This window comes from Enterobacter sp. HK-058-C-ECC (assembly GCF_047531125.1).
In the GTDB taxonomy this organism is placed as follows: domain Bacteria; phylum Pseudomonadota; class Gammaproteobacteria; order Enterobacterales; family Enterobacteriaceae; genus Enterobacter; species Enterobacter quasiroggenkampii.
Genome location: NZ_JBLKCH010000004.1, coordinates 57,672 through 173,014, shown reverse-complemented (window position 1 = coordinate 173,014; position 115,343 = coordinate 57,672). Strand labels below are relative to the sequence as shown.

The 115,343-nt window shown below is 55.2% G+C and carries 105 protein-coding genes, 7 tRNA genes and 1 pseudogene (2 of these 113 cut by a window edge); 29 read left to right on the top strand and 84 right to left on the bottom strand.

Annotated features, from left to right (window positions below):
• The 12 genes from nuoL to lrhA form a co-directional block, all read right to left on the bottom strand.
• A protein-coding gene (nuoL, locus tag ACMWJS_RS10760; protein ID WP_023325763.1) for an NADH-quinone oxidoreductase subunit L crosses the window boundary here: on the bottom strand, positions 1-659 show its 5' portion. Its footprint begins 1,183 nt before the window's first position; only the first 659 of its 1,842 coding nucleotides appear in the window; its start codon is at positions 657-659; its stop codon lies beyond the left edge, outside the window.
• Positions 656-958 (bottom strand): NADH-quinone oxidoreductase subunit NuoK, encoded by a 303-nt coding sequence (gene nuoK / locus ACMWJS_RS10755; RefSeq protein WP_003861496.1) that lies wholly within the window; start codon positions 956-958, stop codon positions 656-658. The genes nuoL and nuoK overlap by 4 nt, the downstream gene beginning before the upstream one ends.
• Positions 955-1,509: an NADH-quinone oxidoreductase subunit J gene (gene nuoJ, locus ACMWJS_RS10750; RefSeq protein WP_008500212.1), complete on the bottom strand. Its 555-nt coding sequence runs from the start codon at positions 1,507-1,509 to the stop codon at positions 955-957. Before nuoJ ends, nuoK begins: the two co-directional genes overlap by 4 nt.
• Before the next feature lie 10 nt (positions 1,510-1,519).
• On the bottom strand, positions 1,520-2,062 hold the full coding sequence (nuoI, locus tag ACMWJS_RS10745; protein WP_003861491.1) for an NADH-quinone oxidoreductase subunit NuoI: 543 nt from the start codon (positions 2,060-2,062) through the stop codon (positions 1,520-1,522).
• A 13-nt stretch (positions 2,063-2,075) separates the two neighbouring features.
• Positions 2,076-3,053 (bottom strand): NADH-quinone oxidoreductase subunit NuoH, encoded by a 978-nt coding sequence (gene nuoH / locus ACMWJS_RS10740; protein WP_008500211.1) that lies wholly within the window; start codon positions 3,051-3,053, stop codon positions 2,076-2,078.
• Positions 3,050-5,773: an NADH-quinone oxidoreductase subunit NuoG gene (gene nuoG / locus ACMWJS_RS10735; RefSeq protein ID WP_262796532.1), complete on the bottom strand. Its 2,724-nt coding sequence runs from the start codon at positions 5,771-5,773 to the stop codon at positions 3,050-3,052. Before nuoG ends, nuoH begins: the two co-directional genes overlap by 4 nt.
• A 55-nt stretch (positions 5,774-5,828) precedes the next feature.
• Complete coding sequence (nuoF, locus tag ACMWJS_RS10730; RefSeq protein ID WP_008500209.1) at positions 5,829-7,166, bottom strand: NADH-quinone oxidoreductase subunit NuoF; 1,338 nt, start codon at positions 7,164-7,166, stop codon at positions 5,829-5,831.
• A complete protein-coding gene (nuoE, locus tag ACMWJS_RS10725) occupies positions 7,163-7,663 on the bottom strand; it encodes an NADH-quinone oxidoreductase subunit NuoE (RefSeq protein ID WP_008500208.1) in 501 nt (166 codons plus the stop codon). The genes nuoF and nuoE overlap by 4 nt, the downstream gene beginning before the upstream one ends.
• 2 nt (positions 7,664-7,665) lie before the next feature.
• Entirely contained in the window at positions 7,666-9,468 is a 1,803-nt protein-coding gene (gene nuoC / locus ACMWJS_RS10720; RefSeq protein WP_023312537.1) for an NADH-quinone oxidoreductase subunit C/D, read from the bottom strand.
• A gap of 89 nt (positions 9,469-9,557) precedes the next feature.
• A complete protein-coding gene (gene nuoB, locus ACMWJS_RS10715) occupies positions 9,558-10,232 on the bottom strand; it encodes an NADH-quinone oxidoreductase subunit NuoB (RefSeq protein ID WP_003861482.1) in 675 nt (224 codons plus the stop codon).
• A gap of 15 nt (positions 10,233-10,247) precedes the next feature.
• Positions 10,248-10,688 (bottom strand): NADH-quinone oxidoreductase subunit NuoA, encoded by a 441-nt coding sequence (nuoA, locus tag ACMWJS_RS10710; RefSeq protein ID WP_006176516.1) that lies wholly within the window; start codon positions 10,686-10,688, stop codon positions 10,248-10,250.
• A gap of 630 nt (positions 10,689-11,318) precedes the next feature.
• The gene (gene lrhA / locus ACMWJS_RS10705; protein WP_021241557.1) at positions 11,319-12,257 is read right to left on the bottom strand and encodes a transcriptional regulator LrhA; all 939 of its coding nucleotides are present in this window, start codon (positions 12,255-12,257) and stop codon (positions 11,319-11,321) included.
• A gap of 938 nt (positions 12,258-13,195) precedes the next feature.
• On the opposite strand from lrhA, the gene alaA reads away from it, so the two are divergent.
• Together alaA and yfbR are read left to right on the top strand one after the other, a co-directional pair.
• Positions 13,196-14,410 (top strand): alanine transaminase AlaA, encoded by a 1,215-nt coding sequence (gene alaA, locus ACMWJS_RS10700; protein WP_008500204.1) that lies wholly within the window; start codon positions 13,196-13,198, stop codon positions 14,408-14,410.
• Between the two features lie 118 nt (positions 14,411-14,528).
• Positions 14,529-15,128 carry a 5'-deoxynucleotidase gene (yfbR, locus tag ACMWJS_RS10695; RefSeq protein WP_008503531.1) on the top strand — a complete coding sequence of 200 codons (600 nt, stop codon included), beginning with the start codon at positions 14,529-14,531 and terminating at the stop codon, positions 15,126-15,128.
• Between the two features lie 80 nt (positions 15,129-15,208).
• Here yfbR and ACMWJS_RS10690 read toward each other — a convergent pair whose 3' ends face one another.
• The 4 genes from ACMWJS_RS10690 to yfbV all read right to left on the bottom strand — a co-directional run bounded on the left by ACMWJS_RS10690 (position 15,209) and on the right by yfbV (position 18,829).
• On the bottom strand, positions 15,209-17,041 hold the full coding sequence (locus ACMWJS_RS10690) for an SLC13 family permease (protein ID WP_023344589.1): 1,833 nt from the start codon (positions 17,039-17,041) through the stop codon (positions 15,209-15,211).
• A gap of 75 nt (positions 17,042-17,116) precedes the next feature.
• Positions 17,117-17,776 carry a sugar phosphatase gene (locus tag ACMWJS_RS10685; RefSeq protein WP_045908726.1) on the bottom strand — a complete coding sequence of 220 codons (660 nt, stop codon included), beginning with the start codon at positions 17,774-17,776 and terminating at the stop codon, positions 17,117-17,119.
• A gap of 11 nt (positions 17,777-17,787) precedes the next feature.
• Positions 17,788-18,282 carry a YfbU family protein gene (locus ACMWJS_RS10680; protein WP_008502874.1) on the bottom strand — a complete coding sequence of 165 codons (495 nt, stop codon included), beginning with the start codon at positions 18,280-18,282 and terminating at the stop codon, positions 17,788-17,790.
• A gap of 91 nt (positions 18,283-18,373) precedes the next feature.
• Positions 18,374-18,829: a terminus macrodomain insulation protein YfbV gene (gene yfbV / locus ACMWJS_RS10675; protein WP_008502875.1), complete on the bottom strand. Its 456-nt coding sequence runs from the start codon at positions 18,827-18,829 to the stop codon at positions 18,374-18,376.
• Between the two features lie 337 nt (positions 18,830-19,166).
• Here yfbV and ackA point away from each other — a divergent pair, with 337 nt between their 5' ends.
• A complete protein-coding gene (ackA, locus tag ACMWJS_RS10670; protein WP_045334289.1) occupies positions 19,167-20,369 on the top strand; it encodes an acetate kinase in 1,203 nt (400 codons plus the stop codon).
• 76 nt (positions 20,370-20,445) lie between these two features.
• Positions 20,446-22,587 (top strand): phosphate acetyltransferase, encoded by a 2,142-nt coding sequence (gene pta, locus ACMWJS_RS10665; protein WP_414747042.1) that lies wholly within the window; start codon positions 20,446-20,448, stop codon positions 22,585-22,587.
• Between the two features lie 117 nt (positions 22,588-22,704).
• Here pta and ACMWJS_RS10660 read toward each other — a convergent pair whose 3' ends face one another.
• From ACMWJS_RS10660 to ACMWJS_RS10640, 5 genes are all read right to left on the bottom strand, one after another.
• Positions 22,705-23,658 carry a transketolase family protein gene (locus ACMWJS_RS10660; protein ID WP_414747041.1) on the bottom strand — a complete coding sequence of 318 codons (954 nt, stop codon included), beginning with the start codon at positions 23,656-23,658 and terminating at the stop codon, positions 22,705-22,707.
• On the bottom strand, positions 23,651-24,481 hold the full coding sequence (locus ACMWJS_RS10655; RefSeq protein WP_414747040.1) for a transketolase: 831 nt from the start codon (positions 24,479-24,481) through the stop codon (positions 23,651-23,653). Before ACMWJS_RS10655 ends, ACMWJS_RS10660 begins: the two co-directional genes overlap by 8 nt.
• Positions 24,478-25,869, bottom strand: coding sequence for a PTS ascorbate transporter subunit IIC (locus ACMWJS_RS10650; RefSeq protein WP_023617386.1), 1,392 nt, complete (start codon positions 25,867-25,869; stop codon positions 24,478-24,480). Before ACMWJS_RS10650 ends, ACMWJS_RS10655 begins: the two co-directional genes overlap by 4 nt.
• A gap of 21 nt (positions 25,870-25,890) precedes the next feature.
• Positions 25,891-26,163 (bottom strand): PTS sugar transporter subunit IIB, encoded by a 273-nt coding sequence (locus tag ACMWJS_RS10645; RefSeq protein WP_024908960.1) that lies wholly within the window; start codon positions 26,161-26,163, stop codon positions 25,891-25,893.
• A gap of 80 nt (positions 26,164-26,243) precedes the next feature.
• Positions 26,244-26,687 carry a PTS sugar transporter subunit IIA gene (locus ACMWJS_RS10640; RefSeq protein WP_063622171.1) on the bottom strand — a complete coding sequence of 148 codons (444 nt, stop codon included), beginning with the start codon at positions 26,685-26,687 and terminating at the stop codon, positions 26,244-26,246.
• Positions 26,688-26,921: 234 nt separating this feature from the next.
• On the opposite strand from ACMWJS_RS10640, the gene ACMWJS_RS10635 reads away from it, so the two are divergent.
• Positions 26,922-27,941, top strand: coding sequence for a LacI family DNA-binding transcriptional regulator (locus ACMWJS_RS10635; RefSeq protein ID WP_024908958.1), 1,020 nt, complete (start codon positions 26,922-26,924; stop codon positions 27,939-27,941).
• A 3-nt stretch (positions 27,942-27,944) separates the two neighbouring features.
• Here the strand turns inward: ACMWJS_RS10635 and yfcD are convergent, their stop codons facing one another.
• The 3 genes from yfcD to yfcF are packed head-to-tail and all read right to left on the bottom strand — an operon-like array spanning position 27,945 to position 29,807.
• Positions 27,945-28,499, bottom strand: coding sequence for an NUDIX hydrolase YfcD (gene yfcD, locus ACMWJS_RS10630; protein WP_025757169.1), 555 nt, complete (start codon positions 28,497-28,499; stop codon positions 27,945-27,947).
• A 55-nt stretch (positions 28,500-28,554) separates the two neighbouring features.
• Complete coding sequence (yfcE, locus tag ACMWJS_RS10625) at positions 28,555-29,106, bottom strand: phosphodiesterase (RefSeq protein WP_063622172.1); 552 nt, start codon at positions 29,104-29,106, stop codon at positions 28,555-28,557.
• Positions 29,107-29,162: 56 nt separating this feature from the next.
• Positions 29,163-29,807: a glutathione transferase gene (yfcF, locus tag ACMWJS_RS10620; protein WP_414747039.1), complete on the bottom strand. Its 645-nt coding sequence runs from the start codon at positions 29,805-29,807 to the stop codon at positions 29,163-29,165.
• A gap of 140 nt (positions 29,808-29,947) precedes the next feature.
• On the opposite strand from yfcF, the gene yfcG reads away from it, so the two are divergent.
• The 4 genes from yfcG (at position 29,948) to ACMWJS_RS10600 (ending at position 32,524) form a co-directional block, all read left to right on the top strand.
• On the top strand, positions 29,948-30,577 hold the full coding sequence (yfcG, locus tag ACMWJS_RS10615; RefSeq protein WP_032646621.1) for a GSH-dependent disulfide bond oxidoreductase: 630 nt from the start codon (positions 29,948-29,950) through the stop codon (positions 30,575-30,577).
• 75 nt (positions 30,578-30,652) lie between these two features.
• Positions 30,653-31,021: a dihydroneopterin triphosphate 2'-epimerase gene (gene folX / locus ACMWJS_RS10610; protein WP_023616057.1), complete on the top strand. Its 369-nt coding sequence runs from the start codon at positions 30,653-30,655 to the stop codon at positions 31,019-31,021.
• Between the two features lie 13 nt (positions 31,022-31,034).
• On the top strand, positions 31,035-31,928 hold the full coding sequence (locus ACMWJS_RS10605) for a TIGR01777 family oxidoreductase (protein WP_045908733.1): 894 nt from the start codon (positions 31,035-31,037) through the stop codon (positions 31,926-31,928).
• Between the two features lie 44 nt (positions 31,929-31,972).
• Complete coding sequence (locus ACMWJS_RS10600; protein WP_414747038.1) at positions 31,973-32,524, top strand: GNAT family N-acetyltransferase; 552 nt, start codon at positions 31,973-31,975, stop codon at positions 32,522-32,524.
• A 56-nt stretch (positions 32,525-32,580) separates the two neighbouring features.
• Here the strand turns inward: ACMWJS_RS10600 and hisP are convergent, their stop codons facing one another.
• From hisP to pdxB, 15 genes are all read right to left on the bottom strand, one after another.
• Positions 32,581-33,354 (bottom strand): histidine ABC transporter ATP-binding protein HisP, encoded by a 774-nt coding sequence (gene hisP, locus ACMWJS_RS10595; protein ID WP_045908735.1) that lies wholly within the window; start codon positions 33,352-33,354, stop codon positions 32,581-32,583.
• 8 nt (positions 33,355-33,362) lie between these two features.
• Positions 33,363-34,079: an ABC transporter permease gene (locus tag ACMWJS_RS10590; RefSeq protein ID WP_008502590.1), complete on the bottom strand. Its 717-nt coding sequence runs from the start codon at positions 34,077-34,079 to the stop codon at positions 33,363-33,365.
• Positions 34,076-34,762: a histidine ABC transporter permease HisQ gene (locus ACMWJS_RS10585; RefSeq protein ID WP_014832782.1), complete on the bottom strand. Its 687-nt coding sequence runs from the start codon at positions 34,760-34,762 to the stop codon at positions 34,076-34,078. Before ACMWJS_RS10585 ends, ACMWJS_RS10590 begins: the two co-directional genes overlap by 4 nt.
• 88 nt (positions 34,763-34,850) lie before the next feature.
• The gene (gene hisJ, locus ACMWJS_RS10580) at positions 34,851-35,633 is read right to left on the bottom strand and encodes a histidine ABC transporter substrate-binding protein HisJ (RefSeq protein ID WP_008502592.1); all 783 of its coding nucleotides are present in this window, start codon (positions 35,631-35,633) and stop codon (positions 34,851-34,853) included.
• 226 nt (positions 35,634-35,859) lie between these two features.
• Complete coding sequence (gene argT, locus ACMWJS_RS10575) at positions 35,860-36,642, bottom strand: lysine/arginine/ornithine ABC transporter substrate-binding protein ArgT (RefSeq protein ID WP_023616063.1); 783 nt, start codon at positions 36,640-36,642, stop codon at positions 35,860-35,862.
• A gap of 291 nt (positions 36,643-36,933) precedes the next feature.
• A complete protein-coding gene (locus ACMWJS_RS10570) occupies positions 36,934-37,503 on the bottom strand; it encodes a UbiX family flavin prenyltransferase (protein ID WP_045908736.1) in 570 nt (189 codons plus the stop codon).
• An 89-nt stretch (positions 37,504-37,592) separates the two neighbouring features.
• On the bottom strand, positions 37,593-39,110 hold the full coding sequence (purF, locus tag ACMWJS_RS10565; RefSeq protein WP_021241570.1) for an amidophosphoribosyltransferase: 1,518 nt from the start codon (positions 39,108-39,110) through the stop codon (positions 37,593-37,595).
• 33 nt (positions 39,111-39,143) lie between these two features.
• The gene (cvpA, locus tag ACMWJS_RS10560; protein WP_000262116.1) at positions 39,144-39,632 is read right to left on the bottom strand and encodes a colicin V production protein; all 489 of its coding nucleotides are present in this window, start codon (positions 39,630-39,632) and stop codon (positions 39,144-39,146) included.
• A 165-nt stretch (positions 39,633-39,797) separates the two neighbouring features.
• Positions 39,798-40,496, bottom strand: a complete 699-nt coding sequence (gene dedD, locus ACMWJS_RS10555) for a cell division protein DedD (protein ID WP_045908737.1) — start codon at positions 40,494-40,496, stop codon at positions 39,798-39,800.
• Positions 40,486-41,754, bottom strand: a complete 1,269-nt coding sequence (gene folC, locus ACMWJS_RS10550) for a bifunctional tetrahydrofolate synthase/dihydrofolate synthase (RefSeq protein ID WP_414747037.1) — start codon at positions 41,752-41,754, stop codon at positions 40,486-40,488. Before folC ends, dedD begins: the two co-directional genes overlap by 11 nt.
• 70 nt (positions 41,755-41,824) lie before the next feature.
• Positions 41,825-42,730, bottom strand: a complete 906-nt coding sequence (gene accD / locus ACMWJS_RS10545) for an acetyl-CoA carboxylase, carboxyltransferase subunit beta (RefSeq protein WP_023312564.1) — start codon at positions 42,728-42,730, stop codon at positions 41,825-41,827.
• Positions 42,731-42,884: 154 nt separating this feature from the next.
• Entirely contained in the window at positions 42,885-43,544 is a 660-nt protein-coding gene (locus ACMWJS_RS10540) for a DedA family protein (protein ID WP_069720438.1), read from the bottom strand.
• Positions 43,545-43,572: 28 nt separating this feature from the next.
• Positions 43,573-44,385, bottom strand: coding sequence for a tRNA pseudouridine(38-40) synthase TruA (gene truA, locus ACMWJS_RS10535; RefSeq protein WP_008502600.1), 813 nt, complete (start codon positions 44,383-44,385; stop codon positions 43,573-43,575).
• On the bottom strand, positions 44,385-45,398 hold the full coding sequence (locus ACMWJS_RS10530; RefSeq protein ID WP_032646629.1) for an aspartate-semialdehyde dehydrogenase: 1,014 nt from the start codon (positions 45,396-45,398) through the stop codon (positions 44,385-44,387). Before ACMWJS_RS10530 ends, truA begins: the two co-directional genes overlap by 1 nt.
• Before the next feature lie 67 nt (positions 45,399-45,465).
• On the bottom strand, positions 45,466-46,602 hold the full coding sequence (gene pdxB, locus ACMWJS_RS10525; RefSeq protein ID WP_414747036.1) for a 4-phosphoerythronate dehydrogenase PdxB: 1,137 nt from the start codon (positions 46,600-46,602) through the stop codon (positions 45,466-45,468).
• Positions 46,603-46,715: 113 nt separating this feature from the next.
• Here pdxB and flk point away from each other — a divergent pair, with 113 nt between their 5' ends.
• Positions 46,716-47,720, top strand: coding sequence for a flagella biosynthesis regulator Flk (gene flk, locus ACMWJS_RS10520; RefSeq protein WP_063622179.1), 1,005 nt, complete (start codon positions 46,716-46,718; stop codon positions 47,718-47,720).
• Between the two features lie 90 nt (positions 47,721-47,810).
• Here the strand turns inward: flk and ACMWJS_RS10515 are convergent, their stop codons facing one another.
• Positions 47,811-48,989 carry an MFS transporter gene (locus tag ACMWJS_RS10515; RefSeq protein WP_039023974.1) on the bottom strand — a complete coding sequence of 393 codons (1,179 nt, stop codon included), beginning with the start codon at positions 48,987-48,989 and terminating at the stop codon, positions 47,811-47,813.
• A 208-nt stretch (positions 48,990-49,197) separates the two neighbouring features.
• Positions 49,198-50,415 (bottom strand): beta-ketoacyl-ACP synthase I, encoded by a 1,218-nt coding sequence (gene fabB, locus ACMWJS_RS10510; protein WP_014832795.1) that lies wholly within the window; start codon positions 50,413-50,415, stop codon positions 49,198-49,200.
• Between the two features lie 158 nt (positions 50,416-50,573).
• On the opposite strand from fabB, the gene mnmC reads away from it, so the two are divergent.
• Complete coding sequence (gene mnmC / locus ACMWJS_RS10505; protein ID WP_414747035.1) at positions 50,574-52,571, top strand: bifunctional tRNA (5-methylaminomethyl-2-thiouridine)(34)-methyltransferase MnmD/FAD-dependent 5-carboxymethylaminomethyl-2-thiouridine(34) oxidoreductase MnmC; 1,998 nt, start codon at positions 50,574-50,576, stop codon at positions 52,569-52,571.
• A gap of 63 nt (positions 52,572-52,634) precedes the next feature.
• Here the strand turns inward: mnmC and ACMWJS_RS10500 are convergent, their stop codons facing one another.
• Genes ACMWJS_RS10500 through prmB form a run of 6 tightly spaced genes read right to left on the bottom strand, consistent with a single transcriptional unit; the run spans position 52,635 to position 57,183 of the window.
• Positions 52,635-52,910, bottom strand: coding sequence for a YfcL family protein (locus ACMWJS_RS10500; RefSeq protein ID WP_008502607.1), 276 nt, complete (start codon positions 52,908-52,910; stop codon positions 52,635-52,637).
• Between the two features lie 13 nt (positions 52,911-52,923).
• Positions 52,924-53,469, bottom strand: a complete 546-nt coding sequence (locus ACMWJS_RS10495; RefSeq protein WP_414747034.1) for an elongation factor P hydroxylase — start codon at positions 53,467-53,469, stop codon at positions 52,924-52,926.
• Positions 53,469-54,278 (bottom strand): sulfite exporter TauE/SafE family protein, encoded by an 810-nt coding sequence (locus ACMWJS_RS10490; RefSeq protein ID WP_045908744.1) that lies wholly within the window; start codon positions 54,276-54,278, stop codon positions 53,469-53,471. Before ACMWJS_RS10490 ends, ACMWJS_RS10495 begins: the two co-directional genes overlap by 1 nt.
• On the bottom strand, positions 54,278-55,102 hold the full coding sequence (mepA, locus tag ACMWJS_RS10485) for a penicillin-insensitive murein endopeptidase (RefSeq protein WP_334755194.1): 825 nt from the start codon (positions 55,100-55,102) through the stop codon (positions 54,278-54,280). Before mepA ends, ACMWJS_RS10490 begins: the two co-directional genes overlap by 1 nt.
• Positions 55,103-55,104: 2 nt before the next feature.
• Positions 55,105-56,190, bottom strand: a complete 1,086-nt coding sequence (aroC, locus tag ACMWJS_RS10480; protein WP_045908745.1) for a chorismate synthase — start codon at positions 56,188-56,190, stop codon at positions 55,105-55,107.
• A 60-nt stretch (positions 56,191-56,250) separates the two neighbouring features.
• On the bottom strand, positions 56,251-57,183 hold the full coding sequence (gene prmB / locus ACMWJS_RS10475; RefSeq protein WP_008502612.1) for a 50S ribosomal protein L3 N(5)-glutamine methyltransferase: 933 nt from the start codon (positions 57,181-57,183) through the stop codon (positions 56,251-56,253).
• Between the two features lie 145 nt (positions 57,184-57,328).
• Here prmB and smrB point away from each other — a divergent pair, with 145 nt between their 5' ends.
• Positions 57,329-57,880 (top strand): endonuclease SmrB, encoded by a 552-nt coding sequence (gene smrB, locus ACMWJS_RS10470; RefSeq protein WP_008502613.1) that lies wholly within the window; start codon positions 57,329-57,331, stop codon positions 57,878-57,880.
• A 49-nt stretch (positions 57,881-57,929) separates the two neighbouring features.
• On the opposite strand, the gene sixA is transcribed toward smrB, so the two are convergent.
• From sixA to ACMWJS_RS10450, 4 genes are all read right to left on the bottom strand, one after another.
• Positions 57,930-58,415, bottom strand: a complete 486-nt coding sequence (gene sixA / locus ACMWJS_RS10465) for a phosphohistidine phosphatase SixA (protein WP_032623034.1) — start codon at positions 58,413-58,415, stop codon at positions 57,930-57,932.
• A 209-nt stretch (positions 58,416-58,624) separates the two neighbouring features.
• Positions 58,625-60,772, bottom strand: a complete 2,148-nt coding sequence (fadJ, locus tag ACMWJS_RS10460) for a fatty acid oxidation complex subunit alpha FadJ (protein ID WP_414747033.1) — start codon at positions 60,770-60,772, stop codon at positions 58,625-58,627.
• The gene (gene fadI / locus ACMWJS_RS10455; protein WP_021241580.1) at positions 60,772-62,082 is read right to left on the bottom strand and encodes an acetyl-CoA C-acyltransferase FadI; all 1,311 of its coding nucleotides are present in this window, start codon (positions 62,080-62,082) and stop codon (positions 60,772-60,774) included. The genes fadJ and fadI overlap by 1 nt, the downstream gene beginning before the upstream one ends.
• Positions 62,083-62,360: 278 nt before the next feature.
• Complete coding sequence (locus ACMWJS_RS10450) at positions 62,361-62,645, bottom strand: YfcZ/YiiS family protein (RefSeq protein ID WP_023336445.1); 285 nt, start codon at positions 62,643-62,645, stop codon at positions 62,361-62,363.
• A 372-nt stretch (positions 62,646-63,017) separates the two neighbouring features.
• Here ACMWJS_RS10450 and fadL point away from each other — a divergent pair, with 372 nt between their 5' ends.
• Entirely contained in the window at positions 63,018-64,301 is a 1,284-nt protein-coding gene (fadL, locus tag ACMWJS_RS10445) for a long-chain fatty acid transporter FadL (RefSeq protein WP_045908748.1), read from the top strand.
• A 44-nt stretch (positions 64,302-64,345) separates the two neighbouring features.
• Here fadL and mlaA read toward each other — a convergent pair whose 3' ends face one another.
• Complete coding sequence (mlaA, locus tag ACMWJS_RS10440) at positions 64,346-65,098, bottom strand: phospholipid-binding lipoprotein MlaA (RefSeq protein WP_023336447.1); 753 nt, start codon at positions 65,096-65,098, stop codon at positions 64,346-64,348.
• Between the two features lie 315 nt (positions 65,099-65,413).
• On the opposite strand from mlaA, the gene ACMWJS_RS10435 reads away from it, so the two are divergent.
• On the top strand, positions 65,414-66,343 hold the full coding sequence (locus ACMWJS_RS10435) for a formate/nitrite transporter family protein (protein ID WP_196346765.1): 930 nt from the start codon (positions 65,414-65,416) through the stop codon (positions 66,341-66,343).
• Positions 66,344-66,418: 75 nt separating this feature from the next.
• Positions 66,419-66,490, top strand: a tRNA-Arg gene (locus ACMWJS_RS10430).
• Positions 66,491-66,539: 49 nt separating this feature from the next.
• Here the strand turns inward: ACMWJS_RS10430 and ACMWJS_RS10425 are convergent.
• The 22 genes and pseudogenes from ACMWJS_RS10425 to ACMWJS_RS10320 form a co-directional block, all read right to left on the bottom strand.
• Complete coding sequence (locus ACMWJS_RS10425) at positions 66,540-67,871, bottom strand: VasL domain-containing protein (RefSeq protein WP_414747032.1); 1,332 nt, start codon at positions 67,869-67,871, stop codon at positions 66,540-66,542.
• Between the two features lie 91 nt (positions 67,872-67,962).
• Complete coding sequence (locus tag ACMWJS_RS10420; protein ID WP_414747031.1) at positions 67,963-68,433, bottom strand: hypothetical protein; 471 nt, start codon at positions 68,431-68,433, stop codon at positions 67,963-67,965.
• A gap of 14 nt (positions 68,434-68,447) precedes the next feature.
• Complete coding sequence (gene tssE, locus ACMWJS_RS10415) at positions 68,448-68,903, bottom strand: type VI secretion system baseplate subunit TssE (protein ID WP_059355594.1); 456 nt, start codon at positions 68,901-68,903, stop codon at positions 68,448-68,450.
• Positions 68,903-69,448: a type VI secretion system lipoprotein TssJ gene (gene tssJ, locus ACMWJS_RS10410; protein WP_045908753.1), complete on the bottom strand. Its 546-nt coding sequence runs from the start codon at positions 69,446-69,448 to the stop codon at positions 68,903-68,905. Before tssJ ends, tssE begins: the two co-directional genes overlap by 1 nt.
• Positions 69,426-70,511, bottom strand: a complete 1,086-nt coding sequence (tssG, locus tag ACMWJS_RS10405; protein WP_235403588.1) for a type VI secretion system baseplate subunit TssG — start codon at positions 70,509-70,511, stop codon at positions 69,426-69,428. Before tssG ends, tssJ begins: the two co-directional genes overlap by 23 nt.
• On the bottom strand, positions 70,475-72,229 hold the full coding sequence (gene tssF, locus ACMWJS_RS10400; RefSeq protein ID WP_414747030.1) for a type VI secretion system baseplate subunit TssF: 1,755 nt from the start codon (positions 72,227-72,229) through the stop codon (positions 70,475-70,477). The genes tssG and tssF overlap by 37 nt, the downstream gene beginning before the upstream one ends.
• 108 nt (positions 72,230-72,337) lie before the next feature.
• Positions 72,338-72,607 (bottom strand): annotated as a pseudogene (locus tag ACMWJS_RS10395) (PAAR domain-containing protein); the annotation flags it as partial.
• A 27-nt stretch (positions 72,608-72,634) separates the two neighbouring features.
• Entirely contained in the window at positions 72,635-74,236 is a 1,602-nt protein-coding gene (tssA, locus tag ACMWJS_RS10390) for a type VI secretion system protein TssA (RefSeq protein ID WP_414747029.1), read from the bottom strand.
• Positions 74,236-77,685 (bottom strand): ImcF-related family protein, encoded by a 3,450-nt coding sequence (locus tag ACMWJS_RS10385; protein WP_414747028.1) that lies wholly within the window; start codon positions 77,683-77,685, stop codon positions 74,236-74,238. The genes tssA and ACMWJS_RS10385 overlap by 1 nt, the downstream gene beginning before the upstream one ends.
• A complete protein-coding gene (locus ACMWJS_RS10380; RefSeq protein WP_414747027.1) occupies positions 77,682-78,818 on the bottom strand; it encodes a hypothetical protein in 1,137 nt (378 codons plus the stop codon). Before ACMWJS_RS10380 ends, ACMWJS_RS10385 begins: the two co-directional genes overlap by 4 nt.
• Positions 78,808-79,068, bottom strand: a complete 261-nt coding sequence (locus tag ACMWJS_RS10375) for a PAAR domain-containing protein (protein ID WP_072050499.1) — start codon at positions 79,066-79,068, stop codon at positions 78,808-78,810. Before ACMWJS_RS10375 ends, ACMWJS_RS10380 begins: the two co-directional genes overlap by 11 nt.
• A gap of 115 nt (positions 79,069-79,183) precedes the next feature.
• Positions 79,184-80,308 carry a T6SS immunity protein Tli4 family protein gene (locus tag ACMWJS_RS10370; RefSeq protein WP_414747026.1) on the bottom strand — a complete coding sequence of 375 codons (1,125 nt, stop codon included), beginning with the start codon at positions 80,306-80,308 and terminating at the stop codon, positions 79,184-79,186.
• Positions 80,301-81,920: a lipase family alpha/beta hydrolase gene (locus ACMWJS_RS10365; protein ID WP_414747025.1), complete on the bottom strand. Its 1,620-nt coding sequence runs from the start codon at positions 81,918-81,920 to the stop codon at positions 80,301-80,303. The genes ACMWJS_RS10370 and ACMWJS_RS10365 overlap by 8 nt, the downstream gene beginning before the upstream one ends.
• A 3-nt stretch (positions 81,921-81,923) precedes the next feature.
• Positions 81,924-84,425, bottom strand: coding sequence for a type VI secretion system Vgr family protein (locus tag ACMWJS_RS10360; protein ID WP_414747024.1), 2,502 nt, complete (start codon positions 84,423-84,425; stop codon positions 81,924-81,926).
• The gene (gene tssH, locus ACMWJS_RS10355) at positions 84,422-87,076 is read right to left on the bottom strand and encodes a type VI secretion system ATPase TssH (protein ID WP_414747023.1); all 2,655 of its coding nucleotides are present in this window, start codon (positions 87,074-87,076) and stop codon (positions 84,422-84,424) included. The genes ACMWJS_RS10360 and tssH overlap by 4 nt, the downstream gene beginning before the upstream one ends.
• Before the next feature lie 157 nt (positions 87,077-87,233).
• Positions 87,234-87,725 (bottom strand): type VI secretion system effector Hcp, encoded by a 492-nt coding sequence (gene hcp, locus ACMWJS_RS10350; RefSeq protein WP_023325816.1) that lies wholly within the window; start codon positions 87,723-87,725, stop codon positions 87,234-87,236.
• A gap of 4 nt (positions 87,726-87,729) precedes the next feature.
• On the bottom strand, positions 87,730-89,436 hold the full coding sequence (locus ACMWJS_RS10345) for an OmpA family protein (protein ID WP_414747022.1): 1,707 nt from the start codon (positions 89,434-89,436) through the stop codon (positions 87,730-87,732).
• Entirely contained in the window at positions 89,433-90,122 is a 690-nt protein-coding gene (tssL, locus tag ACMWJS_RS10340) for a type VI secretion system protein TssL, short form (RefSeq protein WP_045909383.1), read from the bottom strand. Before tssL ends, ACMWJS_RS10345 begins: the two co-directional genes overlap by 4 nt.
• Positions 90,119-91,459 (bottom strand): type VI secretion system baseplate subunit TssK, encoded by a 1,341-nt coding sequence (gene tssK, locus ACMWJS_RS10335; protein WP_262779279.1) that lies wholly within the window; start codon positions 91,457-91,459, stop codon positions 90,119-90,121. The genes tssL and tssK overlap by 4 nt, the downstream gene beginning before the upstream one ends.
• Positions 91,460-91,476: 17 nt before the next feature.
• A complete protein-coding gene (gene tssC, locus ACMWJS_RS10330; protein ID WP_252073014.1) occupies positions 91,477-93,021 on the bottom strand; it encodes a type VI secretion system contractile sheath large subunit in 1,545 nt (514 codons plus the stop codon).
• Positions 93,022-93,053: 32 nt separating this feature from the next.
• Entirely contained in the window at positions 93,054-93,551 is a 498-nt protein-coding gene (gene tssB / locus ACMWJS_RS10325) for a type VI secretion system contractile sheath small subunit (protein WP_045909386.1), read from the bottom strand.
• A 640-nt stretch (positions 93,552-94,191) separates the two neighbouring features.
• On the bottom strand, positions 94,192-94,329 hold the full coding sequence (locus ACMWJS_RS10320) for a hypothetical protein (RefSeq protein ID WP_159427010.1): 138 nt from the start codon (positions 94,327-94,329) through the stop codon (positions 94,192-94,194).
• Positions 94,330-94,341: 12 nt separating this feature from the next.
• On the opposite strand from ACMWJS_RS10320, the gene lpxP reads away from it, so the two are divergent.
• Both lpxP and ypdK read left to right on the top strand, forming a co-directional pair.
• Positions 94,342-95,262, top strand: a complete 921-nt coding sequence (gene lpxP, locus ACMWJS_RS10315) for a kdo(2)-lipid IV(A) palmitoleoyltransferase (RefSeq protein ID WP_111967611.1) — start codon at positions 94,342-94,344, stop codon at positions 95,260-95,262.
• A gap of 358 nt (positions 95,263-95,620) precedes the next feature.
• Positions 95,621-95,692: a membrane protein YpdK gene (gene ypdK, locus ACMWJS_RS10310; protein ID WP_099458937.1), complete on the top strand. Its 72-nt coding sequence runs from the start codon at positions 95,621-95,623 to the stop codon at positions 95,690-95,692.
• Positions 95,693-95,744: 52 nt separating this feature from the next.
• On the opposite strand, the gene alaC is transcribed toward ypdK, so the two are convergent.
• Entirely contained in the window at positions 95,745-96,983 is a 1,239-nt protein-coding gene (alaC, locus tag ACMWJS_RS10305) for an alanine transaminase (RefSeq protein WP_048029637.1), read from the bottom strand.
• 386 nt (positions 96,984-97,369) lie between these two features.
• Between alaC and ACMWJS_RS10300 the strand changes: the two genes are divergently transcribed.
• Positions 97,370-99,076: a sensor histidine kinase gene (locus ACMWJS_RS10300; RefSeq protein ID WP_045909389.1), complete on the top strand. Its 1,707-nt coding sequence runs from the start codon at positions 97,370-97,372 to the stop codon at positions 99,074-99,076.
• A 3-nt stretch (positions 99,077-99,079) separates the two neighbouring features.
• A complete protein-coding gene (locus ACMWJS_RS10295) occupies positions 99,080-99,811 on the top strand; it encodes a LytR/AlgR family response regulator transcription factor (protein ID WP_023294232.1) in 732 nt (243 codons plus the stop codon).
• 35 nt (positions 99,812-99,846) lie between these two features.
• On the opposite strand, the gene glk is transcribed toward ACMWJS_RS10295, so the two are convergent.
• A complete protein-coding gene (glk, locus tag ACMWJS_RS10290) occupies positions 99,847-100,812 on the bottom strand; it encodes a glucokinase (RefSeq protein ID WP_414747021.1) in 966 nt (321 codons plus the stop codon).
• Between the two features lie 205 nt (positions 100,813-101,017).
• On the opposite strand from glk, the gene ACMWJS_RS10285 reads away from it, so the two are divergent.
• Positions 101,018-102,253, top strand: coding sequence for an ion channel protein (locus ACMWJS_RS10285; protein ID WP_045909392.1), 1,236 nt, complete (start codon positions 101,018-101,020; stop codon positions 102,251-102,253).
• On the opposite strand, the gene ipdC is transcribed toward ACMWJS_RS10285, so the two are convergent.
• The gene (gene ipdC / locus ACMWJS_RS10280; RefSeq protein ID WP_167211807.1) at positions 102,254-103,912 is read right to left on the bottom strand and encodes an indolepyruvate decarboxylase; all 1,659 of its coding nucleotides are present in this window, start codon (positions 103,910-103,912) and stop codon (positions 102,254-102,256) included.
• A gap of 187 nt (positions 103,913-104,099) precedes the next feature.
• On the opposite strand from ipdC, the gene mgrA reads away from it, so the two are divergent.
• Positions 104,100-105,098, top strand: a complete 999-nt coding sequence (gene mgrA / locus ACMWJS_RS10275) for an L-glyceraldehyde 3-phosphate reductase (RefSeq protein WP_048224358.1) — start codon at positions 104,100-104,102, stop codon at positions 105,096-105,098.
• A 127-nt stretch (positions 105,099-105,225) separates the two neighbouring features.
• Entirely contained in the window at positions 105,226-105,573 is a 348-nt protein-coding gene (locus tag ACMWJS_RS10270) for a DUF2502 domain-containing protein (RefSeq protein ID WP_045909395.1), read from the top strand.
• A gap of 33 nt (positions 105,574-105,606) precedes the next feature.
• Here the strand turns inward: ACMWJS_RS10270 and ACMWJS_RS10265 are convergent, their stop codons facing one another.
• Positions 105,607-106,845 carry an Nramp family divalent metal transporter gene (locus ACMWJS_RS10265; protein WP_048029632.1) on the bottom strand — a complete coding sequence of 413 codons (1,239 nt, stop codon included), beginning with the start codon at positions 106,843-106,845 and terminating at the stop codon, positions 105,607-105,609.
• A 348-nt stretch (positions 106,846-107,193) separates the two neighbouring features.
• Between ACMWJS_RS10265 and ACMWJS_RS10260 the strand changes: the two genes are divergently transcribed.
• Positions 107,194-108,381: a NupC/NupG family nucleoside CNT transporter gene (locus ACMWJS_RS10260; RefSeq protein ID WP_045909397.1), complete on the top strand. Its 1,188-nt coding sequence runs from the start codon at positions 107,194-107,196 to the stop codon at positions 108,379-108,381.
• A 44-nt stretch (positions 108,382-108,425) separates the two neighbouring features.
• Here ACMWJS_RS10260 and ACMWJS_RS10255 read toward each other — a convergent pair whose 3' ends face one another.
• The 3 genes from ACMWJS_RS10255 to ACMWJS_RS10245 form a co-directional block, all read right to left on the bottom strand.
• Positions 108,426-110,615 (bottom strand): EAL domain-containing protein, encoded by a 2,190-nt coding sequence (locus ACMWJS_RS10255; protein WP_262779283.1) that lies wholly within the window; start codon positions 110,613-110,615, stop codon positions 108,426-108,428.
• A gap of 215 nt (positions 110,616-110,830) precedes the next feature.
• A tRNA-Ala gene (locus ACMWJS_RS10250) sits at positions 110,831-110,906 on the bottom strand.
• Between the two features lie 41 nt (positions 110,907-110,947).
• Positions 110,948-111,023 (bottom strand) — tRNA-Ala (locus ACMWJS_RS10245).
• A gap of 217 nt (positions 111,024-111,240) precedes the next feature.
• On the opposite strand from ACMWJS_RS10245, the gene ACMWJS_RS10240 reads away from it, so the two are divergent.
• A complete protein-coding gene (locus tag ACMWJS_RS10240) occupies positions 111,241-111,603 on the top strand; it encodes a YfeC-like transcriptional regulator (RefSeq protein WP_045909399.1) in 363 nt (120 codons plus the stop codon).
• A gap of 1 nt (position 111,604) precedes the next feature.
• Positions 111,605-111,997, top strand: a complete 393-nt coding sequence (locus tag ACMWJS_RS10235; RefSeq protein WP_045909400.1) for a YfeC-like transcriptional regulator — start codon at positions 111,605-111,607, stop codon at positions 111,995-111,997.
• A gap of 45 nt (positions 111,998-112,042) precedes the next feature.
• Here ACMWJS_RS10235 and gltX read toward each other — a convergent pair whose 3' ends face one another.
• Complete coding sequence (gene gltX, locus ACMWJS_RS10230) at positions 112,043-113,458, bottom strand: glutamate--tRNA ligase (RefSeq protein WP_048029630.1); 1,416 nt, start codon at positions 113,456-113,458, stop codon at positions 112,043-112,045.
• A 258-nt stretch (positions 113,459-113,716) separates the two neighbouring features.
• Here gltX and ACMWJS_RS10225 point away from each other — a divergent pair.
• The 4 genes from ACMWJS_RS10225 to ACMWJS_RS10210 all read left to right on the top strand — a co-directional run bounded on the left by ACMWJS_RS10225 (position 113,717) and on the right by ACMWJS_RS10210 (position 114,094).
• A tRNA-Val gene (locus tag ACMWJS_RS10225) sits at positions 113,717-113,792 on the top strand.
• A 41-nt stretch (positions 113,793-113,833) separates the two neighbouring features.
• A tRNA-Val gene (locus ACMWJS_RS10220) sits at positions 113,834-113,909 on the top strand.
• 29 nt (positions 113,910-113,938) lie between these two features.
• A tRNA-Val gene (locus tag ACMWJS_RS10215) sits at positions 113,939-114,014 on the top strand.
• A 4-nt stretch (positions 114,015-114,018) separates the two neighbouring features.
• Positions 114,019-114,094, top strand: a tRNA-Lys gene (locus tag ACMWJS_RS10210).
• Between the two features lie 99 nt (positions 114,095-114,193).
• Here the strand turns inward: ACMWJS_RS10210 and ACMWJS_RS10205 are convergent.
• Positions 114,194-115,081 (bottom strand): LysR family transcriptional regulator, encoded by an 888-nt coding sequence (locus tag ACMWJS_RS10205; protein WP_414747020.1) that lies wholly within the window; start codon positions 115,079-115,081, stop codon positions 114,194-114,196.
• A 67-nt stretch (positions 115,082-115,148) separates the two neighbouring features.
• Positions 115,149-115,343, bottom strand: the 3' end of a protein-coding gene (locus ACMWJS_RS10200; RefSeq protein WP_223539336.1) for a nucleoside permease. Its footprint extends 1,062 nt past the window's final position; only the last 195 of its 1,257 coding nucleotides appear in the window; its start codon lies off the right edge, out of view — the gene reads right to left on this strand; its stop codon occupies positions 115,149-115,151.

The following is a 115,343-nucleotide window of genomic DNA, read 5'->3' as shown; positions in this document are numbered from 1 at the left end:
AGCGTTGCCCACCACAGCATATTGTTTCCTGCGGCGAAGTGCGCTGGCGCCAGTTCCACCATTTCGCGGAAGTTCAGCGTGCCCAGTTCGTTGTAAAGAATGAACAGCGCGAAAGCGAGGAAGACGTCACCCACGCGGGTCACGACGAACGCTTTCATGGCCGCTGCGCCATTCTTCGGATCGGTATAGTAGAAACCGATCAGCAGGTAAGAACACAGACCCACGCCTTCCCAGCCCAGATACATCAGCAGCAGGTTATCGGCCAGGACCAGAACCACCATGCTGGCGATAAACAGGTTGGTGTAGGCGAAGAAGCGGGAGTAACCCTCTTCACCGCGCATATACCAGGAGGCGAACATGTGGATCAGGAAGCCGACGCCGGTGACCACGGAGAGCATGGTCAGGGAGAGACCATCCAGCACCAGGTTGAAACCGATGTTGAAATCACCGACTGACATCCAGGTCCACAGCGGCACGCTGAAAGGCTGACGCCCGTTGTTAAAGAAGTCGATACCCGCATACGCTGTCACCAGCGCGGCCAGGCCAACAGAGCCCATGCCGACGGTTGCAGACAGATTCTCAGACCAGCGGCCGCGAGAAAACGCCAGCAGCACGAAGCCAATCAGCGGAAAAATAATGGTTAAGGCAAGCATGTTCATCCACGCAACTCACTTACTGAATCTATGTTCAGATTCTGGCGGCGACGATGGAGCTGCAGCAACAGCGCCAGGCCAATACTCGCTTCGGCAGCCGCGAGGCTGATGGCGAGAATGTACATCACCTGACCATCGGTCTGGCCCCAGTAGCTTCCGGCGACCACGAAGGCCAGCGCGGAGGCGTTAATCATGATTTCCAGCCCGATCAGCATAAACAGCAGATTGCGGCGGATAACCAGACCGGTCAGACCCAGAACGAATAAAATCGCAGCGAGGATCAGTCCATGTGTTAAGGGGATCATGCGCGCTCCTCCGTTTTTCTTTTCGCGCGGTCGTCAGTGCGGTTGCTCAGCACCTCGCCAGCACGCTCTTCGCGGCCAACGTGGAAAGCCACAACCAGACCTGCCAGCAGCAGCATTGAGGCCAGTTCCACTGCCAGAACGTATGGGCCAAAGAGCGTGATACCCACCTCTTTCGCGCCAATCGGCGTGCCGTCGATGCCCTGATCGTTAACACCCAGAATGGCGTAAACGATCACCACCAGCATGATGGCCGACAAAATTGCCGGGCCGATCCACACCTGCGGTTTTAACCACTGACGTTCCTGCTCAATTTCAGAGCCGCCCAGGTTCAGCATCATCACCACGAACACGAACAGCACCATGATGGCCCCGGCGTAGACGATGATTTCCAGCGCACCGGCGAAGTGCGCGCCCAGTGCGAAGAACACCCCGGAAATGGCCAGCAGCGAGATGATTAAGTACAGCAGCGCATGCACCGGATTGGTGTGCGTGATCACTCGCAGCGTAGCCAGGATGGCGATAAGGCCACAGATATAAAAAGCGAATTCCATTGCCCTCTCCTTACGGTAACAGGCTCTTGACGTCGATAGGCTTAGCTTCGTTCTCTGCTTCGCCCTTATCTTTGCCGTCGATTGCCATACCCGCCATCCGGTAGAAGTTATATTCCGGGTATTTGCCCGGACCGGAAATCAGCAGATCCTCTTTCTCGTACACCAGGTCCTGACGCTTGTACTCACCCAGCTCGAAGTCTGGAGTGAGCTGAATCGCCGTGGTTGGGCACGCTTCTTCACACAGACCGCAGAAGATGCAGCGTGAGAAGTTGATGCGGAAGAACTCAGGGTACCAGCGGCCGTCTACCGTCTCGGCTTTCTGCAGAGAGATACAGCCGACCGGGCACGCTACCGCACACAGGTTACAGGCAACGCAGCGCTCGGAACCGTCCGGGTCGCGCGTCAGCACGATACGGCCACGGTAGCGCGGCGGCAGATATACCGGCTCTTCCGGGTACATCCGGGTTTCGCGTTTGGCAAACGCATGCAGGCCGATCATCCAGATACTGCGTACCTGGGTACCGAAGCCTACCAGTAATTCTTTTAAGGTCATGGTCTATTGCCCCTTATGGCTGCTGCCAGAGAATGACAGCGGCCGTTACCAACAAGTTGACGAGCGTCAGCGGCAGGCACACTTTCCAGCCGAAGGACATTACCTGGTCATAACGCGGACGCGGTAACGCTGCGCGAATCAAAATGAACATCATCATGAAGAACGCGGTTTTCAGCGCGAACCAGATGAACGGCGGTAAGAACGGGCCATGCCAGCCACCAAAGAACAGCGTTACCATCAACGCGGAAATGGTGACAATACCGATGTACTCGCCCACGAAGAACAGACCGAATTTCATACCGGAATATTCGATGTGGTAACCGTCGGCCAGTTCCTGTTCGGCTTCTGGCTGGTCAAACGGGTGACGGTGACACACGGCCACGCCCGCGATGGCAAAGGTAATAAACCCAAAGAACTGCGGAATAACGTTCCAGATGTCGGCCTGGTTGTTGACGATGTCGGTCATGTTGAATGAACCGGCCTGCGCCACTACGCCCATCAGGGAGAGACCCAGGAACACTTCGTAGCTCAGGGTCTGCGCGGAAGCACGCATCGCACCCAGCAGCGAGTATTTGTTGTTACTGGACCAGCCTGCGAACAGGACCGCGTAAACCGCGAGGCCTGCCATCATCAGGAAGAACAGTATGCCGATGTTCAGGTCAGCGACCACCCAGGTCGGGCTGACCGGCACGATAGCAAACGCCAGCAGCAGCGAGGTGAAGGCGATCATCGGTGCCAGAGTAAAGATCACGCGATCCGAGAAGCGCGGGATCCAGTCCTCTTTAAAGAACATCTTGATCATATCCGCGACCAGCTGGAGTGAACCACCCCAGCCCACGCGGTTCGGTCCGTAACGGTTCTGGAACAGACCGAGCAGACGACGTTCACCAAAGCTCATGAACGCGCCGCAGGTGACCACCACCAGCAGGATAACAATCGCTTTCAGAATGCTCAGCAGGATGTCGATAAGATCCGGCGTTAACCAACTCATGCTTTTGCCTCCTGCAGATTATCAAGACGCGCACCCGCCAGAACCGGCGCGATGCCAGGCATACCCATCGGCAGACCGACCTGCCCTGCTGTCAGACTTTCAGAAATAATCAGCGGCAGGCTGATAGTCTGGCCGTCATAGCTAAAGGCGATGTTCGCACCCGCGTTAACGCCAAGCTTCGCGGCATCCGCCGGGTTAAGCTTGATGTACGGCTGCGGCATACGGGTCTGGAAGACCGGTGAACGCTGGGACAGCTCGTCGCTACCGAACAGGTGGTAGTACGGCGCAATACGCCAGCTACCATCCTGCGGCTGGAAGCTCGCCGGTACGGTGCTGAAGAAGTCCAGACCGGTTTCGGAAGCTTCAATCAGACGCACGCCCGGATCGCCGTGGCGCAGGGAGCCGCCCACTTCAGCCTGGAACTTGTTCCATGCCTGCGGGGAGTTCCAGCCCGGTGCCCATGCGAACGGGATTTGCGAACGCGGCGCAGACGGCTGGTTGTTCCCTTCCATGGAGAAGGCGAACATGGTGTCTTTATCCTGCGGCTGGCGCGGTTCGTGCACGCTGATATTGGCGCGCATTGCGGTACGGCCGCTGTAACGGTGCGGTTCACGCGCCAGTTTCTGGCCGCGAATGCGGAAGCTCGCTTCAGGCGCAGCATCTTTAATGCCTGCCAGCTGAGGCAGTTTTTCCACCACCGCGTCGATAACGTGGTCGAGCTGCGTCCAGTCCACTTCACGGCTCTGCACGGTGCTGTGCAGGGAGTGCAGCCAGCGCCAGCTTTCCAGCATCACGGTGTTGCTGTCGTAGTAAGACGGGTCATAAACCTGGAAGAAACGCTGCGCGCGGCCTTCGTTGTTGATAACGGTACCGTCGCTTTCTGCGAAGCTTGCCGCAGAGAGCACGAGGTGCGCTTTGTCCATAATCGCGGTGCGCTGATGGTCAATCACCATCACCAGCGGCGCTTTGGAGAGCGCGGCGTCAACGCGAGCGGCAGAAGCATGACGATGCAGGTCGTTTTCCAGCACCACCACGGCGTCAGCGGCACCGGATTCCAGTTCGCTTAACGCAGCTTCCAGCGAGCCGCCACCAATCATGCCCAGACCAATGCTGTTCACCGCACGGGCAATCATGGTCACACCGACGTCAGCACCGCGGCCTTTCAGGGCTTTGGCCACGTTGGCTGCGGCCTGAATGATCTCTGCGCTACCGGCGTTGGTACCGGAAATAATCAGCGGTTTCTTCGCACCGGCCAGGGCCTGAACAATCACGTCAACCTTGTTTTGCAGGTCGCGATCCAGCTCAACGGCCGGTGAGTTGTTGTCCAGCGCGTGGGCAATGGCAAAACCAAGACGCGCCTGATCTTCAACCGGTGCGCAGTAGGTCCACGCCGCGATATCGTCCAGACGGGTATTGTCGACGTTGGTCACAAACAGAGGATGCTTCGCGCGCTGACCGATGTTCAGGATCGCCGCAATCTGCCAGTCAGCCACTTTTTGCGCCGCTGCCATTTCACGTGCTTTACCCTTCACCGCCTGACGAACCGCCAGAGCCGCGCGGGCGCCGGTCTGGGTCAGGTCTTCACCCAGCACCAGGACCGCATCATAGGATTCGATTTCGCGCAGCGCAGGGGTATGGATACCGCCTTCACGCAGCACTTTCAGTACCAGCTGCAGACGTTCCTGCTCGCCCTGGGCGATGCCGGTATAGAAGTTTTCCGCCCCGACCAGCTCGCGCAGCGCGAAGTTGCTTTCGATGCTGGCGCGCGGGGAGCCGATACCGATCACTTTCTTCGACTGGCGCAGAATATCTGCCGCGCCCTGCATCGCCTGTTCTGCGTTCAGGGTAATGAAGTCGTCACCACGGCGCTGAACCGGCTGACGCGGACGGTCTTTCAGGTTCACATAGCCATAGCCGAAACGACCGCGGTCGCACAGGAAGTAGTGGTTAACGGTACCGTTGTAGCGGTTTTCAATACGACGCAGTTCGCCGTAGCGCTCACCCGGGCTGGTGTTACAGCCGAGGGAACACTGCTGGCAGATGCTTGGTGCAAACTGCATGTCCCATTTACGGTTGTAACGCTCGGAGTGAGTTTTATCCGTGAAGACGCCGGTCGGGCAGATTTCTACCAGGTTACCGGAGAATTCGCTCTCCAGCACGCCGTCTTCCGGACGACCGAAGTAGACGTTGTCATGCGCGCCATACACGCCCAGATCCTGACCGTCTGCATAGTCTTTGTAGTAACGCACGCAGCGATAGCAGGCGATGCAGCGGTTCATTTCGTGAGAGATGAACGGCCCCAGATCCTGGTTACGGTGGGTACGCTTGGTAAAGCGATAGCGACGGAAGCTGTGACCGGTCATCACGGTCATATCCTGAAGGTGGCAGTTACCGCCCTCTTCACAAACCGGACAGTCGTGCGGGTGGTTGGTCATCAACCACTCCACCACGCTTTCGCGGAACTGTTTGGCTTCTTCGTCATCAATCGAAATAAAGGTGCCTTCGGTGGCTGGCGTCATACAGGACATCACCAGGCGACCACGCGTGTCTTCCGCGTTTTGATATTGCTTCACCGCACACTGGCGGCAAGCACCGACGCTGCCCAGCGCCGGATGCCAGCAAAAGTACGGAATATCGAGGCCAAGAGACAGACAAGCTTCCAGCAGGTTGTCCGCCCCGTTGACTTCGTATTCTTTGCCGTCTACATGAATCGTAGCCATTAGCATGCTTCCAGTTGGCTCGGTCGAAACCGAGCGTTAATCAAAATTCTTGTCGTTACCAGCGCGCTTTAAGCAGGTTCGGCTGAATCCCATTGATCGCATGGGTATTGCTGAACGGCTGCTTGATGCCTGCTTCGAACTCGTCGCGGAAATATTTGATCGCGCTCTGCAGAGGTTCGACGGCACCCGGTGCGTGGGCACAGAAGGTTTTACCCGGGCCTAAGAATCGACACAGTTGCTCAAGTGTTTCGATATCGCCAGGCTGGCCTTCGCCACGTTCGATTGCACGCAGGATCTTCACGCTCCACGGCAGACCATCACGGCACGGTGTACACCAGCCGCAGGACTCACGGGCGAAGAACTCTTCCAGGTTACGCACCAGCGACACCATGCCGATCTCGTGGTCGACGGCCATCGCCAGCGCCGTACCCAGACGGCTGCCTGCTTTACCAATGCTTTCGAATTCCATCGGCAGGTCAAGGTGGGCTTCGGTCAGGAAGTCTGTCCCTGCCCCACCCGGCTGCCAGGCTTTGAATTTCAGGCCATCGCGCATGCCGCCGGCGTAGTCTTCAAGAATTTCGCGCGCGGTAGTACCGAACGGCAGTTCCCAGACGCCAGGATTTTTCACGCGACCGGAGAAGCCCATCAGCTTGGTACCGGCATCTTTGCTTGAGGAGATGCCCTGATACCACTCCACGCCGTTCGCGAGGATAGCCGGAACGTTACACAGGGTTTCGACGTTGTTTACGCAGGTCGGTTTCCCCCACACGCCGGAGCTGGCCGGGAACGGTGGCTTGGAACGCGGGTTCGCGCGGCGGCCTTCCAGGGAGTTAATCAGCGCGGTCTCTTCACCGCAGATGTAACGCCCGGCACCGGTGTGCACGAACAGTTCGAAGTCAAACCCGGTACCCAGGATGTTTTTGCCCAGCAGGCCCGCTTCGGTGGCTTCGGCAATCGCGCGACGCAGGTTTTCCGCTGCTTCGATGTACTCACCGCGCAGGAAGATGTAGCCACGGTACGCTTTCAGCGCAAACGCGGAGATCAGCATGCCTTCCACCAGCAGGTGCGGCAGCTGCTCCATCAGCAGGCGGTCTTTATAGGTGCCCGGCTCCATTTCATCGGCGTTACACAACAGGTAACGGATGTTCATGGATTCGTCTTTTGGCATCAGGCTCCACTTCAGACCGGTGGAGAAGCCCGCGCCGCCGCGGCCTTTCAGGCCAGACTCTTTTACCGCGTTAACGATGTCGTCCGGCGCCATGCCGCCAAGGGCTTTACGCGCACCGGCATAGCCGTTTTTGCTCTGATATTCGTCGAGCCATACCGGCTGTTTGTCATCACGCAGACGCCAGGTCAGCGGATGCGTCTCAGCAGTACGAATTACAGTTTTCATTTGTACTGCTCCAGCAGGTCAGGAATCGCTTCCGGCGTCAGATGACTGTGAGTGTCCTCATCAATCATCATGGTCGGCCCCTTGTCGCAGTTACCCAGGCAGCAGGTTGGCAGCAGAGTAAAGCGACCATCGAACGTGGTCTGGCCCGGCTTGATATTGAGCTTCTTCTCAATCGCAGCCTGAATGCCCTGATAACCGGTGATGTGGCAGACCACGCTGTCACAGTAGCGGATCACATGGCGGCCTACCGGCTGACGGAAGATCTGGCTGTAGAACGTGGCTACGCCTTCTACGTCACTTGCCGGAATACCCAGCACTTTCGCGATCGCATAGATCGCCCCATCCGGCACCCAACCACGCTGTTTCTGTACGATTTTCAGCGCTTCAATGGACGCCGCACGCGGGTCTTCGTAGTGGTGCATCTCGTGCTCAATGGCGGCACGTTCTGCTTCACTCAGCTCAAAAGCCTCGGTTTGTGGTTGTTGATTCTCGTGCATAATTAGCGGTCCACATCTGACATAACAAAATCGATACTACCCAGATACACAATCAGGTCGGAGACCAGACTGCCGCGGATGGCGGACGGGATCTGCTGCAGGTGCGCAAAGCTCGGCGTACGCACGCGGGTACGGTAGCTCATGGTGCTGCCGTCACTGGTCAGGTAGTAACTGTTAATACCCTTGGTCGCTTCAATCATCTGGAAGGATTCTTGCGCCGGCATGACCGGACCCCAGGAAACCTGCAGGAAGTGGGTGATCAGGGTTTCGATATGTTGCAGCGTGCGCTCTTTCGGTGGCGGCGTCGTCAGCGGGTGATCCGCCTTGAACGGGCCTTCCGGCATGTTGTTGAGGCACTGCTCAAGGATGCGCAGACTCTGGCGCAGCTCTTCCACTTTCAGCATCACGCGGGTGTAGCAGTCGGACACGCCGCCGCCCACCGGGACTTCAAAGTCGAAGTTCTCGTAGCCAGAGTAAGGACGGGCTTTACGCACGTCGAAATCAATACCGGTTGCGCGCAGACCTGCCCCTGTCGTCCCCCACTCCAGCGCTTCTTTCGCGCCGTAGGCAGCAACGCCCTGGGAACGGCCTTTCAGGATGGTGTTGCGCAGCGCGGCTTTCTCGTAAGACGCCAGACGTTTCGGCATCCAGTCGAGGAATTCACGCAGCAGACGGTCCCAGCCGCGCGGCAGATCGTGTGCCACACCGCCGATACGGAACCAGGCTGGGTGCATACGGAAACCGGTAATGGCTTCTACCAGATCGTAGATTTTCTGACGGTCGGTAAAGGCGAAGAAGACCGGGGTCATCGCGCCGACGTCCTGAATGAACGTGGAGATGTACAGCAGGTGGCTGTTGATACGGAACAGTTCTGACAGCATGACGCGAATCACGTTAACGCGATCCGGCGTAACAATACCCGCCAGTTTCTCAACGGCCAGCACGTATGGCATTTCGTTGACGCAGCCGCCGAGGTACTCGATACGGTCGGTATACGGAATGTAGCTGTGCCAGGACTGACGCTCGCCCATCTTCTCAGCACCACGGTGGTGGTAACCGATGTCAGGCACGCAGTCGACAATCTCTTCACCGTCGAGCTGAAGAATAATACGGAATGCACCGTGCGCAGACGGGTGGTTTGGGCCGAGGTTGAGGAACATGAAGTCCTCGTTGTCGGTACCGCGCTTCATGCCCCAGTCTTCCGGTTTGAAGGTCAGCGCTTCCATCTCCAGATCCTGCTTGGCTTTGGTCAGCTCAAACGGATCGAATTCGGTGGCACGTGCCGGGTAGTCTTTACGCAGCGGGTGGCCGGTCCAGGTCTGCGGCATCATGATGCGCGTCAGGTGCGGGTGGCCGTCAAAGGTCATGCCAAACATTTCCCAGGTTTCACGCTCGTACCAGTTGGCGTTCGGGAAAAGTTTGGTGATCGTCGGCAGATGCATGTCGTTTTCAGACAATGCCACCTTGAGCATGATATCCGTATTACGGTCTATTGAGATCAGGTGGTAGAAAACGGAAAAATCCGCAGCAGGGAGACCCTGGCGGTGCGTTCTGAGACGTTCATCCATGCCGTGTAAGTCAAACAGCATGACGTACGGTTTTGGCAATTTCTTGAGGAAATCGACAACTTCCAGCAATTGTTCACGCTTCACCCAAACAACGGGTACCCCGGTGCGGGTAGCCTGAACAGTAAAGGCATCCGGCCCAAAACGGTTGCGCAGTTCGCCAATGACTGGGTCATCCAGATGATCCCGGGTCTGCCAGGCGGCTTCTTGCGCGGTTAAGTCGGTCATATTGTTCACCATTGCAAATGGTCCGTGGTGACTGTTGAGCCTGGCTTCGCGCTATTTGAGTAGTGATATGCGAAGGTGTTCTCCAGGCCTACAGGCGCAAATTAAATTTCGTCAGGCGTACGCAGATTGGTGACGGCAATACGTTCACCACGTTTACGCTCGCGCTCAGACTGCATGTTCGCGCGATACACACCCTGATCGCCAACGACCCACGACAGTGGGCGACGTTCTTTACCGATGGACTCCTGCAGCAGCATCAGCGCCTGCATGTAGGCTTCCGGACGAGGCGGACAACCCGGGATGTACACATCCACTGGGATAAATTTATCTACGCCCTGTACGACGGAATAGATGTCGTACATACCGCCAGAGTTAGCACATGCGCCCATGGAGATAACCCATTTTGGCTCCAGCATCTGGTCATAAAGACGCTGAATAACAGGTGCCATCTTGGTAAAGCAGGTACCGGCTACCACCATCAGGTCAGCCTGACGTGGGGAAGCACGCAGTACCTCTGCCCCAAAACGCGCAACGTCATGCACCGCAGTGAATGACGTCACCATTTCAACGTAGCAGCAAGAAAGGCCAAAGTTGTAAGGCCAGATGGAGTTCTTACGACCCCAGTTGACCATATCGTGCATGGCATGTTCGAGTTTGCCCATGTACACGCTTTTATTGACTTCTTGCTCCAGGGGGTCGGTTACGATCTCCTGTTTTTGCAGGGGGTAACGGTCATTCTCACCGTTAGGATCTATGCGGGTGAGCGTATAATCCATCTTATTGCCTCGCTGTTACTGCTGACGATTAGAGATACTGTTTTCCGGGTTGATGTGTTCACGACGTGAACGCGCAGGCGTCCAGTCAAGCGCGCCAATACGCACCAGATAAACCAGACCGGCCAGTAGCACTAAAATGAAAATTGCGGCCTCGACAAAGCCCACCCAACCACTTTCGCGAATGGAGGTCGACCATGCGAAAAGGTAAAGCGCTTCCACGTCGAAGATGACGAAGAACATGGCTACCAGGTAAAACTTGGCAGACAGGCGTAAGCGAGCGGTACCTACTGAATCAATACCTGATTCGAAAGGTGTGTTTTTGTGCCTTGCACGGGCGCGACCGCCCAGGAACCAGCCGCCGACTAACATCAGGCAGCACAGGCCAATGGCTACAATAAGAAAGATTGCGAATGCCCAGTGATGAGCGATGACTTCTGTGGATGTTGACATACTCATTGCTTACTCATCAAAAGTGATACCAACGACACTGCTCTTGCTGGCAGATGGGCATCACATCGATTCATGGGGAGGAACAAATAACCTTACACTAACTGTCAGAAATGAGACGTAGACAGCAAAATGATGGGGTTTTTTACTCCTTTCTATAACCTATTGTCAACTTTAACAAAGGTTTCTTCACATTAAATTACATCGAGCGATTCTCATTAACATTTGGTGCCCTTTAACCCTGGTGGGTTCATGACTTTCCGTCAAATGTATGTTGTTGAATCGTGTCCGTTTCGGAAGTAAAAAAAATAACCCTCCTATTTTGACAGGATTTGCCAACGATTCCTCCCCCCAAATAGGAGTATTTTCTTGATCTGCGACACGCTTTTGTTAATTCAACCTGGAAAACGGCAACATATTTCCTGTTTTTTTAACATAGGAGGGATGTGGATGAAGTTAGAACGGAAAACGGACAAGTTTTAGACAAAACCATTTAGTTCATTGATAAATATAGAATATCCTGAAAACCCATGCGTCATAAGCGGGTATTTTTGCTAAAAAAAAGCCACTGCATGTGAAAATCACACGAGTGGCTTTTTTTTACACTTACATTTTGTTACCAGAATTCTGAGCGGGCGATCACTCAAAATCCCCTTCAACGATCAGGGAGTCATCCCCCCCTTCGGAGGTAACGCGCTCGAACTGCCATGGGTTATGGTAGTTTTCCATCGCCTCGAACACCACCTTCGCCAGTTCGTTATGACTGGACGAATTGTGGCAGAGCAGATACTCCGTATCCGGCAGTGCAGGAAGGCCATCGGATTTGCCCAGAACGCGCAGATCGGGGCTCATCATTTCTACCGGACGGGCGGTGACACCCAGACCGGCTTTCACGGCGGCACGCACCGCTGGCAGCGTGGACGCCACATACGCCAGACGCCACGGAATATTAGCCTCATTCAGCGCCGTCAGCACCATATCGCGGAACGGGCTCGGGTCATCCAGCAACACCAGCGGCACCGGCTCCCCTTTTTGCAGCACGTATTCGGCCGCGCAATACCAGTGCGTAGGCGATGTACGCAGCGTCAGGCAGTCAAACTGCCCGGGACGATGCGTGGTGACCACCAGGTCGACTTTATTCTCATTTAACATCTCAACCATAAAAGCATTGCGCTTTACGCTCACGTCCAGCGCAAGCTTCGGATAAACCGAACTAATACGATTGAGAAGAAACGGCAATATAGTATCCGCCGACTCATCAGATGCACCTAACGTTAGCACGCCCTGAAGGTTGCTAAACATTAATGACATACATGCTTCATCATTAAAGCGAAGAATTTTCCTGGCATAACCCAGAAGCTGAATACCGTGTTCCGTTAAGAGCTTATTACGCCCGTGACGGGCAAAAAGCTCTTTACCAACCAGTTGCTCCAGCCGCTGCATTTGCTGGCTGACGGCGGACTGAGTTCGGCAAACGGCGGCAGCAGCTGCTGCAAAAGTGTTGAGATCGGCGACCGCAACAAACGTTCTCAGCAGATCGAGGTCGAGATTCATTATCGGACGATTTGCATTTATCATATCTATTCACTTTCAGGTTGCTCGTGCGGAGCTGCCCGGGTTGAAGCTGTGTGTGTACAGTTAAGCAATTCCCTCTGAAGATTTTCCCTCGCATCCCGGCCCGGCAGACTGCCTGACAGATAGTTATTGTGCTGCTTTATATCAACAGTCAGAAAGCACGTTTCATGACGATATTTTTATTCTCTTAAACGTTCAGGATATTTAGATGTTCGCAGGTTTATGTAAATTACATTAAAGGTATAACACCTTTTCTGCCATCTGTATCGCAGCGCTGTCAACGTAGCAGGAGATGTGCGACACATTCCAGCCAGAGATAACTCTAACAATAACAATCAATTAATTCGGAAAACCAGGGTCAGATATACAAAAAACGTGCATCTGCCCTCTGCTTTCCTGGAAGACATCTTAACCCAAATCCACTTTATTTATAAGTCTTATTGCAATATTAAGGATTAAAGAAGAATGTTAAGCTTCTAAACTAATTTTATTAAAATTAACTAAAGTTGCATTTTATAGGTTAATAATAAATAAATTTTAATTTAGATTAAGACCATTCATTAATGGCACTTAACATTAATTTCACATGGGTAACTTTTATCCACAGTATGCTATTACAGAAACAGGTATCAAGCATTCAGGTTTTACGAAAAGTCACTCAGGGTGACTGCCACCGCTGTCAAGCTCACCACTTATTTTTAACAGCACATTATACAGTATTTTGGTAAATGAATAGCACATTTAACCTAAGCTCTCGCTATGCGCACAACTTTAAGACAGTGAAAAAGCGTACGCACAGCGAAAAAGATTCATCAAAAATTTGCACCCCGCACAAAATCTTCTACTGCACACCCTTCAAAACGAAGCGAGGGGGGAGTACATTATTCCGTGCTGACTTCCACGGCAGGGAGCGGCGATAATAGCGAAAAGGTTAAAGGTTCATGTCCCCTATCGAAAAATCCAGCAAGCTAGATAACGTCTGTTATGACATCCGCGGCCCGGTTCTGAAAGAGGCAAAACGCCTTGAAGAAGAAGGCAACAAGGTTCTGAAACTCAACATTGGTAACCCTGCGCCATTTGGTTTTGAAGCGCCGGATGAAATTCTGGTTGATGTGATCCGCAACCTTCCCACTGCACAAGGCTATTGCGATTCAAAAGGACTTTACTCCGCACGTAAAGCCATCATGCAGCACTACCAGGCACGTGGTATGCGCGATGTTACCGTTGAAGATATCTATATCGGCAACGGCGTCTCCGAACTGATTGTGCAAGCCATGCAGGCCCTGCTGAACAGCGGGGACGAAATGCTGGTCCCTGCGCCGGACTATCCGCTGTGGACGGCTGCCGTGTCGCTATCCAGTGGTAAAGCGGTGCACTATCTGTGCGACGAATCCTCTGACTGGTTCCCGGACCTGGACGATATTCGCGCAAAAATTACGCCCCGCACGCGCGGTATCGTCATTATTAACCCGAACAACCCGACGGGCGCGGTCTACTCAAAAGAGCTGCTGATGGAGATCGTCGAGCTGGCGCGTCAGCACAACCTGATCATCTTCGCCGACGAAATTTACGACAAGATCCTGTACGACGCGGCGCAGCACCACTCCATCGCCGCGCTGGCCCCGGACCTGCTGACCGTCACCTTTAACGGCCTGTCCAAAACCTACCGCGTGGCCGGTTTCCGTCAGGGCTGGATGGTGTTAAACGGTCCGAAAAAACACGCCAAAGGCTATATTGAAGGGCTGGAGATGCTGGCCTCCATGCGTTTATGCGCCAACGTTCCGGCACAGCACGCGATCCAGACCGCGCTCGGCGGCTATCAGAGCATTAGCGAGTTTATCGTGCCCGGTGGTCGCCTGTACGAACAGCGTAACCGCGCGTGGGAGCTGATCAACGATATCCCGGGCGTCTCCTGCGTGAAGCCGAACGGGGCGCTCTATATGTTCCCGAAAATTGACGCGAAGCGCTTCAATATTCACGACGACCAGAAAATGGTGCTCGATTTCCTGCTGCAGGAAAAAGTGCTGCTGGTTCAGGGGACGGCGTTTAACTGGCCGTGGCCGGATCACGTGCGTATCGTGACGCTGCCGCGCGAAGATGACCTCGAAATGGCCATCAGCCGCTTCGGGCGCTTCCTCTCCGGATACCATCAGTAACATTGCCTTTCGGCCGGGTGGCGCTTCGCTTACCCGGCCTACACAATCCGCAAATTTGCATCTTGCCTCCCCTCCCCGCACAATGAACGCCTGTCGCAGTGAAGACAAAAGGTAACCTATGAGTCAGAGTCATTTCTTTGCCCACCTCTCCCGCCTGAAACTCATCAACCGCTGGCCGCTGATGCGCAATGTCCGCACGGAAAATGTGTCAGAGCACAGCCTGCAGGTTGCGATGGTCGCTCACGCGCTGGCCGCCATTAAAAACCGCAAATTCAACGGTCAGGTCAATCCAGAGCGCATCGCCCTGCTGGCGATGTACCACGATGCGTCAGAAGTGCTGACTGGGGATCTGCCTACGCCGGTGAAATATTTCAACTCGCAAATTGCGCAGGAATATAAGGCCATTGAAAAAATTGCCCAGCAGAAGCTGATTGAGATGGTGCCCGAAGAACTGCGTGATATCTTCGAGCCGCTTATCAACGAGCATCAGTACACGGAAGATGAAAAGTCGCTGGTCAAACAGGCCGACGCGCTGTGTGCCTATCTGAAGTGTCTCGAAGAATTGTCCGCAGGGAATAACGAATTCCTGCTGGCGAAAACGCGCCTGGAAAAAACGCTGGAATCCCGCCGCAGCGAAGAGATGGATTACTTTATGCAGGTGTTTGTACCGAGCTTCCATTTATCGCTGGATGAGATCAGCCAGGATTCGCCACTCTGATTTTCGCCCAGCGGCGCTGCGCTTGCAGGGCCTACGGGGTTGTAGGCCGGGTAAGGCGTAGCTGCCACCCGGCAAAATGCTCAGAACGGAAACAGAACCGGTATCAGTACCACGCATACCACCATCACCAGCACGGTGAACGGCACGCCCAGCTTCACGAAATCGCTGAATCGATAGTTCCCCGGTCCCAGCACCAGCGTGTTTACCGGTGAAGAGACCGGTGTCATAAATGCCGCGGAAGCGGCCATCGCCACCATCATCGCAAACGGATACGGCGACACGCCCATGGACTTCGCCATCGCCAGCGCGATAGGCGCCATCAGTACCGCCGTCGCGGTGTTCGAGATAAACAGGCCGATGGTGGCGCACATGATAAACAGGCAGACCATCATCATGTACGGCCCATACCCGCCGCCCACGTCCATTAAGCCTTTAACGATCAGATCTACCCCGCCGGTTTTTTGCAGCGCCAGGGCGAAGGGCATCATCCCGACAATGAGAATGATGCTCGGCCAGTGAATGGCTTTATAGGCGCTTTCGGCGTCAATGCAGCGGAATTTGCCCATCAACAGGCAGGCGATGATTGCGGCGACCGGATTGGGGATCTCATCGGTCAGCATCAGCGCCACCATCAGCACCAGACAAAAAATCGCGTGTGGCGCCTGGCTGTGCGCTGGCGATGCGTCGCTCTCCTCAACAGGCATGTTGAGCACCACAAAATCACGCCCTTTTTGTCCGAGCTGGCTAATGAGCTTCCAGTTACCGACGACGAGAAAAATATCGCCCAGCAGGATCGGCTCATCCACCACCGCCCCTTCCATCGCTACACCATCGCGCTTCAGCCCCACGACGTTCAGGCCATAGCGGGTACGGAACCCCATCTCCCGCACGGTTTTACCCAGTAGTTCCGATTCCGGGATCAGCGACACCTCGGCCATGCCGACATCCAGCGCCTGATCGGAGAAATACTCCCCGCGTAACACCATCGGCTCCAGCAGCTGTTCGCTGCAGAACTCGCGCAGGTCCACATCCGCGGTGGACATATCAATCAGCAGGACGTCACGGGCGCGGAATTCCGACACCCCGTTGACGTTGACGATCACCCGACGAAACCGCCGCCAGCGCTCTACGCCGATCACGTTCGCGCCATAGCGCTCACGCAGCTTCAGGTCATCCAGCCGCTGTCCCACCATCGGCGAGCCGGGGCGAATAGCCAGACGGCGTGCGCGCCCGGTAAGGCGGTACTCCTTAATCAAATCGCGGAAGGTGCGTCGCTTCCATCCTTCTTTGTTTTTGTCCTGTTTTTCACCCTTCAGGGCGAACCGGGTCAGCAGCATGTAGACCACGCCCATGACCAGAATGACCAGCCCAAGCGGGGTGACGCTGAAAAAGCTGAAGCCCTCAAATCCTTCCCGGATCAGTTCGCTGTTAACGACCAGGTTCGGCGGCGTGGCCACCAGCGTCATCATCCCGCTGATCAAACCGGCAAAACTCAGGGGCATCATCAGGCGCGACGGCGAGCTCTGCATCCGCATGGAAACACTCAACACCACCGGGATAAAGATGGCGACCACGCCCGTGGAGCTCATAAACGCCCCCAGTCCGGCGACGGTCACCATCAGGTAGATCAGCATTTTAGTTTCGCTGCTGCCCGCCACCTTCACCAGCCACGACCCCATGATGGTCGCCACGCCGGTGCGCACCAGCCCATCCCCGATGATAAACAGGGCAGCAATCAGGATAACGTTGGGATCGCTAAATCCGGAGAAGGCTTCCGGCAGCGTCAGCGTTCCGCTCAACACAAACGCGACGATGACAAACAGGGCGACGGCGTCCATGCGTACCTTGCCCGTGGCAAAAAGAATGATGGCGATTAAAAGCAGGCTCAGGACCCAAATCAGTTCACCGTTCACAACCTATCCTTGTCAGTGGAAGATGAGGAATTTTGCCATAAAAAAGCCCCAGCAATGTGGGGCCATATCATGGGATTACACTTTTAGCGAGACGGTTACAACTCCGTCAGAGGCTTTTGAAACAGACAGCGCCGTCAGGGAATCCAGCACCAAATCTGCCTCCTCCAGTCGGGGAGAACCGGCCGGAACGTTAACGGCGATGACGTGGCTCCCTGCGTTCAACCCGGCCAGTACGCCAGCCGCCGCATCTTCCACCACCACGCACTCTGCAGGATCGAGGCCCAGCAGTTCAGCGCCCAGTAAAAATGCGTCAGGCTCCGGTTTACCCCGCTTCACGCGCTCCGCCGTGATAAACACGTCCGGCGTCGGCAACCCTGCCGCCTTGTGTCGGGCGTGGGCAACCGGCACGGAACCGGAGGTGACGATAGCCCACGGGATCTGCGCCTCGTTCAGATGCTCAAGCAGTTCGCGCGCGCCCGGTAACGCGGTGATGCCGTCCGTATCGGTGGCTTCAATGTGTTCCAGGTATTTGAACTCCGCCTGAATGTCGTCCTCAGAGCGTCCGGCCAGGAAGTGCCGTAGCGAGGTGATGGCCTGTTTGCCATGGATAAAATTCAGCACGTCCTGATGATCGATGCCATGTCTGTCAGCCCAATGGCACCAGGAACGTTCCACAACCGGCAGCGAATCCACCAGCGTACCGTCCAGATCAAACAGAAAACCTCTACACTGCACACGCACCTCCGTCAGGCATTAATGATTTGTTGAATTTCGTTGCTGCTTAAATGGTACTGACGCGGGCAGGCATGCCACGCGCTCAGCATGCGCTGATATTTATCCCACATCGGGGTCTGCGCGTTGAAGCCGTGGGTACCCGCGTCAAAGTGGGTATAACGCCCTTCCGTATTCACCATAAAGCGAACATAGCTCAGATAACGCGCTTCCGTTGCGGCATCAAAGCCTAAGAAGGTGACGCGGCGCTCGTCAATGGACTGTTGATCTTTGAGATTCGTCCAGGAAACGTGCAGGGCGTGATACATCTCCATAATGTCGATCACGATGCGACAGGTTTCTTCTTTCAGCTCGCCAAACTCGCGGTCCAGTTCGCGCATTTGCAGACCAAAGCCGCGTTCGACGATGGTTTGCAGGCGGCTGTAGCGCGCAGCGTTATCGGGATCAAGCATAGTCATCATCTTGTACTGGTTGGACAAAATCAGACGTTGAGCATGGGTCATTTCCATCTTTCGACTCCTGTAGCGCATTGCACTTAAAAAAAAGACACGGTAACTGATTGTTACTGTGCCCTCTTTTCGTCGTCGTTTCGATGATCAATCACAAATCATCGAGGAATGTTTTATCCAGTTGCTTAAAAGCACGCTTTAACGTGTCCGCCAGCGCCTGGTAATCCGGCTTGCCTTCCACCGGGGCGAGCGCCTGACCGGCCTCTTCCAGCTTACCGCGCACTTCATAAAACCAGTGTAAAATAGAAGGAGGAAGTGGCGTGATGGACCGTTTACCTAGCCACCACAGGCCCTGCATCGGCAGGCTTAATGCGAAGAGCGCCGTGGCAACGGCAGGTCCAAGCTGCCCACCCAACGCAATCTGCCAGCACAGCGTAAAGATAGCGACAGGCGGCATAAAGCGAATCGCATAGCGCGTGGCGCGGATGGTGCGATTCTCAATAAACATCGGCGCAAGGCGCTTTTCCATTGGCCACGTCTTTGCGTAATGCTGTCCCCGACGAAACAGACTAAAGAAATTTACGGACGGGTTCTCTGGTGTCGACATGGCTGTACCTCAACTTCACATATAAAAATTAAAATTTTCGTGCAAAACCACAACAAGCTATGACAACGTTCAAAATATTTTGTCATCTCTACCCCGTATCGGGTATCCTGTGCCAGCCTGATAGGGCCATAGACGAGAATCATTAGCTCGTCAAATTATTGCATATTATGCCATTGGCTGAAAATTGTGCAAAATGGCATAAAATCATAGTTATTTCTTCCATCATGCCACAATGTTCGTTTGGCATGATGTTAATCATAAATGTCCGAGTCATCATGCGTTACGCTGTTAGACTCACTGACGTTTTTTTAGCCACGTATCAATAATAGGTACTTCCATGTCGAGTAAGTTAGTACTGGTTCTGAACTGCGGTAGCTCCTCACTGAAATTCGCCATCATCGATGCGCTCAACGGTGACGAATACCTCTCTGGTTTGGCCGAATGTTTCCATCTGCCTGAAGCACGTATCAAGTGGAAGATGGACGGCAGCAAACAAGAAGCGGCTTTAGGTGCAGGCGCCGCTCACAGTGAAGCGCTGAACTTTATCGTTAACACTATTCTGGCACAAAAACCAGAACTGTCTGCTCAGCTGACTGCGATTGGTCACCGTATCGTCCACGGCGGCGAAAAATACACCAGCTCCGTCGTGATCGACGACTCTGTGATCCAGGGCATCAAAGACTCTGCCTCTTTCGCACCTCTGCACAACCCGGCTCACCTGATCGGTATCGCTGAAGCGCTGAAATCCTTCCCGAATCTGAAAGACAAAAACGTGGCCGTATTCGATACCGCGTTCCATCAGACCATGCCGGAAGAGTCTTACCTCTATGCCCTGCCATACAGCCTGTACAAAGAGCACGGCGTACGTCGTTACGGCGCGCACGGCACCAGCCACTTCTATGTGACTCAGGAAGCGGCAAAAGTGCTGAACAAGCCGGTTGAAGAGCTGAACATCATCACCTGCCACCTGGGCAACGGTGGTTCTGTATCGGCTATCCGCAATGGTAAATGTGTTGATACGTCCATGGGTCTGACCCCGCTGGAAGGTCTGGTGATGGGTACCCGTTCCGGTGACATCGACCCGGCGATCATCTTCCACCTGCACGACACCCTGGGCATGAGCGTTGACCAGATCAACAAAATGCTGACCAAAGAGTCTGGCCTGCTGGGCCTGACCGAAGTCACCAGCGACTGCCGTTACGTTGAAGACAACTACGCAGAGAAAGAAGACGCTAAACGTGCAATGGACGTTTACTGCCACCGTCTGGCGAAATACATCGGCTCTTACACTGCGCTGATGGAAGGCCGTCTGGACGCGGTTATCTTCACCGGTGGTATCGGTGAAAACGCGGCAATGGTTCGTGAACTGTCCCTGGGCAAACTGGGCGTTCTGGGCTTCGAGGTTGATCACGAGCGTAACCTGGCTGCCCGCTTCGGCAAGTCTGGCTTCATCAACAAAGAAGGCACCCGCCCTGCTCTCGTTATCCCAACTAACGAAGAACTGGTCATCGCGCAAGACGCGCACCGCCTGACTGCCTGATTCCACACCGCCAGCAATGCTGGCGGTGCTGTTTTGTAACCCGCCCCATTTGGGCGGTAACGAAAGAGGATAAACCGTGTCCCGTACTATTATGCTGATCCCTACCGGAACCAGCGTCGGCCTGACCAGCGTCAGCCTTGGCGTTATCCGTGCTATGGAACGCAAAGGCGTTCGTCTGAGCGTCTTTAAGCCAATCGCCCAGCCACGTGCCGGTGGCGATGCGCCAGACCAGACCACCACCATCGTTCGCAAGAACTCCAATCTGCCGGCGGCCGAACCGCTGAAGATGAGCCACGTTGAATCTCTGCTGTCCAGCAACCAGAAAGATGTGCTGATGGAAGAGATCATCGCCAACTACCATGCTAACGCGCAAGACGCGGAAGTGGTGCTGGTTGAAGGTCTGGTGCCAACCCGCAAACACCAGTTTGCCCAGTCTCTGAACTTCGAAATCGCGAAAACCCTGAACGCAGAGATCGTTTTCGTGATGTCTCAGGGCACTGATACCCCAGAGCAGCTGAACGAGCGTATCGAACTGACGCGCAGCAGCTTCGGCGGCGCGAAAAATACCAACATCACCGGCGTGATCGTCAACAAGCTGAACGCGCCAGTGGATGAGCAGGGCCGTACTCGCCCTGACCTGTCCGAGATCTTCGACGACTCGTCCAAAGCGAAAGTCATCAAAGTTGACCCGGCTAAGCTGCAGGAATCCAGCCCGCTTCCGGTTCTGGGCGCGGTGCCATGGAGCTTCGATCTGATTGCCACCCGTGCAATCGACATGGCGCGTCACCTGAACGCGACCGTGATTAACGAAGGCGACATCAACACCCGTCGCGTGAAGTCCGTGACCTTCTGTGCGCGTAGCATTCCGCACATGCTGGAACACTTCCGCGCAGGTTCCCTGCTGGTGACTTCCGCAGACCGTCCTGACGTTCTGGTTGCAGCCTGTCTGGCCGCAATGAACGGCGTGGAAATCGGTGCGATCCTGCTGACCGGTGCCTACGAGATGGACCCACGCGTCAGCAAGCTGTGCGAACGCGCGGTCGCTACCGGCCTGCCGGTCTTCATGGTGAACACCAACACCTGGCAGACCTCCCTGAGCCTGCAGAGCTTCAACCTGGAAGTGCCGGTTGATGACCACGAGCGTATCGAGAAAGTTCAGGAATACGTTGCAGGCTATATCAACGCAGACTGGATCGAATCCCTGACCGCGACCTCCGAGCGCAGCCGCCGTCTGTCTCCTCCAGCATTCCGTTACCAGCTGACCGAGCTGGCGCGTAAAGCGGGCAAACGCGTTGTTCTGCCAGAAGGCGACGAACCACGTACCGTTAAAGCAGCTGCTATCTGTGCAGAGCGCGGCATCGCGACCTGTGTGCTGCTGGGTAACCCGGATGAGATCAACCGCGTAGCGGCCTCTCAGGGCGTTGAGCTGGGCGCAGGCATCGAAATCGTTGACCCTGAAGTGGTTCGCGAAAGCTACGTTGCCCGTCTGGTTGAGCTGCGTAAGAGCAAAGGCATGACCGAAGCCGTTGCGCGTGAGCAGCTGGAAGACAACGTGGTGCTGGGCACGCTGATGCTGGAGCAGGACGAAGTTGACGGTCTGGTTTCCGGTGCGGTTCACACCACGGCGAACACCATCCGTCCACCGCTGCAGCTGATCAAAACTGCGCCTGGCAGCTCTCTGGTGTCTTCCGTGTTCTTCATGCTGCTGCCTGAACAGGTTTACGTTTACGGCGACTGTGCGATTAACCCGGATCCAACCGCAGAACAGCTGGCTGAGATCGCTATCCAGTCCGCAGACTCCGCGACCGCTTTCGGTATCGAGCCGCGCGTGGCGATGCTCTCCTACTCCACCGGCACCTCAGGTGCAGGTAGCGACGTAGAGAAAGTGCGTGAAGCGACCCGTATTGCGCAGGAAAAACGTCCTGATCTGATGATCGACGGCCCGCTGCAGTACGACGCCGCGGTCATGGCTGACGTTGCGAAATCCAAAGCGCCGAACTCACCGGTTGCTGGTCGCGCTACCGTGTTCATCTTCCCGGATCTGAACACCGGTAACACCACCTACAAAGCGGTACAGCGTTCTGCCGACCTGATCTCCATCGGGCCAATGCTGCAGGGCATGCGCAAACCTGTGAACGACCTGTCTCGTGGCGCACTGGTAGACGATATCGTTTACACCATCGCGCTGACGGCGATCCAGTCTTCGCAGCAGCAGTAATTGTAAGGTCTTGCCGGATGGCGCTTCGCTTATCCGGCCTACAGGACCGTAGGCCCGGTAAGCGCGAGCGCCACCGGGCAACAAAAAGGCGACCACTTAACCGGTCGCCTTTTTTATTTACAGCAGCTCGCGCGCCGCCGATACAATGTCATGTGCCGTCAGGCCATACTCTTTCTGCAGGAAATCCTGCGTCCCCACCTGGCCGTAACGCTCCTTGACGCCCACCCGCCGCATCGGCACCGGGCAGGTTTCCACCAGCACTTCCGCCACCGCCGACCCCAGCCCGTTGTGAATGCTGTGGTTTTCACAGGTCACGATGCGCCCGGTTTTCTCGGCGTAGTTTTTCACCAGCATCCGGTCGATGGGTTTCAGGGTAAACATGTCGATGACCGCCGCGCTGACACCCTCCTGCTCAAGCTGGCGCGCGGCTTCCAGCGCTTCCGACACCATGATGCCGTTGGCAATCAGAGTGATATCACTCCCCTCGCGCAGCACGTTGCCTTTTCCGATGGTGAAGGTGGAGCCCGGGGCATACACGCTCGGCGCCTGCTTACGGATGGTTCGCACACAGTAGAAGCCGTCAAGATCGATAAGCTGGCGCAGCACGTCCTCAAACATCACCGCATCAGTGACTTCCAGCACCACCGAGTGCGCCAGACCGCGTACGATGCCCATATCCTCAAACGACATATGCGTTCCGCCGTTGTGGCAGGCCGTCACACCCGCATCCGACGCTATCACTTTCACGTTGTTGCGCTGATAGTCCAGGGACATAAACAGCTGGTCAAAACAGCGGCGGCTGGCAAAGGCGGTGAAGGTGTGAACGAACGGCTTGCGTCCGGTAAGGGACAGCCCGGCGGCCGTGCCGATGACGTTAGCTTCCATAATGCCGCAGTTAATCACGTGCTGAGGATAGTCACGCGCCACGCCGTCCATCGCCATCGAGCTCATCAGGTCGGCTTCGAGCGCAATGATGTCACTTCCGGCCTCAATCTGTTTTGCCACGAAGCCAGCGTAAACTTTACGCATCTCAACGGCGTCTTTCTGTCCTGCCGGTGCAACCTTAATCATGTGAAGCCTCCAGTTGGCGAATCGTCTCGTTGAGGGCCGCTTTGCTCTCCGCGGTCAATCGCAGATGGTGTGAGTTACTGAGCTGCTCCAGATACGGCACCCCCTGGCCTTTAATGCTGTCGAGGATGACGACTAACGGACGCGCATCGGCTGCCGGGATGCGCGATGTCACTGCCAGCAGACCCGGAATGTCGTCCCCCTTCACCGTCACCACGTCAAAGCCAAAGGCGCGGAATTTTCCCTCCAGGTCAAACGCGCTGATGATCTCGTCCAGCTCGCCGTCGAGCTGCTGTTTGTTCCAGTCGACAAATACCGTCAGGTTGTTCAGGCGATGGTGGGCAATAAACTGGAACGCCTCCCAGCACTGCCCTTCGTTCAGCTCGCCGTCGCCGACGATGCAGAAGACCCGATTCGGTCGCCCGGCCAGCCTGTGCGACAGCGCCATGCCGCCTGCGATGGAAATCCCCTGCCCCAGCGAACCGGTGGTGGCATCCACGCCGCGCGTTTTCAGGCGGTCCGGGTGGCTGGGCAAGCGCGTGCCGTTCTGGTTGAGGGTACTCAGCTCTTCTGTCGGGAAGTAGCCCTTGATCGCCAGGGTACTGTAGAGCGCCGGGCCCGCATGGCCTTTCGACAGGACAAAGTAGTCTCGCTCCGGCCAGTCCGGATCCGCCGGGTCGATTTTCATCACCGCGCCGTACAGCACGGCCAGGGTTTCTACCACCGACATGCTACCCCCGTAGTGGCCAAAGCCCAGCTGCGTCAGGGATTTCAGCGTCTCAAGACGAATCTGACGCGCGAATTCGGTTATCTCTTTCTCATTCATGATTTGGCTCCGGTGTTTTCCTGCGCGTTACCGCCCGCAGGTTTGTTTTTCGCGAAGACGTTGTACGCCACCAGCAGCGCGAACAGCGCCACGACCAGCCCGGTGATGGCAAGCGGCGACAGGAAGCGCGCCAGGTTGCCGAGGACAATCCCGACCGCGCCGAAGTCGGCGTCAGAGAAGGTGGTGTTCGCAAAACCAATGGCGCCGAGTACCGGCAGCAGCAGGACCGGCAGGAAGGTAATCAGCAGGCCGTTGGCAAAGGCGCCAATCATTGCACCACGACGTCCGCCGGTGGCGTTACCGAACACGCCCGCCGTTGCGCCGGTGAAGAAGTGCGGCACCACGCCCGGGAGGATCAGCACCCAGCTGAACTGACCGCAGATGAACAACCCCACAATCCCGCCGAGGAAGCTGAACAGGAAGCCAATCAGCACCGCGTTAGGCGCATAGGGGTAGACCACCGGGCAGTCCAGCGCAGGACGCGCGTTCGGCACCAGTTTTTCCGAGAAGCCGGTAAAGGCCGGAACGATTTCCGCCAGAATCAGGCGTACGCCCTGCAGAATGATGAACACCCCCGCCGCAAAGGTGATCGCCATGATGATGGCGTAGACGAGGTAGTTCTGGCCGGCGCTGAAGGTGGCTTCGACGTACTCGCGCCCGGCGCTCACCGCCATGATCAGGTAGATAATCATCATGGTCAGGGAGATGGAGATCGAGCTGTCGCGCAGGAAGCTCAGGTTCTTCGGCAGGTTCATCTCTTCCGTTGAGCGGGATCCTTTGCCGACCTTGCTGCCAATCCAGCCGGACAGCACGTAGCCCAGCGTGCCAAAGTGGCCGAAGGCAATCTCATCGTTGCCGGTAATGCGCTTCATGTAGCGCTGCGCAATCGCCGGGAAGAAAGCCATGATCAGGCCAAGGATCAGCGACCCGGTAAAGACCAGCCCCACGCCCTCAAAGCCCGCCACCGTCAGGATCACCCCAATCATGCACGCCATATAAAACGTGTGGTGTCCGGTCAGGAAGATATACTTCAGGCGGGTAAAGCGGGCGACGATAATATTCGCCACCATTCCAAAGGCCATAATCAGCGCGGTCGCTGCACCGTATTTTTCCAGTGCAATGGACACGATCGCTTCATTGTTTGGAATAATGCCCTGGATAGTAAAGGCATGTTCAAACATACCGCCTAAGGGATTTAATGACCCGACCAGCACCGTGGCGCCGCCGCCCAGTACAATAAAGCCCAGGATGGTTTTAATGGTCCCTTTCACCACGTCGGAAAACGCTTTTTTCTGCGCAACCAGACCGATTAACGCAATTAAACCCACCAGCACCGAAGGGACTTTTAAAATATCAACAACGAAATTCAGCGTTTCAAGGATAAACATATCCACCTCGCCTTATCAGGATTATTGTCTTTCGAACCAGCCGCGCAGCTGCGCTTCAAGTTCGTTGATGTCGATGATGTTGTTGATCACCACCAGCTGGCTTTCCGGCACGCTGGCGCTGGCGGCAATGTCTTTTGCCATCACGAACAGATCGGCCGCGCCCGGCGTGGCTGAGGAGAGATCGGAGTGTTCAACCTCAGCTTCAATCTCCAGCTTTTTGAGCACCTTTTTAATATTCATTTCGACCATAAAACTACTGCCCAGGCCAGAACCGCAAATAGCCATGATTTTCATTGTTGTCCCCTTATTTTGAGTAGAGTACGCCCCATCACGCTGACGCGTAATGTTGTGAAAAACCGGATTAAAGAATTAAATCAGAAGCGGTTAATAATCGTTTTAATTTCCTCCAGGGTATTCACCTGATGCAGTTCGGCCATATCGGTATCGCTGGAAAATAACTCTGCCAGCGACGAGATCATCTCGATATGGCTATTTTTGTCGGGTGCCGCGAGCATAATAATGACGTCGACAGGGTCAAACTCACCGGCACCAAACGAGACGCCCTGTTTTAGTTTTAATAACGACAACCCCAGTCCTTTGGCGCCTTCCTCCGGCCGCGCATGCGGCATCGCCAGCCCTGGTGCCAGCACATAATAAGGTCCTAACGTGTGGTGCTGCTGGATGATGGCCGTGACGTATTCAGGCTCAATCACCTGCAAATCCAGCAGCGGCTTCGCACACAGCTCCAGCGCCTGCGGCCAGTTTTCCACGCTCTCGTGCAGCGTGATGGTTGTATCATATATCCATTTTTTGAGCACTTTTCACTCCCGCGACACGCTTAAGATGAGCAAACTTTATTCAACGCATCACTGATTGACTGCGATCGCGATCACAAAGATAGCGCTACCAATGGTTATCATGCAGAAATGTGATAGCGCTATCAAATTGCAATCACGTTGCTAAATCACAGCAAAAAAAGGGATTTAAGGCGTATACTGCCTGTCACGTGAAACGAAGGAAAATAAGAACGCGTCTGGTCAGCAGGAAGGTGTATGTCTCTAACCCGAAAACGGCGCAGTACTGGTAAAGTGACACTCGCCGATGTCGCACAGCTTGCCGGTGTGGGCACGATGACCGTGTCCCGTGCGCTTCGCACGCCCGAACAGGTTTCCGATAAACTACGAGAAAAAATTGAAGCTGCCGTGCAGGAACTGGGTTATATGCCTAATCTTGCCGCCAGTGCCCTGGCCTCGGCGTCGTCATGGACGATCGCCATGGTTGTGCCCAACCTCTCCGAAGCAGGCTGCTCTGAGATGTTCGCCGGGCTACAGCAGGTGCTGCAACCTGCCGGGTATCAGATCATGTTGGCTGAGTCCCAGCATCGTCTTGAGCAGGAAGAGAAACTGCTGGAGACGCTGCTGGCGTCGAACATTGCCGCCGCTATCCTGCTCAGCGTTGAACATACCGACACCGTTCGCCACTGGCTGAAAAACGCCTCAATTCCGGTGATGGAGATGGGTGCCATGCGCGCCGATCCGATTGATATGAATATCGGGATTGATAACGTGGCGGCCATGTATGAGCTCACGGAGATGGTCATTAAGCGCGGCTATCAAAATATTGGCCTGCTGTGTGCCAACCAGGAGCAGTGGATTTTCCAGCAGCATCTGCAGGGCTGGTACAAAGCCATGCTTCGCCACCATATGTCGCCGAACCGGGTCATTAACGCGGCGATGCCGCCGAGTTTCTCGACCGGCGCGGCGCAGCTGCCCGAGTTCCTGCTGGCCTGGCCGGAGCTGGATGCGCTGGTGTGCGTCTCTGACGAGCTGGCCTGTGGCGCGCTGTACGAGTGCCAGCGCAGGCGAATCAAAGTGCCGGACGATCTGGCGGTGGTAGGTTTTGGCGATAGCGACGTGAGCCGCGTCTGTCAGCCGCCGCTGACGACCATGGCGGTGCCGCATCGTAAGATTGGAATTGAAGCCGGGAAAGCGTTACTGGAGCGCCTGAATGGCGGAGACTGGCGCGATCAAAAGCCCATCGCGTCCAGTCTGTGTCTGAGAGAGAGTTGCTGAAGCTTACTCAGCCTCTTCCTCTTTCTCTGATTTGGTCGATTCGTTATTGGCGTTGCGGCTCATCCAGAGCGCCAGCGCTTTTAACGAATCCGGCGTGAACTCGTCGCAGCGCGCGGTAATCTCCTCCGGCGTCATCCAGTTCACTTCGCTGACTTCTTCTTCCTGCAGGGCGAACGGGCCGTGAGAGACGCAGCTAAACAGCCCGCCCCAGACGCGACAGTGTTCATCCTCGAAGTAGAACTGCCCGTGCTCGGCAAACGGCACACCGGCAATGCCTAACTCTTCTTCCGCTTCACGACGCGCGGAATCCAGCAGCACTTCATCCGCCTGGACGACGCCACCTGCAGTCGCATCCAGCATACCCGGGAGAAAATCTTTCGTGTCCGTGCGGCGCTGAACCAGAATTTTACCCATACCGTCATGCACAACGATATATGTCGCACGGTGACGCAGGCGCTCCGCACGCATTTGCTCGCGGCTGGCCTGCGCGATCACTTCATTCTCTTCGTTGACAATGTCAACCCACTCTGTACTTGCCAAATGACTCTGCTCCACCATCGGGAAACCTTCTCTTCTAAGCGCTCTTTCGGCGCGTTTGCAGTTGAGGTGTAACTTACGGATTAATCGCTACCTGCGCAATAACTTGCTGATCATTAAGTGCGATAACGCTCAGGGTATTTCCTTCCAGCATGCCGTAGCTCGCAGGATACCCGCCTTTTGGGATGCTGACCGAGCCCGGATTAAAGTGATAAATCTCACCGCGTTTTTCCGCAACCGGAATATGAGTATGACCGTAAACCAGGACATCGCCAGCCGCGAGGGCCGGAAGATTATCCGGGCTGAAAAGATGCCCGTGGGTCAGGAACAGGCGGTGTTGTTCAAGCAGCACCTGTTGCCACGGTGCGGTAAGAGGGAAATGCAGCAGCATCTGGTCCACTTCGCTGTCGCAGTTGCCGCGAACGGCAATGATGCGCGAGGCGAACTGGTTGAGTTTTTCCGCGACCTGCGCAGGGGCATAGCCCTCCGGCAGCGCGTTGCGCGGGCCGTGATTCAACACGTCGCCCAAAATAATCAGCCACTGCGCACCGCTTTGTGCAAACAGGGAAAGGACACGCTCGGTAGCGGGCAGCGATCCATGGATATCCGACGCAAACATCAGTTTCATCAGTCACTCCTCGGGAAAACAGACTGCCCCCATGATACCTGAAGCGGCAGGGCTTATCAGCCCGTGCGCTTAGCCGAGAGTGCCACATAGCGCTGCACGGAGGCACGCTGCCACTGGAACGCGGCATAATCCACCAGCAGCTGCGGCACCTCATCACCGTTGAGGATCAGGCGGTTTAACATCAACGCCAGATCGGCATCGGCAATGCACCACTCGCCAAACAGGTTTGGGTTGCCATGGGCGAGCAGCGAGGTGGCTGTTTCAATCAGCTTCTGTGCGCTTTCTGCACCTTCTGCGCTGAGGGCTGGCTTTTTCACCCCGGCAAATACAACGTCCGTGGAGCGTTCGACGCGAATCGGCACCAGATCGCTTCGCAGCCACGCCTGGATCTGCCGCGCCCCGGCGCGCTTTTGCAGATCGTGAGGATAGATACGTTCCCACTCCGGCGGGGCGAACCGATCTTCCAGATACTCATCGATCGCCGACGATTCGCTCAGGGCAAATCCATCAATCTCCAGTACCGGCACGCGTCGGGTCAGATCGTAGCCCTGCCAGTGCGGTTTAAGATGCTCACCACCGTCAAGATCAACGGTCTTCAGCGTAAAGGTGAGCCCTTTTTCGGCCAGCGCAACGTATACGCTCATAACATAGGGGGAAAAGAAGTTCGCATCGGACCACAACGTGATGACGGGCTGGTTCATAACATCCTCATAGGCTGATCGGTTTTTACTCAACATATAATCTCTTTGCCTCGCTGTCACTTGATGAAAACTCACGATTTACAACAACCACCTATACTCATTTGTCATGGCACCACTCTTCGCATGGACAGGAGTTGAGAATGATCGACCTTTATTACGCCCCTACCCCAAACGGCCATAAGATCACCCTCTTTCTTGAAGAAGCCGAGCTGGATTACAGGATCATTCGCGTGGATATCAGCAAAGGCGAACAGTTCAGCCCTCTTTTTCTGGCTATCTCGCCGAATAATAAAATCCCGGCCATTATTGATAACCAGCCAGCGGACGGGGGCAGACCGTTGAGCCTGTTTGAATCCGGTGAAATTTTGCTCTATCTGGCAGAGAAAACCGGCAAGCTGCTGAGCGGCGAGTTGCGTGAGCGTCACCATACCCTGCAGTGGCTTTTCTGGCAGGCGAGCGGGCTGGGCCCCATGCTGGGTCAAAATCATCACTTTACCGCTTACGCCCCGCAGCCCATTCCTTACGCGATAGAACGCTATCAGGTCGAGACGCAGCGGCTCTATGACGTTCTGAACCGTCGGCTGAAGAAAACGCCGTGGCTCGGGGGCGATCATTACAGTATTGCCGATATCGCCTGCTGGCCATGGGTGAATACGCATGAAAAACACCGAATTGACCTGGCCTCTTACCCGGCGGTAAACAACTGGTTCGAGCGCATCCGGACCCGCCCGGCGACCGAGCGGGCGATGCAAAAAATCCAGCAAATTTAACCCGGTATGAGGCTGGGTGCCTGTGAGGCACTCATGTATTATGAGCAGGAAATACTGACACGGAGAAGACCTGCAATGTCACAGCCAGACGCCATTATTCGTATAAAAAATTTACGCCTGCGTACCTTTATCGGTATCAAAGAGGAAGAGATCGCCAACCGTCAGGATATTGTCATTAACGTGGTGATTCACTATCCCGCAGACAAAGCGCGCGCCAGCGAAGATATCAATGACGCGCTGAACTACCGCACAATCACCAAGAACATTATCCAGTTTGTGGAGAATAACCGCTTCTCTCTGCTAGAAAAATTAACTCAGGATGTGCTCGATATCGCACGCGAACATCACTGGGTCACTTATGCTGAAGTTGAGATCGATAAACTTCACGCCCTGCGCTACGCCGATTCCGTCTCCATGACGTTAAGCTGGCGGCGCCAGGCGTAAACCTGGAGGTTGTATGAAGATTTTGCTGACCGGCGGTACAGGCCTGATTGGTCGTCACCTCATTGCGCGTCTGCAGGCCTTGCACCACGACATCACCGTGGTCACGCGCAGCCCGGAGAAAGCGCGTCAGGTACTGGGGGCGGGTGTCGATATCTGGAAAAATCTGGCCGATCAGCAAAATCTGGACGGCTTCGACGCCGTCATTAACCTCGCGGGTGAACCCATCGCCGATAAGCGCTGGACGGAAGAGCAAAAACAGCTGTTATGCAGCAGCCGGTGGAACATCACCGAAAAGCTGGTCGAGCTGATCCGCAACAGCCACACGCCGCCTTCCGTGCTGATTTCGGGTTCCGCCGTGGGCTACTACGGCGATCTTGGCGAGGTGGTGGTGACCGAGGAAGAGCCGCCCCATAACGAGTTTACCCACAAACTCTGTGCCCAGTGGGAGCGTATCGCCAGTGCGGCGCAAAGCGATCGAACCCGCGTCTGCCTGCTGCGGACCGGTGTCGTTCTGGCACCGAAAGGCGGCATTTTGGCGAAGATGCTTCCCCCTTTCAGGCTCGGACTCGGCGGCCCCATTGGTAATGGCCGTCAGTATATGGCCTGGATCCATATCGACGATATGGTCAACGGGATTCTCTGGCTGCTGGATAACGATCTGCGCGGGCCGTTCAATATGGTTGCGCCGTATCCGGTGCGTAATGAACAGTTTGCTCACGCGCTGGGGCATGCCCTGCACCGTCCGGCAATTTTGCGCGTGCCTGCCACGGTCATTCGTCTGCTGATGGGTGAAGCGTCTGTTCTGGTATTAGGCGGACAGAGAGCGCTGCCAAAACGACTGGAAGCGGCCGGGTTTGCGTTCCGCTGGTATGAATTAGAAGAGGCGCTGGGGGATGTGGTGCGGTGAATATGGTACAGTGACAGGCCATTTTCAGAAGATATGGCGTAACAATGGCAACCATCACCACACCCCGGCTTCACCTCACCCCTTTCGAACCCACTGACTGGGCCTTCTTCCGCTCGCTACGTGAAGATCGCCGCATCATGCGCTATATGGCCGCCATCGCCCCGGAAAAAGAGACCCGACGCGTGTTTGCCGCGCGACTCGCTGCTGCTCATGTGTTTGTCATTCGCGCCCGGGATGATGATACGCCGCTGGGCGATATCGGCCTGCAAATCAGCGCAGAGAATCGTGAAGAGGCGGATATCGGCTATACGGTTGTGCCTGCCGCGCAAGGGAAAGGTATCGCCAGCGAGGCGCTGCGCGCGGTGTGTGATTATGCGTTCAACCAGACCGGCGTGAAGGCGATTAACGCGTATGTGCTGGCGGACAACGGCGGGTCGGTGCGGGTGCTGGAGAAAGCCGGGTTTGTGCGTATGCAGGTGCTGGAAAAGGCGTATGAGATTGACGGCGTGCGCTATGACGACTGGGTGTACCGGCTGGAGTGTAGTGCGGCCTGTTTGCCGGGTGGCACTGCGCTTACCCGGCCTACGGTTTTGTAGGCCCGGTAAGCGAAGCGCCACCGGGCAACTGTGCTGCACTGCGGTCTGATGCCCTCTTACTTCAGGGAGCCTTTCAGGAATTGCTGCAAACGCGGACTTTGCGGGTTCGCCAGCACCTCATCCGGATGCCCCTGCTCTTCAATTTTCCCCTGATGCAGGAAAATCACGTGGTTCGAGACGTTACGGGCAAAGCCCATCTCGTGCGTCACCACCACCATCGTTTTGCCCTCTTCGGCCAGCTTCTGCATGATGCGCAGCACTTCGCCAACGAGTTCCGGGTCGAGCGCGGAGGTCGGTTCGTCGAACAGCAGCACCTCGGGCTCCATCGCCAGCGCGCGCGCGATGGAGACACGCTGCTGCTGACCGCCGGAGAGATGCACCGGGTATTTCATCTGCTGGCGTTCGTCGATGCCCACTTTTGCCAGGTATTTTACCGCGCGCTCGCGGGCTTCATGCTTGCTCAGGCCCAGCACCTGAACCGGCGCTTCCATCACGTTCTCCAGCACCGTCATGTGGCTCCAGAGGTTAAAATGCTGGAACACCATCGTCAGACGCGTACGCAGCAGACGCAGCTGGTGCTTATCGGCCACCTTCAGTTGGCCGTCTTTGTCACGCACCAGGTTGATGTTCTGCCCGCTTACCACAATCGAGCCTTCGCTCGGCTTTTCCAGGAAGTTAATGCAGCGCAGGAAGGTACTTTTACCCGAGCCGGATGAGCCGATGATACTGATCACGTCGCCCGCGTTTGCCTGCAGCGACACCCCTTTCAGCACTTCATGTTCGCCGTAGCGTTTGTGCAAATCAATAACGTTTAATTTGTTCTCAGCCATCATCTTTCTCAGTGCGTCGAAGAAGGTTTTATATGCTGCAACCAGCGTTTTTCAGCCTTACGGAACAGGCTAATCAGAACATAAGAGATAATTAAATAGAGCACCGCCGCAATGCCAAATGCGGTAAACGGCTGATAGGTCGCGGAGTTAATATCGCGCGCGATTTTAAGCAGATCCGGCACCGTCGCGGTAAAGGCAAGCGCGGTCGAGTGCAGCATCAAAATCACCTCATTACTGTACGCCGGTAACGCGATACGCAAGGCCGACGGCAGAATAATGCAGCGGTACAGTTTCACCGACGAGAAGCCGTAGGCCCGCGCGGCTTCAATCTCACCGTAAGGGACAGAGCGAATAGCCCCCGCGAAAATCTCGGTGGTGTAGGCGCAGGTGTTGAGCGTCAACGCCAGCACAGTACAATTCAGGCCGCTGCGGAAGAACGCATTCAGCATCTCAGTGCCTTTTACGATCTCAAGCGTGTACATCCCCGAGTAGAACACCAGCAGCTGCACGTACAGCGGCGTACCACGAAACACGTAGGTGAAGAGCCAGATCGGGAACTGGATAAATTTATTGTTCGACACGCGGCCAATGGCAAGAAACACCGCCAGAATACCGCCCATTACCACGGAGGAGATCAGCAGCCAGAGCGTAATCGCCACGCCGGTAAAGCGGTAGCCATCCGTCCACAGCAGCGATTTCCAGTATTCCTGAATAATCTCAATCACAGGTCAGCCCTCTTCACACCCACGGAGTAGCGACGCTCGAGCAGAAGCAGCACACCATTGGAGACGGTCGTAAAGACCAGATAAATCACGCCACAGACCACCGCAAAGTAGAACGGCTCCCAGGTACTCTTGCCAGCCAGTTGAGTCGCTTTCACGACGTCTTCCAGACCGAGCAGCGAGACCAGCGCTGTCGCTTTGAGGATAACCTGCCAGTTGTTGCCGATGCCCGGGAGCGCATAGCGCATCATGGCCGGGAACATAATCCGACGAAACGTTTGTGATGAGGTAAAACCAAATGCGGTTGCCGCCTCAATGTGACCTTTCGGCACGGCCATGTAAGCACCGCGGAAGGTTTCGGTGAAGTAGGCGCCGTAGATAAAACCGAGGGTAATAATACCGGCCACCATTGGGTCGATATCAATTTGTCCCATGCCCATCGCGTCCGTCACGCTGTTCAGCGCAATCTGCAGACCGTAAAAGATAAGCAGCATCAGCACCAGATCGGGAACGCCGCGAATAAGCGTGGTGTAGCCTTCAAAGATCAGCGCCAGCGGTTTGTTAGCAGAAAGCTTCGCCCCTGCGCCTGCCAGACCTATCAGCACCGCCAGCACCACGGAGCTGATAGCCAGCTCAAGGGTGACAAGCGCGCCCTGTAAAATAACGCCAGAAAATCCGTACAGCATACCGCGAGCCCTGTCGTATCGTGAGTGGTGGAACCGTGTCTTTTCCCCTCCCACCGTGGGAGGGGCCGCACGTTATATGACGGGGCGATTAGCCGCCGTAAACATTAAAATCAAAGTACTTTTTCGCCAGCTTGTCGTAGGTGCCGTCAGCGCGCATTTCAGCGAACGCTTTGTTCAGCGCCTCACGCAGTTCGTTGTCTTCTTTGCGCAGGCCCATACCGGTGCCCACACCAAACAGCTTAACGTCCTTAATGGACGGGCCGCCAAACTTGTAATCTTTACCGACCGGCGTTTTCAAGAAGCCTTCGCTAGCCGCGACTTCATCCTGGAATGCGGCATCAATTCGGCCTGCAGTCAGGTCAGCGTAGATATTTTCCTGGCCCTGATAGGAGACAATTTCAATCCCCTTCGGTGCCCAGTGTTCGTTACCGTAGGTTTCCTGGGTAGTGCCCTGCAGCACGCCCACGCGTTTACCCTTCAGCGACTCCAGCGTTGGCTGAATGTCAGACGATTTCGCCACAACCAGACGTGAATCGGCCGCGTAGAGTTTGTCGGTGAAGGCAATCTCCTGCTGGCGTTTTTCGGTGATGGAGAGCGAGGACATGATCACGTCGATTTTTTTCGCTTTCAGGGAAGGGATCAGCGCATCCAGCGGGTTCTCAACGTAGGTACACTGTGCTTTGATGCGTTTGCACAGCTCATTGGCCAGATCGATGTCAAAACCGACCAGTTCACCCTTTGAATTCTTCGATTCGAACGGCGCATAGGTAGGGTCGGTACCAATGCGAATTTTCTGCGGAATAGCTGCGAATGCCGCGGTGGCGCTGGAAAAGGCCAGTACCAGTGATAATGACAACACGAGTTTTTTCATATTTGTCCTCAACAAACTGTCTTCATACGGGATTTTTACGACGACGGGATGGTGCTAATGTGCCATTAATCCCCTCAGTCAGGCAAAGATTAATGCCTTTCAGGCGGGAATTTTTGCATTATAAATGCGTAAGTATGCACAAAGCGATCCAATACGGTGCAACACATGCACCGCATTGGGTCAACCGCTCCCGTAACGCACCGTTACGGTGCGTTACCGCCAGGTGTTATTCGCCGTATACGTTGAAGTCGAAGTATTTCTTCGCCAGTTTGTCGTAAGTACCGTCTTTACGCAGCTCCGCAAAGGCTTTGTCAAAGGCGGCTTTCAGCTCGGTATCATCCTTACGCAGGCCAATCCCGGTGCCGTCACCAAAGTACTTTTTGTCTTTCACCGACGGGCCTGCAAACGCGAATTCTTTGCCCGCAGGCTGCTTCAGGAAGCCTTCGCTCGCGGCGACTTCATCCTGGAATGCCGCATCCAGACGGCCTGCCGCCAGGTCAGAGTAAATCAGATCCTGGTTCTGATAAGCCACCACGTCTACGCCCTTCTCACGCCAGTTAGCATTGGCATAGCCTTCCTGCGTCGAGCCCTGAAGCACGCCGACGTGTTTGCCTTTCAGCGAGTCGATGGTGGGCTTAATCGGGGAGCCTTTAGGGGCAATCAGGCGAGAATCCGCGGCGTAGAGCTTGTCAGAGAAGGCAATCTCCTGCTGGCGTTTTTCGGTGATGGAGAGAGAAGAGATAATGGCGTCGATTTTCTTGGCTTTCAGCGACGGGATTAACGCGTCAAAGTCGCTGCCCACCCATGTGCATTTCACCGCAATACGCTTGCACATTTCATTACCCAGATCGATATCAAACCCCACGAAATCGCCTTTCGCATCCTTGGAAGAGAATGGCGCGTAGGTTGCGTCTGTACCGATACGTACCGTCTGTGGAAGCGCTGCGTAGCTACCTGCTGCCGCACTTAACCCCACGAGCAAAGACAGAGCCAGAACCGTCTTCTTCATACATTTACCCTCAAGTACCGTGATTTTATTATGTATTGTGTTGTGTGTTGTGTTGCAGGCTTCATCTTGCAGGTCTTATGCCACATTGCCGTCTGGTCAAAACTTCGACGTTAAATATGTTAATAAAACGTTGCGATATTGCCTTAATGGTGAAAGATAGCAGGTCTGCCGAACGAACCGGAGAGAGAAAAAGGGAAAAAACGAATTAAATGTCGAGGATATGATCGCCGTTGCATAATTGCCCTGAAACAGGGCAACTTGTCTTTTCATGCACCTGGTTTGTGCACAGATTCAGGCACCCTGCCAGCGGGTGAAGAGATCGTCGGGCAGGTCGATGTCAAACTGATCGAGCACCCGGTTAACCGTCTGGTTGATGACGTCGTCCAGCGTTTGCGGGCGATGGTAGAACGCGGGTACCGGCGGCATGATGACCGCGCCCAGCTCCGCAGCCTGCGTCATTAAGCGCAGATGACCCAGGTGCAGCGGCGTTTCCCGCACGCACAGCACCAGAGGACGCCGCTCCTTCAGCACCACATCCGCCGCGCGCGTCACCAGGGTGTCCGTATAGCTATTCACAATGCCGGAGAGCGTTTTAATTGAACAGGGCAGGATAACCATGCCGGCTGTTTTAAATGAGCCTGAGGAGATGCTGGCAGCGATATCACGGGCATCGTGAACGACATCCGCCAGCGCCTGAACATCGCGCAGGGAGAGATCGGTTTCCAGAGAGAGGGTCTGCCGCGCCGCCTGGCTCATCACCAGATGGGTTTCGACGTCCACCACGTTACGCAGAACCTGTAACAAACGTACGCCGTAAATCGCGCCGCTGGCGCCGCTGAGCCCAACTATGAGTCGTTTCATGATTTTCGCCCTTACTGATTTCAGGGCAGACTGTGCAGGATTTTCCGGGGAGTTGCAAGTGAGGGCATACGCCCTCACCTGCCAGAGCATCAACCTTCGTTGTGCATCTCTAAGCTTTCAAGATCGTTCTGCAGCTGGACGGCTTTGGCGTCGTCATTGCGCAGCGAATCAAGATAGTCGAGATACTGCTGGTCAACGTCTTTGGTCACGTAAATACCGTTGAACACGGAGCATTCAAACTGCTGAATTTCTGGGTTCTCGGCACGTACCGCGTCGATGAGATCGTTCAGGTCCTGGAAAATCAGGCCATCAGCGCCGATGATCTGGCGAATTTCATCCACTTCACGGCCGTGAGCGATCAGCTCGTTGGCGGTTGGCATATCAATACCGTACACGTTCGGGAAGCGAATCTCCGGCGCAGCAGAGGCCAGGTAGACTTTCTTCGCACCCGCTTCGCGGGCCATCTCGATAATCTGCTCAGAGGTGGTGCCACGAACAATGGAGTCATCCACCAGCAGAACGTTCTTATCGCGGAATTCCGCGCGGTTGGCGTTCAGCTTGCGGCGCACTGACTTACGGCGCAGATGCTGCCCCGGCATGATAAACGTGCGGCCAACGTAGCGGTTCTTCACGAAGCCCTGACGGTATGGCTTATCCAGAATGCGGGCAATCTCCAGCGCGATATCGCAGGAGGTTTCCGGGATAGGAATTACCACGTCGATGTCGAGATCGTCCCACTCGCGGGCAATCTTCTCGCCGAGCTTCGTGCCCATATTGACGCGCGCGCTGTAGACGGAAATCTTGTCGATGAACGAATCCGGACGGGCAAAGTAAACGTATTCAAACAGGCACGGGTTGCTGACCGGGTTGTCGGCACACTGGCGGGTGAACAGCTGGCCCTTCTCGGTGATATACACCGCTTCGCCCGGCGCCACGTCGCGCAGGAATTCGAAGCCCAGGGTGTCCAGCGCCACGCTCTCCGAGGCAACCATATATTCAGTACGGCCATCGCCGAGGTCGCGCTTGCCGAGCACCAGCGGACGAATGCCGTTTGGATCGCGGAAGGCGACCATACCGTGACCGATGATCATCGCCACGCAGGCGTACGCGCCGCGGATCTGACGGTTTGTCGCGGCAATCGCGGCAAAAATGTTATCTGCTTCCAGCGGATAGTGACGGAAGTTATCCAGCTCGCTGGCGAACACATTGAGCAGGATTTCTGAATCAGAGGTGGTGTTAATGTGGCGACGTTTCTCTTCGAACAGCTTTTTACGCAGTTCATGCGCGTTGGTCAGGTTGCCGTTATGAGCAAGGGTGATGCCATACGGTGAGTTGACGTAGAAAGGCTGTGCCTCAGAGGCGCTGGAACTGCCAGCAGTAGGATAACGAACGTGACCGATCCCCATATTACCTTGCAGACGCTGCATATGGCGGGCTTCAAACACATCGTTTACCAGGCCATTCGCCTTACGTAAACGGAAGCAGTTGTTTGCATCAATGGTGATGATACCCGCAGCATCCTGCCCACGGTGCTGAAGCACCGTTAACGCGTCATAAATCGACTGGTTTACCGGCATGAAACCGGCGATACCGACAATACCGCACATTCGTCTTTTCCTCGTTAAGCCACATCTCAGGGTTTATGCCCTGGGCAAAAAACTCGACGAGCTTTGCAGATAGTCAAAGAACCATCTGATGATGAAGCTGAACTCTGGAATGAGCTGCGATTTCTGCCAGTCTTCACTTTTGGAGAACCCGGTGAAGGTATCCAGGAAGAACAGGATCGCGGCCACAATCAGCACGCCTCGTAATGCCCCGAAACAGATCCCGAGCACCCTGTCCGTTCCTGACAGACCGGTTTTCTCGACCAGCTGACCTATCACGTAATTCACGATAGCGCCGACAATCAACGTTGCGATAAACAGCACCGCGATAGCGATTCCATTTCGGACCAGTTCATCTTCAAAGCCCGTGAACCAGACAGACAGGTAAGTGTAGTAATGACTGGCGACAAAGAAAGCACAACCCCAGGTCACCAGCGATAACGCTTCACGAACAAAGCCACGGATCAGGCTAACCAGACAGGAAAAACCAATCACCGCAATGATGGCGTAATCAATCCAGACCATATGTGTCCCACGATTTAACGCCCTGTCATCCAGTTCGGGGCGAATTCTAACAGAAAAAGAAAACGTTTGCGTAGGGATTTCCTTCCCGCGCGTAAATAAAAAAGGCGCTGAAAAAATGTTCAACGCCGTGGCTTATCGCCTCTCTCTTAAAGGAGCAGGTCGTACTTAGTTTGCGCTGTAGCCCATCACCACACCGCTCAGGCCGGAGATCTGCTTCAGCTCACCCAGCGACCCTTTCAGTTTGTCTTTAGACGCTTCTGGCCCCACGAGGATACGCGTAATTTTACCCTGCACCGGCGTGGAAGGTGAAGTGTAAACACGATATCCCGCACTGCGCAGTTTGCTTACGACCTCGTTGACTTTATCGGCATTTTTCAGCGCACCGAGCTGCACCACGTAGGCTTTACCCGTTGGGGCAGCAGCGTCCTGCTGCGTCGGTTTTGCTGGCGGAGGCGTCTCTGACGCCGCGGCGAGCTGTTCTGCCGCTTTATCGCGCTGCGGTTTCGGCTGCGGCTTCTCAACCGGCTTCGGTTTTTCAACCGGTTTAGGCTGCTCGACCGGCACAGGATCGATATCGCTGTTGCTCGTGGCCGCCAGGCGAGACGGGTCGAGCGACGGTGCGGCGGCATCACCCGCGCGCACCTCTTCCGCCGCGCCTTCCGGTGGCTGAGCAGGCAGCGCCTGCGTCGCCGCGGGCAGCATATCCGGCTCATCGCGGTCACCCGGTTTCGGCACCAGCGGAATCGCGGCAAACTCATCCTGATAATGCTTTTTCTGCCCGTCGAGCAGCCCGGGAAGAATAATCACCCCGAGCGCGACCAGCACAATGGTTCCTGTTAAACGGTTCTGAAACTTACTCGCCACCGGTTCTCCCCGCGTCCATCACTTCCATGACATGTGCCACCGTGTGGAATGAACCACACACCAGCACGGTATCTTCTGGTTTAGCATCCGCCATCGCGGCATGCCAGGCCTGCGCCACGCTACTGTAGATTGCGCCTTTGCCGAGATGTTCCATCAGCTGCTCAGCCGTCGCGCCGCGCGGCCCCTCCAGAGGAGCACAATACCAGCTATCGACCACACTCTCCATGCAGGCCAGCGTCCCGCCGATATCTTTATCATGAAGCATACCGATAACCGCCAGCACGCGCCCGGTTTTTGGTAACGATTTGAGACGTCCCGCGAGATACGCCGCCGCGTGGGGGTTGTGCGCCACATCCAGGATCAGGCGCGGTGACTCGCTCACAATCTGGAAACGTCCGGGCAGAATCGCATTTTGAATGCCCTCGCGGATCGCCTGTTCGCTGACCACGAGGCCGCTGGCGCGCAGTGCCGCCAGCGCGGTGGCTGCGTTTGGCTGCGGCACCTGGGGCAGCGGCAGGTTGTCGAGCGCGCCCTGCGCATCGCTAAAGCGCCAGCCGTTGTCCTGAACCTCATACTGCCAGTCAACACCGCGGCGCAGCAGCTGCGCGCCCTTCTCCTTCGCCACGTCAGCAATGGTATGCGGCATATCCGGCTCGCCAACCACCGCGGGCTTATTTGCCCGGAAAATACCGGACTTCTCACGGCCGATACTTTCACGATCGGGCCCCAGCCAGTCGACATGATCCAGCGCGATGGAAGTCACCACCGCCACGTCCGCATCCACGATATTGGTCGCATCAAGACGTCCGCCGAGACCGACCTCAAGGATCACCACATCCAGCTGCGCCTGTTTAAACAGCCACAGGGCCGATAGGGTACCGTATTCAAAATAGGTTAATGAGATCTCTCCGCGCGCGGCTTCAATTTCAGCAAACGACGCCGTATGCGCGGATTCCGGCAGCTCGCGGTTCTGTACGCGAACCCGCTCGGTGTAGCGTACCAGGTGTGGAGAGCTGTAAACGCCAACCCTGTAACCCGCCGCCATCAGGACGGATTCCAGCGTACGGCAGGTCGTGCCTTTGCCGTTGGTTCCCGCGACGGTGAACACGAAAGGCGCCGGTTTGAGCACGTCAAGACGCGCCGCAACCTCGCTTACGCGTTCAAGCCCCATATCGATGGTTTTACTGTGCAGGTTTTCCAGATAAGAAAGCCACGCGGCCAGGGGCGACGTGGCTTGGGGAATGCTTTTATTTTCCATAATGCCCGGTTGTCATTAACAGATTAGAAAGCAAAAGGGCAGCGCCAACCGGCCCTGCCCTTTTCAGTTATCAGGCCTCGGGTTCCTGATCCGGTACCACCACGCCTTCGCGCGGTTCATCCGGGTTCGGCGCTGGCAGATTCATCAGCTTCGCCAGGATGCTCGCCAGCTTCAGGCGCATTTCCGGACGGCGGACAATCATGTCGATGGCGCCTTTCTCGATGAGGAACTCACTGCGCTGGAAGCCCGGCGGCAGTTTTTCACGAACGGTCTGCTCGATAACGCGAGGACCCGCAAAGCCGATCAGCGCTTTTGGCTCAGCGATGTTCAGATCGCCCAGCATCGCGAAGCTCGCGGAGACGCCGCCCATGGTTGGGTCGGTCAGCACGGAGATATACGGCAGACCGCGCTCCTGCATCTTCGCCAGAGCTGCAGAGGTTTTTGCCATCTGCATCAGCGACATCAGCGCTTCCTGCATGCGCGCACCGCCGGAGGCAGAGAAGCAGATCAGCGGACAGTTGTCTTCCAGCGCCTGCTCAACGGCACGCACGAAGCGCGCACCGACCACGGAGCCCATTGAGCCGCCCATAAAGGAGAACTCAAACGCAGCGGCAACAGCCGGCATCCCGTGCAGGGTGCCTTTCATGACGACCAGCGCGTCTTTCTCGCCGGTCTCTTTCTGTGCAGAGGCCAGACGATCTTTATATTTTTTGGAATCGCGGAACTTCAGCACGTCTTTTGGCTCAAGCTCGCTGCCCAGTTCTACCAGAGAACCTTCGTCCAGCAGGCTATGCAGGCGGTTGCGCGCCGACATACGCATATGGTGGTCACACTTCGGACACACCTCAAGGTTGCGCTCCAGCTCTGCGCGATACAGAACCTGGCCGCAGCTATCACACTTCGTCCATACCCCTTCAGGAATGCTCGCTTTACGCGTTGGGGTAATGTTGCTTTTAATTCGTTCAATCCAGCTCATTGATAACCTTTCTGCCTGAACCTGGTCGTATGCCAGTTTTGCTATAAGAGGCGAATAATGCCATTTTTGCCTCCAACAGACCATGAATGTTGCACATTAAAACATAACAGCCCGAAACTTTGGATAAAAAAGTGGTCGAACCGCCAGTGTGCATTTACTTCGCTTGCTTTGCCGCCGCACGTTTGTGACGAATGATTTCGATAACACCCGGCAGTACGGAAAGCACAATAATCGCTACAATCAGTAACTTAAGGTTTTCCTGAACCACCGGGAGATCGCCAAACAGGTAGCCTGCATAGGTAAACAGCAGCACCCACAACAGCGCCCCCACGACGTTATACATGGCAAAATGACGATAGGACATATGCCCCATTCCCGCCACAAACGGTGCAAATGTGCGCACAATAGGCACAAAGCGCGCAAGGATAATGGTTTTTCCGCCATGGCGTTCATAAAACGCATGGGTTTTGTCTAAATAGCTGCGACGGAAAATTTTTGAATCCGGATTACTGAACAGCCGCTCACCGAATACGCGTCCAATCGTGTAGTTGACCGCATCACCGACGATGGCGGCAATCACCATCAGCACCACCATAAGATGCACGTTCAGATCGTTGGTGGGCAGCGCCGATAACGCTCCGGCAACGAACAGCAGGGAATCCCCCGGCAGGAACGGCGTGACAACCAGCCCGGTTTCACAGAACAGGATGAGGAACAGAATAGCGTAAACCCAGACGCCATACTGCGCGACCAGCTCCGCCAGGTGAACATCAATATGCAGGATGAAATCAATTATAAAACGAATTACGTCCATATTGTCTAAGCCCTAATTGCACCTTTGTTTAGTCCGCTAAAAACAGCGGACCCATTGGCGGTTTCGGCAGGTCAAACCGATCCGGATAGTCTACCGAGACCAGATACAACCCTTCCGCTTTCGCCGTGGCTGCCGCAAGCGTTCTGTCCTTCGCTGCCAGCAGGTCTGCAATCCAGCTCTCCGGCTGGTGTCCGGCACCCACTTCCATCAGGCTGCCCACAATATTCCGCACCATATGATGTACAAAGGCATTGGCTTTGATATCCACCACCACATACGCGCCAAAACGGCTGACGTTGATGTGCATGACGTTACGCCACGGCGTGCGGGACTGACACTGCACCGCACGAAACGAGGTAAAGTCATTCTCCCCAATCAGACACTGCGCCGCGCGATGCATACGTTCAGCATCAAGCGGTTCATAAAAATGCGTCACGCCCTGGCTTAACACCGCCGGACGCAGACGCTGATTGTAGATGACGTAGCGGTAACGGCGCGCCGTGGCGCTGAAACGCGCGTGAAAATCATCCGGCACAGCTTTCACCCAGCGCACCGCAATGTCACCAGGCAAATTCGCATTTACCCCCAGCGTCCAGGCGGCATCCTTACGCACGGCGGTGGTTTCAAAGTGCACCACCTGCCCCGTGCCGTGAACGCCCGCATCCGTACGGCCTGCACACAGGACGTTAATCGGCTCGTTTGCCACCTGAGAGAGCGCTTTCTCCAGCTTTTCCTGGACGCTGCGCACCTCATTCTGACGCTGCCAGCCATAATATTTACTGCCATCGTACTCAATACCGAGGGCAATTTTATGAACCGGCTTTTGTTCCACGTCTGACATCAGTACAGGTACTCCTGCACCAGTTTTTCAGCGATCTTGACCGCCATCAGCGCGCCGCCGAAACGAACGTTGTCGGCAACGGACCAGAACTGGACCTGCTCCGGCATACCGTAGTCGTTACGCACGCAGCCAACGGAAAGATGCGCGCTGCCGGTGGCATCGCCCACCTGGGTCGGGAACTCGCTCTCTTCAGAGAGGACGATGTCTTCCCCGCGGCCAAACGCATCGCGCGCCTCTTCTGCCGCCAGCGGACGCAGCGCTTCAAAGCCGACCATCTGCGCGTGGCCGTAGAAGACCGGGGACTGCACGACGCTTGCGGAGATCATCAGGCCATCGTCCTGCAGAATTTTACGTACCTCATCAACGATACGACGCTCTTCGCGCACGGAACCCTCGCGGTCCGGCAGCAGCGGCAGCATGTTGAACGCCAACTGGCGGCCAAAGAAATCATCTTCGTCAATCGGAATGCCGTTCAGCAGCTTCGCGCTCTGCCCGGCCAGCGCGTCAACGGCCTTTTTGCCGTTTGCGGACGCGGACAGCAGGCTGGTGACGGTAATGCGCGACAGGCCGCCGTCGTCGATCAGCGGTTTCAGGGCGGTCAGCAGCTGGCTGGTCAGGCTGTTCGGTACCGCAATGACGTTACGGTTGCGGTAATCAGCCAGCACAAACGGGTTCACGTCCGGCACCACCAGCGGCACATCCGGCTCCATGGAGAACAGGCCGCTCAGGTCGATGACCAGGCAGCCTGCGTTGGTCGCCTCTTCAACGTACGCCGCAGTGGCTTCAGCGCCTGCGGCGAAAAACGCCAGCTGCGCCTGCGTCCAGTCGAACGCCGCCGCATCCTGAACCATGACGGATTTACTGTTAAAACGCAGATGCTCACCCGCGCTATCCGTTCGCGCCAGCGCATAGATATCGCCCACCGGGAACTGACGCTCAGCAAGCGTTTCGAGCAGGGCTTCGCCCACGGCACCCGTGGCACCTAAAATGGCAATGTTCCAGCCTTCAGACATGGTGGTTTACTCCAGAAATAAAAAAGCGTCCCTGTCGGAGTATCCGACAGGGAGCATTAAGAAGACATTAATGCGCCGGGTGATGAATGGCGTTAAACCCCAGCTTGTGCAGCAGCGTCGCCGCCGACGCGTCGTCGCACATGACATACAGGGAAGACCACTCGCGGCGCTCAACGTAGTGCTTGCGCAGCTTATCAAACTCACCCGGGATCCCCGCCACTTTACGCAGCAGCGCATCATCGCGGCGCACATCATACACCAAATGCACCAGCCTTTTCAGCGTTGCCTGATCGAGCGGGCCGTGAAGGGTAATGCGGCCAAATTCAGGCGCGGGGAGTAAGGTATCCAGCGCCACCTGCTGCGGATGACCGATAAAGGCGCTGTAGGCCTCGAAGACCTGCGTCGTGCCGCGGGCTTTCCCTTCGAGGGTATAACCGGCGATATGTGCGGTGCCCACGTCCACCTTGTTAAGCAACTCAACGTTGAGGTCCGGCTCCGGCTCCCAGACGTCCAGCACCACGCTGAGATCTTGTCCTTCGTTCAGACACCTCAGCAGCGCGGCGTTATCGACTACCGGACCACGACAGGCATTTATCAGAATAGCGCCAGCCTTCAGACGGCGAATGAGCGCCTCATCGGCAAGATGCAGCGACTTATACGGCCCCTCTTTAAACAGCGGCGTGTGGAACGTCAGCACGTCACACTGTTCAACCAGCTCGTCCAGCGAGCGGAAATCCCCGTCATCGCCGTTGTCTTTGCGCGGCGGATCGCACAGCAGCGTACGGATCCCTAACGCTTCCAGGCGCTTTTGCAGGCGCCCGCCGACGTTACCCACGCCGACAATCCCCACGGTGCGGTCTTTCAGCGCAAATCCGTCGCGCTCGGCCAGCATCAGCAGCGAGGAGAAAACGTATTCCACGACGGCAATCGCGTTACAGCCCGGAGCGGCGGAGAAACCGATTCCGGCCTGCTTCAGCCATTTATCATCCACATGATCGGTCCCTGCCGTTGCGGTCCCAACGAACTTAACCGCCTTACCGGCGAGCAACGCCTCATTTACTTTGGTCACCGAGCGCACCATCAGGGCGTCGGCGTCGTCCAGTTCGTTGACCGGGATTGGGCGACCAGGAACAGCCTTAACGTTACCCAGGCGGCTAAACAGCTCACGGGCGTAAGGCATATTTTCATCAACGAGGATTTTCACGTCTGAGTACCTGTTTGAGAGGAAGAAAACCTGCCAAGTGTGCCATAATCTGGCCGCCAGGCATATACGTCTGCCAGGTTTACGCTGAGTTTTGACTTTAAGGATTTTTGACGATGCAGCCCATTTCAGGTACGCCGCCACGCCCTCCGGGTGAAGGCCCTGTCACGCCAAACGTTGCCGGTGAACAACCGCTATCCACGCAACAGCGCACCGTGCTGGAGCGACTGATCACGCGCCTGATTGCGCTGACTTCGCAGCAAAACGCGGAAGTCTGGGCCGGGGTGAAGCATGATTTAGGCGTGAGGAACGACGCACCGCTGCAGTCGCGTCATTTCCCCGCTGCCGAGCAAAATCTGAACCAGCGTATTACGACCGCGCAGCAGAACCACACCACGCGCCAGATTGTTTCTCAGCTGACGGAGCTGCTGGGCCAGGGAAATAACCGCCAGGCGGTGAGTGATTTTATTCGCCAGCAGTATGGTCAGACCGCGCTGGGCCAGCTGACGCCCGATCAGCTCAAAACCGTGCTGACGCTGCTGCAGAACAATGAGCTGTCGATTCCGCAGCCACAGGTGCGCCCGGCGACCGAGCGTCCGCTGCTGCCCGCCGAGCACAATACGCTCAAGCAGATGGTGACCAAGCTGGCCGCGGCCACCGGCGAGCCGACGAAGCTCATCTGGCAATCCATGCTGGAGCTGTCCGGCGTGAAAGCGGGCGAGCTGATCCCGGCCAAACAGTTTACCCATCTGGTGACCTGGCTCCAGGCACGCCAGACGCTCAGCACCCAGAGCGCCCCGACTCTGCATACTGTCCAGGCCGCGCTGAAACAGCCGCTTGAACCGCACGAGTTCGAGGTGATTCGGGATTATGCCCAGCAAAACTGGCAGGCCACGCCGCAGACGGTACTGACTACCGCGCAGGTGCAGGACCTACTCAACCAGATCTTCGTTCGCCGCGCCGAACGTGAAGGCGGCGTGCCGGAGGTGAGAAATGTTCAGCCGATCTACAGCCCGCTGTTTGCGCCGGTCGTGGAAACCTTCAGAACCCTCTCTGCGCGTCCGGGATTGATGTTTATTGCACTGCTGATTGCGCTGGCGATTTTCTGGCTGGTTGCCTGATATTTTGCCCAGTGGCGCTGCGCTTACCGGGCCTACAACGGCTCGAACCGTAGGCCGGGTAAGGCGCAGCCGCCACCCGGCAACAAAGACTCACGTTCTGCGAAACGCCACCAGCGTCACCACGATCCCCACCACCGCGGAAACCGCACCGGCCAGGAAGACGGACGGATAACCAAACGAGGTCGCTAACAGCCCGGCCAGCGGCCCGGTAACGCCGTATGAGATATCCTGAAACGCCGCATAGCCACCCAGCGCCGTCCCGCGCACCTGCGGGGCCACGCGCTTCACCACTTCAACGCCCAGCGCCGGGAAGATCAGAGAACAGCCGCAGCCAGTCAACGCCGCCCCCAGCAGCGCCACGGATGCCACGGGTGCATTCCACAACAGCAGAAGACCGATGGTTTCAATGACCAGCGACGCCACCGCCACCTTCACGCCACCGAAGCGATCCGGCATCCAGCCAAAAAGCACGCGCATCAGCACAAACGCGCCGCCAAACGCGGTAAGCGTAAAACCGGCCATCGCCCAGCCGCGGCTCATAAAATAGAGCGAGACGAACGTCCCTATGACCGCAAAACCCACGCCCTGCAGCGCCAGGCCCAGGCCCGGCTGCCAGATTTGGCCGACCACACTCCACAGGGAAGGACGCTCGCCTTTGTGCGCGGGCACCTTACGCACCGAGCCGTTAAACGCCCATGCCACCAGCGGCAGCGCCATGGTGGTGGCAGCCAGCGCCGCAAAACCAAACTGGCTGTTGATCAGCAGGCCAAGCGGTGCACCGGCGGCCAGCGCGCCGTAGATGGCCATGCCGTTCCAGGACATCACCTTGCCGGAACGTGCTGGCCCCACCAGCCCCATACCCCAGGTCAGGGTGCCGGTCAGCAACTGGCTTTCACCGAAGCCAAGAATTAAACGGCCCAGCACCAGCAGCGCAAATTTATACGCCGCATCAACCGGCAGAAGAGCCGCCAGCAGCCAGGCGCCGCCCGCCAGCCCGCAGGCAAACATCCCCTGCAGCGCCGAGCGTTTGGCACCGTGCTGATCCGCCAGTCGTCCAGCGTATCCGCGGGTTAACACCGTGGCTAAAAACTGAATGCCCACGGCAATGCCGACCATGGTGTTGCCATAGCCCAGCTCCTGATGAACGAACAGCGGGATCACCGGCAGCGGCAGGCCCACGGTCATATAGGTCAGAAATACCGCAAAGGCGATACGGAACAGCGAGACGTTCGCTGAAGGGGTTGTTTCTGTTTGAGTTACTGCAGTCATGCTTTACTCCGAGATGAAGAGTAAGGCGGGGAAATGCCACGCCCCCTCTACCTGATTATCAGGATTAAGGTGCGTTGGTTGACGTTAAACGCTTACGCATTATCGTGAGGATAATGTTGAGTGGTGAAGTTTGCCTGTGAGATCAGCTGCTTGTCAATGCATAAAAAAAGGGAGCCTTATGACTCCCCTTCTGAATCAAACATAAAACTTATGCTTTCAGCTTACGCATGACCAGCGTGGCGTTGGTGCCGCCGAAACCGAAGCTGTTGGACATGACAGTAGTCAGCGTCGCTTCCGTTGGTTTGGTCACGATGTTCAGGCCAGCAGCCTGCTCGTCCATCTCTTCGATATTGATGCTTGGGGCGATAAAGCCGTTTTCCAGCATCAGCAGAGAGTAGATCGCTTCCTGAACGCCAGCCGCACCCAGAGAGTGACCGGTCATGGCTTTGGTCGCAGAGATCGCCGGGCTGTTGTCGCCGAAGACTTCGCGGATCGCACCCAGCTCTTTCACGTCGCCTACCGGCGTAGAGGTACCGTGAGAGTTCAGGTAGTCGATTGGGGTGTCAACGCCGTGCATCGCCATCTTCATGCAGCGCACCGCGCCTTCGCCGGATGGTGCAACCATGTCGGCGCCGTCAGACGTTGCACCGTAGCCCACGATCTCAGCATAGATGTGCGCACCACGTGCCAGGGCGTGCTCCAGCTCTTCAACCACAACCATACCGCCGCCGCCCGCGATGACGAAACCGTCACGGTGCGCATCGTAGGTACGGGAAGCTTTGTCCGGAGTCTCATTGTACTTGGTGGACAGTGCGCCCATCGCGTCGAATTCGCAGGCCATTTCCCAGCCCAGCTCTTCGCCGCCGCCAGCAAATACGATGTCCTGTTTACCCAGCTGGATCTGCTCAACAGCATTACCGATGCAGTGCGCGGAAGTCGCACACGCAGAGCTGATGGAGTAGTTCACACCGTGGATTTTGAACGGGGTCGCCAGGCATGCGGAAACCGCAGAACCCATGGCTTTAGTCACCACGTACGGACCTACCGCTTTCAGACCACGCGGGCTACGCATTGCGTCAGCACCAAATACCTGCGCTTTAGATGAACCGCCGGAACCGGCGATCAGACCCACGCGCGGGTTGTTCTGATAAACCTCTTCGCTCAGGCCAGAATCTTTGATCGCTTCCTGCATGGAGAGATAAGCATAAATAGAGGCATCGTTCATGAAACGAACCACTTTGCGGTCAATCAAACCGGTGGTGTCCAGTTTGACGTTACCCCATACGTGGCTACGCATACCTGAATCTTTAAACTCTTCAGAGAAAGTGATCCCGGAGCGTCCTTCACGCAGAGATGCCAGGACTTCCTGCTGGTTATTACCGATGCTGGAAACAATGCCCAGGCCAGTAATCACTGCACGTTTCATTCAATACCTCTGTAAGTCGCACTATAGTAAGTTTCGAGTCGCACAATAGCGTACACTTGTACGCCGAACAAGTCCGATCAGACATTTTCTGCGGAAATTTGCACCGATGGACTCACATCGTTAAGATCGTGCCACTGCCTGTCAGACGAGTAACTTACGTGAAACAAAACGCTATACAACCCGCCAACCTCGAATTCAACGCTGAGGGTACACCTGTTTCCCGAGATTTTGATGATGTCTATTTTTCTAATGATAACGGACTCGAAGAAACTCGCTATGTTTTCCTCGACGGAAACCAGCTCAGCACCCGCTTCCCGGCGCACCCGCGGAGCCTGTTTGTGGTCGCGGAAAGTGGATTCGGTACCGGGCTGAATTTTTTAACCCTCTGGCAGGCGTTTAACCAGTTCCACGCTGCTCACCCCGAGGCTACGCTACAAAGATTACATTTCATCAGTTTCGAAAAATTCCCGCTTACCGCGCACGATCTGCGGCTTGCCCACCAGCGCTGGCCGGAGCTTGCGCCCTGGGCGGAGCAGCTTCAGGCGCAGTGGCCGCCCCACATCGGCGGCTGTCATCGTCTGATGCTGGACGGTGGACGCGTCACGCTGGACTTATGGCTCGGCGACATCAACGACCTGACCGACAGGCTCGATGATTCGATGAATCAGAAGGTCGACGCGTGGTTCCTGGACGGTTTTGCCCCTGCCAAAAACCCGGACATGTGGAGCCAGCATCTGTTTAACGCGATGGCGCGGCTGGCGCGCCCTGGGGCAACGCTTGCCACCTTCACCTCGGCGGGCTTTGTCCGCCGTGGGCTGCAGGAGGCGGGCTTTACCATGCAGAAGACCAAAGGCTTTGGCCGCAAGCGCGACATGCTGGTCGGCAGGATGGAGCAGACGCTGGACATCCCCGCTCAGACGCTCTGGTTTGCACGCCGCGCCAGCGCATCGCGCGACGTGGCGATCGTTGGCGGCGGGATCGCCAGCGCCCTGCTCTCGCTCGCGCTTCTGCAGCGTGGCTGGCAGGTCACGCTCTACTGCGCTGACGACGCGCCCGCCAGCGGCGCGTCCGGCAACCGTCAGGGGGCGCTCTATCCGCTTTTAAGCGCGCACGACCCGGCCCTGTTCCAGTTTTTCCCGGCAGCGTTTACCTTCGCCCGTCGCCTGTATGACGCGCTTCCGGTGGCGTTCGACCATGACTGGTGCGGCGTCACGCAGCTTGGCTGGGATGAAAAGAGCCAGCAGAAGATCGCGCAGATGCTCTCTCTGGGCCTGCCCGAAGAGATTGCCCGCGCGGTGAGCGCGCAAGAGGTGGAAGACACCGCTGGCGTGGAAACCGGGTGCGGGGGCATTCAATATCCGCTCGGCGGCTGGCTGTGCCCGGCTGAACTGACCGCGGCGGTCATTGCCCTGGCGCAGTCGCGCGGGCTGACGGTGCAGTATGGCCACAAGGTGGCATCGCTCACCCGGACAGAACGCTGGGATCTGCGTTTCGCTGATGGCAGGGAGGCGAGCCATGCCAGCGTTGTGCTGGCCAACGGGCATCACATCAGCCAGTTTATTCAGACAGCGACGTTGCCGGTTTATCCGGTCGGCGGCCAGGTGAGCCATATCCCGACCGCGCCTGCGCTCGGCAAACTGCGTCAGGTGCTGTGCTATGACGGCTATCTGACGCCGCAAAATCCCTCTAATGGCCATCACTGCATCGGGGCCAGCTATCATCGTGGCGAAACGGAGATGCGCTACAGCGAGGCGGATCAGTTGCAGAACCACCAGCGCCTGATTGACTGTTTCCCGGATGCGGCGTGGGCGAGAGAGGTTGACGTCAGCGAGGGCGAAGCGCGCTGCGGCGTACGCTGCGCCACCCGCGATCATCTACCCATGGCGGGAAATGTGCCGGACTATGAGGCAACGCTTGAGGCGTATCAGGATCTGGCTGAACACAAGGAGACGGCTGTGGTCTCACCGGTTCATCCGGAGCTGTTTATGCTGGGCGGGCTGGGTTCCCGCGGGCTGTGCTCTGCCCCGCTGCTGGCTGAAGTGTTAGCCGCGCAGATGAGCGACGAGCCGATTCCGCTGGACAGGGTCACGCTTGCGGGGCTGAATCCGAATCGTTTGTGGGTGCGGAAATTGCTGAAGGGGAAGAAGGTTAAGTAAGGTGCGGCCTGGTGCCCTCACCCTAACCCTCTCCCACAGGGAGAGGGAAGAGAAGGCGGCGGCTTAGCGTTTAGCCTGCTGGAATAAATTGTCCCACATGCCCAGCACCAGAGACTGGTCGCGCGGAGAAAGTTCCCCGGCCTGAATGGCTTTCTCCAGACTGCGGGTCACTTCCTCATGAACAGCGTCGGCAGAGTGATCGTCACCTGCTTCCAGCTCAGCTACCGCGAGCGTCAGGTGACCACGCAGATAACCGCTGGCGAACAGCTCATCATCGCTGGCGTGTTCCACCATGTCATCAATTAACGCCAGAATGCGTGATTCAAATTCTGCGATCATCTTCTTTCCTCTGTTAAAGATCTTCCGGCCAAGGGAAGCATTCCGCCGTGATCACCGGCGTGTGGTAATAATTCTGTAAGGCCTCAATCAGGCGCGCCGGACGTTCCGGGATGCCTTTCTCAAGATAGTCCATCACCTGCGCATGCACGCGGCGCTGGAAGACGATACGGTCTGGCTCGAAGTCGCCTTCGAGGTTGTCACAGCTCACGTTGAACGGGAAACCCGCCGCGACGCAGAATAGCCATTCCAGCGCCTGCGGCTTCACTTCCACATCCTCAAACTGGCCCTGCGTTGCGGCGTCACGCCCGTCCGGGCAGTACCAGTAACCAAAGTCCACCAGCTCGCGACGCACTTTTCCGGCGATGCACCAGTGCGAAATTTCGTGCAAACCGCTGGCGTAAAAGCCGTGCGCAAAGACGATGCGGTTATACGGAACCTCTGCATCAGCAGGAAGATAGATCGGTTCGTCGTCGCCTTTAATCAGACGGGTATTAAAATCGTCAGCAAAACAGCCGTCAAAAATCTCAATCAGCTGTTCGTATTTATGCGTACTGTTCATTAATGCATCCCCAACCAGGTGAGGATCTCCTGTCCATGGCTGTCATAAAGAAGTTTGGCGCTCATTACGGCCGAGACGATGACGATCATCGGTCGAATCAGCTTTTGTCCTTTGCTTAATACCAGACGCGAACCCGCGCGTGCGCCCAGGAACTGCCCTGCCATCATGACGAATCCGGTTGCCCAGATGACCTTGCCGCCAATGATAAACAGCAGCAGGCCGCCGAGGTTCGACGTCGCGTTGAGCACTTTGGCATGAGCGGTCGACTTGGCGAGGTTAAACCCGGCCAGCGTCACGAACGCCAGCGCGTAAAACGAGCCTGCCCCCGGGCCGAAGAAACCGTCGTAAAAACCGACGCAGCCACCGGCAATCAGGGCAAACGGCAGACCGTGCAGACGACGCTGGCGGTCTTCCTCGCCGAGCTTCGGCATCAGCAGGAAATAAAGCCCGATGCAGATGACCAGAACCGGCAGGATCTGGCGCAAAATATCCGACTGCACGTGCTGAACCAGCAGCGCGCCCGACGTGGAACCGATAAAGGTCATCAGGATATTGAGCTTCTGGTCGGCCAGGCTCACCACCTTGCGGCGGATAAAATAGAGCGACGCCGAGAGCGAGCCGCCGCAGGCCTGCAGCTTGTTGGTGGCAAGCGCCTGCGCCGGGCTCATGCCCGCCGCCAGCAGCGCGGGTACGGTTAATAACCCGCCGCCGCCCGCAAGGGCATCAATAAAACCGGCCAGCATGGCCACGAAGAACAGCACCACCAGCAGCAGCGGTGACACCATAAACAGATCGACGAAATTATCCATTAAAGTACATGCTCATCCAGTAGCGCCTGGCAGGAAGGCGGCAACGGAGGCGGTGTCTTCTTCTCAGGCTTAGAGGTTCCAGGTTTTGCCGGTTCAAACCAGCTTTGCAGTTCCGCACCGCAGCCATCGCCTGGCGGCGGGAGCGGCTGATCTTCACATTCGAGGCTGTTCGCCGGGCAGCGCAGGCGAACGTGCATGTGCGCGCGATGCTGGAACCACGGGCGCACTTTGCGCAGCCAGTCGCGGTCCGTTCCGGCATCCAGGCAGAGCTGCTGCTTGATGGCCGGGTTGACGAAAATCCGCGTGACGTCGTTATCTTCTGCCGCCAGCTTGATCATGCTGGAGACCTCCCGCGTCCACACGGACGGCACAACGCGCTTGCCGTCGCTCGCCACCAGATCCAGCGCCTGCGGCTTCAGAAGCTGGGCAGACGTCCAGCGCGCTTTCGGCAGCTGCAGGAAGATATCCACATCCAGCCCGGTCTGATGACTGGCGTGTCCACCGTTAAAACGCCCGCCTGCAGGCATCCCCATATCACCGATCAGCATCGTGCCCAGCCCCAGGTTATGCACCTGGTTGCCAAGACGCTGAATAAACAGCACCAGATCCGGGTGGCCAAAGTAGCGACGCTGGTCGGTACGCATCACCTGATAGGTGTCTGATTGCAGCGGAAGTTCCTGCGCGCCGACAATACACCCGTTAGAGAAGGCGCCAATAGACTGCGCGCTTCCTGCCACCGGGTGGGTGATTTTTTGCCATGGCGTCGCGGCCAGACTGGCTCCACTGACCAACAGTGCCAGCAGAGCAATTGCGGTTTTTTTCATGTTTACCAGCGTGGAATGGTGGTCGTCACATCCGCATTCTGCGCGCGCTGGCGCAGGAAGTGATCCATCAGCACGATCGCCAGCATCGCCTCTGCGATCGGCACCGCGCGGATCCCCACGCACGGATCGTGACGTCCTTTGGTGATCATCTCAACTTCTTCGCCATCGCGGTTAATCGTGTGGCCCGGCACGGTAATGCTGGAGGTTGGCTTCAGCGCGATGTTGGCAATAATCTGCTGCCCGCTGCTGATACCGCCCAGAATGCCGCCCGCGTGGTTGCTCTGGAAGCCCGCCTTCGTGATCTCGTCACGGTTCTGGCTGCCGCGCAGAGATACCACATCAAAACCGTCGCCAATCTCAACGCCCTTCACCGCGTTGATGCTCATCAGCGCGTGGGCGATGTCAGCGTCGAGACGGTCAAATACCGGCTCGCCCCAGCCTGGCGGGACGCCGTCGGCCACCACGGTCACTTTCGCCCCGATGGAGTCGCCCTCTTTTTTCAGGCCCCGCATCAGTTCGTCCAGCGCGTCCAGCTTGTCGGCATCGGCACAGAAGAACGGGTTTTGCTCGACCAGATCCCAGTCTTTGATCGCCAGCGGAATGTCGCCCATCTGGGTCAGACAGCCGCGGATAACGATGCCAAATTTCTGCTGCAGGTATTTTTTGGCAATGGCACCAGCCGCCACGCGCATCGCGGTTTCACGCGCGGAAGAACGTCCACCGCCGCGATAGTCGCGGAAGCCGTACTTTTGTTCGTAGGTATAGTCGGCATGGCCCGGACGGAACACGTCCTTGATGGCGCCGTAGTCCTGGGAGCGCTGATCGGTGTTTTCAATCAGCAGACCAATGCTGGTGCCTGTAGTGCGTCCTTCAAAGACGCCGGAGAGAATTTTGACCTGGTCCGGCTCGCGACGCTGCGTGGTGTAGCGAGAGGTGCCCGGACGACGACGGTCGAGGTCGTGCTGCAAATCGGCTTCGGTCAGTTCGATGCCTGGCGGTACGCCATCAACGATACAGCCCAGCGCCAGCCCGTGCGACTCGCCAAAGGTGGTCACGCGGAATACCTGTCCAATACTGTTTCCTGCCATCACGGCTCCGATGTTGTTGTTTGTGTTTGAGCGTTGTGAAACGGGCCGAAGCCCGCTGGATTAATCTTTATAGATGCTGAAGTGTTCGCGCGCGTCGAGCAGCTGCGCTTTGGTCAGCATAAAGACGCCGTCACCGCCGTTGTCGAACTCAAGCCAGGTGAACGGCACATCCGGGTACTGCTCTATCAGATGTACCATGCTGTTGCCCACTTCACAAATCAGAACGCCGTCGTCGGTCAGATAATCCGGCGCGCAGGCCAGAATGCGGCGGGTCAGCTTCAGGCCGTCAGAGCCCGATGCCAGACCCAGCTCCGGCTCGTGACGGTATTCGTTCGGCAGATCGGACATGTCTTCCGCATCAACGTACGGCGGGTTGGTAACGATCAGATCGTACTGCAGCGTCGGCAGATCGCGGAACAGATCGGAGCGAATTGGCGTGACGTGATGGATCAATCCGTGCTCTTCAATGTTGTGCTCGGTCACGGCCAGCGCATCGGTGGAGATATCGACGGCATCGACTTCCGCTTCCGGGAAGGCGTAAGCGCAGGCAATGGCGATACAGCCGCTGCCGGTACACATATCCAGGATGTGCTGCGGCTGATGGCCGATCAGACCTTCAAAGTGGTTGTTAATCAGCTCACCAATCGGCGAGCGCGGCACCAGCACGCGTTCATCGACATAGAACTCGTGGCCGCAGAACCAGGCTTTGTTGGTCAGGTAGGCGACCGGGATGCGTTCGTTGACGCGGCGGATCACGCGCTCAACGATGCGGTGTTTTTCGCTGGAGGTCAGGCGCGCGGTGCGCATGTCTTCCGGAATATCCAGCGGCAGATAGAGTGACGGCAGCACCAGCTGTACGGCCTCATCCCACGGGTTGTCGGTACCGTGTCCGTACCAGATATTGGCGGCGCTGAAGCGGCTAACCGACCAGCGCAACATGTCCTGTATGGTATGCAGCTCGTTTACTGCTTCATCGACAAATATTTTATCCACTCTTTCCTCCAGGGCATGCTCGCATAATTTTCGGCGGCTAGTTTGCCATGAAGACGGCGATAAATCAGCAATGACGCGTACCGCTTGAGGTTAAAAAATGCGTTTAGTCGGGTACACTATCGGAAATACGAGATGAGAATGACGAATGAAAAAGAAAACATCGCTCAGCGAGGAGGATCAGGCGCTCTTCCGCCAGCTAATGACCGGGACGCGGAAAATCGCGCAGGACACCATCGTTCATCGCCCGCAGCGTAAAAAAATCAGCGAAGTCCCGGTCAAACGGCTGCTGCAGGAGCAGGCGGATAACAGCCACTATTTTTCAGATGAATTTCAGCCGCTGCTCAATACGCAGGGTGCGGTGAAGTACGTGCGCGAAGACGTCAGCCATTTTGAACTGAAAAAGTTACGTCGCGGAGATTATTCGCCGGAGCTGTTTCTCGATCTGCATGGTTTAACGCAGATGCAGGCAAAACAGGAGCTGGGGGCATTGATCGCCGCCTGTCGCCGCGAACATGTTTTTTGCGCCTGCGTGATGCACGGCCACGGTAAGCATATCCTCAAGCAACAGACGCCGCTGTGGCTGGCTCAGCATCCACACGTGATGGCGTTTCATCAGGCACCCAAAGAGTACGGCGGAGATGCCGCATTGCTGGTGTTGATTGAAGTGGAAGAGTGGCAGCCGCCAGAATTACCCTGACAGGACGGCGGGAGGCCTGTTTTGCGCCCCCGCACAATCACACGTCACGTCAGATGGCTTTTGCCATCCTCAGGTTGCACGGACTCATTTGCCAGTTAAAGACACCTTTACCCGTTTCGTCCAGAGACACATTGGCAATGGCGGATGTCGTGAACATCGGCGGCGTTTCGCCCGGGCACAGCTCAGATACCAGATAGCCAACCAGTGGCAGGTGGGAAATGACCAGCGCGGACGCAACACCTTCATTGCACAGCGCCTGAAGATAGGCACTGACAAGGCCTACATCGCCACAGGGGGTGAGTTCAGGAAGAACATCCACGCTGGCCGGCAGGTTCATGCACTCCCCTACCACCTCCAGCGTCTGTTCAGCACGCAGGAACGGACTCACCAGAACACGTTCGATGTCCACTTTTTGACCTTTAAGCCAGGTCGCCATCTGACGAGATTCGTCGCAGCCACACACGGTCAAAGGACGTACTGAGTCACTGGCGGCATCGAGTGCCGCGTCGCCGTGACGCATGATAAAAACTTGCATATTGCACCGCTTTTGTTAACCAGAATCACCGGCGTTAACTACCCGCGATAAATGCTGAGAGGTAGAAAACCCGATGGCCGGGCATTGTGCCTGATCCATTCGGTGAATGAAACGCTGTTTTTTACCTCAATGGCGTAAGTATAGTCAATCTCTGTTTACAAAATCGCCAGAACAGGTTCATTCACCTCAGGATTTACCCTTCTTTGACCTCAGCTTACGAGGACAGTTTCCCTTGCAGGCCAAAATGTCTGGCCCCGTTCCGCCATCTGCAATAATTCGTCACACGGTGTAAAGCGTGGACCATATTGCGAAGCCAGACGTTGCAGGATAGCAACCACTTCACCCGCGCCGAGCATATCCATGTAACGGAACGGGCCGCCAAGGAACGGCGGGAAACCAATGCCAAATACCGCGCCGATGTCGCCATCGCGCGCGCTTTTGATTACCTGCTCACCAAAGCAGCGCGCCGCTTCATTGAGCATCATCATCACGCAGCGTTCAGCGCACTGAACGGCGGACAGTTTTCCCTGACCGGTGGTCGAAATAAGCCCATAAACCGAAGGGTCGACCTGTTTCTTGCTTTTACGCCCTTTCGCGCCGTAAAGATAGAAACCGCGTTCATTTTTTCTGCCTTTGCGATCGTCCTTCAAAATTGCAGAAACAATGTTTGCAGGCGGGCTAAAACGATCGCCATAAGCCGCCTCCAGTACAGGTATAATTTTAGTGCCGGTGTCTATTCCCACCTCATCCAAAAGTTGGATTGGGCCCACGGGGAAACCAAACTTTACCAGCGCCTCGTCGACGTGCTCGATCTTCTCGCCTTCCGTCAGCAGCCGCATGGCTTCATTAATGTAGGGCGCCAGAATGCGGTTGACGTAGAAGCCGGCTTTGTCTGCGACCACAATCGGCGTTTTACCCTGCTTCTTCGCAAGTTTGACTACCGTGGCGATGGTTTGCGGACTGGTGGTGGCATGTGGAATAACTTCAACCAGCGGCATTTTTTCTACCGGGCTAAAGAAGTGCAGTCCGATCACCTGCTCCGGACGCGCAGCTTTTGCCGCGATATCGCCAATCGGTAATGACGACGTGTTAGAGGCAAAAATGGTGTGCGGGGAGCAATGCTGCTCAACGTCTGCCACCATCTGCTGCTTAAGCGCCAGATCCTCAAACACGGCTTCAATCACCAGATCGCGGTGCGCAAAACCGCTGTAATCCGTTGTGCCGGAGATCATCGCCAGGGTTTTATCACGCTCGCTTGCCTTGATATGGCGGCGCTTGACCTTTTGATCAAGGTTCTGCCAGCTGTATTGTAGCGCGTGGTTGATTCCCTTAGGATTAATGTCTTTGATGCGTACAGGCAATTTGCCTTTGCTTGCGGTAACAAAAGCGATACCGCCGCCCATAAGCCCCCCACCCAGCACGCCAATGGCACGCAGCGGCGCAGGCGATGCCTCGCTGCCCGGGTCTTTTTTCACCTCTGTGCTGGCGAAGAAGATGCTGCGCAGCGCCTGTGACTGCGGCGTCATCGCCAGTTCGCCAAAGGCTTTGGCCTCAGCGGCATAGCCGCTGCTGCTGCCCTGCGACAGCCCGGTTTCGATCACATCCAGGATCCGCTTTGCCGCCGGGTAATTGCCTTTGGTCTTTTGTTCGGTCTTTTTGCCCACCATGTTGAACAGGAGCGTTCTGCCCAGCGGGCCGGCCAGCACGCGCTCGCGAACCGGCAGAGGACGTCTTGCCTGACGACCTTTCAGCGCAAGCTCAACGGCGGCCTCCAGCAAAATGGACTGTGGCACGACGTCATCGACCAGACCGGCTTTCAGCGCCTGACGGGCACGCAGCTGTTTACCGGTTAAGATCATCTCCAGCGCCGTGCTGACGCCCACCAGGCGCGGCAGACGTTGCGTTCCGCCGGAGCCAGGCAGCAGCCCCAGCTGCACTTCCGGCAGGCCCAGAATGGTTTTCGGATCGTCGGTACATATACGGCTATGGCAGGCCAGCGCCAGCTCCAGCCCACCGCCCAGACACGCCCCGTGGATCGCGGCGATAACCGGGATCGGCAGGCTGTTGATCTCCGCCATCACCTGCTGGCCCTGACGCGCCAGCTCTTCGGCCTCCAGCGCGCTTTGCGCCCGGGCGATCATGTTGATATCCGCCCCGGCGATAAAGTTATCCGGCTTGGCAGAGATAAACACCAGGCCGCGAATGGCTTTGTTGTCGCGGATCTGCTTTAGCATCGCGCGCACCTGAACACCAAATTCGGCCTTCAGGGTATTCATCTTTTCATCAGGCACATCAATAGTGATAACGGCCACGTTATCGAGGCGAACCGCCAGAGTGAATGCAGATGGCATATCCATTATTCAGCCTCCAGAACCATTGCTGCGCCAAGGCCGCCCGCCGCACAGGCGGTTACAAGGCCAAACCCGCCGCCACGGCGACGGAGTTCATGTAATGTTTGCGTGATCATTCGCGCGCCGGTGGCGGCAAACGGATGACCGTAGGCGATAGAGCCGCCCAGCACGTTGAATTTACTCTGATCCACTTCGCCTGTGGCATGGGCGCGGCCCAGCACATCGCGTGCGAAACGCTCGCTTGCCAGCAGCTGGACGTTTGCCAGGGTTTGCGCGGCAAACGCTTCGTGCATATCAATCAGGGTTAAATCAGCCAGCGTCAGCCCCGCGCGATCCAGCGCCAGCGGCGTTGACCACGCCGGACCTAACAGCATGTCCTGCCAGACGTCAATGGCGGTGAAGGCGTAGCTGCGTAAATAGCCCAGGGGAGTAATGCCCAGCTCCTTCGCACGAGATTCGGTCATCAGGATCACGGCGGCAGCCCCGTCCGTCAGCGGCGTACTGTTCGCCGCCGTCACGGTGCCGTGCTTGCGGTCAAACGCCGGGCGCAGTTTGGCGTAATCCGCCAGTGTTGAGGTGCCGCGAATATTGTTATCTTCCGCAAGCGGTTCGCGATAGGGCGGAATGTAGGCGGTCATGACCTCGTCGGTCAGCTTGCCTTCCGACCAGGCTTTTGCCGCAAGCTGATGCGAGCGATGCGCCAGCGCGTCCTGCTGTTCACGGGTAATGCCGTAGGTTTTCGCCATCTGCTCGGCGGTATCGCCCATGCGCAGGCCGGTGGAATATTCCGCTACGGCAGGGGGAACAGGCATCAGATCGCGCAGACGTAAACGCGAGAAGAGTTTGAGCTTCTGACCCGTCGTGCGGGCTTTGTTGGCATCAACCAGGATACGCGCCAGCTTTTTACTGACCCCAATCGGCAGTACCGAAGAGGAGTCCGCTCCACCCGCTATCCCGGCGCGAATGGTACCCGCCATCAGACTTTCGGCGACATTCGCCACGGCCTGGAAACTGGTTGCGCAGGCGCGGCTGACGCTGTAGGCGTCGGTATGAACATTCATCCCGGTACCGAGGACGATTTCCCGCGCGATGTTAGGGGCTTCAGGCATCTGCACGACCTGGCCAAAAACCAGCTGTTCGATGACCTCCGGCGGAATTTCGCTGCGAGCCAGCATCTCCCCCACTACCATTTTCCCCAGGTCGACGGCCGGTATGCCATGAAACGCCGTTGCCTGACGCGCAAATGGCGTGCGCAATCCACTGACGATGGCAATGCGATCGCCCTGACGGGTAATAAGCGGTAATGCCTGACTCATAACACTCCCCTGTAAAAAAATTTTCGCAAACGCAAAGTGGTCTGACCTGATAATAGTCTTAACCATTTTTTTACATTCAGCCAATCGGGTAAACGAAAAAATGCGAGCTAAAACACAGAGAAGAAAAAGAAAATGCCCCTGCATGGCAGGGGCATTTGTGCGGTATGTTGTCGGGTGCGCAAGGTAAAAGCAAAACGGTAACCCGTAGGTTACCGTTTTTAATGTTTGCGCCCTCTCCCGTGGGAGAGGGTCGGGGTGAGGGCATCAGGCCGCAGAAATTAACGCAGGCCCAGCTGGAAAATCAGCGTTTCTGCTTCGCAGGCGAAAACAAAGTCGATGTCCAGCTTCACGCCGCCTTCCACTTCGGTAAAGGTCGACTTGATTTCACACGGATCGGATTCAACATCACGCGCACGCTTGCTCAGCGCGGCCAGGGTCTCTTCCGCTTCGGCGCGGTTGGTGAACACACGGCTGTAAGACGCGGTGCAATCGGTGTTGTCCATGATGGTCCCAACATCCATACAGCAGCAAACCGGGGTTTCATCAGCACTGCATTTACTCATAGCTCAATTTCCTCTGTATTCGCGCAGCGCGCGAGATAAACACGATGCTGCTATTTTACGCCCCGGCTCGGGCTCTCTCCAGCCGTTAATGGCGCAAAATCGGATAAGTGACCAATATCACACTAAAAAATGATCTAAAACAAAAACCACCCTTTTGGGTGAGTCGCGATGGTCACAATTTTGCCAACCAGATCTCGTTTCACGAAACATGTTTGAAAATATTAATAAACAAACTTGCAACATTCAGGCTGGTCGGACCTATACTCTGGCCACTGGTCTGATTTGTCTGTCATACCTCAGACCCTACACTTCGCGCTCCTGTTACGGTATGTAACAATTATTGAATAAAAATAACTCAATGAGGTTATGGTCATGAGCCAGAAAACCCTGTTCAACAAGACTGCGCTGGCAGTCGCAGTGGCACTCGTCTCCACTTCCGCATGGTCAGCGGGCTTTCAGTTAAACGAATTTTCTTCCTCTGGCCTTGGCCGCGCGTATTCGGGGGAAGGTGCGATTGCGGATGATGCGGGTAACGCGAGTCGTAACCCTGCATTGATCATGATGTTTGATCGTCCGACCTTCTCTGCTGGTGCGGTTTATATCGATCCTGATGTCAACATTTCAGGCAAGTCGCCTTTCACTGGTGCGAGCCTTAAAGCGGACAATATTGCCCCAACAGCATGGGTCCCTAACCTGCACTTCGTTGCACCTATCAATGAACAGTTTGGCTGGGGAGCATCCGTAACCTCTAACTACGGCCTTGCTACCGAGTTCAATAGCAACTATCCGGCTGGTGAATACGGCGGTAAAACAGACCTTACTACGCTGAACCTGAACCTGAGCGGTGCTTATCGCCTGAACGATAACTGGAGCTTTGGTCTGGGCTTTGATGCCGTCTACGCCGATGCCAAAATTGAACGTTACTCCGGAGAGCAAACTGCTCGCCTGCCAAAAAATAGCAATAAAATTGCCAGTCTTGAAGGTGATGAGTGGGGCTATGGCTGGAACGCCGGTATCCTGTACGAGCTGGACAAAAACAACCGTTGGGGCCTGACCTATCGTTCCGAAGTGAAAATTGACTTCGACGGCGATTACAAGAGCGGCATCCTGAAGCCGGTGAACAACCTGGTTCCTGGGGCAGGTACCACTATTCCTTGGGGAACGTCAAACCAGACCGTTCCAGGTTCACTGTCACTGCATTTGCCAGAAATGTGGGAAGTGTCCGGTTACAACCGCGTTGCACCTCAATGGGCGATCCACTATAGCCTGGCCTATACCAGCTGGAGCCAGTTCCAGGAGCTGAAAGCGACCGGAACCAATGGTCAAACGCTGTTCTATAAGGACGAAAGCTTCCACGACGCCTATCGTATTGCGTTGGGTACCACCTACTACTACGATAAAAACTGGACTTTCCGCTCCGGTATCGCATTTGACGACAGCCCGGTTCCGGCAGACAAGCGTTCTATTTCCATTCCGGATCAGGACCGCTTCTGGTTAAGTGCTGGCGCGACATATGCGTTCAACGAGAATGCATCCATCGATGCGGGCGTTTCTTATATGCACGGTCAGAAAGTTACGTTCCAGGAAGGCCCTTACGAGTTTACCTCTGAAGGTAAAGCCTGGCTGTTCGGTACGAACTTCAACTACGCGTTCTAATCGTACTGGAATCAAAAAAGGTGAGCATTGCTCACCTTTTTTATTTACTCGGAATCGATATCTTTTAGTTCGTTTTCGATAGCCTTCGCGTTTGGATTTTCTTCCGGCTTCAGCTTACCGCCGTTGGCAATAAAGTCATGATTCTGGAAGTACGCTTCACGCACCATAATGTACGGGTCAGAAGACTGGCGCAGCAGACCGTCAGAGTCGAGCAGTTGTGCACGGGTTTCAATCCCTTCCACCGTCCATTTACCTACCGACAGCGGCCAGGTCAGCCACGACAGAACCGGATACAGCGTATCGACCATATCACCGCCATCATCACGCACGGTGAAGCTGCCATAGAACGGCAGATGAACGTAAGGGCCGTAGCCGACACCATAATGCCCCAGCGTACTACCAAAACGGTGCGGCTGTTCACGCTGCAGTTTCGGGTTCGCCATGCCAGCGACGTCAATAAAGCCGCCCATCCCCAGAATGGAGTTCAGGAAGAAGCGGGTAAAGTGCACCATCCCCTGATACGGGTCGCCCTGCAGGAAGTAGTTCACCATTACCGCAGGCTCTTCGAGGTTGCTGGTAAAGTTACTTAACCCGTTACGCGCGGGTTGTGGGACATAATCGCGCCATGCCACTGCCACCGGGCGAACCACATACGGGTCCAGCACGTTGTAGTTGAAGCTATACATGGAGCGGTTAAATCCTTCGAGAGGATCGGAGCGTCCCGTTTGCTCCCCGGAGCTGGCGCAGCCCACAAGCATCGTCGCGCCCAGCGCAAGCGCCGACAGCCGAAGTTTCATAAATATCTCCCTGTTCAGTATGGCTATCGTTGATTGCCATCCGTAACGGAGCCGTTGACGCTCCGTCTGTAAACGTGCAAGCGATTGTAACAGCACGTTTACCGATGTCTATGAGCACAATTACGGGCAGTAACCACCGTGACTCTGATCTCAGCATAGCCTGGCTTTTGGAATTCGTTTCGCTGGCAATTTTATAATGTCTTTGAAAGAGATGTATCACCTTTGTTGTCATTGCCGCCAATTTAAGAGCATCCCCACAGGCATCCCGATAAAAGCCGCTACGCTTAACAGAAAGATCAACCTCCGGGAGCAGATATGAAAGAAGTGGGCGAAGAAAAAATTGGCGAGAGCAATGAGGAAATTGAAATTGAAAGCGAGGAGAAAGCGCGCGGCGAGAAAATAGAAATTGATGAAGATCGCCTGCCTTCCCGCGCGATGGCCATCCACGAGCATATCCGCCAGGACGGTGAAAAAGAGATGGAGCGCGATGCCATGGCCCTCTTCTGGTCAGCTATCGCCGCAGGGCTCTCAATGGGCGCATCTCTGCTCGCCAAAGGGATATTTCATGTTCAGCTGGAAGGTGTGCCCGGCGGATTTTTACTGGAGAACCTCGGCTATACCTTCGGCTTTATTATTGTCATCATGGCTCGCCAGCAGCTGTTTACCGAAAACACGGTGACCGCCGTTCTGCCTGTAATGCAAAACCCCACCCTCGGCAATTTCGGTTTATTGATGCGTCTGTGGAGCGTCGTCCTGCTGGGTAATATCATCGGCACAGGCATCGCGGCTTGGGCGTTTGAATACATGCCGATCTTTGATGAACCCACCCGGGACGCGTTTGTAAAAATCGGCATGGATGTGATGAAAAACACGCCGGTGGAGATGTTCTCGAATGCCATCATCTCCGGCTGGATCATCGCCACAATGGTCTGGATGTTTCCTTCAGCAGGGAGCGCCAAAATTGTGGTGATTATATTGATGACCTGGCTGATTGCGCTGGCTGATACCACGCATATCGTGGTCGGTACCGTTGAAATCCTGTATCTGGTCTTTAACGGTACGCTTCACTGGAGCGATTTTTTCTGGCCGTTCGCCCTACCGACGCTGGCGGGTAACATCTGCGGCGGAACGTTTATCTTCGCACTGTTAAGCCATGCCCAAATCCGTAACGACATGTCGAACAAACGCAAAGCTGAGCTTAAGGCGCGGGAAAATGATGATAAATCGACAAAAAAATCGTCCTGAATGGTGACTCTTTGAGCAGTCAGGCGGCGATGCGCTTAACGCATAGTGTAAATAAGGCTATACTCGTGCCGCCTCGTCCCCTTAGTTAAATGGATATAACGAGCCCCTCCTAAGGGCTAGTTGCAGGTTCGATTCCTGCAGGGGACACTTTGACCTCCACGCGTTGTTGAACACATTCGCCTGTCCACCGCAGAATTCACTGCGAAGAAGAATCCCGTTTTATTTGAGCGTAACGCGTTGCCAGCTGTTTAAGACGCAACTCCAGCTGGGTCTTTTCAGCTTCAGGAAGCACACCTCCTGCGGGATGCTGTGACAGGCGTCTGAGTTGTTCTTCAGCCGGTATTGTTTGGTTAAATGACTGTATAGTTGAAAAAACCACCGATTTAAGCTCACTCACCGTGATATATTTTCCCTTCTGCTCATCCAGACTACTCAGCCGATGGCTCAGTTGCTGTAGCTTCATCATTCCCTGATACCAGCTGTTCATGGCCTCATCAGGCAACACTGCCGCGTTAAATTTTTGCTGCCACTGCACGGCAAGCGGCTTTGCCTCCTCCGGCCGCACCGTCTGGAGTTGCGCTAACAGCTCAAGGCTGTAGGAAATATTCCAGTCAGGGGGCAGCTTATCCAGTCGGGCAAGCTGCTGCTGCGTTTCTCTAATAAACGTGGACGGTAAAGTGCCTCGCTGTGCTAACGCCTCTTGCTGAGCAGGTGTAAGCGCTTCAGGTAACCGCGCCAGCGAGGCAACCGCCTGAGTCGTTAAGGGATCGGGTCTGGACAGAAAGCCCCCTCCCCACGCCGCGGCGACGCAGACCACCAGCATAGAACACATCCCGGCGACAAAGGGCTTCCATGTTCTGACCGACCCGTGCACTGTCGTAAGACCCTCTGCATCAGGCTGATTCTCCGGCTGCACAACATAGACCCATTTCACGTCGTCAACCGGCTCTGCCCTTTCCTGAGGTAATTCGCAACCGGGCATCATGCGTGCATTCAGACCTGATGCGTCATTACTGCTTTCCAGCCGTTCAGCATTCGAACGTATCATTGTTCGTAACGTATCGAACTGGCTTAGGTGTTTCAGTTCAAGGCGCTGGAGCACCGAACTCAGCCGGGTAAGCAACGCTTCAGCACTGTAAAGCTCACTTAGATGGCTGTTGTTGAGTGGAAGCATACGCATGCGCTGCTGCAGGCGCTGGCTCAGGCCGGTAAGGATTTCCAGACGAGTATGTAGCGTCTTCGGCCAGTAAACGTCCCATTGATGGCTAATCAGGGCCTCCAGAATCGCCAGCCCTTCGTTCAGGCCAGCCAATCCAGACAGGTGAGTCCGGGCAAGGGTGTACCAGGCCGCAGTCTGCAACTCCACACCGTTTTGTTCAAACAGAGAGAGACAGCGTTTTTCGACATATTGCCAGTTTACATCCGGGCGAGCAGGATGCGTCAGCTTGCTGAGTTCATCGCGGAGAGCAGCGTAATCTGGCAGCGTGCGCGGGTCGCCGCCGGTTTTTAACGTTATATGTGTGGTCATCCTGGAGGGCCTACATATCCGTGTGGATAATTTCGTCAGTTGATGTGAGGGGCTATTTTGCGTTTAAAAGTGCAATGACTCAGAAATATCGCTATGGCAGCAGCGCTAAAATCAGACCGAAAAACACACCTTCATCCCATCGTTGTCCGGACCGGGATGAGGTATCAGGGGGAGTAAAGATCCAGCCATTTGCGTTCCCTACCCGCATGAACAGGCGTCCTTGAGAAATCACCTTGTCCCCGGAACAGAAAGTCACCTCGACACAACCGGCGACGCCCTGTCCATACAGAAAGATCGGCATAAAGTTGACCGCCCGGCTGTCATAGCGCAAAACGATACCGGAAATCTCAAATGCCCCGCCCTCCACCAGCAGATCCGGAACGGATACGGTCAGTGGCTCCACATTCAGTCCCGTATCCGTCAGCCACGCGTCCATTTGCTCCTGAAGCTGGGCCATTCGCTGGCGAAACTCAGCAATATCAGCCTGACTCTTGCTGATGGCAGGAACAGGTGCAGGTTGGCGTGCCTGCAACTTCTTCAGGAACTGTAATTTTACAGACATGATGTTATCGGACCTTATATACGAAGAGTGGTGTCGAGATACTGCTGTTGCCTGAGATGCCTTAACAGGACCCGTCCTTCGGGCATAAATTCAGTCCCGTAGCGCACCAGGCCAATCCCTTTAAGTTCAGCGTCAATGGCATAGCGCAGTTCGCCGGGGACGTTCTGTTCCAGCAGGACAACGGTTATTTTTTTCAGGCGCGGTTCATACTTGAGCAGGACGGCAGACAAAGTACCCATCAGTTCATGGGCCGTTCCCGGCATGCCCTGCAGGATTTTGGTCATATCCGGCAGGCCGTAGTCAGGCAGATGCGCCAGCGTGCCGGCACGACAGTTGAGGATACGCTGCATGTTATCCAGTACCGAGAGGATGACCTGATTTTCCTCACTGACCTGGTTGAGATTGAGGCCACCTGTAAAATTTCCCGTTAACATTTCATACAGCGAAGGCGTGTTATGTCCGTAGGGCATCAGTCGTCCTTAAGCGGTTGCAGCGTCAGAGAGTTATCACCTGCTTCCAGGATACGTGGTTTATCCGGATCCAGGTCACTGCGTTTGATAACCTGCTTCCAGGCGTTGTTGTCCATATCCGGATGGCGGAACAGCCCTACCACCGCGACAAACTGCGCCTTTTCTTCCATTGGCATATCAAGGTTTGCATCGCCACCCGGTTTCACCACGACATCACGAATGGCCAGCATGTCGTCTTTCAGAATGGTGCTATCATCCTGAAGCAACTGCTGATACACCGTCTTATCAAAGGTTTTGCGGTCTTTGAGCTGGTAAACCCTTATCACCACCGGCTGAGACAGCGAGTTACTTTCACGGGAGTCGGTGTTCAGCGCCTCACGTGCAGTGAAATCCAGATGCAGGATTTTAATTTTTTTATAGAACACAGAATTGAACGCCGATCTGGTACCGTCGGTGACGCTCTGCGTTACCCCACAGCCCGTCAGAGTGAGTGCTATCAGCGGCATCAGCCAGCGCGTAGTCTTAATTAAACTTGTACGTAACACGTCTGTTTCCTTGTTGTGTTTTTGCAGGCTCCAGGCCACTGTAATAACCCAGCTCTGTCGTAAAGGTCTCAGGAATATCATCCGGAAGGCTATCATCATCAGCGCCCAGTACACCGTTCAGCCCCAGCCAGAAAGGATTTTCTCCAAGCGGTGGAACGGCTAGCAGACGTACGGAAGTGGTCAGGGTAATTCTGGCTTTAAACCGCCAGCCCAGATATACCCGTAGCATTACCAGGAAATCCATGTACAACTGGCCATCCGGTTTCCAGCCCTGAGCTTCCTGTTCGTTGTCCGTTGCGAGAGCAACCAGCAGTTGGCTGCCGGCATCCATCGCTTCGTCACCCACAGGCGTATTGCCATCAAGCAGAAACTCTTCGTCACCGTAAAAACCCAGCGGCCTGTCAATCTTTACAGGCCGGAGACAATACGGACTCACCTGCACCGTCGTATCGGGCGCCAGCAGGCGCACCAGTGCCTGCATCCCTTCCTGAGTTTTGCCCGGCTGCTGCAGCACACCCAGTAGCGCCAGAAAGCGGGACACTGGCGTGGCTATATGATTCGCAGTGCCCGGTATTCCCAGACCAACCAGACCCAATAACGACTGCGAAATGCTGTCGGTACCTCCGGGCTCAAACGTGGCCGGATACGAGTATTTACGCCAGACGCGGTAAAACTGCGTCAGGATGCGATGACTGAAAATATCCAGAAACCCCTGCAGCGCCTCATGTCCTTCCCGGCGCTGGGAAATGTCATCGAGATAGGCGGTCGGTAGAGGCGAATCAACACCGTACATCCCCATAAAGGTCGTGCGGATAAGCGGTGGCCTGCTGTCATCACCCTCGTCATACTCGACAGCCTTCAGTTCACTGGCCGGGAACCCCATTCCAGGGTGCGGCGCAAAGCGTACCGGGTCATCCGCCGGATGGCTGGTAGAGCCCATCAGCGGCCTGTCCGGATGGCGCTTCTCCAGTAGCTGGCATAAACGATAAAAGTTGATGCGGTGAAGATCGGCCTCCAGCCGCGGGGTCAGCCGGGAATACGGCGGTTGTGCTTCTCTTCCCATTCCAGGCGCTCTCCGGTCGGTTGCAGAATAATAATCAGGCGGTTAAACAGATAGATATCGGTGTACAGTGCAAAGAAGCGGCTCAGCATCTCGCCGAACAGACAGATATCGCCGCGCCCGGCAAAGCCGTTGCTCTCAAGCGTCACCTCAATCTGCACCCCGCGCACCAGATATCCCTGCTCAAAGCGTTCCGTTTCACTGTGCTTCACATCGATAATCGCCTCCAGACGACGGCGGTTCATCTCGCTGTCAGTCCACTCGTACAACGCCAGCGTGCCGCGCAGCACGTCGGCATTGTCCATCATCGACAGGAAGCCGCTGCCGAGATGGCTCAGCACACGCCAGTGAAAGCGATCCTGTGCCGGGGGATAACAAGGCAGCGTCGGCGCACACAGGTTGCGCACGGCGATACTGGCTGAAGTGGTTTTCATCACTGTATCGAGCACGGTACTTTGCAACGCTCTGCGAGGTAGTTGGCCATTGGTGCCGGTTAGCGTCAGCGACAGGCTTTCATCCTCCGGCACCGTGTGGTTATCAAACGCTTCCCCGCCGAGGATAAGCCAGGTGTTATGCAACCCCGACGGGCCACGGCGCACGCGGGTGTGGTAGTAATATTCAGGGGCTTCATGGCGCATCATTCCGCCCTTGTGGCGGAAGCTTGAAAATGGCACGTAGGTATGCTGGCTTGATGACATCACCGAATCCACCGCGTATATCTCGGTATGGCCATCCTGCACGCGCATCGGGCGCAGCATATATTCGGTCTGCAGGGAATTGAGCGTCAGCGGATCGGATTCCAGCGGGAACAGGTTAATCACCGGCACACAGTTCAGGCGCAGATGCTTTTCGGTAAAGCTGAAATCATGCTCCCAGCGTTCTGCCAGCACCACGTCGATTTCAAACCATGGGAGCTCAGCCGGAAAGACCACGGTCTCGAGCCCACGCAGCCCCGTGAACATGAATTTCTCACGGAAGGTGAAGTACTCCAGCAGCAGTTGATAGCCGCTAAAGCTGCTGCTTCCCTTCGGCCACAGGACGTCATCATCGCCAAAGCCCAGCGCGGTGAAATACCCGTCGAGCGGTCTTCTGTCCATGTCGCCCGGCATACGCAGCCAGAAGCGAGCTGTATTCATGGTAAAGGCTTCATGCATTGCGCAGGCCAGCGGTGCATCAGCGTTGAAGTAGAGCGGGATCTGGCTGAGATCGATACGACTCCAGTCGGCAAGATGGCTGCCGTTAAAGCGCAGGCTGATAACCGAACGCCCGTCAGGGTCAGTCGACAGGCGGGCTTGCTCCAGCGACAACGGCAGGAGCGTGATCTCTTTGGTTGTGGTGTACCGACAACGCGTGGCCTTCTCGCCGATCGGCCGCGAGTTAACTTCGAAACCTTTGGCGATGCGCATCTGTTCTTTCATCTCGCGCCAGTCAGGGGTGAACTCCACCACCGACATCGACGGTATGGTGCGCAGATAATGCGGCCACAGCAGGCTGACCAGCCCTTCGGTCAGTTCAGGCAGGTCGTCATCGAGCTTTTCACGCAAGCGCCCCATCAGGAAGGCAAAGCCCTCGAACAGGCGTTCAACATACGGGTCGCGCGCTCCGGCTTTATCAAGGTTGAGCATTGCTGCCTGCTCGGGGTGAGCACGGGCAAACTCTTCGCCAGCTTCCAGCAGGTAGCGCATTTCAGCGTCGTAATAACGCAGGGTTAAGTCGTCCATATTTATTTTTACTTAGTTTTCTTTGGATTCAGAGCACAGCTGCACCCTGGTGTACCTTCAGCATAAGTTGAAAAAACATAACGATGGCAGATGTTGTTATTAGCCACCATAAGTACGTTCATGCCGGGAAGGGATAAATTTTGCGCCACAGGGACAACTGCTGGTGCTATGCAGCGAACCCGCATATTTCCGCCCATTGGCATTATTGTTAGGAATATGTCCCACTATCTTGTACGTGCCAGCATGCTTTCCGCAGGTCACATTCTCCTGCTCCCGGGCTAGAGGGATCCCCATGACCGTGTCGGTCGGGTCACCTTCAAGAATTTTTCCACCGCAAGTAGTCATATCACCCTTTACCAGATAATAACCTTTCGCCATCTTTCACATCCTGAGTTCATTTACCATTCAACCGCAAAGCACTGCACTGCTGGCCGGATCGAGTGCAATCAAACCTGCCAGAAGCTGGTCCATCTCCGGCTGAAGGCGTGATTTATCGGTTTCACTACGAGCGGCTTTCATACGCAGCAGTCTGAGGCGGCGCGATTTCACTTCAAATAACAGCGCCGGTGTCCACTGCGTGAGGGTGATTGACCGTGCGGCTCTATCGAGTTCACCCAGCAGATGCAGGGCCAGCTCATTTTTACCCTTTTGCTCGGCTATGCGGGCCATCAGCAGGCGCAGCAGCCATTTGTCTTTTGTAGAGTCGCAACCTGGACGGGTCTGGAGCCAGTGAAGTGTGGCATCCAGACCGTCAGTGTCCGCTTTATCCAGCGCTTCCGGCTCGAGGAGCAGGATATCGTTATCTGTCTCACCAGCAGCACTGACCGGCTCATCCCGCCAGTTGGACAAATCGCCCAGCACGCTCTGATTTATCCAGTTGAGCGTGACCTCATCGGCAAACGGCGTTCCGTCATTAAAGGCCAGCGTTTCAAGTCCTGTGAGACGGCTCAGCAGCCCTTTCAGATCGGCGATGATGATATCGGCCAGCACATCGTGCCCCAATTTCACCAGAGCCTGGTGGATATACCACTGCAAATCCAGCCAGAGGTGATTAGCACCACGCGAGAAGGTGCTGTCCGCCTGCTCCAGTATCTCCAGCCAGCTCTGTTGCAGGTACAACCGTTTAAGCATGGCCCGCTGGTCAGCCCGCGGTGGTTCGATACGTGTTTTCCCTTCGGCATCCGGTGCAGGGATCGCTCTCAGCGTGTCATGGCGCAGGCTTTTCATCAGCCGGTGTGCGGCAAGCCAGCCATCGGGCTGCTCGCGCAGATATCCCGTCAGGGTACGGGCCTGGGCCAGCAAATCCTGACCGGAGGTGATGCGGTTCAGAACCGGCGCATCTGACTCGGTCGCATGCGTAAAGGGCAGTGACTGCGCCTTATTCCCTGCGTTCTGCGGTACCACGGCATCCACACCCCCGGCCTTCATCAGGCGAGACTCCAGCCCGCTGTACAGGGCATTCAGCTCTGGCCGCGATGCTTCCGGCTCTGTCTCCAGACGGGTACTGATGAGCAGCAAGGCCCCGGCTGTACGCTGTGCATCCTCGCGTATGACCTCCGGGAACAGTGACAGACTGTCCAGGACACGGCTACCGGCAAGCCATTCCAGTGCAGCCTTGCGGCTTCGGTCCCGCTGCGGGTGAAGCTGCATGCCGTAGCGCTGCAATAATCCGGCAAGCAGTTCAAGCCCTTCGGCAAAGCCGGCTTCACCATCCTGGTGCAGTCGCGCCCAGCAGTAGTAGGTCGCAATCCGGATGTCTTTGGCCGTGGTGGTCAGTAACTTTTCAGCAAGCGTGCATATCAGTTCGGTATCGATCCCGGAGAGCTTATTAACCTCTTCGCGGATACGCTGAAAATCATCGTCATATCCCGGGTCTTCTCCTGTCGGACAGGCTACGCTTACCGGAGCAAGCCAGGGCTGCCAGTTATCCGTGCGCGTCTGCGCCTGTTCACGCAGCTGAGCATCGTCAGCCTGACAGGCGGTAACCAAATTCTGCAATGTGCTCATTATTCGACGCCCTCCATGTCATTGTTTTCCGTATTAGTCATCAGCGCCTGAGCGGTGGCCGCGCTGTCGACACTGAATATGTGATCCGGCAGCGTGAAACCACGCAGATCCAACAGCGCCAGCGGGCCTTTTCCGAGCTGGGAGCGGAGCACCCACTGCAGGGTGCGACCATCCGGTGCGGTAAAGCTCATCATCCACTGGCTGCGGTCAAGCTGCTGACGCTTGCTCAAGTCCAGCCAGCGGATAAAGCCCCAGGTCCCGCTGTAATCCCCGAACAGGCGCGCACCGGCGTTGACCGTGGTCCATGTCAGCATCGTTCCCGGCTTGTAAGTCTCTCCCGGCCAGCGGAAGCTTTGCCAGTCGGCCATCTGGTTGAAGTAGTGCAGCTTTTGTCCATCAATGGTTAGCTGCGTCTCCACCACCTGTGGCACAGGACGCGCCTGCAGCTCAAAGCTGATGCCCTGACTGCCATCGGTGAACAGGATGTCTGACAGCTGGCTCAGCTGGTTAATGGCCCGCAGGAAGGCCGGGTTAAAGTTCAGCCCCTGGCTGTTGACCTTATCCGGTACCCACTGGCTACCCTCTTTGTGCAACACACCGTTGAGCTCTGTCGACAAGAAGCGCTCTATCCGTCCACTGTCCTTACGCACAAATTCAGCCAGCATCGGCAAAGAGGCATCACTTTTGCTGGCAGCAAACGGGAAACGACCGTCAAAGGCAGTTTGCCAGTTCGCGACAACCGAACGGCTCCATTTGTCATTCAGACTGGCTGCCGACGGCTGAAGTACGGTCTCCCAGGCCTGAGTCAGCGGCTGCACAAACATTGTGCTGCCAAATCCGCTCCACTCCTCGCCAAGACTTGCCGAAATCAGGCTGCCGTATTGCTGAGTGTCGGTGAGGTCCACGCTTTTGCCCTGGAATACGGTCTGCGCCAGAGTCTGCATCATTGCCTGCGGGTCAGAAGCGCTGGCCACCTGCTGCAGTCGCAGACGCACGCGGGTGATACGGGTCAGATACGTCTGCAGACTCAGGGAGTTGTCCGCCGACATGACATTACCACCTTTGTTTTTACCCAGAAGCTGCAGCAGCGGACCAAAGGTATCGTCCAGCGGCCCCTGCGGCCCTGACGCAGACTGATCAATGGCAGGTTTATCTTTTCCACCGACGAGATCTTTAGCTGATTTGATGATGGAGTCCGAAAGACCTTCGCTTTGCTGGCCTGTCTGTCCCTGCCAGGCAAGGGTATTCATCAGGGCAATCAGTGGCGACTGGCGAACATCGCTCATCAGCGTAAGCTGGTCGGTAACGTCCGCAATATTGTTTGCCGGGTTCCAGTGCAGGCTGTTAAGGAAATTCAACCAGCTGCCGGCAAAGTCAATGAAATAACGCTCTGTCAGGCGTGCTTTGAGCGCTTCCGGCGACAGATCCGCCGATACGGCTTTACGGGAATCACTCAGCACCCAGTCAATTTCATCCCGGCGGGAATTTGCAGCCTTTTCGATAGCCTGCTGAATGCCACCTTCCCAGGCCTGGCGGGTGAACATGCCCGGCACGACCTCCTCGGTAGTAAAAAGTCGACGCGCATCGGTACCGCTGGTCATGTCCTCCAGGGAGACATCGGCGAAGTTACGACGCACTGACTTGAGCATATTTTCATACAGTGTGCTTTCAGCGTTACGACGCCCAATTTGCTGCAGCAACAGCTGGCGACTCTGGCTGACCAACTGCACATCCGGTGTGATTTTCCACTGTGGCTGCTTAGGCAGTTCGGTGATGTAGAAGGCCCACAAATCCGGCGCCAGGCTTTGCCACAGACCGGTAGAAATACCCATTCGTGTCGGCTGCACGGTTTTCAGGGTCTGCGCATAAAACGCGCCGTCGACTTTATCCGGACGAGACATCATCAGCCACGCTTTAAGCTGGTCATAACCCGGCTTCGCCAGCTGTGCACGCTGGTCGCTGTTGGGGGCAGAGTTTGCCAATGCGCTGAGTTTTTGTGTCAGCGCCTGATTCGCCGGGTCGCGTATCAGGCGGTTGTTTGCCACGCCGTACCAGGGCAGCAACGCATCGAGCAGCTGCTGGTTATGGTCCAGACCGAAGCGCTGGTACCAGGGCGCTCCTTCCTGAATACGGTGCTGCAGGCGGCCAGCGTCATTACGCAGGGTATGCAGAGCCGTGAGCTGGTAATCCGATACGGAAGGATGCTCCACCAGCGCATGCGCCTGCTCGGCAACAGAGACTATCTGCATGCGGTTGACCGCGAATGATAGCAGTGTACCCGCTCCCCAGATACCGATGATGGTCATAAGCGTCCAGGCCAGCGTCTGCTCCCAGGCCATACCGACACGGCGGCCACGAACTCGGATGCAGTCATCCACAATGCCCTGCCAGGTTACGGGCAGGGTCAACGCATGGCGTTGTGATTCGGGGATATATTTCTCAGGTTCGGCTGTCCCCTCAGTAGTATGAACAGGGTAACTGTCCGGCAGGCTGAACATCAGACCACGCAACGGAACACGCTGCTGAGAGGCAGCCAACCATGGCACCAGTTGTTGAGTCCAGCGGGCGATACCGCCGTCTTTGAGGTACTGGCCCAGACGCAGCAGGAAATCGTGGCCGTTGTTCTCAGCGACCTGACTCATCCCCTGTATCCGCAATGCAGGCAGCATCAGCTCAAGCTGACGGCTAATATCGTCAGCTTTGGCACGCAGCGGGAAACGGGCTCCTACCGCCTGTTCAGTACGTTTTGCCTGCGACCATTTGCTGTCACACAGTTGCCACAGCCAGACCGGCGCGGAATAACGGAGCAATTGGCTGATTTTTTCCAGCCCGCGTAAATCGTTGTCGCTAATCTGAGGGGTGAGATTAAGCGACTGCGGTACGACGCGAATTATTCCGTCCAGAGGACGACCGCGACGCAGTTTACGCAACGCGGTATATTTCTCCCGGCCAGGCTCTAATGCCAGGCTCCCGCCGTAAATCAGCACGGTGCGGTTGCCTTCAAGCCACTGGCTTTCCTGCAGGCCTGGTACCAATTGCTCTATAGCGGCTTCATTGCCAGTGACGAGCAGCAGGTGGACTTTGCGTCGCCAAAGGACGCCATAACGAAGATTAAGATGCTGTTTTAAATCGGTATAATCTCTGATGGTTGTGCTCACATCTGGAGTTGTTTTAGTTTCAGCACTTGAGGGTTCCGGTGGTAAATAAATGAGTTGTTTTTTTCTTTGCTTCCAGCGCCAATAAAAAGGAGAGCAAATAGTGCCTAAGAATAAAAAACCAAATACACCACCCCACACCGACCAAATTTGGCGATATGTCAGTCCATATTTAAGCAAGGCATCTTGATTAATAAATAGTAAAAACGCAGTTATACCCGCAAGGCCAACAATTAAAACAAGATAGCCCCAAAATCCATAACGTGCTGACTGTAATTCCTTTTCTTGGGTCATAAGTAAAGTTTCCGAGTAATCAAACAAAGCAGTCTGGACTGAGGTGATGCCTGAATAATTAATAATTGGTTAGCTTCAGTCTTTTGAGCCGCGTCAACCAACAATGCGAGTGAAACAGGGAATACCATTTCACCAGGGGGACCAAAAGAAAAATCAATCAAATTAAAAGGATGTTTCTCTGGAAGTTTCCACTGACATCGATCGGCATACTGAATCAGTTTTGAATTAATATCAGCAGGAATACCAGAAAGCCAGACATGGCGTAAATCACGCTTGTCAATTCGATTGTATTCAAAAAGCATATCTAAATCTTTTTCAATATTCTCATTATCCACAGGCATAACACGGCCTAATCCGGCAAGTACCGGTACAGCATGTTGTCTGGAAAAAGTTGAGGATGATAAAAGCTGGGCAGAGACCATTTCGCTGGATTGTTTCGATACACCTGCCAACCAGCATTGGAAACTAAGAACTAATATCAAACCATCAAAATTAACGTTATCGTGGAATTTTCCAATACACTCAACGGAACAATTTACTTCAGGAAGCAGATCCCATTGAGACAGAATAATCTGGCATACGTTCTTTTTGTCCCAACCAGAGGGTTGCAATACATAAATAGTATGCAAAAATTTCCGATAACCAGGATACTGTTGCTCAAGCTGTTTGTCGATCATATCAGACAAAACACGAAGGGAGCCCCAGGAATGTGACAACGACCTGACTTTATCTGGATATGCTGGAATATCAGACAGAGGTCCAAGAAAACTCGCGGCCCCGTTTTCCTCAGGAGTAAAGATAACATTACCAACCACTGACAACTGCTGTCGGCTCCAGTGCTGCCATAAAGCCTTAGTTCTATCAGTTTCTTCTTTCCAGGCAGAAAGAGCGCTCCGTGACTGCTCATAACGGTTTAGCGCTGTGCCAAAAATACATAACCATATGAAAAATGCCGGAAGTAGCAGGAAAAATACTATTTTAGTATATGCCTCCGTTCCCCACAAAGAAAAACCAAAAACAGAACAAACCATTAAAATAGAAATAAGAACAATCCCCCATCGCTTGTATGACAAGCTGGCAATTGTACTTTTTTTGGGTACTTTGGGGATAGGCCACATAATATCAAGACTCAATAGTATTTTCGATATGAGAACTAATGACTCTGCATCCACAGGAACAGGCGCAGTTATTAACAACAACGTTCATCCCATTTTCTGACGCTCCGGGATCACCTTCTTTTATCGGATTAATTCCGTGTTCTGGACATGAAACCAAATCACCGACCAAGGCAACCTGAATACCATTGATAAACATTGTCGACGACGCGGTAATAACCTTTCCACCATGGGTGGTATCATCACCCAGGCAAACAATTCCAGGCATATCTTCCTCTTTTTTAAAAATTAATTTACGACAATATAATGGTTTGCGACAAAGACAGCGCCCCACTTAATTATTATCGATAAAATTTTAATTTTCGCTGTATGAAAATACATAATCAAAACGCGCCGGGGCGCACGCGTACGCTACGGCTGATCGTGTCCCAGAAGGCGATAATTTCCTCCTTGCTGTAGGAGGTTGGCGGCATGGAATCATTCTCCAGGGTCAGAATAAAATTGGGAGTCTTGTAGCTGGCTGTCATTTCATTGATGAACATATCAAAGCCGTAACGTGGCTCGTCCTGAGATGCCTGTAAACCCGTTGCCAGAAACTCCTGGGCCTGCAGTCCGTTAATACTAAAGGCCCCTTTTCTTTCCACATGGCCACGGTACAAGTTACTCTCTATCTCACCAGCTCTCTCCAGCACCGTGTCTTTTTCTCGGGTGAAGTTATCGGTAGAAAGAATAACTCTGATATGTTCCAGTGTTTTACTTTCAAGCCCAACGGAGATATCTTCCCGTTCCCTTGCCGCCGGGTCGGTGGCAATAAACGCATGGGCGATACAGGAACCTGGTTTCGTCGGAATGACGTCATTATCCCTGCCGCTAATTCTCGCCATCAGCGACTGCATCTGGCTGACGTCACTTGCGACATAATCTTGAATTGGATCGCCATTTCGTTGTCTTTCATAACGTGAAGCTGAATCATTGACCGTTTGCTTCTGAAACTTGATAACCACACCATTGGTATAAATATATCCTTCCAGAATCCGCATTGCGTCCGCGGCACCCCCGTTTTCATTCCGTTCAAAAATAACACCATCCATACCAGTGGGTAACGGCCAGACTTTTTTTAAAAACGGCATATCCTGTGCGTCTATGGTTTTACTGTTTTGTAGCGCCTTTTCACGTAATGCTATTAACTGCACAAAACCTGGGTGGTACATTTTCTTTGTCGCCAGATAGGTTTTATACATATCCTCAGGCCGGGAAATCACCGCCGCCCAGATATTGTCATCCAGCGGTGCAGCGTCATTATAAGCCGTAAAGGATGATGGCAGGTCGAGCATATAGCGCCCGACGCAATAAGGTTTCATTTCAGCGTTTATTTTGTTCATGGTTACCTGCTGTGATGACGTCAGTGTCTGCGGTGATGGATTGTAAGGGCGAAAATACTGATACAACCCATATCCCGCTACGATGAAGGCGACCAGGATCATTGCTTTTTGTTTTATCTTATTCATGATAAGCAAGCCCTGTATTTTTCACCTGCTGTGCAATTCTTATAATTGAGCGAAGAGTAAACCAGCGCGCATCCATGGTGTTGTCAGGTTTGTACGCCCCCTCGTGGTCAACGCCCACACCGAGTTGGGCCTTTAACTTCGGAGAATTAATCACTGCCGCTCTGACCGGTACAGTGCCGTCACCGTCTTCCACAGGAGGTAATAATTCATATTTGCGGCTAACATACCCCTGGTCCGGTGTCTCCAGCGTTGCATAGCGTATGGTCTGGTTAAACTTGTCCGCCGGGTAGAATATTTCCCCCTGTTCGCTGACCAGCGAACGGTAGGCTTCCGAGGTATGTTTTCCACTTACGTCCTTCCAGTGCAACTCTGCATAAGAGGGGTAATTCTTCCCATCATTTCCATAAAAGGCATAGGTATGTTCATGGTAATGCCCATTAAGTTTCTCTATAAACGCACTAACATGATTGTTAATAATATTTTTGAAACGTTTCCAATCTTGTTCCAGCAATATCTTACCCTCGTTATTCTTTTCAGGGTTAATAAAGCGTTCCTCACATAATCCCCACCACACCGATCGCTGGGTGTAGATTTCCGTATACGGATTTGTCTGAGGTAAAGGCTGCTTAAGGCCTTCAACATGAAACCAACCCATACCGTATCCCTTACCAGGCAGTAGCTGCAAAGGCCCCGGCGCTTGCGACAGCACGGCGGTCATTTCAGCGCCATTACCACCAATGACTAAACCAGTTATTCCTGCCTCACCCGCTTTCATGCGCTTATAGGCCATCGGGGCACCACGATCCGGCATCACCCCGTGTACAATACCCAGAATATTTTTCTGTCCGAAATCTCCGTCCAACAATTCCGAATAGTAACGGGCAACCAGCCCTCCCATTGAGTGGGTTACCAGGATCACCTTTTCGCATTTGCGTCCGCTGGCTTTGTAATCGCCAATAATCTTTTCAATACGCTTGGCCAGCATTTTAGCTGAATCCACATTCGACTGTAGCCAGTTATAGCCCACTGCATGAACCGGAAAGAGGTACTGATAGCTTAAAGCCACTTCCTCAGTGGTCAGGGGACTCTCACCCGTTTCGGCTCCTAATGCTTTATCCAGCAGCCTCTCACGCAAGGTCAGGCAACCATTTTTGCTGGTCTTATTTGTTAACATTGTCTGGTTATCGTTCAGCGCTTCCTGGAGCCAGGGGAGGAAAGTGCCATAGCTCATCGCCCCCACTTCTCCCCAGCCTCTCTCTTTGCGCGATGAAAATAACAGCAGCTCTTCCGGACTTTCCGTCTCGATTTTCCCGCTGGGATCGACAACGGTTTTGGTAGGATCCAGTAATTTTTTTCTTTCCTCGGCGCCCCGCACTAACCAGGATTTCATGCTCCATGTTCCATCTACTTTCCAGATAGACTTGCCGTCAGGACTCATCAAATTACTCCCCATCACCCCCGGTAAAAATACAACCGGGATGACTCTGTCCGGCATCTTATAAAGTTTGAGCCATTGCTCCTTTTCTTTCGGCGTGGCAATGACCTTATAGAGTGGATGACCAAACTTGTCGTACCCCAGCAGGACACTATTGCTGTCAGTGGCTTCAATCATCGGTTAGTCCTCATCCTTCAGGTTTATTTCCATCAATGCAGGATCCATCAGGTTTTGCTTTTCCCCACGGCCGGATGCCGAGGTCATTAACTCCTGCACGGTACCATCGCTGTGCGTCAGGCTGATTTTCTGACCCGCTACGGGTGTCTCAGAATAGGGCCACAGCACTTCAGGCCCCATTTCAAATTCGCTGCTCTCCCACTTCTGGGCCGCCTGACTAAAACTCTGTCCACCAAACTTCTGCCACACCGCCCCGCGCTCGATGATTTTGTCCGGCGCTGCACACTCCACCGTTCCGTCCGCTATCCGGATATATCCCCCGCCGCTCGTCAGCACTATCTCCTGCTTCGCGCTGATGATGAGTTTTCCCTCACTGCTGCTGATGCGGATATCCTTCAGCGCATCCAGCGTCATCTCATCCCCCTGCGCCTGGATCTCCACTTTCCCTTTGCCGGCAAACATTTTGATGCCCAGCTTTTGCGCATACAGACCTACCCGCTCCCCGGCCGCCACGGTGAATCTTTTCAGCGCGCTGAAATCCGTGTGCCCGCCGCTGGTGCTGATGATGTTGTCTCCCGCCGACTGCTGCAGGCTTTTCCCTGTCACCTGCGCTATTCCTTCCGGCGCCGAGACCAGCAGCGCCGCTTTCTTTAAATCCGTCAGCGCCTCTGACAGTAGCGCCTTCTGCGTCTGCACATCTGCCAGTTCAGCCCTCGCCGCTTCTGCCGCGCTGCGTAACGCTTCAGCCAGTGACCGCGCCTGCTCCAGCTGGCTCATCGCTGCCTGCATCTCCAGCACCTCACCCTGCGCCCTGGCCTGCCCGTCAGCACTGATAAAAATCCCTTTCTGCGCCCGTATCGCGCCCCAGCTGTCCGTCCTGAGCTCAAACCCCTCGCCGCGCTGCTGTTTCTCACTGTCAACCAGGTGACCGAGGTTCAGCTGACTCTTGCCGCCGTACTCCGTGCTGACCTTGATGTGCTCTTTTCCACGCTCGTCATCGAGGCGGATTTTGTTGTTCGCCGGGGTACGCAGGACGTTACGTTTGTAGTTGCGGATGGTGACGTGGTCGCCGTGCGCCGAGTCGTGCAGCACGCCGGCAATGTACGGCCGGTCCGGGTTACCGTCCTCAAAGCCAATCGCCACTTCGGTGCCCGCCAGCAGCGGCAGGTGCAGGCCATAGGTGTCCCCTGCATAAGGGCGGGACTGACGCACCCACAGGCTCTCGAACCCGGTTTCCCAGTTATCACGGTCAAACAGCATGTTGACGCGGTAACGACCGTCTTTATCGATATGCCCGTAGGTGTCGTTCTCGGTGGTGCTGGTGACGCGGGCCGGTAAGGTGCCAGCCATCACCGGGCGTGCCCCTGGTTCCGGGCGGAAACCAAAATCGGTGCTGTCCGGAATGCCGTCAAAATCAACCGCAAAGTCCTTATCACGGCGAGCATACGTGTGCATCGCCGTGATGACCACGCCCTGCGCAAACACGTCGGCCACTTCATACCCGCCGGTGACTTTAAGTACCTGACCCGGCGAGAGGGTCGGACAGCTGGTGATGCCCTGTGCCCGGGTCTGACCATTCAGGTAGCGTTCGTGACGAATGCGGGCAAAAAAGGCTCCGGACTCCGGGGCCGGGTTGCGGTCATAGGTGCTGCCCGGCGTCAGGTAGTTATCCGCCCAGTGATAGGCATCACCGTACGTGGTGACATCCCCGCGGGTCGCTTCCACCAGGGTGTTCATGTCCTGCGTGGCCTGACGGTAGTTGTAGTCCCGGGTGCTGACCTGCTTCTGCACCACGTTGTGATGGCATTCCATTCCCCAGACTGAATCCACGCCTTTTGAATGCTGGCCCGATGGCGGTACCGACGGCAGCGTCAGCCCTTTTTCATACCCCTGCTGGGTGTCGTAAAACTCCACCACGTCAATGTTGAGGCGCGTGTCGGTGGTGAAGCGAAACCAGATACCCACCTCACCCAGCAGGCGGGTGATAAAGTGCAGGTCGTCCTCATCGTACTGCATCACCTGTTCACGGCGTGGATATTCTTTTGACAGCGAGAACAGAAAATCCTGACCGCGCATACCGTGGCGCTCGCGCAGGATTTTTTCCACGATTTGCTGAACCGACATGTCCTGGTAAATGGCGTTCTGGTGCGAGCGGTCGAGCAGCGCCAGACGTGGCCGGAGCGTCAGGGCGTAGCGGGTTTCATCTTTTGACGTGCTGAGGCGTTCAAAACCGGTCACCACGCCCTGAAGGGTGCGCACGGCCTGCTGCACTTTAATGCCGTAACCCTGGTCTACCGGGGCCTGCAGCGTCAGCGAACCGGGCTTCATCAGCATCGCCTCTCTGGCGACAGCGTGGTCACTGCTGGTGAATTCAATACGATAGCGGAACGGCGTGCTAAGAGCCTCATCACCTTCGAAAGACAGCACGTCGAGCGCGGACTCACAGCCTTTCACCGCCAGCAGGTGGTGGCTATGACTGTATCTTAATGGAGGATTATTACTCATGCGTCCACTCCCTGTTTCACATCAAATTCCAGCCCGATCCCCTCTTCCTCACTCCAGCTAAAGCGTAATGACTGTGGTTTCAGTTTTGCGGCCATATGGGTCAACAGTTGCTGACTGAGCACCGGCAGAATTTGCTGATTGAGCAGGCTATCGACGTTACGCGCACCGGTATCTGGCAGCAGGCAGGCTGAAGTCAGCGCATCATAAAGACTTTCATCAATGTGCGTGCTCAGGCCGTAGTGTCGATGCAGGCGCTTGCTGACCTGTGAGAGTTTCATTTCCACGATGGTACGCATGGCTGCTTCCGAGAGGGGGCGGTAAATCACGGTCTGGAAGCGGGCCAGCAGCGCCGGCTGGAAGTGATCGCGCAGTATCGGACGCAGCAGCTCGTGAAGATCGCCTTCGCTGGCCTCCGGCTGTTCGTCAAGCAGCTGCATCAGGTGGTCGCTGCCGAGATTTGAGGTCATCAGAATGACGGTGTTACGGAAGTCGATTTCACGCCCTTCGCCGTCGCGCATAAAGCCGCGGTCAAACACCTGATAGAACAGGTTCATCACGTCGCGGTGGGCTTTTTCGACTTCATCGAGCAAAACCACACTATACGGGCGCTTGCGCACGGCTTCGGTCAGGATCCCTCCCTGGCCATAACCGACGTAACCCGGAGGTGAGCCCTTCAGCTGGGAAACCGTATGCGGCTCCTGGTATTCGGAGAGGTTAATCGTAATGAGTGACTTCTCACCGCCGTACATGACATCGGCCAGCGCAAGCGCGGTTTCGGTTTTCCCCACCCCGCTCGGTCCCACCAGCAGAAACACGCCCTGCGGACCACTCTCGGAGGTGAGACCCGTTTTTGCCGCACGCAGACGCTGGCCGATGGCCTCGAGCGCCACATCCTGCCCGACCACACGTTTACCCATTTCATTTTCCAGGTTCAGCAGTTCGGTCTGCTCATCTTTCATCAGCGATGACAGCGGAACGCCTGTCCAGTCAGCAATCACGTTGGCAACGGTGCGTACGTCAACATCCACGGAGAGCAGCGGGTTGCTGTGCTGCATGCCGTTCAGTTCCTGCTGCAGCGCGCGCGTCTCGCTTTGACGGGAGAGGTCCTGGCGGCTTTCCAGCAGTTGTTCGGTGAGTTTCAGTTCCTGCCCGTACTGCGTTTCAAGCTCGTCGAGAGCAACGATAAGAGCGTTCTCTTCCTGCTCAATGACGGTCAGGCGTTCACCATGACTCTGATTGCCGACAGCAATATCTTCCAGCAGCGCCTGCTTCTCCATTTCAAGAGAGCTAATCTGCGAGCGAATGCAGGTCAGCTGTTCCGGCACCGTGTCGAGGCTCATCCGGACGCGCGCTGCAGCGGTGTCGAGCAGATCAACCGCCTTGTCCGGCAGCTGACGGCCCGTCAGATAGCGGCGGGAAAGCGTAACAGCAGCGCGTACCGCATCGTCGGTAATGTGCACGTGATGGTGCTCGGCGTAACGGGATTTCAAACCACGGAGCATCAGGCAGGCGGTGTCATCGTCAGGCTCATCGACTTTTACCATCTGGAAACGACGCTCCAGGGCCGCGTCGCGTTCGAAGTACTGCTTGTACTCGCTCCAGGTAGTGGCCGCAATGGTACGCAGTTCACCACGCGCCAGCGCCGGTTTCAGCAGGTTCGCTGCATCGGCGCCACCCGCCTGGTTGCCCGCGCCGATGATGGTATGCGCTTCATCAATAAATAGCAGGACCGGGGACGGGGATTGCTGCACCGCATCGATGACGTTTTTCAGCCGCTGTTCGAACTCGCCTTTCACGCCTGCACCGGCCTGCAGCAGGCCCAAGTCAAGGGTACGCAGAGTGACCGTTTTCAGTGATTCAGGCACATTCCCCTCGGCAATACGCAATGCCAGACCTTCAACCAGTGCGGTTTTCCCCACGCCCGGCTCGCCGACCAGAATCGGGTTGTTTTTGCGGCGACGAGAGAGGATATCCAACATCTGACGGATTTCTGTGTCACGGCCAAACACCGGATCGATCTTCCCTTCCTTCGCTTTGGCGGTGACATCGAGGGTGAATTTATCCAGCGTGTTCTGCAGCGCAGGGCTCAGTTCCCCCTCTTTCATTTCCGCACCAGCCGGACGCCCGACAAACTCCACCTCACCACCGTGGTTCTGTGCCAGCTCGGCTTCGCGCTGCATTTCCGGACGCTCATCCGATTGCGCATCCAGCAACGGTCGCAGACGCTCCAGCTGGCTCTGAGCAAGCGTTAACAACGGCCAAAGGCCGTCACAACGTGCCAGTTTTGGTTTTTCCACCAGGGCCATCAGCAGATGGATGCTGCGAATGTGCTCTTCGCCATTGAGTGAGGCAAGTAGCCAGGCTTGCTGCATCAGAGTCTGGATGTCATCAGAGAGCTGGGGCCGATGGCGCACGGATCGAGGTTGTCTGTCGAGCCAGCCAAGTAAATCCTGCCAGATGCCATCCATATCCCATTCATAGCGACGCGCCAACACCGTCAGGTCACCTTCCCCCTGCTCCAGCAGCTTCAGCAGCCAGTGCTCCGGCAGAATTTCGGCATGGGCACGGGTCTGACAGAGCGAAGCTGCGCCTTCCATCGCTCGGGCACAGTAAGGGTTCAGACGACGTAACAGGATGGCTGGATTTTCCATGAGATTCTCTCTTTGTCGGTTCCTGGACACGCTACCGCCCCTCGCTGTTCACCAAAGCGCATAAGGTCAGGCAGGCAGATTGTTTTTTCTTTGCTGAGTGCCCGCATCTCAGACACTCAGCAAAAACTGCGGACAGGAAAACCTGCCCGCATCAGGATTACGCCGTGGCGCGTTCGTTCCAGGAATCGGAATGAATGATGTTGCCGTCTTTGTAGGTCCAGGTGATTTTTTCGTAACGCAGTTCAACGCGCTCAAGGTGGTTGTGCTTCTCTTTAGAAGGATCCTTGATGTCATACATTTCAGGATTCACTTTCACTACCTTCACGTTTTCCAGTTTGGTGTTGAAGTACTCCACTTCCTGGCCCGCGTCGTTGATTTTGTACCACTTGAATTCAGCGGATTTCAGGGTCTGACCGGTTGTCACCGCCTTGTACAGATACGGGCTGGAGGAATCGATTTCCTTCGTGAACAGGAACGGCGTGTGGATACGGGTGCCGGTCAGCTTGCCGGTGTTGTTGTCGGTTGGGATGTACAGGTTATGCTCCTGTGCAACCACTTCGATGCTGCCTTCACGATCCTGAACGTCAACAGACCCTTTGATGTCCGCGCCGCCGTCGTCCTTCAGCCAAAGATAAACAGGAATTGCCATGGAATTACTCTCCATTGTGTAGTGAAGCGCCATCATCCTGCGATGGCGCCTGGTGTTTGCCGGGTATCTGACAGGCATTCGCCTGCGGTACCAGACTGATTTCGACACGGCGGTTGAGCGCACGCCCTTCCAGGGTGTCGTTGGTTGCGACAGGACGGCTTTCGCCATAGCCCTGCACAGCAAAACAGCTTTCGGGCACGTCGCCCGTGTCCCGCATCCAGTTGCGCACCGCTTCGGCGCGTTTCAGAGACAGCGTCTGGTTCAGCTGCGGATTGCCGGTGTTATCGGTATGCCCAGACACGACAATCAGCCAGCCCGGTTTCGCTTTGATGCCAACCAGTGAATTCACCAGCATCCTGGTGGAACCTGCTTTCAGCACGGACTTGCCGGAATCGAACAGCGACATGCTGTCGAGCCTCACTATTTTCGGTACTGGTTTTGGGGTTGGCTGCGGTTTAGGAGGCGGCGGCATATACGAGCGGATCGCTTCCAGTAGGGGTATCCGTAGACGTTCCCCTTGATAAAGCCCCAGGCCCAGCCGGACCGGTACGCCGTTACGTGCATAGTCATCCAGCAACGCAGAATTCTCACGAAGGGCCGCAACGGCGCTAGCTTTCGGGCCGTAGTCATCCGTGGAAAGACTGTCGTAACGGGCTATATCGAAGCTCACGCGATGCAGCAACTGGCGATTGTTCCAGCCACTGCTGAGCAGCGCGGCGATGACCGCCAGGGTGAAAAGACCAAGGGCACAGCGCCAGGTGCGGGCGCGGGGAGTAAGTCCACTTCCTTCCGGTAGCAGCGGCAGGATGAAATCCGGTAAGGGTGAGATCACCGTGCTGTCCGTCCCTATCGGTTGCCAGCCGGCTACCTGCTGCATGGCAGTATGACGCGATAACCATGCCGTCCAGGCAGAGGACGCAAGGCTTCCGGCAAGAATCGGTCCCATTCCCCACAGCAGCGCTGCAGGTGCAATGACCGGAACATCAGGATTCTCATCGATGAATACCGCCTGGACATGCTGATGGAACCAGCTCATCAGGCTGTTCATCAGCACCTGCTGCTGCATCACAGGCGCACCGCCAGTGGTGACCCACGCGGCGATCGAACAAGGCGCATTCGACTCACGCCAGACAGTCCACCCTTCACCCGGAATAGCGGCCTGCCAGAGCATGTCATCCGTCATCGCGCTGCCAATCTGACCATTCAGAATGAGTGGCACAGACTGTCCCGTTTCTTTACGCAACTGGCTGATTTGCCAGCGCAGAGCCAGCAGACGACTTGTCAGGGCTTCGCTGTCGACATGTTTCTGCGGGCAGATACTGACCATCACCGACAGCTGACGCCCCCAGTCCGGACGCTGCCACAGAATCTGACGGGCAACCTGCTCCAGATCCTGATGGTCCTCAACGCGGATCCAGCATCCCTGCGTGACGATCAGTACTGGTGACTGCTGCGGCCAGGTCAGAGGCATATCGCCACAAACCAACACCACAGGTTGACGGTAAGTAGTTTCAGGAAGGTCATCCAGACGCAGGTTGACGTCATGCTCCGCACGAGGTCTGGCGATATACCAGAACGCAACGATAACCCCGATCATCGCCAGCAGAACGAGCACTGAAGCCAGCCGGGATAACGGCAGAAAAGCCAGGCAGACCACAGAACTCAGCAGGGCAGCCCACAGCGCAAGCCCGCGCTGTTGTACAGGACTCATTTTACGACTCCCGGCAACAGGGTCAGCAGCATCTGATCGAGCCAGCGATCCAGTCCCCACCAGAGTGCGGCAAGAACAATCACGCTCAGGCCGATACGCGCGGGCCATGACGCCAGCCAGCCTCCCGCTCCCCGTCCGCTGCGGCTCTCTGCCAGAACTGGATGGGTCTGCGGGTAGCTGAACGGTGTAACGCGCTCATTGAGGGCGCTGACCAGCTTCTGGCGTTCCGGATCGTTTAGCGCACGAAAATCTCCGAGGAATCCGAGCATCATTACCCGCTGGAAGCAGGTCAGTACGGCATTATCTGGTGCAGGTTCACGCAGCACATCGCGCATCCTGTCACACAAAGTGTCACCCGCGTCCATTGTGCCGAGGAAGTGTCCCTGCAGAGGAATGTCATACCACTGCACACAGGCATCATCCTCTACACCGCGCCCTTTGACTGCCTCATCAAGCAATGCACATTGTGCAGTGAGGATATGCTTACAGCTGGCTTCATCAAGTTCACTCGCTTTCAGTTCACGCTGAACGCGTTCCACATCAGCGATACAGCGTTCCCACAAGACCCGACCTTCGCCTTCCTGAAACTGCGGGCCATAGCGAAGGCTGATGACCTGAAGCCAGGTATCCTGCAGCAGTGCGTCAATATCAACAGACACGACAGCGCCGTGTTTACGTTCACTCATGTTCTCAATACCGCAAAGAGTTCAAGTTCAGGCTCGCCGAGCATGCCCGGGACGTAAAACATACATGTCCCACTCTGGAGCATTTCAGTCGCCAGAGGATGGGAGAGATCGAGACTGAAATACTGATTTTCCAGGCGCAGTGGAATGGCGGCTGGCACATGGCGCAGCGGCGTCAGCGGCACGCCCACGCGGGAAGAGTTGACGATCCCGCGCACATGGTCAGGGCTGCCCACCTTACACTGGCGCGGAAACTGCTCCTGCAGTTGCGCCACCGGAATCGGTGAGCGCACAGAAAGATAGTAATCAGCCCCTTCGCGCAGACGCGGGTCATGCAGGCGAGCCTGCCAGAAGTGCAGCCGTGGGTCATAGTCGAGTGCCAGGGCCACCACGCGTGACGGCAGGCTGGCTTCAAGCAGATCGCCAAGCAAATCAAACAGCGGTGGAAATACCGCATTGAGTTGCTCGTGATGCCAGGCAGGTATGGCGCTCACCTGATGTTCCAGGGAAAAGGTCAGCAGGCTCCCCGCAAGGCGAGAAAGTTCCGGATACAGACGTTCCGGTGGGCTTTGAAGATTACGCTGGAACTGACCCAGCACGGGCTCGGCACTGTTCAGCGCGTTGAGCAGCCAGAACAGTGATACATCTGCCACGGCGAAATCAGCCATGCGCTCATTGCTTTCACGCCGCATTGCCATCAGACGGCACAGTCGCGCCCGCAGTTGTGTCAGTAGTTGTTCCAGTTGGGTAACCAGCCAACGGCTGCCCTGGAGGGTCAACAGCGGAGGAAGAAATGTTTCATCCAATAGCCATGTACCCTGCGAGTCTTGCTGCAGGCGGGCGACCGGACAAGTCAGATAATCGCTGTTGTTCTGATGGGCAAAACGCAGCGTCAGTTCAGGCTGCATCACGGCAATCTGACGAGTGTCTTCCCCAAAGGTATTGCGTACATCCCGCCAGCGCTGACGATATCGCACCGGACGCTCGGCCACCTCATCGGGTTTCAGGCAGTTGCCGCCGTTCGCCCGCAGTAGCGGGAGTGCCAGCACCACCGTCACCTCCTGCGATTCGCTTTCAAGCGACAGTACCGGTGGCAGCGAATCAGCATTGTCTGTATCAATCAGCGTACCGTCCTGAAAACGGACATGCAGATGACGGGCCTGAAGACGCCCAAGCCTGAGAGCTTCCGACTCGAAGGTAGCATTTATCACCCCCCACGGGCAGGAGAGGCCCAGCCGGGCTATACACTCGGCAGACCAGGCCGCATACGCGACCTGTTGCTGAAAATGCTGGGGAGCGACCATAATGCCCCTACCCCATAACGGTTGTTCCGTTTTCATCGGCTTCCTGCCTGTTATTACGATTTCGCTTTCGGCATCTGGGAAACCAGCGACAGGTTGACGTCCATCCCTTCCACCTGGAAGTGCGGAATCGCATACAATTTCACGCGGAAGAAGCCCGGGTTATCCTCAATATCTTCCACCACCACTTTTGCATCACGCAGTGGATGAGATGCCTGAAGTTCGTCGCCCGGATCGGTCATTTCGGTCACCAGACCGCGGACCCAGGTGTTCAGCTCCAGCTCCAGCAATCGGCGATCCTTGGTGGTACCGATGTTCTCGCGCTGAATCAGCTTCAGGTAGTGGGCGATACGCGACAGCAGGAAGATGTACGGCAGGCGGGCGTTGATACGGCTGTTGGCCGTTGCATCTGCGGTGTCATACAGCGCCGGTTTCTGGGCGGAGTTGGCTGAGAAGAAGCAGGCATAGTCGCGGTTTTTATAGTAGGACAAAGGAATAAAGCCCAGATTCGCGAACTCGAATTCACGCGTTTCAGGGATCATGACCTCAGACGGGATTTTTACCTGATTGCCGGTACCCAGGTCATACAGATGGATAGGCAGATCCTGAACCGCCCCGCCAGCCTGCGGGCCACGGATTTGTACACACCAGCCATTATTGATGAAGCTACGCACCATATTGGACGCGAAGGCAAACGACGCATTCGTCCACAGGTATTTGTCGTGATCCGGACCTTTGACTTCTTCAACATAGTTGAAGCTGCGAACCGGAACGGTATCCGGGCCATACGGTAAACGTCCCAGTACGCGGGGCATCACCAGACCGATGTAGCGAGCGTCGTCCGTATCGCGGAACGATTTCCACTTGATGTACTCCGCGCGGTCAAAATAGTTACCAATATCTTTAATCGCCGCGACGTCTTCCATGGACTCCTTGAGGAAGAATTTCGGGCCTGCCGAGCCGATAAATGGCATATGTGCAGCCGCAGATACTTTAGAGATGTTGCGCAGCAGAGCGACATCCTGCGCTGAAGCATCGAACTCATAAGCGGAAATCAGCGCCGCAATCGGCTCGCCGCCCGGGGTATCGTATTCATCAATGTAGGCGTGTTTATAGAGACCACTCTGGATAATTTCCGGGCTGTCTTCAAAGTCCTGGCGAAGGTCTTCTTTAGACATGCTCAGAAGCTCAATTTTCACGTTCTGGCGAAAATCTGTTTTATCAACCAGCGACTTCACGCCGCGCCACAGGCTCTCAACCGCCTGAAACTCTTCATGGTGCATAACGGCGTCGAGCTGGCGGCTTATCTGGTAATCGAGCTCAGCGATGTGGTGATCGATCAGGCTTTTATCCAGTTTTTCGACCTTCGAGCCTGCCTTGGTCAGGCATTCCAGAAAGACCTGCATACCTGCGGTGAGACGCTCGTCAGCGGTCGCATCCGACATCGCCTGCGCATCTTGCCAGATATCCAGCGCGCTCAGCTCGGAGACCGGGTTCAGATTAATTTTCTCAAACAGTGAAGCGTATACCCCACCCACAGCAGGGCGTTCCAGCACCACGCTTTCCCCGCCAGCAGTATTATTTTGTACAGACATGAGCATTCCTTGATTAATCCGTTAAAACAGCATGATGGTTAAGGTTTTTTTGAAGCCAGTGCGGATAGTTCATTTCGCAACTCAGCACTAAGTGACTGGTCAAGAACGATTTTTTCCAGCTCTTTTCGGAAAGTCTGGTTATCCAGCAGGTTGGCTTTCAGATCGCGGAGCAAGTTGCGCATTGCCAGCATCGCCTTCAGCTGTGGAATTTGGGCAGCCACCTGCTCTGGCGTGAAATCTTTCATGCTCTGGAAAGTCAGCTGAATGTTGTCCTCACCACCATCGTCAGACAGCGTATTTTTAACGGCCAGGTTAACTTTTGGGGAATATTCGGAAAGAACGCTGTCAAAATTATTTTTGGTGATGTTAATCTTTTCGCGCTCAGATATTGTCGCAGATTCCTGCCCATTACTGAAATCACCCGCAACAAGCAATTTCAAGGGTAATTCCATTTTCTTGCTTGCTCCGCCAGTATGCAGGTCAAGCTTCAGGTTAATACGTGCCTTAGGCACCTCATTCTGAAAACTGTCAGCCATCTAATCATCCCTCTTTGTTTTGCTATGCCAACTTCACGGTATCGTTCTTGATGCGCAATAATAGAATAATGATCGGAACAAAATCAAATACACAGATCATTAATCCGACACAAGAATTTTCTTAAGAATTTTCTTCTAAGACATTATCGTAAATAGGACAACCAAATCAGGAAAAGAAACTGCTCTTTTCGCACAAATCGAATATTTGTATCGCAGAAGGGGTTGTAGCCAGAGAGATGTTTATAAAAACATCATGTTTTGATTTGCATCACAGCATAACGTCAAAAAGCGCGAAAGAACGACAATATCTTATTGCGGCACGATTAAAAGAAGACAGGAATTGATGAAAGCAGATGGCTATTCCATTGATGGTATGAATAACGCTTAAGAATTTTCACGAAGAAATTTCTTATTTATTATGCGGAGGAATAAATAAAGGCGTAAATGTTTAATTTGGCGCAAATCAACAATACCGTTTTTTTTCTTTACGCCTTCCCTCTGAGCGCTAACGCTTTTGCCTTCCGCTCAGGCAGGAAAGGCGCTTTCATGCGACTGCCTATAAAATCTGTAAAATCAATCACCTTCCGAACTGCCGCTTTTTTAATCAAAAACGAGTAATAGCACATATCGTATAACGGTGCTACATTACGCCGCCCGCCCAAATCAGCAGTGGCCAGGCAACGCCGTAAAGTTCGGTAAAGCCTGCAACCATCACCTTGAAGAACGGTCTTATCGGCACGTCGTATCGCAAACTCTGCGCTACCTTTACAGGCTTCACATAGGTTTCACTATTTTGTCTCAATCCAAATTTCAACGCGCGTTTTTACACCCGCGTTACTGGTTTACATGGTTTGGTCTTGGCGTTCTCTGGCTGCTGGTTCAACTTCCGTACCCTGTACTGCGTTTGCTGGGGTCGAAACTGGGCAGCGCTTCCCGCGTCTTCCTGAAACGTCGCGAATCTATCGCACGGAAAAATATTGAGCTTTGCTTTCCGCAGTACAATGCCGAAGAGCGCGAGAAGCTCATCGCTGAAAACTTCAAGTCTATCGGCATGGCGCTGCTTGAAACCGGCATGGCCTGGTTCTGGCCGGATGAGCGTGTCCGTAAGTGGTTTGATGTAGAAGGACTGGATAACCTGCAACGCGCGCAGATGCAAAAACGCGGTGTGATGGTCGTCGGCGTTCACTTTATGTCGCTGGAACTGGGTGGCCGCGTGATGGGCCTGTGCCAGCCAATGATGGCGACCTATCGACCACACAACAGTGCGCTGATGGAGTGGGTCCAGACGCGTGGCCGCATGCGTTCCAATAAGGCGATGATCAGCCGTAACAATCTGCGCGGTATGGTCGGTGCCCTGAAGAAAGGTGAAGCCGTCTGGTTTGCACCCGATCAGGATTATGGACGTAAAGGCAGCAGCTTTGCGCCTTTCTTTGCGGTTAAAGATGTTGCGACGACTAACGGCACCTTTGTCATATCTCGTTTGTCAGGCGCCTCAATGCTGACCGTAACGATGGTGAGAAAAGCAGATAAATCAGGCTATCGTCTGCACATCTCTCCTGAAATGGCTAACTATCCGGAAAACGAGTGCGAAGCCGCGGCGTTTATCAATAAAGTCATCGAAACTGAAATCATGCGTGCGCCAGAGCAGTATCTGTGGATGCATCGTCGTTTCAAAACCCGCCCTCTTGGCGAAGCCTCGCTCTATATTTAAGCCTTTCATTAAGGTTAGTTTCGCTAAGAAACTAACCTTTTCAATCACCTGTCATCCCGTTGAGAAATCGTCTTTCATTGCGTCGCCCAAAGTGAATTTATTGCGATGCGAAATCAAACTGTCGCCGTTCCACGACACTCGTAAGTAACGGAAATTATTTAAAAAAATCCCTCTTGTCACCCCTCATTTTTAGGCGTACATTAGCGCCGTCTGGCAACAGGAAAGCACAGAATTCTGAGCTGGAGTGAGCGGCGTAACGGGAAAATTCTCATTTCCGTTTTGACCGGATTTCAGTTCTCTATAATCAGGTGGACTCTGTTTTTAAATGCGTACCACAAGATACGCGGAGCGATGAAACGTGAAATATTTCTTTATGGGCATTTCGGTGATTGTTTTAGTCTGGGCCGGAACCTTTGCCCTGATGATCTAGTGAAGAACATGCAGTCAAAAAAACAGGAGCCATCGGCTCCTGTTTTTTTATGTCATGTCGACGCGGGATGTTCAGACACGCTCTTCGACGAAAGAAGGCCGTCGGCCCGGAACATACTCTTGATGCCCCTCACCGCCTGACGAATGCGGTCGCTGTTTTCAATCAGGGCAAATCGCACATGGGTGTCGCCATAATCACCAAAGCCAATGCCCGGTGATACGCATACCTTCGCATCCTGCAGCAGCTTTTTGGCAAACTCCAGCGATCCCATCGCCGCGTACGGCTCCGGAATTTTTGCCCAGACGTACATAGACGCCTTCGGCATTTCCACCATCCAGCCCGCTTCATGCAAGCCCTTTACCAGCACGTCACGGCGGCGCTTATACTGGGCGGCAATCTCGTGAACGCACTGCTGGTCGCCTTCCAGGGCAGCGATAGCCGCGACCTGTAGCGGCGTGAAGGTACCATAGTCGTGGTAACTCTTAATGCGCGCCAGTGCGCTCACCAGCGTTTTGTTACCCACCATAAAGCCAATACGCCAGCCCGCCATGTTGTAGCTTTTTGACAGCGTAAAGAACTCGACCGCCACGTCACGCGCGCCCGGAACCTGCATGATGGAAGGCGCTTTCCAGCCGTCATAGACGATGTCAGCGTAGGCTAAATCATGAACCACCAGCACGTCATAACGTTTAGCCAGGGCGACGACTTTCTCGAAGAAATCGAGCTCCACGCACTGGGCGGTTGGGTTTGACGGGAAACCGAGGATCATCATCTTCGGTTTCGGATAACTTTCGCGAATCGCACGCTCAAGTTCGTTGAAGAAATCGACACCTTCCACCAGCGGAACGGAACGGACCTGCGCCCCGGCAATCACCGCGCCGTAGATGTGGATCGGGTAGCTTGGATTAGGCACCAGCACCGTATCGCCATGATCCAGCGTGGCCAACATCAGGTGTGCCAGCCCCTCTTTCGAGCCGATGGTGACAATCGCTTCACTTTCCGGATCGATATCAACCTGATAGCGATCCTGATACCAACGCGAGATCGCGCGACGTAATCTGGGAATACCGCGAGAGGTCGAGTAGCCGTGCGTATCCGGACGCTGGGCAACCGTGCAGAGCTTTTCAACGATATGCGGTGGCGTTGGGCCGTCAGGGTTACCCATGCTGAAATCAATAATATCTTCGCCGCGCCGACGCGCAGCCATTTTCAGTTCAGCAGTGATATTGAAAACATAAGGGGGGAGACGATCGATACGCGTAAAACGGCGTTCAGGACTGAATTCAGCCATAGATTCCTCAGATTAACGTTAGCGCCCGGACCGTCCGAGCGACGCTGCCACCGATGTGGCATGCTTAGAAAATAACCTGAAAAAAATCATGCTGTCGAGAGGGAAATGAAAAAAAAGCGATAGCATGAAAACCGGAACCCGGCAGTGCCAAAAAGCGGAAGCCCCTGTTTCAGGGTTGGCTTTCTGATAGCCGTTATTTAACAGGATGATATCAAAACAGTTACCTGACGATACGCTGGCTATAAAAAATCAGGCCATGTCCGTGACCGCCGGACAATCCCCTTTAATAATTATGGTTTTTCCTCATTTGATAAACCTGACGGATAGCTGGTCAATACGCGTCAGGTTTTTTATCATGGTTCTTTCCCGTTTTCCCAGGTCTACTCGTGCACGAAATATTCACTATGCTGCTGGCGGTTTTTGACCGTGCGGCATTAATGCTGATTTGCCTGTTCTTCCTCATCCGCATTCGCCTGTTTCGCGAGCTGTTGCACAAATCCGCCCACTCGCCAAAAGAGCTGCTGGCCGTTACCGCCATCTTTTCGCTGTTCGCCCTGTTCAGCACCTGGTCAGGCGTGCCGGTAGAGGGCTCGCTGGTTAACGTGCGCATTATCGCCGTGATGTCCGGCGGAATTTTGTTTGGCCCGTGGGTGGGCGTTATCACCGGAGTGATTGCCGGAACCCATCGCTACCTGATTGATATCGGCGGCGTCACGGCGGTGCCCTGCTTTATTACCAGCATTATCGCCGGGGTGCTCTCCGGCTGGATCAGCCGCAAAATCCCGAAAAAACAGCGCTGGCGCGCAGGGATCGTCGCAGGCATGGTATGCGAAACGCTGACCATGATCCTGGTCGTCGTCTGGGCCCCGACCACCGCGCTGGGGCTGGATATCGTCTCGAAAATCGGGATTCCGATGATCCTGGGCAGCGTGTGCATCGGTTTTATCGTGCTGCTGGTGCAAAGCGTTGAAGGGGAAAAAGAGGCCAGCGCCGCCCGTCAGGCCAAGCTGGCACTGGATATCGCCAACAAAACGCTGCCGCTTTTTCGCCACGTTAACGCGGAGTCGTTGCGTCAGGTCTGCGAGATAATCCGCCACGACATCCACGCAGACGCCGTCGCCATCACCAACATTGACCACGTGCTGGCCTACGTTGGCGTCGGGGAACACAACTATCGCGACAACGATGACACCATCAGCCCAACCACCAGACAGGCGATCAATTACGGTAAAATCATCATTAAAAATAATGACGAAGCCCACCGAACGCCGGAAATCCACTCGATGCTGGTTATCCCGCTGTGGGAGAAAGGCGTCGTGACGGGCACCCTGAAGATTTATTACTGTCACGCGCATCAGATCACCTCCTCGCTCCAGGAGATGGCGATTGGCCTGTCGCAGATTATCTCCACCCAGCTGGAAGTCTCCCGTGCAGAACAGCTGCGTGAGATGGCAAATAAGGCAGAGCTGCGCGCGCTGCAGAGCAAAATCAATCCCCATTTCCTGTTTAACGCGCTGAACGCGATCTCCTCGTCCATACGTCTTAATCCGGACACCGCGCGACAGCTGATTTTTAACCTGTCGCGCTATCTGCGCTACAACATCGAGCTAAAAGATGACGAGCAGATCGACATCAAAAAAGAGCTGTATCAGATCAAAGACTACATCGCGATTGAGCAGGCGCGCTTTGGCGACAAACTCACGGTCATTTACGATATTGATGAAGAGGTCAACTGCGTGATCCCGAGCCTGCTTATCCAGCCGCTGGTCGAAAACGCGATTGTTCACGGCATTCAGCCCTGTAAAGGCAAAGGCGTCGTCACCATCAGCGTCACCGAAAGCGGCAACCGCGTGCGTATTGCGGTGCGCGATACCGGCCACGGCATTGATCCAAAAGTCATTGAGCGCGTGGAGTCTAACGAGATGCCCGGAAATAAAATCGGCCTGTTGAACGTGCATCACCGGGTCAAGCTGCTTTACGGCGATGGGCTGCACATTCAACGTCTTGAACCGGGCACCGAAATTGCTTTTTACGTCCCGAACGAGCGCACTCCCGTTCATTCAACAACATCACTGTTGCCCCAGGTGGAGTAACCCATGAAAGTCATCATTGTAGAAGATGAAATCCTGGCTCAACAGGAGCTAACCTGGCTTATCAACACCCACAGCCAGATGGAGATTGTGGGCACCTTTGATGACGGTCTGGACGTGCTGAAGTTTCTGCAGCATAACCGGGTCGACGCCATCTTCCTGGATATCAACATTCCGTCGCTGGATGGCGTATTGCTGGCGCAAAACATCAATCAGTTTGCCCATAAGCCGTTTATTGTGTTCGTGACCGCATGGAAAGAGCACGCCGTAGAGGCCTTCGAGCTGGAAGCGTTTGACTATATCCTTAAGCCTTACCAGGAGTCGCGGATTGTCAGCATGCTGCAAAAGCTGGAGGCCGCATGGCAGCAGCAGACCGCCCCCGCTAGCGCCAGCCCAACGGTACGGGAAAACGACACCATTAATCTGGTCAAAGATGAGCGCATCATCGTGACGCCGGTCAATGATATCTACTATGCCGAAGCCCATGAAAAGATGACGTTTGTTTATACGCGGCGGGAATCTTACGTGATGGCGATGAACATCACCGAGTTTTGCAGCAAGCTGCCTGCGTCACACTTTTTCCGCTGCCACCGCTCGTTCTGCGTGAATTTAAACAAGATCCGCGAGATCGAACCGTGGTTTAACAACACCTATATCTTGCGCCTGAAGGATCTGGATTTTCAGGTGCCGGTGAGCCGCAGCAAGGTGAAAGAGTTCCGCCAGCTTATGCACCTGTAACGAAAAAGCCCTCTCCCGTGGGAGAGGGCCAGGCATCAGAGAATCTGACCGAGAACCTGACGCAGGTGGGCACCCGACCCCAGCAGGCCTGGGTTATCATGCACGATCAGATAAACCGGGATGTCCTGCACGTAGCTTCTGAAGCGCCCTTTATCCTCAAACCCGCCGCGGAAGCCGGAGGCTTTAAAGAAGTCGAGGAAGCGCGGCACAATGCCGCCCGCGATATAAACGCCCCCGAAGGTGCCCAGCGTCAGCGCCAGGTTGCCGCCGAAGCGTCCCATAATCACGCAGAACAGCGACAGGGCACGACGGCAGTCAATGCAGCTGTCCGCCAGCGCGCGTTCGGTGACGTCTTTCGGCTGCAGGTTTTCCGGCAGACGACCGTCCGACTTCACAATCGCCCGGTACAGGTTCACCAGCCCCGGTCCTGACAGCACGCGTTCGGCGGAGACGTGGCCGATCTCCGCGCGTAATTCTTCGAGGATAATGCCCTCTTCTTCGCTGTTTGGCGCAAAGTCAACGTGACCGCCTTCACCCGGCAGGCTCACCCAACGCTGAGCAACGTGCACCAGATGTGAAACACCCAGACCGGTACCGGCCCCGTAAACCGCAATCGGCTTACCTTCGACCGGTTCAGCGCCACCGAACTGGATCAGATGCTCAGGCGTCAGCATCGGGATCGCCATGGACACCGCGGTGAAGTCATTGATGATTTCAAGATGCGCAAAGCCGAGGTTTTTTTTCATCTCGGCGATGGAGAATGCCCAGGTATGGTTGGTCATGGCGACCCAGTCACCGGTTATCGGACAGGCAATGGCGATGCAGCCATCTTCGACGCTTACCTGATGCTCGTCCAGATAGACGCGGACAACGGCCTCAAGACTTGGATAATCCAGCCCGGAATAGGTTTTCGCCCGGGAAATTTCACCGCTACTTACATCGCATAATGCGAGGCGCGCGTTCGTGCCGCCCACATCACCTACCAAAGCATACTTTGTCATTCTTCTACTGCTCCGCTAAAGTCAGAATAAATCTTTGGGACACTGTAAATTCAAGGCGTGATAACAACAACGACCGGAAGGTGAATGCCCATGGATTATCGATCTTCGTCACAGAATAACTTTACCGTTTCAGCACCTTTTGCACTATTGCCATAAGGCTTAATGTGCAAAGTAACGTCATACCGTTTTGTACAAGGAAATCATCATGCTCCACCCGCGAGCCAGAACCATGCTGTTGCTGGCCATTCCGGCGCTCATCATTGGCGTGGTTTCAAGTCTGGTGCTCATCGTCGTGATGAAAGTCGCGTCGGTGCTGCAAACACTATTATGGAACGCGCTTCCTGCAGGACTGGGCGTCACCGCTGACTCTCCTGCCTGGATCGTTGGGATGCTGACGTTAACCGGTATTGCGGTGGGCCTGGTGATCCGTTTCAGTCCCGGCCATGCTGGACCAGACCCGGCGCAGGAACCGCTGATTGGTGCCCCGGTTTCCCCTTCGGCACTGCCGGGGCTGATTATCGCGTTGATTCTCGGTCTGGCCGGCGGCGTCAGCCTGGGGCCAGAGCATCCGATTATGGCCGTGAATATTGGCCTGGCGGTTTTTCTCGGTTCACGCATTTTGCCCCGCGTCGGCGCGCTGGACTGGACCATTCTCGCCTCAGCAGGCACCATCGGGGCGCTTTTCGGCACGCCCGTGGCGGCAGCACTGATCTTTTCGCAGACGCTCAGCAGTAATAACGATGTCCCGCTCTGGGATAAACTGTTTGCTCCGCTGATGGCCGCCGCCGCCGGGGCGTTGACCACCAGCCTGTTTTTCCATCCCCATTTTTCACTCTCCCTGCCCCACTACGGCCAGATGCAAATCGCCGATATCTTCAGCGGCGCCATCGTCGTCGCCATCGCCATTGCGCTGGGCATGGTGGCAGTATGGTGTCTTCCACGTCTGCACCGGCTGATGCATCGACTCAAACACCCGGTGTTAATTCTGGGAGCTGGCGGTTTGATCCTCGGTATTTTAGGCGCAATCGGCGGGCCGGTGACGCTGTTTAAAGGGCTGGACGAGATGCAGCAGCTGGCTTTCAGCCAGATATTTAGCGTCTCCGACTATCTGCTGTTTGCCGTGATCAAGCTGGCAGCGCTGGTGGTGGCGGCCGCCTGCGGTTTCCGTGGTGGACGCATCTTCCCGGCGGTCTTTGTCGGCGTTGCGCTGGGGCTGATGCTGCACGAACATGTCGATGCGGTCCCGGCGGCGATTACCGTCTCTTGTTCTATTCTGGGGTTGGTTCTGGTGGTCACGCGCGACGCGTGGCTAAGCCTGTTTATGGCGGCGGTCGTCGTGCCGGATTCGACGCTTTTCCCTCTGCTTTGTATCGTGATGTTGCCCGCCTGGCTCCTGCTGGCGGGCAAACCGATGATGATGGCCTGGCGAAACGACAAATAATCAGGCGCTATTGCGCGCTTCCAGCGCTTTGGTGATCGCCCCCAGCAGCGGTGGGATATCGGCTTTCGGCAGCATCACCTCAATCAGCGAGAGCCGCTCGTGATGCGCCACTTTTTCAAGGACGTCCGCCAGCTGCTCCGCTTCACTGACCCGCCAGCACTGGGCCTGAGGATCAAGGCTCAGTGCCTGCGGGATTTGCGTCCAGTTCCATAGCGCAATGTCGTTATACCGCTGCTCAGGCCCATGGATCGCTCTTTCAACCGTATACCCTTCGTTGTTAAGGACCAGAATGATGGGGTGTTGTTTATCCCGCAGCATCGAGCCGAGCTCCTGGATGGTGAGCTGCGCCGCGCCATCCCCCGTCAGAACAATCACGCGCCGGTTCGGGCAGGCCGTTTGTGCGCCAAATGCCGCCGCCAGCGTATAGCCAATCGATCCCCACAGCGGCTGGACGATAAAATTCACATCAGCCGGCAGACGAAGGTCGATCGCGCCGAAGGCCGAGGTGCCCTGATCCGCAAGAATGATGTCTCCCGGACGAATAAACGTCTGCAGCGTTTGCCAGAAATTCGCCTGCGTCAGCGAGCCATCCGGCTGCGGGTAGGCCATCGCGCTTTGAGAGGACGGCACGGGCGTCTCGTGCACGTGCTGTTTGCACAGCTCCACCAGCGTTTCGATTGCCTGAAGCATGGGGATGCCGGTAAACCAGATATCACCAACGCGTGAGGCATGAGGCTGAACTTCTATCGTCTGCGCCGGGGTGAGCTGATGCGTGAAGCCGGCGGTCAGGGTATCGGTAAATCGCGTGCCGATGCACAGTACGGTATCCGCCCCTTCAATTGCCTCTTTTACCGCGCCAGCGCTCGCCGAACCGCTGTAGGTGCCGTAAAAACCAGCGTGACGCTCGTCGAATATCCCTTTGCCCATCAGCATGGTGGCGTGTGCCATCGGCACGTCTTTGACCCATTTCTGTAGCGCCTGCTTCAGGCCATGGCGCAGGACAAGGAAATCGGCCAGCAGTGCAGTACGCTTGCTCCTGGCAAGCCTGTTTTCTGCAGCATCCCGGAATGCTTTCAGGCAGGCGCTATCGGCATGCGTATGCCGGAGCGTGAGAGCGTTTACAGGAGGGGTGGCGGCTTTTTTTGCCACGTCGGCAGGCAGCATCAGATAGCCGGGGCGACGCTCCCGGAGCATGGTCGTTAACACCCGGTCGATTTCATAACAGGCGTTTTGTTCGGTCAGGATCGCCTGCGCAGCGGTGATCGGCTCGCTCATATGATAAAAATGACGAAACTCACCGTCGCCCAGCGTATGGTGCAGCAGCTCACCTCTTTGCTGTGATGCCATTCCCGGCGCACCCACAATATGCAAGACCGGAACGTGCTCGGCGTAGCTGCCCGCAATGCCGTTCATGGCGCTTAACTCTCCTACGCCAAATGTCGTCAGTAGCGCGGCGAAGCCCTTACAACGGGCATATCCGTCAGCGGCGTAAGAGGCGTTTAATTCGTTGGCACAGCCCACCCAACAGATATCCGGGCTGTCTATTACATGGTCGAGAAACTGCAGGTTATAGTCGCCCGGCACGCCAAACAGATGATCGGCTCCACAATCTGTAAGACGGTCCAGCAGGTAATCGGCGACGCAGTATGGGGTACGCATAAACAGGTATCCTTCTAATGTTTTGACCTCACCTTGAGTATTAAATAAGCGTGATGGGTGTCCAGAATTGGCGATAAGAAGGACATGGAAAGAATGCTTTACAAAAAAGGCTGCGCTATGCTGCTTTTTTTCACGTAAATGTAAACGCATACACTGATTTTTCACTTCAGCGCCAGAGGTTACGAAAATGGGTTATCAGCCGGACAAAAATCGTTACGGGACAATGGAGTATCGCCGCTGCGGACGAAGCGGGCTCAGGTTGCCCGCCATCTCGCTTGGGCTGTGGCATAACTTTGGTGACGCCACCCTTATCGAAAACAGCCGTCAACTTTTACAGCGTGCGTTCGATCTGGGCATTACGCATTTCGACCTTGCCAACAACTATGGCCCGCCTCCCGGATCCGCGGAACGTAATTTCGGCCGTATTTTGCAGGAGGATTTCCTGCCCTGGCGCGACGAGCTGATCGTCTCCACCAAAGCGGGTTATACCATGTGGGAGGGTCCGTACGGCGACTGGGGATCGCGCAAATATCTGCTGGCAAGCCTCGATCAAAGCCTGAAGCGCATGGGGCTGGAGTATGTGGATATCTTCTATCATCACCGGCCAGATCCGGAAACGCCGCTGCAGGAAACCATGAAAGCGCTTGACCATGTGGTGCGTCAGGGGAAGGCTCTGTATGTCGGATTATCCAACTACCCGGCTGTTCTGGCTCGCCAGGCGATTGATATCCTTAATGACCTCGGGACACCCTGCCTGATCCACCAGCCGAAATACTCCCTCTTTGAACGTGCGCCGGAAGCGGGACTGCTGGACGTGTTGCAGGAAAAAGGGGTCGGCTGTATTCCCTTCTCGCCGCTGGCTGGCGGGCAACTGACCAATCGCTATCTGCACGGCATTCCTGCAGACTCACGCGCGGCAAGCGGCAGTCAGTTCCTTAAACCCGATCAGCTCACCGAAGAGAAGCTGGAAAAAGTCAGGAAGCTGAATGCCCTGGCAGAAAGTCGCGGCCAGAAGCTGTCCCAGATGGCGCTGGCCTGGGTATTACGCCATGAGGCAGTGACGTCGGTGCTGATTGGGGCAAGTAAAGCGGCTCAAATTGATGACGCCGTGGGGATGCTGGCAAACCGCCATTTCTCAGAGGAAGAATTGGCCCACATAGACGCGATCCTCAGCAGCTCAAAATAACACCGTTTTTAGCAAAAAGTGCTCTCACCCAGGAATTCGGAGTTGAGGCGATGATACGAAGGTTTACCAACTCGTAAAATTGCGTTAACAGGCCCAACAAAGGCCCCGATCGTGAAGGAGAAAGAGTATGTTCAGGTCACTGATTCTTGCAGCGGTATTACTGGCTTCGGCGCCGCTGATCGCCACTGCGGGCGAAATCACCCTGTTGCCATCAGTAAAATTACAAATTGGCGATCGTGACGACTACGGCAGATACTGGGACGGCGGCTACTGGCGCGACCGTGATTACTGGCATCGTCACTATGAGTGGCGCGGTGACCGCTGGTGGAAACATGATAACGGCAGACACCGCGGCTGGTATAAAGACAGCGCCTATGAGCGCGGTTACCGTGAAGGCTGGCGGGATCGTGACGACCGTCGCGGCGGCTGGGGTCGCGGCAAAGGTCACGGACATGGTCACCACGGCCACGACTAACAGCAAAAAGGAGCCTCATGGCTCCTTTTTCTTTTACAACCCCAACGCTGTGCCAATCAGCAACCACAGGTTCAGCGCCACGACCACCACCACGATGGCCCACCCGGTCCGTTTCACCAGCGTCGAGTTGACCAGCTCACCCATCAGGGTTTTATCGCTGGTAAAGATCAGCAGCGGCACCAGCGCCAGCGCAATACCAAAACTGAGCAGCACCTGGCTCATGACCAGAATTCGCGTGGGGTCGAGCCCCATCAAAATCACCACAAATGACGGCAGCATGGTGACGGAGCGGCGCACCCACAGCGGAATATGGAACCGGACAAACCCCTGCATCACCACCTGGCCTGCCAGCGTACCCACCACTGTAGAAGAGAGACCAGCAGCCACCAGGCTAAGGCCAAATATCGTGGCGGCAGCATGGCTCAGCAGCGGCTCCAGCGTGAGATACGCCTGGTCGAGATCGGCAATACCGGTATGACCGTTAAAGTGGAAAGCGGCGGCTGCTGTTGCCATCATCGCCAGATTGACAAACCCCGCGATGGTCATGGCGATCGCCACGTCCCACTTGGTGGCGGAGTAGCGCTCTTTACGCGTCCCACCGTGGAGATGCTGGGTCAGCGAGGAGTGCAGATAAATCACGTGCGGCATGATGGTCGCTCCCAGCACGCCGGCGGCCAGGAACACCGCTTCCGAGGTTGGCAGGCTTGGGATCGCCATCCCTTTAGCGAGCTGTGCCAGATTCGGCTGTGAGAAAATCAGTTCGACAATATAGGCCGCCGCCACAAACAGCAGCAGTCCGCCAATGACCTTCTCCAGCGGCTTTTGACCCCGACGCTGTAGCATCAGGATCAGGAACGTGGCAATCCCGGTCAGTACCGCCCCCTGCAACAGCGACACGCCCAGAATCAGCTTAAAGCCGATTGCTGCGCCGATAAATTCAGCGAGGTCAGTGGCCATGGCGATGATTTCAGCCTGAACCCAGTAGAGCCAGACGGCGGGACGCGGATAATGGTCGCGGATTTGCTCCGCCAGGTTTTTACCCGTCGCAATCCCCAGCTTTGCGGAGAGCATCTGAATCAGCATCGCCATGAGGTTAGCCCAGACGACCACCCACAGCAGCTTATAGCCGAAGCTGGCCCCGGCCTGAATATTGGTCGCAAAGTTACCTGGATCGATATAACCAATGGCAGCGATGAACGCAGGTCCCATTAATGCGAACCGCAACTTGCGCGCTGCCCTGCCACTGCTACCCTCTACGCGACTGTTTGTCATTTCTGCCTCTGAAATATAGCCTTTGCTATGTTTAATGCTATCAAAATGAGAATGATTATCAAGATCATTTATAAAGTTTGCAGTGATTTCTCTGATAGCTTTGAACGATAGACGGGCGGGTAAGCTGGGCGATCTAACAGAAACTCAAATCGCGGACTCTTTTGTGAAGACTAGCACACAAACTTAACTTTTCACTCATTTACCTAACATAACAAAAATGTATTGTGGATCACTATTTTTGAGACTCGTCACAGGATGTAACTATAGTGTGTCCTCGATCTCGTTTTCTTTTCGGTTGTTACATAGAATGTGCACGAAAATTAAACCTGCCTCATATTTGGAGCAAATATGGACCGCGTCCTTCATTTTGTCCTGGCACTTGTTGTCGTTACTGCACTCGCATTGCTGGTCAGCACAGACCGCAAAAAAATTCGTATTCGTTATGTTGTCCAACTGCTGGTCATTGAAGTTTTACTTGCGTGGTTCTTCCTGAACTCCAACGTAGGCCTCGGCTTCGTGAAAGGCTTCTCCGAAATGTTCGAAAAACTGCTCGGATTCGCCAACGAAGGGACCAACTTTGTCTTCGGTAAAATGAACGACGAAGGTCTGGCGTTCTTCTTCCTGAAGGTTCTCTGCCCTATCGTCTTCATCTCCGCGCTGATCGGTATTCTGCAGCACATCCGCGTTCTGCCGTTCGTGATCCGTGGAATTGGCTTCCTGTTATCCAAAGTGAACGGCATGGGTAAGCTGGAATCTTTCAACGCCGTCAGTTCCCTGATCCTCGGTCAGTCTGAGAACTTCATCGCGTATAAAGATATTCTCGGCAAAATGTCCCGCAACCGCATGTACACCATGGCGGCAACCGCAATGTCTACCGTTTCCATGTCTATCGTGGGCGCGTATATGACCATGCTGGAACCAAAATACGTGGTGGCTGCGCTGGTACTGAACATGTTCAGCACCTTTATCGTTCTGTCGCTGATCAACCCATACCGCGTTGACGCCAGTGAAGAGAATATCCAGATGTCAAACCTGCACGAAGGCCAGAGCTTCTTCGAAATGCTGGGTGAATACATCCTGGCCGGTTTCAAAGTCGCGATCATCGTTGCCGCCATGCTGATCGGCTTCATTGCGCTGATTTCTGGCCTGAACGCCCTGTTCGCCGCGGTACTGGGTATCTCCTTCCAGGGCATTCTGGGCTACATCTTCTACCCGGTTGCATGGGTGATGGGTGTTCCGGCTCACGAAGCGCTGCAGGTGGGCAGTATCATGGCAACCAAGCTGGTTTCTAACGAATTCGTTGCGATGATGGATCTGCAGAAAATTGCCAGCACGCTTTCTCCGCGCGCGGAAGGCATTCTCTCCGTGTTCCTGGTCTCTTTCGCGAACTTCTCGTCCATCGGGATTATCGCGGGTGCGATTAAAGGCCTGAACGAAGAGCAGGGTAACGTGGTTTCTCGCTTTGGCCTGAAGCTGGTTTATGGCTCTACGCTGGTGAGCGTCCTGTCCGCGTCCATTGCGGCACTGGTTCTGTAACGTTTACCGTTAAACAAAAACCGGGAGCCTGGCTCCCGGTTTTTTTATGCCCGCAATTCTTCCAGCGGTTTGGGTTTACCTATCAGGTAGCCCTGCAGGTAATCCACACCGAAGCGGAGCAGCATCTCCCGCTGTGCCGGTGTTTCCACATATTCCGCGACGACGCAGAGCGATTTCGTCTTTGCCAGATTACACATCGACTGCACGATCATTGCATCCATGTCGTCTGTACAAATATCTTTCACAAAGCAGCCGTCGATTTTAATGATGTCCGCCTGCAGGCGTCTGAGACGCTCATAGTTAGCGTAACCAGTACCAAAATCATCGATGGCGATCCGGAAACCGTAATCCCGCAGTTGCTGAATATTGTTGATACTCGAGCCTGAATTGGAGAATGCCTGCTCTTCGGTAATCTCAATCACGACGGCCTGCGGTGCCACGCCGTACCGTTCAAACAGCGCGCAAATCTCGGTCGCCACCTCTTTTTGCATCAGCGTCAGCGGCATCAGGTTGACGGAAAAACGGGCGCCAGCGTGCGTTGCAGGGTTATCGCGCAGCCACACCAGTAATTTTTCCATGACGCACATATCAAACCGGTGGCTGAGGTTGAACTGCGCAATCAGCGGAATAAAGCGGTCAGGGGTAATAATCTCCCCCTCGCTCTCCATTCGCGTCAGGATTTCATAGTACCCACTCCCGTCCGCCTTCTGGATCGGCTGCGCATACAAATGGAACTGCCCCGCCTCCAGGGCATGCTTAATCCGGGCCAGCATCAGGACACGCTCTGTCGTCTGTCCTGAGGCCGCCTCAAGGCTATTCGTGAGCGCGAGTACGTTTTGCTCTCCGCAGGCCTGTTCTGCCAGCCAGCTCAGTTGCCCCAGCGTGTGATGCAGATTTTCGCCGTTTTCGACCATTCCCCAGGACGCGCCAAACTCAATATCCAGCCCGGTGTTGTTCCAGAAAATCTTATTGCTGTTTAGCCGATCGACCATATGCTGGAGACGTTCAGCAATTTCCGGCCCGAGCAAGACCAGCACCAACTCGCTTCCGGGCAGTTGGAAGAGCAGCTCATCTTTTTGCAGGAGCGGCTGAAGCGACGTGGCGATCGTTCGTTTGCAGTGGACCCGCATGATAATGCCGTAGTGGCGGCTCAAAAACTCCAGATTGTCCATGCGCAGAATGCACACTTTGGCATCCGGATGGATTTCAAGGTAATCCTCCAGCGCACGAATATTGGGCAAACCGGTAAGAGGATCGGTCAGCGCCCTGTCCTGCCAGCCCCGCTTCAGCCACTCGCTGCGCTGGTAAATTCGCGACATGTAAAGCAAGCAGATGGCGAAAGAGATCAGCACGGAGAGGATAAAGGAGAGCGAATGGCCCGATTCCACCCCGTTAAGGAAGTTATAGTTGTAGGTCAGCAGCAGGAGCGCTGAGGTGGCCCACAGCAGAGAAATCAACGCATAGGTCAGGCGGCTTATCGCTAAGGTAAAAAGAATAAAAATCAGCGGCATCAAATAGCCCGCAATGACCGGTGATTCAAAAGGACCACATAAAATGACGAGAATGAAGCCTAAGAGCATCAGCCAGACAAAAATATATAATGGATTCTTGTGATAAAACACGGGCTTCACGCTTCGCCGCCAGAAGGCGATGGCATAACGAGGATTAATTATCATTCTTAATGGGTAATAGAACATCATGGTAAAAATCAGCCCCGCGCATATCAGGCTTTGAATATCCACAACGCTATAAATTACCGTTCCTTCGCCAAAATAAGTTGAAATAGTCACCGGAAAATCAAACAAATAGCCTGCCATATACATCGACAGCTTAATACCTAACGGCACCATAAAACCGAGCCAGAATATACGTAGCCCAATGTGCTTGTTAGGAATGCTGTGGCGCCAGCGCTTGCCCAGCATAAGGCGTAGCAGGCCGCACGCCGCGAACAGCGCAAAGGTCTGACAGAAAAGCAAAACTGAATATTGTAGCGGTGCTAAATCAACATAAAATAAATTAGTGACAGTAAAACCTAACACAATGGGAAGAATTGCCCGGCGCCCAAATATCAAAATTACCGCCAGCATCACGCTGAGTGGCAACCATGCTAAATAAACGTCATGACCATTAACAATTGCACGCGGAGAGAGATAACGGGAGACAGGTACCGCAATCAGGCAAAGTGCCAGGGCAATCATAAATATCTTTACATTATTATACGTTTTTCTATTCATTAAGTTGGGGAATATATTATCCGTCCGAATCATTGACCGGATGGATAATAGGTTTATTAATTGCACGAATCAAGTTCAAGTCTATTTATAGACTGGTTTATTGATGCCGATTGAGGAGAGGTACAGGAATACCTTCTTTTTGATAACAAAATGCAGTAATGGACGTTACAAACAGATAAAAAAAACCCTCGTCATATGACGAGGGTTTACAATTTTGGTGGAGCTAAGCGGGATCGAACCGCTGACCTCTTGCATGCCATGCAAGCGCTCTCCCAGCTGAGCTATAGCCCCACATGTGACTTTACTGACCGCACTCTGTTGGGTTCAGAGTTTGGTGGAGCTAAGCGGGATCGAACCGCTGACCTCTTGCATGCCATGCAAGCGCTCTCCCAGCTGAGCTATAGCCCCATCGTAAAGCTGTCATGTTGACGGGCGGCATAATATGAATTCCGCTGCGGAGTGTCAACGGCAAAATCAATGACCGCCGTTCGATCGCCGAAAAATCATGCAAATGAATCACTTTGCGAGCGTGCTCGTAATCAGGAGTTAAGCCTGTCACGTTTTCACGTAAAACGGTGCTATAAAATGAGCCGTTAATTAACCCCACAGATATTCAGGAAATTGTATGATCAAGGAACGAATGACGCCAGAAGAGTTAGCCCTGCTCACTGGCTATAGCCGCCAGACCATCAATAAATGGGTACGCAAAGAGGGTTGGATTACGTCACCAAAACCAGGCGTCCAGGGCGGAAAAGCGCGCCTGGTACATGTGAACGAAAAAGTCCGTGACTTTATCCGCAGCGCACGTCGGGCAAGCGAAACGTCCGAACTGCCAGAAGGCACCAGCCATGATCGTTCGCTTCATACCCTCCTCCTGACGCTGGCTAATGAAATGACGCCGGAAGAGCAGAAGCAGATGACATCGCTGTTATTACGGGAAGGGATCACCGGATTGTTGCAACGTTTAGGGATACGCGATCGGGACTGATATGAAAAGATTACGGAGCAAAATGACCACGGAAGAGCTGGCGGAAAGTTTGGGCGTCGCCAGACAAACGGTCAATCGCTGGATACGTCAGCAGGGATGGAAAACCGAAGGGCTCAACGGCGTGAAAGGCGGTCGCGCGCGGCTCATTCATGTCGATGCACGCGTGAAGGAACATATAATGAGTCTCCCGGCGATCCGCAACCGTCAGGCGGTTTACCATCTCGCGGAGGCCACGTCTGCCTATAATGGCCCCTCTTCAAACCTGTCTCCGGGCATTATAGAGACGCTGGAGAGTATGACGCCGTCAGAACAGAAGCGTCTGGACGCCTTTTTGAAACGCGAAGGCATTCACGGTTTTCTTACACGTCTGGGTATCGCGGAAAAAGAGGCATAAAAAAAACGGCAGGTTACCCTGCCGTTTGTTTTTTCTTAGACGTGATTACTGCTGATTTTCACGTTCAGCGATGTAGTCCAGCGCCTTGTTAATGCGCGCCACGCTGCGTGATTTGCCGATGGCATGAACCGTTACGTCCAGCGCCGGAGACTGACCTGCACCGGTCACCGCAACGCGCAGTGGCATACCGACTTTACCCATACCGACTTCCAGCTCGTCCGCCGTCGCCTGAATGGCGTGATGCACATTCTCAGCGGTCCACTCGTTGAGGGCAGCCAGCTTGTCACGCACCACTTCCAGCGGCTGACGCGCAACCGGGCGGAGGTGTTTCTTCGCGGCGTCCGCATCGAACGCATCAAACTCTTCATAGAAGTAGCGGCAGCTTTCAGCAATCTCTTTCAGCGTTTTGCAGCGCTCGCCGAGCAGTTTCACCAGATCCGCCAGCTCAGGGCCCGTGCGGGTATCAATATTTGCCTGCTCAATGTGCCACTGCAGATACGTCGCCACATATTCTGGCGGCATGGTATTGATGTAGTGATGGTTCAGCCACAGCAGCTTGTCAGTGTTAAACGCGCTGGCGGATTTGCTGACAGAGCTCAAAGAGAAGAGTTCGATCATCTCTTCGCGGCTGAAGATCTCCTGGTCACCATGGGCCCAGCCCAGACGCACCAGATAGTTCAGGAGCGCTTCTGGCAGATAGCCGTCGTCGCGATACTGCATGACGCTCACCGCACCGTGGCGTTTAGACAGTTTTTTGCCGTCATCACCGTTGATCATGGAGACGTGCGCATAGACAGGCACCGGCGCGTTCAGCGCCTTCAGAATGTTGATCTGACGTGGCGTGTTGTTGATGTGGTCTTCACCGCGCACAACGTGGGTAATTTCCATATCCCAGTCGTCAACCACCACGCAGAAGTTGTAGGTTGGGGAGCCATCGGTACGACGGATGATCAGGTCGTCAAGCTCCTGGTTGCTGAATTCGATCGGGCCACGGATCTGGTCGTCAAAGATCACAGACCCCTCTTGCGGGTTAGCAAAACGCACGACGCAAGGCTCATCAGCAGCATGCTCGCTGTGGTCATGCCGGCAGCGGCCGTCATAACGCGGCTTTTCACCGTTCGCCATCTGCTCTTCGCGCAGCGCATCCAGACGCTCTTTGGAGCAGTAGCACTTATACGCCGTGCCCGCGACCAGCATCTCATCAATGACGGCGTTATAGCGGTCAAAGCGTTTGGTCTGGAAATAGGGACCTTCGTCCCATTCCAGGTTCAGCCAGTTCATCCCATCCATAATGGCTTCAATTGCTTCTGGCGTGGAGCGCTCAAGATCGGTGTCTTCAATACGCAGCACGAACTCACCTTTGTTGTGGCGTGCGAAAAGCCAGGAATAGAGAGCGGTACGTGCACCACCGACGTGCAGATAGCCTGTCGGGCTCGGCGCGAAGCGAGTTTTGATTTTCATGAAATGGCCTTACGTTATAAAGATGCCGGCAATCGGCAAATCCTGGGGAAAAAACGATGGGCAATATTCTATCACTGTGCGGCGATTCCTCAATGTTGTTCCCTGAATCGGGCCCGAGTTTGCGATTTTTGTTTAGAAATCATGCGCCACTGCCCGTTTCGCGATCGTTTTGCTTAATTTTACGACGAACGAATAAAAACTTTAGAAAATGCGTTGACTCATTTTCAACTCTCCCTATAATGCGACTCCACACAGCGGGGGTGATTAGCTCAGTTGGTAGAGCATCTCCTTTACACGGAGGGGGTCGGCGGTTCGAGCCCGTCATCACCCACCATCTACTTCGGTAGGCTCGCAGTGTAGATAAGAATTGAGATTGGGCGATTAGCTCAGTTGGTAGAGCATCTCCTTTACACGGAGGGGGTCGGCGGTTCGAGCCCGTCATCGCCCACCATTCTCACCTTATCGCAGCAGTTCCGAAATGGGCGATTAGCTCAGTTGGTAGAGCATCTCCTTTACACGGAGGGGGTCGGCGGTTCGAGCCCGTCATCGCCCACCATTTCGGGTCGTTAGCTCAGTTGGTAGAGCAGTTGACTTTTAATCAATTGGTCGCAGGTTCGAATCCTGCACGACCCACCAATGTAAAAAAGCGCCCTAAAGGCGCTTTTTTGCTATCTGCGGTACTGAGCATAAAAAACATAGCCTGATGGCGCTACGCTTATCAGGCCTACGAAACCATCACACTCCTGTTAACGTTTCAATTAGCGTCTTCACCGCTGGCGTCGCCTGCTTCTCGTCATACACCACATACAAATCTGCCGGTATACGCTCTTTCAGCGGGCGGAACACCACGCCCGGCCACTGCATTTGCGCGTAACTGTCTGCTGCAAGCGTAATCCCCATGCCCATGCTGATCATCGCCAGTACCGTTTGCGGCTCAACGGCTTCACGCACGATCATCGGCGAAAACCCGGCCTGCTGGCAGACGCGATGTAAAAATGCCCAGTCAGAATGCGCTGAAGGCATCGTGACAAAATACTCGTCCTGCAACTCTGCGAGCGCAATCGATGATTCGCTCACCAGCCGGTGATCTTCCGGCATCGCCACCAGAAAAGCGGCCTCGCGTAACCGCTCGCTGGTAAACCCCGCGGTAGGCTCGGTTGCCATTCGCCAGATGCCCACATCCAGCTCCCGGCGCTCAAGCAGCGCCATCTGCATGACCGGGGATTTCTCGCGGAATACGACATCGACATTCGGGTGCGATTTCAAAAAAGCGCGCATCACCGTGCGCACCTCACTCCACATGGCGGTACCGACAATACCCAGCTCAATGCGCCCTGCCTCCCCCCGGCCAATCTGCTCGACGCGAGCCAGCGCCTGGTTTGCACCGGCAAGCAAACGACGGGACTCTTCCATCAGCACCTTACCGGCATGCGTCAACGCGACGCTTCGCGAGTGGCGAATAAACAGTAACGTCCCCAGCTGGCTTTCCAGCTCTTTAATATGCAGGCTCAACGGCGGCTGAGACATATTGAGACGGGCCGCAGCCCGTCCAAAATGCAGCTCCTCCGCCACGGCCAGAAAATAGCGCAGCAGCTTGAGATCGGTCCGATAGGCGCGTTCCATCAAAACATATCCTGGCGATAACACTTATGTGCCTACCTTAAAGCCTTTCATCGTGCAGAGGGGAAATTTAGTGCGCAACTGTGCGCATCTCGCTGTTTTTGCAGGTATGGCGATAGTTAAAGCTGAAATAAAACACCACCGCGAGCGCCAGGGCATAGGCCGCGAATACCAGCCAGATCGTCTGCCAGTCCTTCACTCCGTCCACCGAGAAATAATCGACGGCCATACCGCTCAATACCGATCCGAACCAGGCCCCGATACC

Excerpts from the sequence above, each read along its gene's own strand:
- nuoK (WP_003861496.1), bottom strand. The coding sequence starts at position 958 with ATGATCCCCTTAACACATGGACTGATCCTCGCTGCGATTTTATTCGTT.
- nuoJ (WP_008500212.1), bottom strand. The coding sequence starts at position 1,509 with ATGGAATTCGCTTTTTATATCTGTGGCCTTATCGCCATCCTGGCTACG.
- nuoI (WP_003861491.1), bottom strand. The coding sequence starts at position 2,062 with ATGACCTTAAAAGAATTACTGGTAGGCTTCGGTACCCAGGTACGCAGT.
- nuoH (WP_008500211.1), bottom strand. The coding sequence starts at position 3,053 with ATGAGTTGGTTAACGCCGGATCTTATCGACATCCTGCTGAGCATTCTG.
- nuoG (WP_262796532.1), bottom strand. The coding sequence starts at position 5,773 with ATGGCTACGATTCATGTAGACGGCAAAGAATACGAAGTCAACGGGGCG.
- nuoF (WP_008500209.1), bottom strand. The coding sequence starts at position 7,166 with ATGAAAACTGTAATTCGTACTGCTGAGACGCATCCGCTGACCTGGCGT.
- nuoE (WP_008500208.1), bottom strand. The coding sequence starts at position 7,663 with ATGCACGAGAATCAACAACCACAAACCGAGGCTTTTGAGCTGAGTGAA.
- nuoC (WP_023312537.1), bottom strand. The coding sequence starts at position 9,468 with ATGGTGAACAATATGACCGACTTAACCGCGCAAGAAGCCGCCTGGCAG.
- nuoB (WP_003861482.1), bottom strand. The coding sequence starts at position 10,232 with ATGGATTATACGCTCACCCGCATAGATCCTAACGGTGAGAATGACCGT.
- nuoA (WP_006176516.1), bottom strand. The coding sequence starts at position 10,688 with ATGAGTATGTCAACATCCACAGAAGTCATCGCTCATCACTGGGCATTC.
- lrhA (WP_021241557.1), bottom strand. The coding sequence starts at position 12,257 with ATGATAAATGCAAATCGTCCGATAATGAATCTCGACCTCGATCTGCTG.
- alaA (WP_008500204.1), top strand. The coding sequence starts at position 13,196 with ATGTCCCCTATCGAAAAATCCAGCAAGCTAGATAACGTCTGTTATGAC.
- yfbR (WP_008503531.1), top strand. The coding sequence starts at position 14,529 with ATGAGTCAGAGTCATTTCTTTGCCCACCTCTCCCGCCTGAAACTCATC.
- ACMWJS_RS10680 (WP_008502874.1), bottom strand. The coding sequence starts at position 18,282 with ATGGAAATGACCCATGCTCAACGTCTGATTTTGTCCAACCAGTACAAG.
- yfbV (WP_008502875.1), bottom strand. The coding sequence starts at position 18,829 with ATGTCGACACCAGAGAACCCGTCCGTAAATTTCTTTAGTCTGTTTCGT.
- ackA (WP_045334289.1), top strand. The coding sequence starts at position 19,167 with ATGTCGAGTAAGTTAGTACTGGTTCTGAACTGCGGTAGCTCCTCACTG.
- ACMWJS_RS10660 (WP_414747041.1), bottom strand. The coding sequence starts at position 23,658 with ATGATTAAGGTTGCACCGGCAGGACAGAAAGACGCCGTTGAGATGCGT.
- ACMWJS_RS10655 (WP_414747040.1), bottom strand. The coding sequence starts at position 24,481 with ATGAATGAGAAAGAGATAACCGAATTCGCGCGTCAGATTCGTCTTGAG.
- ACMWJS_RS10650 (WP_023617386.1), bottom strand. The coding sequence starts at position 25,869 with ATGTTTATCCTTGAAACGCTGAATTTCGTTGTTGATATTTTAAAAGTC.
- ACMWJS_RS10645 (WP_024908960.1), bottom strand. The coding sequence starts at position 26,163 with ATGAAAATCATGGCTATTTGCGGTTCTGGCCTGGGCAGTAGTTTTATG.
- ACMWJS_RS10635 (WP_024908958.1), top strand. The coding sequence starts at position 26,922 with ATGTCTCTAACCCGAAAACGGCGCAGTACTGGTAAAGTGACACTCGCC.
- yfcD (WP_025757169.1), bottom strand. The coding sequence starts at position 28,499 with ATGGTGGAGCAGAGTCATTTGGCAAGTACAGAGTGGGTTGACATTGTC.
- yfcE (WP_063622172.1), bottom strand. The coding sequence starts at position 29,106 with ATGAAACTGATGTTTGCGTCGGATATCCATGGATCGCTGCCCGCTACC.
- yfcF (WP_414747039.1), bottom strand. The coding sequence starts at position 29,807 with ATGAACCAGCCCGTCATCACGTTGTGGTCCGATGCGAACTTCTTTTCC.
- yfcG (WP_032646621.1), top strand. The coding sequence starts at position 29,948 with ATGATCGACCTTTATTACGCCCCTACCCCAAACGGCCATAAGATCACC.
- folX (WP_023616057.1), top strand. The coding sequence starts at position 30,653 with ATGTCACAGCCAGACGCCATTATTCGTATAAAAAATTTACGCCTGCGT.
- ACMWJS_RS10605 (WP_045908733.1), top strand. The coding sequence starts at position 31,035 with ATGAAGATTTTGCTGACCGGCGGTACAGGCCTGATTGGTCGTCACCTC.
- ACMWJS_RS10600 (WP_414747038.1), top strand. The coding sequence starts at position 31,973 with ATGGCAACCATCACCACACCCCGGCTTCACCTCACCCCTTTCGAACCC.
- hisP (WP_045908735.1), bottom strand. The coding sequence starts at position 33,354 with ATGGCTGAGAACAAATTAAACGTTATTGATTTGCACAAACGCTACGGC.
- ACMWJS_RS10585 (WP_014832782.1), bottom strand. The coding sequence starts at position 34,762 with ATGCTGTACGGATTTTCTGGCGTTATTTTACAGGGCGCGCTTGTCACC.
- hisJ (WP_008502592.1), bottom strand. The coding sequence starts at position 35,633 with ATGAAAAAACTCGTGTTGTCATTATCACTGGTACTGGCCTTTTCCAGC.
- argT (WP_023616063.1), bottom strand. The coding sequence starts at position 36,642 with ATGAAGAAGACGGTTCTGGCTCTGTCTTTGCTCGTGGGGTTAAGTGCG.
- ACMWJS_RS10570 (WP_045908736.1), bottom strand. The coding sequence starts at position 37,503 with ATGAAACGACTCATAGTTGGGCTCAGCGGCGCCAGCGGCGCGATTTAC.
- purF (WP_021241570.1), bottom strand. The coding sequence starts at position 39,110 with ATGTGCGGTATTGTCGGTATCGCCGGTTTCATGCCGGTAAACCAGTCG.
- cvpA (WP_000262116.1), bottom strand. The coding sequence starts at position 39,632 with ATGGTCTGGATTGATTACGCCATCATTGCGGTGATTGGTTTTTCCTGT.
- folC (WP_414747037.1), bottom strand. The coding sequence starts at position 41,754 with ATGGAAAATAAAAGCATTCCCCAAGCCACGTCGCCCCTGGCCGCGTGG.
- accD (WP_023312564.1), bottom strand. The coding sequence starts at position 42,730 with ATGAGCTGGATTGAACGAATTAAAAGCAACATTACCCCAACGCGTAAA.
- ACMWJS_RS10540 (WP_069720438.1), bottom strand. The coding sequence starts at position 43,544 with ATGGACGTAATTCGTTTTATAATTGATTTCATCCTGCATATTGATGTT.
- truA (WP_008502600.1), bottom strand. The coding sequence starts at position 44,385 with ATGTCAGACGTGGAACAAAAGCCGGTTCATAAAATTGCCCTCGGTATT.
- ACMWJS_RS10530 (WP_032646629.1), bottom strand. The coding sequence starts at position 45,398 with ATGTCTGAAGGCTGGAACATTGCCATTTTAGGTGCCACGGGTGCCGTG.
- flk (WP_063622179.1), top strand. The coding sequence starts at position 46,716 with ATGCAGCCCATTTCAGGTACGCCGCCACGCCCTCCGGGTGAAGGCCCT.
- ACMWJS_RS10515 (WP_039023974.1), bottom strand. The coding sequence starts at position 48,989 with ATGACTGCAGTAACTCAAACAGAAACAACCCCTTCAGCGAACGTCTCG.
- fabB (WP_014832795.1), bottom strand. The coding sequence starts at position 50,415 with ATGAAACGTGCAGTGATTACTGGCCTGGGCATTGTTTCCAGCATCGGT.
- ACMWJS_RS10500 (WP_008502607.1), bottom strand. The coding sequence starts at position 52,910 with ATGATCGCAGAATTTGAATCACGCATTCTGGCGTTAATTGATGACATG.
- ACMWJS_RS10495 (WP_414747034.1), bottom strand. The coding sequence starts at position 53,469 with ATGAACAGTACGCATAAATACGAACAGCTGATTGAGATTTTTGACGGC.
- ACMWJS_RS10490 (WP_045908744.1), bottom strand. The coding sequence starts at position 54,278 with ATGGATAATTTCGTCGATCTGTTTATGGTGTCACCGCTGCTGCTGGTG.
- mepA (WP_334755194.1), bottom strand. The coding sequence starts at position 55,102 with ATGAAAAAAACCGCAATTGCTCTGCTGGCACTGTTGGTCAGTGGAGCC.
- aroC (WP_045908745.1), bottom strand. The coding sequence starts at position 56,190 with ATGGCAGGAAACAGTATTGGACAGGTATTCCGCGTGACCACCTTTGGC.
- smrB (WP_008502613.1), top strand. The coding sequence starts at position 57,329 with ATGAAAAAGAAAACATCGCTCAGCGAGGAGGATCAGGCGCTCTTCCGC.
- sixA (WP_032623034.1), bottom strand. The coding sequence starts at position 58,415 with ATGCAAGTTTTTATCATGCGTCACGGCGACGCGGCACTCGATGCCGCC.
- fadJ (WP_414747033.1), bottom strand. The coding sequence starts at position 60,772 with ATGGATATGCCATCTGCATTCACTCTGGCGGTTCGCCTCGATAACGTG.
- fadI (WP_021241580.1), bottom strand. The coding sequence starts at position 62,082 with ATGAGTCAGGCATTACCGCTTATTACCCGTCAGGGCGATCGCATTGCC.
- ACMWJS_RS10450 (WP_023336445.1), bottom strand. The coding sequence starts at position 62,645 with ATGAGTAAATGCAGTGCTGATGAAACCCCGGTTTGCTGCTGTATGGAT.
- fadL (WP_045908748.1), top strand. The coding sequence starts at position 63,018 with ATGAGCCAGAAAACCCTGTTCAACAAGACTGCGCTGGCAGTCGCAGTG.
- mlaA (WP_023336447.1), bottom strand. The coding sequence starts at position 65,098 with ATGAAACTTCGGCTGTCGGCGCTTGCGCTGGGCGCGACGATGCTTGTG.
- ACMWJS_RS10435 (WP_196346765.1), top strand. The coding sequence starts at position 65,414 with ATGAAAGAAGTGGGCGAAGAAAAAATTGGCGAGAGCAATGAGGAAATT.
- ACMWJS_RS10425 (WP_414747032.1), bottom strand. The coding sequence starts at position 67,871 with ATGACCACACATATAACGTTAAAAACCGGCGGCGACCCGCGCACGCTG.
- ACMWJS_RS10420 (WP_414747031.1), bottom strand. The coding sequence starts at position 68,433 with ATGTCTGTAAAATTACAGTTCCTGAAGAAGTTGCAGGCACGCCAACCT.
- tssE (WP_059355594.1), bottom strand. The coding sequence starts at position 68,903 with ATGCCCTACGGACATAACACGCCTTCGCTGTATGAAATGTTAACGGGA.
- tssG (WP_235403588.1), bottom strand. The coding sequence starts at position 70,511 with ATGGGAAGAGAAGCACAACCGCCGTATTCCCGGCTGACCCCGCGGCTG.
- tssF (WP_414747030.1), bottom strand. The coding sequence starts at position 72,229 with ATGGACGACTTAACCCTGCGTTATTACGACGCTGAAATGCGCTACCTG.
- tssA (WP_414747029.1), bottom strand. The coding sequence starts at position 74,236 with ATGAGCACATTGCAGAATTTGGTTACCGCCTGTCAGGCTGACGATGCT.
- ACMWJS_RS10385 (WP_414747028.1), bottom strand. The coding sequence starts at position 77,685 with ATGACCCAAGAAAAGGAATTACAGTCAGCACGTTATGGATTTTGGGGC.
- ACMWJS_RS10375 (WP_072050499.1), bottom strand. The coding sequence starts at position 79,068 with ATGCCTGGAATTGTTTGCCTGGGTGATGATACCACCCATGGTGGAAAG.
- ACMWJS_RS10370 (WP_414747026.1), bottom strand. The coding sequence starts at position 80,308 with ATGAATAAGATAAAACAAAAAGCAATGATCCTGGTCGCCTTCATCGTA.
- ACMWJS_RS10365 (WP_414747025.1), bottom strand. The coding sequence starts at position 81,920 with ATGATTGAAGCCACTGACAGCAATAGTGTCCTGCTGGGGTACGACAAG.
- ACMWJS_RS10360 (WP_414747024.1), bottom strand. The coding sequence starts at position 84,425 with ATGAGTAATAATCCTCCATTAAGATACAGTCATAGCCACCACCTGCTG.
- tssH (WP_414747023.1), bottom strand. The coding sequence starts at position 87,076 with ATGGAAAATCCAGCCATCCTGTTACGTCGTCTGAACCCTTACTGTGCC.
- hcp (WP_023325816.1), bottom strand. The coding sequence starts at position 87,725 with ATGGCAATTCCTGTTTATCTTTGGCTGAAGGACGACGGCGGCGCGGAC.
- ACMWJS_RS10345 (WP_414747022.1), bottom strand. The coding sequence starts at position 89,436 with ATGAGTCCTGTACAACAGCGCGGGCTTGCGCTGTGGGCTGCCCTGCTG.
- tssL (WP_045909383.1), bottom strand. The coding sequence starts at position 90,122 with ATGAGTGAACGTAAACACGGCGCTGTCGTGTCTGTTGATATTGACGCA.
- tssK (WP_262779279.1), bottom strand. The coding sequence starts at position 91,459 with ATGAAAACGGAACAACCGTTATGGGGTAGGGGCATTATGGTCGCTCCC.
- tssC (WP_252073014.1), bottom strand. The coding sequence starts at position 93,021 with ATGCTCATGTCTGTACAAAATAATACTGCTGGCGGGGAAAGCGTGGTG.
- tssB (WP_045909386.1), bottom strand. The coding sequence starts at position 93,551 with ATGGCTGACAGTTTTCAGAATGAGGTGCCTAAGGCACGTATTAACCTG.
- alaC (WP_048029637.1), bottom strand. The coding sequence starts at position 96,983 with ATGGCTGAATTCAGTCCTGAACGCCGTTTTACGCGTATCGATCGTCTC.
- ACMWJS_RS10295 (WP_023294232.1), top strand. The coding sequence starts at position 99,080 with ATGAAAGTCATCATTGTAGAAGATGAAATCCTGGCTCAACAGGAGCTA.
- glk (WP_414747021.1), bottom strand. The coding sequence starts at position 100,812 with ATGACAAAGTATGCTTTGGTAGGTGATGTGGGCGGCACGAACGCGCGC.
- ACMWJS_RS10285 (WP_045909392.1), top strand. The coding sequence starts at position 101,018 with ATGCTCCACCCGCGAGCCAGAACCATGCTGTTGCTGGCCATTCCGGCG.
- ipdC (WP_167211807.1), bottom strand. The coding sequence starts at position 103,912 with ATGCGTACCCCATACTGCGTCGCCGATTACCTGCTGGACCGTCTTACA.
- mgrA (WP_048224358.1), top strand. The coding sequence starts at position 104,100 with ATGGGTTATCAGCCGGACAAAAATCGTTACGGGACAATGGAGTATCGC.
- ACMWJS_RS10270 (WP_045909395.1), top strand. The coding sequence starts at position 105,226 with ATGTTCAGGTCACTGATTCTTGCAGCGGTATTACTGGCTTCGGCGCCG.
- ACMWJS_RS10265 (WP_048029632.1), bottom strand. The coding sequence starts at position 106,845 with ATGACAAACAGTCGCGTAGAGGGTAGCAGTGGCAGGGCAGCGCGCAAG.
- ACMWJS_RS10260 (WP_045909397.1), top strand. The coding sequence starts at position 107,194 with ATGGACCGCGTCCTTCATTTTGTCCTGGCACTTGTTGTCGTTACTGCA.
- ACMWJS_RS10255 (WP_262779283.1), bottom strand. The coding sequence starts at position 110,615 with ATGAATAGAAAAACGTATAATAATGTAAAGATATTTATGATTGCCCTG.
- ACMWJS_RS10240 (WP_045909399.1), top strand. The coding sequence starts at position 111,241 with ATGATCAAGGAACGAATGACGCCAGAAGAGTTAGCCCTGCTCACTGGC.
- ACMWJS_RS10235 (WP_045909400.1), top strand. The coding sequence starts at position 111,605 with ATGAAAAGATTACGGAGCAAAATGACCACGGAAGAGCTGGCGGAAAGT.
- gltX (WP_048029630.1), bottom strand. The coding sequence starts at position 113,458 with ATGAAAATCAAAACTCGCTTCGCGCCGAGCCCGACAGGCTATCTGCAC.
- ACMWJS_RS10205 (WP_414747020.1), bottom strand. The coding sequence starts at position 115,081 with ATGGAACGCGCCTATCGGACCGATCTCAAGCTGCTGCGCTATTTTCTG.